This window comes from Chryseobacterium piscicola (assembly GCF_900156685.1).
GTDB classification, from domain to species: domain Bacteria; phylum Bacteroidota; class Bacteroidia; order Flavobacteriales; family Weeksellaceae; genus Chryseobacterium; species Chryseobacterium piscicola.
In genome coordinates, this window is record NZ_FTOJ01000002.1 from 1 (window position 1) to 115343 (window position 115343).

A 115343-nucleotide genomic window follows, 5' to 3' on the forward strand; every position below is an offset into this window, starting at 1 on the left:
CACTGAAATACAAAACTATTGAAGAGTTTAATAATCAAAACAAAATTTATCAAAATGTAGCTTAACTTATACTGGAATTTTTATTTGCATATCCATTTTTAAAATACAGATATTAAATTCCAAAACTTGTGATAAATTACAATGAAATCTACAATTATTTCTGATTTGTTTACGAAAAGCTCAAATTCAGATGGCAGAAAATATTTTTTTTGAATATAAAGAATGTGAAAATGTCTTAACTTAAAATAGAAAAGTTAAAGTATTTAAACCTATCAGCGTTCGAAATGAAATACTTCCCTTGAGATCGTTTTTTGAGATCAAGATTTGATATTTTGTTACATTAAACATATACTCCGTAAGTTTATGAAACCTTGTTTAATGATACGAGTTTTTGATTATAAAAATCTGGAAACCAGGATTTAAAAAAAGTAATTTTCACTCAATTACAAATGGATTTACTGGGAATATCTCTAAAAGATGCAAAGTCAAACGTCGATAAAATTTTAGATGATAAAGAAGTTGTTTTAGTAATCAATGATAAAATTTTATTTCAAAAATTCATCAAAGAAATGGATGATATAGGCTTAATATTTCAAAACAATCTATAATTAGTCATTCCTTAAGAAATCCTATTTTCTAATTTATTTTTAAACATAGAATTAGAAAATAGGATAATTTGTATTTGATAAAAAAATAAACTCCGGTTGCGCCGCCGCCACTCCAATAACAATACTGGTGGTTGACAACAAGCCATCATTAGCCCCTAAAACTGAGGCGCGAAGCCAGCCAACTCTGTTGACGTTTTGTTTTTCTATTAAATGCATATCAAAAGTTTAAAACAAATCCTGCTCCGATACTTTTTGGTTCTAGTACGGGATAGATCATTGTTGTGGTTTTAGATTCTTTTTTGTTAAACAGCTTGTTTACTGAGGGAAAGAGCCAATAGGCCAGTTCTGTACTTAAAATACCAAATCCGGCTCCCGCAACCACATCTCCTACCCAATGTTTGTCATTCAGCGTTCTGTAGACTCCCGTAAAAATGGCGATAGGATAGCCGGAAATGGCCAACCAGATGTTTTCATCCTGATATTCCCTGAATAGAAAATGGGCCGAAGAAAAAGCAGTTGTGGTATGGCCTGAGGGAAAAGAAAGATGATTGCTACCATCTGGGCGTTCTTCTTTTACCAGATGCTTTAAAGGCAAAACAATAGCAGCAGAAATAAGTTGTGAAGTACCATAGATAATGGTTCGTTCCTTTAAATTGTGTTTTCCTTTTAGTCCCACAATATGATATCCGTATACCAAAGCTGCTGGTAAATATTGGGTGTAATTATCTAGTTTGATATGTTTTGGCTGATGTTCACCGATTTCATATTGAGTAGAACGATTCAGATTTTTGAGCGCATCAGAATTTAAGCTGATGACACCAAAACCTATCAATGCAGTCGGGATAATGAGTTTTTTGTAGGTGGGTTGATGCACGGTATGAGCGTAATTCTCCACATCTCGTTTCCTCATATCGAGTGAATCAGATTTAACCTGTCCAAAAAAAATATTTGAACAGGTTGCAAAAATGATTGTTACTATTTTCATTCTTGGTTATTTAAACCTTAAATTTAATGAAATAATATCCGATTTCATCCCAATTGATTTGGTATAATGTCCGTACCTTATCTCCAGCATATTGAGTCTTTCTATTCCGAACAGTCCATTTTTAGGGTTGATGCGGATGCCTGCGCCATAAAAGTTGCTGCTGAATTTTGAGAGGTCATAGTTGCTGGTGTAAAAATCGTCAAAGGCGGTGTGCTGCTGATAAGGTGAAAAATATTTAGCGCTCGTTTGAGAGTAGTATCTGTAGAAAGGACTTACCGATACAAAGGGTGAAATCTTCACAGGTGTTTCTATATTAATAGTATTTGATTTTAGTCCCCAATCATCGGTATAATAACGATAATAGGCTCTCACAATTAATTTATCCCCGAAAAAATAATTGGCCCTAAGTCCCAAAGGAAGTTTGAATCTCTTATCCGGCAAAGCCTCCTGATGCACAGAGCCATCCGTAAAATAAACCCTGTGAAAAGGTAAACTCAAATAACCTGTCTGCTGTATTCCGTCTGCTAAAAACTCCAGCTGAAAGTTTTTATTGATGATCTGAGAATAGGATAATGATAGCGCAAAGGTATTTCGTCCACTAGTTCCACCGTTTTCTCCTCCTGCACCTCTCAGTTCAACTGGAGCAATCATTTTCACCTGATCCATATACGTCTGGAATTTGGCAGTGAATTCTCCCATTTTGTTGGGCGTTTTCTGTGCAAATGCCATATTGGCACCAATCGACTGATAATCATATTCTCCCGAATAAGAAACACCTGCCATTAAGGTGCTTCCTTTTGTCTCATTTTCACGACTCCAGCCCAATGAAGGGTAGAATCTTGTATCTGCGCTAGAGGCAGAAGAATTGGCCTTGAGGTCAATCATATCAGAAGAAGCCGATGTATAATGATCTATCCCTACACTGAAATCAAATTTATTTTTTCTTAATTTTTTGTCATACTTTACCATTGTAACATCAATGGTGTTCGAAATATCTGTTAATTTCTCAGTCCCAACACCGCCAGTTACTGCAGCATTGTTTCCGTCTTGTTTGTAGTAGCTGGATACGAGATTGATCTCATCCAGACTTAATTTTTTGGAAGGTTCGGAACTGGTATTTTCCTGTGCCTGAGCATTGAAGAATCCAAAAAGAGCGATGATGCTTATGATTACTTTTTTCATTTTAATTCATTTTAAATTTTGATATTATTAATTGCATCCGCATCCACCACCAACTTTACCTGCATTCGCTCCGGAAGAACCTTCGCGGTATGACTGGAAGCTGAGTTCGGTTTTTTCAATCGTTCGGTTACCAAGAACCATTTCTGCATCATTGAGTTTGCTTTTTTCGTATTCTTTTACGGTTGTACAAGATTGTACTGAAGCTATTGTTATTAAAAAGGAAATTATTGTTGTTGTTTTTATGAATTTTTTCATTTGAGTTGAATTGTTTTTAAAACGTAAAATGCAATCTAGGATTCATTTTAAATTGATGTTTTGAGATGAATAAATTTTGTTAAAATCATCAATGATGATACATTCCAGATGATTGATCTGATTCACCATATTGAGTGCAGCATCAATGCCCATAATACCTACAGGAGTTGCCATTGCATCAGCAATCTCGGCGTTCGGACAAATGATGGTAACGCTTTTGATACCCGAAACTGGCATCCCTGTTTTGGGATTGATGGTGTGAGAATATTTTTTACCGTCGATCATTACAAACTTTTCGTAATTACCCGAAGTTGCCACAGAAGTATTGGTAATATTCATATAAGAAAAAGGAAGTGCCGCGTTATCGGGATCTGCAATCCCAATCGTCCAGGGTTTTCCGTCTGCTTGCGTTCCCCAGGTTGTTAAGTCGCCGGATGCATTTACTACTCCCGAAACTACGCCTATTTCCTGCAAAACTCTTTTTGCCATTTCGGCAGCGTAGCCTTTACCAATTCCGCCGAAGCCGATTCGCATTCCTTTTTCTTTTAAAAAAACAGTGTGATTCTCTTGATCAAGAATAATATTTTTATAATTGACTAATTTCAAATGTTTTTTTACCAATTCAGGATCGGGAAGTTGCTTCATATCGCGGTTAAAATTCCAGAAACTTTTATCAATTCCGCCATAAGAAATATCGAAATAACCATCGGTAATATGACTTATTCTCAGGCTTCTTTCAATGAGTTCAAAAACTTCCGAATCCACTTTTATAGGTCTTATTCCTGCATTTTGGTTGATAATATGGGTTTGGCTGTTATCTTTATAAGTCGTTAACAGATTTTCAATTCTCTGAATTTCCAAAACTGCAGTTTCGATATGTTCAAAGGCCACAGAATCACGGTCATCCACAACTATAATTTCAAACATATTTCCCATTAACTTTTGGGATTTTCGAAATTCTTTCATCATCTTTTTACTTTTTTTGATGAAAATTTCTGATCTCGTTACTGAACGCCACCGCATCTTCAGATGGCAAACCCTCCCAAGTTTTCACAACTTTACCTTCAGGATTTAATAGAATTGTATAAGGAAAAATACCTTTTGGGTTATAGTAATCTGCTAAAAACTCATTTTCTTTTTTAATAGCTGCAGAAGGTTGGTTTTTTTTGTTTCTCGGAAAATCTGCGTTGATGTAGATAATCACATTTTCTTTTTCCAGTTTTTTAAAATCTTCTGCTTCTATAATGTTTTTATGAAGCTTAATGCAGGGAATGCACCAGTCTGAGCCGGAAAAATTAAGTAAAATAAGTTCTTTATTTTCTGTTGCGGTTTTTTTAGCATTTTCAAGACGTGTCTGCGCATTTGCTAACACGCAGAATAGAGCCAAAAAGATGGCTGTGAATATTGTTTTCATTTTTTGAATTTAAATTACAGAATCAATTAAGTCTGAATACTCAATAATATTCAGATCAGCTATTTTTTAAATGGAAAAATAATTATGCTCTTGGCGGCTGCCAAATAGAATGCAAGTATCCTTTGATGTATAAATTTTCATCTAAAGAAGGTATATTCTGAATGCGGTAGTATTTATGATCACTACCAGAAATCTCAAAACTAAAATTTGTATTGAGGGTAAAAACCAAAGAAAGAGTGGAGTGTATTATAAACGGAAGTTTCCTGTCTGTTTTGTAATCTGCATCTTTTACCGGATGATCATAATGCATTTTGAAGAATGACACTAATGTCATCTCCGGGTTCAGATTTTTATGCTCTACGTAATGCTCGATGAGAACAGGCAGTTTCAACAGCTGATTGAGTTCAGTCGTTGAAAGCAAATACAAAGAAAGCAACAATATAGAAACCCACTTTTTCACAATTCAAAATTATGTAATGTTTTGTTAAGAATGATTTTAAATTAAAATAATAAATGCACTAAAAAAACTATTCTTTTTTTTTAAATAGCTCAATAATTATTCGTTTTTTTTTTATCGCTGTCTTATTAATAAACTGTAATAAAATAACACGCATTTCAAATACGAATAGGATATCTAAAATTTTTTAACTTCAGAAAATATTTTAAATCTCATCCTCAGGATTGTAAATAAAATATCAAGGTGTTTTTAGAAATAGCAGTTTTACAATAAAAATAAAAAATTGTTCATGATTGTTTTTTGGTTTAAATACTATTTAATAATTAGATTATTTGTTTTAATATACTTCCTGATAATTAATTAAACTGTTCTGGTAAAAGGCTTCACAACCACTTCTTACAATCAATGCTAGTTTTTTTAGAATTATTTAAATTGGGGAAGTAGAAAGTGTAAATTTAGCTTATCAATGATGTGGAATACATTTTTGTTTAGGATAAAAACTGTTTACAAGTGGCGTAAGTTGTAAAATAATTTTCCCAAATGTTTTTATTATTGCTATTTTTAAAAAATATAACTCATTGATAGACATGTGTTTTTAATTTTACACGATTGAAACTGAAAAAATAAGTAAAAAAAATATCTTTTTTTTTATTGTAGAATAGGAAAAACTCTATATATTTGCACCAGAATTTTTAACCCAAACAAATATTTTAAATAATACAAAGAAGGTTAATTATAAGTATTATCAAATTACTTTAAAAAATTGATCCGGTAGTTCAGCTGGTTAGAATGCCGCCCTGTCACGGCGGAGGTCGCGGGTTCGAGTCCCGTCCGGATCGCAACTACAATATCAAAGTAGTACAAAAAGCTTTAAAACGTGTGTTTTAAAGCTTTTTTTGTTTTATATCTGTTCAATGAGAACTAAAAAAGCACAATCTGAAAGTGACCTATTCGGTGACCTGTTGAAATAGGTTTAAAAAGGTCACTGAAAATTCAGATAAAGTTTGTTTTGGAGCTAGTTCAGCAACTGAACATCTTGTGATAAGTTTTTACGAAGGTTAATTTTAAATCTTAAAAGCTAAACGATATGAACAAGACATTCAATTTACTTTTCTATATGAAAAAACTAAAATCATTTCTGTCGTAGAGTGTCTTACTTATTTACGAATTACAATTGATGGCAAAATATCCGAGATCAGCACAAAACGTACAGTAAAGCCTTCAAAAAGGAATGTAATCTTCCAAAAAAAAACAAGAGTATTTAAAAAAAATATTTTTGCAGCAATGATTACTTTAACTAATGATTTTTCCTGTGAAAGTGTTAGTAAAATGCTAAGTAACAAGAGTAGTGTGACAACACAGCATTATGCTAAAAATGCTTGATAAAAAGTGAGTGAGGATATGATGGTATTGGAACAGAAATTTAGTGATAAAAATAATATTGCTATAAATTGTCAGGTAAAATGATGTTGCTGAAAAGGATTTTTGCTGGTAGAAATTATTTCCAAAAAACTAAGAATATAATCTTGTAATGTTAAATTTTCAACTGAATATTATATTTGTTACCAACATGAGTTTTACTTCATTTTATTTATATGGTGCTTCCAGTCAGTATAAAATCATACTCCGAAAGTTTAACTGCTTTAATAAAAATTTAGTTTACATGGTTTTTTATCAATTTATTTTTCAAATTTCATTCTCAGAACTATTGAAAAAGTGACAGAAGCGGCATATTTCTATCCCGCGTTCTGTCACTTTTTGTTTATTAAATTTTCTAGGTAAGTTTCTTTGAAAACTTATTTGCTTGTCCGTTATTAATCGTAATGCCAATTTCTAATGTAAATTTCACATTTTTTAACCTACTATCCATTTTTAAGGCTCGCAAATGAAAATTCAACGATTCCATTACAATTTTTAAAAATTATCGGTAAAGGCGCAAACTTAGCAAAGAATACAAAAGGTTTTCAATGATGACGGATTGCGGACAATCACAAAAATTTATTTTTTACTAAGGTTTCCAAAAGCTCCAAACGGTTCCATTGTAAACAGCAAGTTGTTTTTTTGTGGTGTCATAAGCCATCATTCCGGGCGTTGGGTTTTTGATGTTTAAGTGCGGACTTGCTACTTTAGGCAGTACCATTGCTTTATCAGAATCTGTAAGTACCAAGATTCCTGGAGTTGTATCGGTTGCTCCATTAGTTCCTATCGCTGCTTTTGCAGTTGCGCTTTCTTTTTTATTGTCTTGCAATGAGCTGTCTATTGCGTTGAAAGTGTTGTAAGTTGTTGCTCCAACTCTAAGAGGTAAAGCTCCTGTTAAAGACGACCAAGCATTATTTCTTCTGTATTTTACTTTTTTGTCGGAAAGGTCTAAAATGATAGTGCCATCAACTACCGCTCCCTGCATTCCTCGGTAACCTTCTTCTGTGGTTGCGTTGTATGCTACAGGGTTGTTGCTAACAGTTGATGCCCAAGGTAAAACCAAACCTTTTGTGTTGTCTGCGTTATCATAAAATTCTAAGGAGATACTCGGGTTGGGTACCGTATTGGCAGGCTGTATATTGCTAATCGTACTTTTACCGATGGCAATTTGTGCCATTGCTACTGTAGAGCTGAATAAGGCTATTGTTAAAATTAATTTATTCATTTTGTTGTTTTTTTAAATAGTTAATTTTTAAAATATTGAGGCGGTTTGATTGGTTTAAATCTTTCTCCGCCCCAATTTTTATTTTAAAATGATTAATCAGGACAAGCTGGTGTGGTGAAACAATGCCATCCCATTAAGGTATCGCCAGATTTTAGGGTGTAGATTTTTAAGCAATGTGCCTGGTTGTCATACACCATCATTCCCTCTACAGGGTTGGTAATGTTTACTAGATCTGCTGTATTATTTACTCTGTTTACAACGAATCCTTTTTCTTTGGATTCTAAAACTGTCCAGGCACTTTGTCTTACCATTGGCCAGTTTTCGTTATCTGCTCCTGCTCTTCCTAGTGCCGTGATCCCGTGTTTGGTAGGGTAGGTATTGCCTGCATCTACAACTGCCGGTTTGTAGCACACAGAAGAATCTGTGTCTGTATCCGTATTATTTGTAGGGACTGGATCTGTAGAATTTGCAGGTGATGTAACCGTAGCGACATTCACTAAGTCTCCTGAATATGAAATAGGAACTGCAATAGTAATGGTATACGTAATTGTTCCACCTTTTGGTATATTAACAACATCATTTAACGCTCCCGTTTGCGCAGAGGTAATACTTGTAGTGGCACCACCTGTTACCACAGGAACTGAGTAAGACACATTTCCTGCAGGAATGCCTGCTGGAACTGGATCTGAGACCTTTGCTCCTAATACTCCAAAAGGACCATCATTATTACTTACTACCACGGTATAGGTATTTGTAGTTCCTGCTGAATAATTTGCTTTACCATCATCTTTGGTTATTGCTAAATCGGCACTAAATACAATAGGCGCAGTAACGCAATGTGCACCGTCATTTCCTGAGCTTTCAGGTGCACCGGAGATCTTAACTTTTTGCCCAGTCGTAAGATTGAACTGATAGAAACCACCACCATTATTATTATCTACTCCATAAATTTCCCCAGTGCTTGAAGCAAACATTGCCCCAAAACTAAAACTTCCTGGCGCTGTTCCAATTGGAGTTACAGTACCAAATGGAAGAGTTGTTGGATTAATAGACACTAATTGACCGTTTGTGGCATTTACGCCATACAATAATCCATTTTTTATATTAAAAGCCATATCTGGAACAAATATTGAGGCATTTAATGTTATTAACGTTGCTGTTTGTGTACTGAGATTGATTTTGTAGAGTTGTTGATTATCGTTGTTTACTTTCACATAATAATTTCCTGCATTATCAATTTCTCCCGCATTATAAGTGACATTTGCAGGAAGCCCTGTTACAGGACCTAGATTGACCGAACTACCATCCGTATTGATTACAAGAAGATTATTTGAATTAAGAACCTGCATTCCGTACATACGCCCATCTAAAGGATTGATTGCTATAGCGTTGTAGTTCACAGAAGCTGTACCCATCGAAGGATAAGTAAATGGATTAGTGGAAGTATCTACATTGTAAAGCGTATTATACTGAGAAAGGTAGATCCAACTAGTACACCCAAATACACTAGAACACTGAACATCCTTAATACTAGAATTGGTAGAAGTACCTACTCCTTGTCCTTGGTCACTACCAATATCTGCAGCACCTCCAGAATTTACAAGAGCCGGAACTCCGTTTGCATTGACTGCCACTCCTAAGTTTTGATTACTTGCTGCAGATGTTCCTACAGTTACGGTTCCACTTGCTGTTTGTAATTGACTAGTAGTAACATTTTCGTCACCTTCCAATGCATCTAAACAACCATCGTTGTCGCTATCTAAATCTAAATGATTGGGAATGCCATCGCCATCAGTATCGGCATACTGCGTTGTAAGAACTTGAAAATCATCGTGATTAAAAGTTGCAGAAGCTCCACCTGAAACATCATAAAAATACAGTCTTAAAGTGTAAGTTTTATTGGGTGTTAAATTGTATGGTGACACTAATGGGAATACCGCACGCTGATCATATGTAACATTCGGATAGGCTACTTCACCAGAAATATCTGTACTTGTTGCAAAATTATCTGTAGAAAGATAAAGTCTCATTTTATAAGTAGGATACACACTTGCGTCTCTTACCCATAAACTAAATCTGTCATATAAATACTGCATGGTATTTGGGAAATTCGCAGTCGTAAATTTAAACTGAAAATAAGAATTGTTACTTATAGACTGTGAAATTGTAGTTGCGCTGACTCCAGTAACAGAATAAGAAGTCTCTCCACCAAAAATTTGTGCAGTAAGACCAGACCCTTTTGTTGCATTCTGCGCTGCTGAAATAACAGTAGAATTAAAAATGGATGGTGCATCACCTGTCCAATTATAGCCCCACTCTAAAATATTGTCGTTATCTACAACGCCCTCTGTTACATCTAAAATCCCATCGTTGTCATCATCAAGATCAACGGTATTTGCAATGCCATCTCCATCGGAGTCTTGGGCTTGTAAGTTGTTTGTGCCTATGCCAATGAGCAAAAAGGCAAATAGGAAAAATATCTTATTTTTCATTATATTTTTTTATGTTTTTAATTTGTGAACCGTTGTGAATTTTGAATTACTGTCTTAAGAAAAATAAGTGAAACGTTTTTGTTTAGCTTGATATAGGTGTTTGTTACAATTCTTTGTATAAGCTTGCGTTTTTTATCTCTAGGAAAGACTAAGTTTTTATAATCATTAATATCTTTTCTAGAAAATTAATGTAATAACTCTAATTATCAATAATTTGACGGTATCTGTAAAATGCAAAGTTGGTTAATTTGTAAGAAAAATTACATCGGAGGTGGCCGTGCGAAAAATGAGTTAAAAAAGTAAGATTTTTTCAGACTAATTACTGTCTCGCTAATTTTATCATCAGAATAAGTACAGATAAAAGAGTAGAAAATAGAATTTAAGACAATCGTTTTACCATATTGTTGATGACTTGTCGGAACAATGACATTTGTATTAAATTTCAAAGACCTTTCGTACGTGTCTTTAGAAGGGATGTTTTCAAAAACAATATTGCGGTTTTCTGGTAACGATTGCTTTTGTTTGATGCCTTTTTGTGGAGCTACAGAAGTTGGTTGTTGGGTTCTCTTTAAGGAAGATTGCTTTGAAGCAGCATCATTTGCTTCCCTTTTTTCATTCAGGTTGATGATATCATAGTTTTCAGATACCTGAAGATTAACGATTGTAGTGCCCTTAGTAACAAAAACAATGGGCTCAGATGCTATACTTTCTGTATTTTGATTACTAATAGTATAGTCCTCAGATGCCTGAATATTAACGATTGTTGTGCTCTTTGTAACAAAAATAACAGATTCATCTGCAGATTCCCAGATCAAAGAATGCCCGGAAACCTGTATGCTTAATAAGCAAAATAATACAGAAAATACCAGTTTCTGTATAACAGCATGAAAACTTGTTTCAATTTTTGTTACTTGTGTAAAAATCATCATTTGTGTTTTGCTTCCTTAAAAGCTCTGCAAATATGTGTAATTAGCAGATATATACAAAAAAAACAAGTATCACACGGGTATCACAATTTATAAATTACTGGAAATCATATTTTTACATAATATAAATCATCCTCTTTTTTAATCTAAGATGGATTAAAAAAAAGGTAAAATCACTCTTTTATGAGCAAAAATCTATTAATAATTATCTTTCCCTATTAATGTCAGATTCAAGAATTCCTAAAAATATTGACAAAAAAAATCCGGATATTAACCCGGAGTAGTAAATGTTATAAACTTCGCATCCAACCGGATAAATCTTTATCAGATGCGATGTGGTGTTTTTTGCGGAGCCTGTTTTTTCTTATCTGAACAGCACGGATGGTCACGTGACAATATTCTGAAATATCCTTCGTGCTAAAATTTAAATAAATCATTGCGCAGAATATCAATTCAGAAGTTTTTATTCCAGGATCGGCTGCTTTCAGTTTAGAAATAAAATCTGGATACAATTCCTTAAACACGATAATGAACTGAGGGTCATTTCGTTTTCCCAGCATAATCAGTTCATTGAATTTATTACTATTTCCTTCCTGGATCAGGTTTTCTACAAGATGTTCTTTTTCATTTAGAACATTTTTAATTTGTAGAAGTCTTTCCCTTTTTTTTCGGTTTTGCCAAAATAAGAAAGCAACTAATCCAGCAACCAAAATGAGCACCAAAACAATACCTTTTGCATAATCTGCCTTTTCCTTTTGAAACTGCGTATCTTTCTTTTTCAAAAAGCTATTCACGATAAGTTCCGTAGCCCTGCTGTTTTCTAAGTTTAAAGAGTCGTTCAATTTCTGATACCTTTGAAGATAATGGTTCACTTCCTTTTCTTCAAGCTTATTCTTGATAAAAAAATCTGCTAACTTTTTATTTGCAAACTTTTCAGCACTCTTGTTTTGAATCTTTACCGTATTTTGAAGCGCCTTACGGTAATAGTCAACCGCCGCTTTTTTATTGCCGGCAGCATCCTCCAAATCGCCATAAGCTTCCAAAGTTTGATGAAGGTAAGGGCTGTTGTTTTCAGTAAGTACAACCATTGCGCTGTCAATATATTTTCGAGCTTTAATAATGTCTCTCCGGTACAAATATTCTTTTCCTATGGAGGAGTAGGTGGTGCTCAAATCATAATATATTTCACCTGAATTATTTTTGGGAAAACTTTTCAAAATTTGTTTTTGAATTATAAGATGCTTCCAAACAGAATCCCTACGGTTATTGTGTGAAAATGTTTCGGCTATATTCTGATGTGCCCATAGCTTAGATCTTTTTTGGTTAACAGGATCCTCTATTAGAGCTGAAAATTTAAGTTGTTTATAAAATTCTTTCAATGCTAATTCTTTCATCTCAAGATTGGCATAAATACGTCCTCTTAAGCGATAGGATTCTACTTGGGCATTTATATATTCTGAAAAGAAAGGCTCTTTTTCTGCATTTTCTAGATATTCTAATGCATTTTTATAAATTCCGGTTTCTGAAAGTGCTTTGGCAATAAATATGTTTGCAAGTGTAATTCCTCTAGAGTAAGATTTTTTCTTTGATAACTGCAATGCCTTATCTGCAGTATTTAATGAAGATACATATTGATGTTCGTTAAACTGTTTTTTAGATAAATCTAACATTTTTTCAACACCAGTATCTACTTGCGCATTAACAAAAAAAAAGGAGAGAAGTAAAATAACACCTATTGTCTTGCTGGTGTATTTTACAAATACAGCATTTTTTTTTAGAATTTTTATCATGTGTTTTATGATTATAAAAGTGATGTTGTTTAAAATAAAAGAATGGAAAACCTGTAAAAAAGGTCTACCATTCTTTCAAAAAATTTTATTAAACAAAGATATTATAAAAAGAGATTTGTCTGTATTATAATTAGGATAAAAGAAAAATAAAACCAACATACTTTTGGGAAAATACGATATCAGTTGGGAAAAATTGCCTTTGAAACAGTTTTTTAAGGTGAAATATATCGTGAATAATGTCTACCAGCATTTAGCAATGTCGAATAAAATCCTATTCTTTTCAGTTGTTTTTAAACTTTGTTGATTAATTCAAATTTTAGAGATTAATCATAAAAATAATAGAAGATTTCACTAGTTAAGACTTAGTGCCTATCAAGCATTGTATATTTATTGAACGAAAAAAAAAGTATTGATAATCAATTTATTATCAATACTTTCAAATACCTAGACGAATTTTTTTTTAAAAGACAGTCTAGAATTTATAATGATTCTCTAGTAGAATTCAACAAGAGTGTAAAATGTGGCTGTAAATGTTTACTAAGGTTTCCAATAAGACCATTTTGTACCATTAAAAACGGCGAGTCTTTTTGCGCCGGTTTTATTGATGTAGACCATCATACCTGGTGCAGGTTTTAGGATATCTTGTACATTGGCAACTTGTGGTAAAACCATTGCTTTGGTTGCAGAATTTAAAACCAAAACTCCATCCGGAAAGGTAACTGGGATTGGATTGGGTACATCTCCTATAATCGCTCTTGCCGCAGTATTTTCTGTGGCTGAAGTTTGTATCGGTAATGCACTCGTAATATTGCCGTCTTGACCGCTAAGATCTACCCATTGGGTGTTATTATAAAACCGCACTCTTGCTTTGGTTGCATCTACAGCATCAAGAATAATGGTACCTTCTGTGGAAGTCGGTAAAGTGGTCACATAAGGTAAAACAATGCCTTTGTTTCCGGTTCCGCTTCCTTTTGCAAATTCCAGCAATACCGATGTTTTAACGGTTGCTGTTCCAATTGCATCACCAATAATGACCTGTGCATTGAGTAATGCTATACTTCCTAAAAGGATTGTTGATAGTATCTTTTTCATTTTTTAGATATTTTTGAAATTAAACTGATCTGGGAAGTTTTTCCTGTGAAAGACTTCCCATTTCAATTATAAAAATTATGGACAAGTTGGGGTTAAGAAACAACTCCAAGCAAGATCTGAATAGATTTTTAAACACTTGGCAGTGGTATCATAAACCATCATCCCTTCTTGTGGTGAGGCAATAAGTCCCAGATCTGCTGTTGCTACTCTGGTGATGATGAATCCTTTTGTTTTAGATTCTAGAACCGTCCATGCGCCTGTTCTTACCATTGGCCAGTTGCCATTGCTGGTTTCTGCACCTGCTCTTTGCAGAGTAGTAATACCATTATTGCTTGGTAATTCTCCAGTTCCCATATTGGGTAAATCGTAGCATACAGCAGCGGTATCAGTGTCTGTTGCCGTATTTACAGGTGTTGGATCTGTAGAATTTGCGGGTGATGTAACCTTGGCTACATTCACTAAGTCTCCTGAATATGAAATAGGGACTGCAATAGTAATCGTATACGTAATTGTAGCACCAAACGGTAGACTAACAACATCATTCAACGCTCCAGTTTGCGCAGAGGTAATACTTGTAGTGGCACCACCTGTTACCACAGGAACGGAGTAACTCACATTTCCCGCAGGAATGCCTGCTGGAACCGGATCTGAAACCGTAGCTCCCATTACGCCAAAAGGACCGAGCAAATTACGTACTACCACGGTATAGGTATTTGTAGTTCCTGGAGCATAAGTGGCTTTACCATCGTCTTTGGTAATTTCTAAATCTGCACTGAATGAAATAGGCGCAGTAACGCAATGTGCACCATCATTACCACCACTTGCAGGTGCATCGGAGAGCTTAACTTTTTGCCCAGTCGTAAGATTGAACTGATAAAAACCACCATTATTATCTACTCCATAAATTTCACCAGTACTTGATCCAAACATCGCCCCAAAACTTGCAGCTGCTGTCGGAACTGGTCCAATTGGAGTTACAGTAGCTGGAGAAATTGTTGGATCAATAGAAAAAAATCGACCGTTTACTTGATATACACCATACAATTTTCCATCTGCCATATTAAAAGCCATGTCCGGAAGTTGAACAGTTCTATTCAATGTTATCGTCGTTGCTGTTAAGGTATTGAGATTGATTTTGTAGAGTTCGCTATTATCTGTGTTTTCTTTTACATAATAATTCCCTAGGTTATCAATATCTCCCGAATTATAAGATTTACCTGTAGGAAGATTTGTTACAGGACCTAGATTAATTAAACTACCATCCGTATTGATTACAACAACATTATTTGTATTAGCAACCATTCCATACAAACGCCCATCTAAAGGATTAACTGCTATAGCGTTGTAGTTCACAGAAGCTGCTGGACCCACCGCAGGAAAAGTAAATGGGTTAAATGAAGTGTTTACATTGTAAAGAGTATTTACCTGAGAAAGGTACATTTTGGAGTCACACCCAAATGCATTCGCACACTGGGCATCCTGAATAGTAGAATTGATAGAAGTACCTACTCCTTGTCCAGTAGTATTGCTATAGCCAGTTGGCAATGGTGATAATTGTGGTAAACCTTGCGCATCTACGCATCCCCCAGATGCATTCCCAATTGGGTTTGCACATAGATTTTTTTTGGGAGCGGTGGAAGTTGTACCCACATCAACTGTACCACCAGAATCTACCAATTGACTTGATGAAACTCCTCCAGAACCTTCTAAAGCGTCAACACAACCATCGTTGTCGGAATCTAAATCTAAATAATTTTGTATTCCATCCCCATCGGTGTCACCGCAAGAAACCATTGTTACAGAACTCATTCCTATATCTCTACCTTCTGTAGCATTCGAACCACCATTAAATGTGAATAAAAGTGTACCATTGAGCGGAGCTCCAGATATAGGAAGTGTAATTGTTAAGTTAATTTTTGTAGATTGAATTGGAACATTTATTATAGGTGTAGCTGATATAGTTGGTAAACTACCAATATTTACAGAAGCGCCATTATTTGCAGTAATAGTTGGAGTGTCCCCTGTTGTAGAATCAATAGTAGCATAAACTGTACCTCCATAAGAAATAGTAAATGTAAATTGTGTACTAGAGTCATTAATAAAGGTTTTCTTCCAGTATAAATTATTCAGTGATAGCGTTGCACCATTCAAATTCCCAGTAAGCGCCTGACTTAATGTTGTTATTGTACTTGCTTCTCTTCTAAATTCGAGGCCGTTTGCATTTAAATTTACTCTTCCTATAGTACTTACCCATGTTCCTGCATACGTTCCACCGACAGTCCATCCAGTTACTGTATTGGTGTTGCCACCAGTAGTAGGAAATGTTCCATTGCTTACCCTGTTTGCTGCATTACACTCTACAGTATCCAAAATACCATCGTTGTCATCATCAATATCAACGGTATTTGCAATGCCATCTCCATCGGAGTCTTGGGCATGCAAGTTATTTGTGCCTATGCCAATGAGCAAAAAGGCAAATAGAAATAATATTTTATTTTTCATTTTGTTTTTTTTTGATTTTTTAACCCTTTGTGAATTATTGACTTAAGAAAATAAATGAAACAGCTTTGTTTAGCTTGATATCATTATTTTTTTCTTTATATAAGCTTGTGTTTTTTATCGCTAGGAAAGACAAAGTTTTTTAAAAAAAATGTTAGTTTTTTTAAGATAAACAATGGTATTTTATTTAGAAAAAAATATTAATACTTTAATTATCAGTCACTTGAAGGCAATTGTAAAATCCACAAAGGATTAATGCTAGTAAATAATTTATTTGAAATTATCTTTTAAATACGAGTCTAAATAGTTAATTGCGCTTTACAAATGTAGTAACTGAGATTGTACCTTTCCCCCAATTATAATTTGTGCCAGATGAATCCCACATATTGAAACGGGTTGCAGTTAAAGTACCTTCAACATATCCATTTAGAGTATAAGTAACTACTATAGGTGATGAAGTCGAATTTGTAATTTCTTCCACATAATTAGCTCCAACGGTATTCATATTGGTGCCTGCGCTCCCAAAGGGAACTATATTTTTTCGAGAACCAGATTGTACTTCTGTTCCATTTTTTAAAAAACGAATCCCAAAATAGCCACCCACATTAGCATTTGGATTTGTACCACTAGTAGTTGCTCCAATGGGGTAAGTACCCATAGGAACGCTGTAGTTCAATATCACCTTTACAGTAGAATTCGCAGGAACTGTCGCAGTGATTGAGAGTCCCAAATTAGTATTATCACTAGTTCCAGCTGGCGTATCTACAGGCGCAGTAGCTTCCTTAAAAAACGCCTCAAATAGCTGGTATGTACTCTCTTGTACAGCCAATTTCAGCCATGTCATTGTTATGGAATCAAAGAAGTAGTAACCAATGCTTTTCACATTAATGGTTTGTCCCGCGGGAGATGAATCTGCAGCTGTAACATATACAATTGCTCCATTTTGCGAAGTTGTGTAAGTTTTTAGACGCAACTGATTACCTGTAATTCTTGGAGCAATAATTCCATCTAGTTTAGAGATGTCTGTTGCGTAACCTACGACATCTAAAGTTGCTTTTGGAGTATCAATATTAATTCCTACTTGTGAAAATAAAGTTGCAGAAGTTAATAAAGAAACTAATAATATATTCTTTTTCATAGTTTTAAAATTTTAAAGAGTGATGACCTTACTGGTCATTTTTAGTAAATAAGATTAGTGTCAATTTGTTTAAACTTGACTAAAAATCATCAACACATAGATTTTGCTTAAGCAAGAAAAAACCTGCTAAATCAGCAATAAAACTAGAAAAATGGAGGCGGCCTTACTGTATAAATTTGATAGAATCCAATTGGATCTCTTTTTTGACTGTAAGAAAAGATGGAGTTCTGAGAGAGATATTTTTTATCTCTTACAAGTGAATTTATAGTATGGTTTTGAAATTTAGGAAAATCCTGTAAGTTGTTGCTGGATACACTTGGATTTAATTTTTTAAGAACCGATAGGGTATTAGGGGAGTTGGTAGAAAGCGGATCATATATTTTTTTATCTGACTTTGCTTTTTTAGAGACAATTGCTTTTTTTAAAAGGATTTTAACTAATTTTTTAGCTTTAGTATTTTGTGGTTTTTTTGATTCAATTCCAGCAATTCTATTTTCAGAGGAATTAGGGATGTGAATAATCTTTGCCTTATTTACTTCTTCTGTTCCATACATTGAAGCACCGGAGTATACATGTATAACAGCATCTTGATTAGATTGAATTACAGTACTATCTACCGAACCCGCAGATAAAGGATTCGAAAATAAAAGAAAAAGTAGGATGATCATTGCATTTGGTTTTTTTAACCATTCTACAATGTATCCATGAATTTTTTTTTTCATTTAGATAGGGTTTCATTTGTGTTTTTTTATTAACTAATTATATTAGGTTAATTAATTTCACAAATATAATAATTATTTTAAATATTTTATAAAAAATATAGAAAACAGTAAAATTGATAGATTATTTAATTTTTTAATAGCTATAGAACTGGCACCTAAAGATATTTTTGAATATTTGTATTGGAAAAAGATGATCAGATAGTTGATTAATATTCGAATGTACAAGAAGAGGGAATTGTTCCTGAAAAAAATCAGATGATGACAGTTTTATTTAACAATAGGTAAAAAAAATAGATTTAATTAATTTTTCTCATTACTTATAATGTTTTTTGTTTTTTTTTTGTCTTTGATAGTCTGTGTTTTAGGGGGTTTTGGTATAGATTTTCGATGTTTTTTTTGTTAAAATAAAAAAAAAATAATATCTTTGCAGAAGTAAAAAAAATCACAATATTGTTTTAAAGTGATTTAAAATACTAGAGTAGTAGAATTAATAGATAGCTTTTTGGACAAGAACATTTTTAGTTTGGATTTCAAAAATTTCTATCAGTTTACTTTAATAAATGATCCGGTAGTTCAGCTGGTTAGAATGCCGCCCTGTCACGGCGGAGGTCGCGGGTTCGAGTCCCGTCCGGATCGCAGCTACAATATCAAAGTAGTACCAAAAGCTTTAAAACGTATGTTTTAAAGCTTTTTTTGTTTTATATCTGTTCAAAGAGAGTCAAAAAATCACACTCTGAAAGTGACCTATTCGGTGACCTGTTGAAACAGGTTTAAAAAGGTCACTGAAAATTCAGACAAACCCTTTTCAGGAGCTAGTTCAGCAACTAAACAGTTAAACAAGTGTTTTTTTTTAATCGGGAATTTAAGACTTAAGCAAATTCAATATTTTCCTTGGGAGGTAAAAATGAGAATTTATACTACCGTTTAACACTTCAAAGTCTAGGATGTACATGGTTCATAGAACTACCAATTCTGCAATTGGTAAGATTTTGGATGTGGGAAATGGTATTATAACTATATCAGGTAAGAAATTTTATTATTGTGATTTGGATCACATTAAATTAGTGATTTCGGTCCTTATATCAGAACAGGTTATAGAATTAATTTTGTGTAATAATTTAAAAAAAAATTAAAAATGAGTAAAAAAGTTTTATTCGTACTTACAAGTCACGATGAATTAGGAAACACAGGTTTAAAAACCGGATTTTGGACAGAAGAATTGGCAGCTCCATACTATACGCTGGCAGATAAAGGCGTTGAGATTACATTAGCCTCTCCTAAAGGTGGACTTCCACCAATTGATCCCAAAAGTGAAGACCCTGCATCCCAGACAGATGCTACACGTAGAATGGATAGCGATGATGTTTTGAAGGATAAATTACAAAATACACATAAACTATCTGAAGTTAAAAGTGAAGACTTTGATGCGGTATTTTATCCTGGCGGACACGGTCCTTTGTGGGATCTTGCTGAAGATAAAGTTTCTCAACAGCTCATCGTTGATTTTTATACCACGGGCAAACCTGTTGGTTTTGTATGCCATGCACCGGGAGTTTTGAAGGATGTGAAAATAAATGATGAATATTTAGTGAGTGGTAAAAATGTAACAGGATTTACCAATACTGAAGAAGAAGCAGTTCAATTAACTGATGTAGTGCCTTTTCTAGTGGAAGATATGCTAAAAAAGAATGGAGGTGTGTATAGTAAAATTGAAGATTGGAATCCTTATGCCATAGTTGATGGTAATTTAATCACCGGACAAAATCCTGCCTCTTCAGAAAAGGTGGCAGAGGAACTATTACAGCTTCTCTAAATAAGTTTCTTTTGCAGAACAAAAAATATTAAAACAAGTATACATTCATAAAGTGTGTAATTTGAAAATTCAAGGCTTAGATTTTTTAATCTGAGCCTTTTTATGATTATCAATAAATTAATCAAAACAATTTCACTAGTTTTAGATTGGTGTCGTCTTTTTTATAGCCTAAGATAATCAAAACAGAAAAAATGCATCTTTTATTAAGCAAAATGATTGATGAATAAATTTTTACTCTCAAGATCTTCAATTAAAAATTGAACAAGAGTCATTTTAGAGGATTAAATTCATTTGTAGCTTAGAGAAATATTATAAAATCCTTAAGTTGTGAAAAATAAAAAATCATCATCGTATATTTTTCATTAAATAAAATAGTATGAAAAGAGCTATTAATTTAGCTTAAATTGAATTTTAAAATATTTTTGTGACAAATTTAAATTTAAGGTCTGAATTTTGTATTTTTAGTTCAGAAATCAGAATGTATGAAAAAAGTATTTAATCCTAAATTTTTATTTTTAATTGTCAGTGTAAGCACCATTTTATATTCATGTAAAAAAGAAAATGCCGATGTTTCTAATCCTAAAAACCAACAAGCGATCTCTGAAAAAGTATCTGAAGTAGCAAAAAATCCGGATTCTGTAGTTACGGAACCGGCAAAAGAATCTATTGCGCCAATGATTCAGGAAAATGGTTTTTATAGCGGTATTATTTTCCCAAAAGATAAAAAGCTTAGAGATTCACTTTATACAGATTTTGAAAAACGATATACAGCAGAACAGCGATATTCTATTTTAGCACTCAACAGAATAGATTCTAAATTCAGAAGAAGTGCAGACACACTGGTAATTCCTGCCAAAATAGATTCTACGTTGATGTCTTATTCGCCATTTCCTATCCAGTTGGATGTCTTGAATGACGTAAAGAAATTTGTAATTTTTTCATACCCAATTCAAGCTTACGGAGTATATTCTAATGGGAATTTGGTAAAATGGGGACCTACAAGTATGGGTAAAAAAACAGCGCAAACCACGAGAGGACTTACATTTGCCAACTGGAAGAAAAAATTGGCAATATCAACCGTAAAAAGTGAGTGGAAGCTGCCTTATAATTTTAATATTCATAATCTTGGTGGTATAGGTTGGCACGAGTATGAGCTTCCCGGATATCCTGCATCACACTCATGTCTCAGACTGTTGAGAAAAGATGCGATGTGGCTCTATTCATACGCAGATACATGGATTTTGAATCCAGGAGGTGCTACTACGAAAGCAAAAGGAACTCCTGTGATGGTTTTTGGAGATTACAAATGGGGCGGCCAAAAACCTTGGCGAAAACTATTATCTGATCCCAATGCCAATAATATTTCAGTAGAAGAAATGGAAGCTTTACTAAAACCTCACATGGAAAAAATGATAAAAGAACAGACTAATAGAGAGAAAGTTGCAGATTCAATTTCACAATCTAAAGCTTTGGAGGCTCAGAAAATTCAAGAATCAGGTGAGGTTGGCAATTGATCTTTGCTTTCGAAATTTAGCGTAGATTCTTCTGCGAATTTTCTAAGTTTCAACATTTCTTTTTTCCCTTTGAACTGTCCGAATCTTGCTGCAGCATAAGTAAGGCCAATAAAAAATAACATCACAAAAGACGCAGTGAGTGCCCAAGGGTACTCATTGCTTTTTATTTGTTTTTCTACATAAAACATCGTGAAGAAAGTCATCCAAAAAATGGTAAATAGAAAGTAGAGGAACATAAAAAACGTCCAGACTGCTGAGCTGGGACCAAAAATACCTCGTACAACAGTTTTGCCGTCTTCTGTCTCGGTGCGCAAGGCAAGTTGAGGATTCCAGTAGTTATCCTCGGGTGTTTTTACGCAGATGGTTGCAACTTCATTATTTACATTGCCTTCAAATTCATCAGAGTGAGAATTGAGATATTCTTTAAGATTGATAGCATAATCTTCTTTTGAAAGAAGACTAAACATTTTGAATCTAGGTCTGTTTCTTATTTTGTCTAAAGTAGTTTCTTCTGTATTCATATTTTATTCTTGGTAAGGTATGGGGTCTTCTAAAGTAAAGCTCAAAGTTATTTTTTTATCTTTTCTTTCAATTTCTATATCAAAGCTTTTGCCTTCTTCAGATTTCATCAAATCTACCATTTTTTGCATCGTCATATCTGAAGTATTTTTTCCGTTTATTTTAATTAAAAGATCATCTTTCTGAAATCCTGCCTTTTGCGCAGGAGAATCTTTTCTTACACCAGCAATAGAAAAAATAGGTTTTAGAACAAATTTGTACTGCAATGTATTGTTAATAACTTCCGTACTTTGCAAATCGATACCTTTTTTTCCTTCTAAACGCATTAGATCTTGTTCCCATTGTAGACCGTCTTGTTTAAAATCTAGGCCACTCATATTAAAATGAAAAGGGTCTTCAAAATCCCTGTTTTTTCTCAAATATAATTTTTCATTTTTGTAATCAAACGCAACAGTGAATCTTCGAAATATTTCACTTCCTATTGATCCCTTTCTGTCTTTTACCAAGCTTAGATTTTGTATAGAATATTCATCCGGCATAGCAGTCAGAGGTTTTTCAAATTTAAATTTCCCTAAATAAAAATTGTGTATACGGCTTCTTTTGCCAAAAATATCACCATTAAAGCCTCTTCCTAAATAATCATCAATATTCGGGCGATTATACACGAAATTTTTTATAAGAGTAGGGAAGAGCCAAATTGCATCAGCATTTCCTAGGTCTAAAAGTAGTTTTGAAGGTTTTGGCTCATTGGTCATTTCTATTTTTGCCTCAATGTATGGTTTAAATTTTTCTACGGTAATAGTAAATTCTTCAAATTTTTTAATCTTTGATTTAAAAATTTGATCATCAGAAAAAACCGTTATTTTTTTTGATGTATAATCAATAATAATCTGATGATTTTTAAAAAACTGATAACCAATAATACCATTTACGGGAATTCCAATATGAGATGAGATGTTAAAATCAGGATCTGCGATGATGAAAAAAGAAAAACTGTTGTTTATGAAGTTTTCCCCAATTTTAGCGGTATTTCCTTCAGATTTAAAACCTTCAATGCTTCCACTGGCACCAAGACCTGTAAAAGTCATTTTTTCTAATTTACTGAGTTTCATTTCTTTGTTTTCGAGACTGAAAATCGTAGTTTCATTGACGCCGGTATCCAAAAAAAACGTAAGTTCTACACCGTTCACTTCAATGGGAATAAAAATTAAATTATTAATTAGCTGAAAAGGAATCACTATTTTCTTAGCCTCTTTCATTTCAAAAGAATTTTGAGCATCGGAAAAAATACTAACCAGAAGTAAAAGAAAAATAACGAAAGATTTCATTGAATGAATTTAATAAATAAATCCTTTGATACCATAAAAAAAACATCTTCAGAATATGAAAATGTTTTCTATGTGAATTATTGTATTGTATATGAGTTATTTAGCAAAAAATTCCATCAAATCAATGTAATTTTTTTGGTTAACCCCATGACCGTTCATGTATTCTCTAAATGTGAAATAACAACTCAAATCATAAAGCATATCTGCAGCTTTTCTTCCCCATTCTAAAGGGATAATGGCATCGTCTGTTCCGTGGGAAATGAAAAATCTTAGATTTTCAAGTTTTCTTTTGTCTTTTATAATATTGGGAAGCAATTTTTCTTCCGGATAAGTGCTCATCAAAGCTATTTTATTAAATAATTCCGGATGTCTGAGCGCTAAAGCATAAGAAAGAATTCCGCCCTGGCTGAAACCACATAGATGGGTCTTGCTATCAGTCAATCCATAATTATTAATGATTTTCATAATGTTTTGAATGAGTACTTCAACCATTTCGTTTGCCTGATTGATATCTATAAAATTTTCAGGTGTGTTGAAATTGATGTCAAACCAAGAAAAGCCTTCATATTCTGTCGCTTTTGGTGCTCTGAAACTAATGAGAATCCAGTCTGAAGGAAGACCTTCTCTAAAACTGAAAAGATCCTGCTCATTACTTCCATAACCGTGTAACATAAACAGAATTGGGGTAGAAGATGTAATTTGCTCTGGTTCTCTTACGATGTAATCTAAATTCATAGAGCAAATATAATCAATAAATCATGTTCAATCAAAAACTGCCAAATTCTGCAGGGTAGAAGTTTTTGAATAAAACTTATTTTTGATGATTTGATATATATTACAATGCATTATTGGAAAATTTTCATAAAAGTTATTTTTATATTGATAAAAATCCTATATTTGAATCATTAAAAATTTATCTGGAGAAATGAAGCATTTTTACACATCAAAAAGTTTACTTAAATTTTCTTTTTTATTCTTATTTGTTTTATCTGTATTTTCTTTGACTACATCTTGTAAAAACGACGATGATGAAGTGAAGTTTACAGATCATTTGGTGAGATTTGAAGTGAAAGGGGTAAAAGGAGGAGCACCCTCTGGTACAGAGATAGTAGTTTTGAAAACTATTGTTACTCAGGTAGGAACAAGCCAAAGTACAAAGTTTGACCCAGTGCAACCTGGTGTTCTTACTTGGTCTAGCGAAGAGTTTTTTGTAAACTCAAGCCAAGCACAGCTTAATCTTGACGCTAATGCAATTTTACCAAATGGTGATTCTCAATTGATTGCTACAATCTATGTAGATGGTGACGTAGCAGTTACAAAAAAAATAACAGGATCGGGAAACAAAAGTGTTTCAGTAGATTTCAGCTTTTTAGAGTTATAAGTAAAAGTGTTAAACTTTTAAGATATAAAAAAACCGCCGATTGGCGGTTTTTTAGTTTTCATTATATTGCTTTTATAATAAAATAGTTTTTCTTTCCTTTTTGTAGTAAAAGAAATTTGCCATCTATTAAATCGCTTTCTACAGCAGAGTATTGATCGTCAACTTTCTCTTTGTTTACTGATATGGAATTTCCTTTCAATTCTCTCGTGGCTTCACTTTTAGATTTTAGAAATTCTGATTTTTCTGTTAGCAGTTCAATAATATTAATTCCTAAAACATCTGTTTTTGCAAGCTCTTTCTGAGGAACGCCATCAAAAATTTCAAGAAAAATTTCTTCATCCAAACTTACCAAGTCATCAGCAGTAGATCTTCCGAAGAGAATTTCGGATGCTTTTACCGCTTTTTCAAACTCTTCTCGTCCATGAACCCAAACTGTAACTTCCTCAGCCAGCTTTTTCTGAAGTTTTCTCTCGTGAGGAGCTGTTTTGTGTTCTTCAATTAAAGCTTCAATTTCTTCCTTAGGTAAAAAAGTATAGAATTTGATGAATCTTTCAGCATCAGTGTCGGTAGCATTCAACCAAAACTGGTAGAATTTATAAGGTGAAGTTTTCTTTTTATCTAACCAATAATTTTCGCCACTTTCAGATTTTCCAAACTTAGAACCGTCCGCCTTTGTAATTAAAGGAACCGTGAGCGCGAAAGCAGTTCCCTGTGCTTTTCTACGGATTAATTCAGTCCCAGTAGTGATATTTCCCCATTGATCTGAACCGCCCATTTGAAGTTTCACGCCATTGTTTTGGTATAAATGCAAAAAGTCATAACCTTGAATTAACTGATAAGTAAATTCCGTAAAACTCATTCCATCTGCACCAGCTTCACCAGAAAATCTTTTCTTCACAGAATCTTTCGCCATCATGTAGTTTACTGTGATGTTTTTCCCAACATTTTTTGCGAAATCAAGGAAAGAAATATTTTTCATCCAGTCGTAATTATTGACCAATTCAGCTTTGTTGGCTTCACTTCCTTCAAAATTCAAGAATCTGGATAATTGATTTTTCAGGCAGTCAACATAATGAAGAAGCGTTTCTTCATCAAGGAGATTTCTCTCTGCAGATTTCCCAGAAGGATCACCAATCATTCCTGTAGCGCCTCCTACCAATGCGATTGGTTTGTGACCATGCTCTTGGAAGTGGGCCAAAATTTTAATCTGAATCAAACTTCCGATATGCAAAGAATCTGCGGTAGGATCAAACCCGATATAAGCAGTTGTCATTTCCTTATCAAGTTGCTCATCTGTTCCGGGCATCATGTCTGCAAAAAGACCGCGCCATTTCAGTTCTTCAATAAAAGGGTTCATTATTTTCTGTTTAAAATTTAATTTACAAAGATAGAAAAATTACAATGTAAGGTTTAGAGTTTGATGTCTAAAGTTTTGAGTTTAAATTTAAAATCAGTTATATTTGTTCGTAATGAACGACGAACAATTATTTTTGCTCATTTCCAAAGCCAAGGATAAAGACCAAAAGGCACAAACACGACTTATCAACATTTTTTGGGTTGATGTTTTTTCGTTTGTGATGAAAAAAGTGAGAGACGAAAACGATGCCGACGAAATCACCGTCAATGTTTTCTCTAAAGTTTTGTCTAAATTGGATATGTATGATCCTCATTTTCAGTTTAAAACCTGGGTTTTAACCATTGCCCAAAATACAATTATTGATTTTTGGAGAAAGAAATCTCGTGAGAATCAAGATCCTACAGAAAATCTAGATGAGGTAAAAAATCATTTTGCAAAATCTCCAGAAGAACTCATGATTTCAGATGAAGAGCAAAAGAAAATCATAAAAACCATAGAATCTCTGGATAAAAATTATCAGGATATTTTAAGACTCCGATTTTTTGAAGAAAAAAGCATTAAAGAAATTGCTGATGAATTGGGAATTTCTGTTGCCAATACCAAAGTAAGAGTGATGCGGGCTAAAAAAGTTTTGGCTGAGTTGCTGAAAAATAATGATTTTAATGAATAAATGGTTTAATATGAATTTGATAAAGAAGTTTTTGGCGAAAAATATTTTGTAATTAATAATAATTACTTTGATAAACCTGAAAAATGTGCAACGTTGAAAAAGGCGGAACCATGATGATGAAACCTTTACTTTTTCACGCTTCAAACCGTTCTGCAAATGGAAAGAAAAGGAGAGTCATTCCTATTGAGTTTTCCAATCAAGAATTGCCGGAGGAATTGCAGTGTTCGGAGAGAATGAATTAATTTTAGTATAATCGATTGGCTAAAGCCGAATGTGATTATCATTTAATTGTTGAAGGTTCTGAAGCTGTTTTTTAGATACTAAACAAAAAAACCTCTTCCAATCGAAAGAGGTTTCATTATTTTAAATCAAAAATTTCTACTTCACAGAAATCTCATCCACAAAAATATAAGCATCACCACCTGATCCCTGATGCCACTCCGGAAGTTTTCCAAAATGATAGGCTTTTACTTTTAGGTAACGCGCTTCCGTTGGAAGAATTTCAGTAAAGAAATCTTTCACCTGAACATTGGTATCTTTTGGATCAACATTATTTTCTAAAGTTTTCACAAGAATGAATGTTTTTCCATCCATAGAAGCGTAATATTCCACTTTTTTAGGCATCAAAATCCATGCTCGGCTGTCTTGTAAATAGGTTGAGGAGATATACTTGATTTGCTGAGGAGATTTAAAATCAATAATTGCTTCCACAGTTTGTCCTTGGTAACCTTGCCATTCGCCTTTTCTCCAGTTTACATCACCATTGATGCCGTCAATTAAAGCCAATTTTCCACCTGCTGTATATTGCGGATTAACGTTTGAATTGATGGTAATATCCCAATGATTTGGTTTTCTGTTGAAATTGGCTGTGGTGATACCGCTTTTCTCACCATTTCTTTCTGCGTAAGTGGAAACTTGTGTTGTTTTGCTGATGGTAAAAGGCTCTTTATACACTTTAAAAGTTTTTCTTACGTTGGCATCATTTTCATCTAAAGTGATGTAATACACTTTATCTTTCTCTTTCAAAGGATTGATTTTTACCTGAGTGGTAAACTCAAAAAGACGATCTGCATTGATAACAGGTGAAGCAGTCTGCTCTGCATATTTCATGTCTTTAACAGGTTTTATATTTTCAAAACCTAGTTTTTTAAGCTCACTTTTTGGAGTGTTTTTCGTAATGATTCTTGTTGTTCCGTCTTCCAAATGCAATTTAATTTCATCAAAATAAGGCGTTACAGTTTCCCATTCAGGTTTCCCAGGAGTAACGGAATAAATTCCCATAGAGCTTAAAATAAACCATGAACTCATTTGTCCACAATCTTCATTTCCAATCAAACCATCAGGAGTGTTTTTGTAGAAATTATCAAGAATATATTTGATTTTTTCTTCTGTTTTCTGTGGTTTATCAACGAAATTATAAAGGTAAGCGATGTGATGGCTTGGCTCGTTTCCTTGAGCGTATTGCCCCATTAATCCAGTAATATCAACTTGTTCTCTTCCTGTGGTTTTATCGGGAGCAGAGAAAATAGCATCAATAAACTGTTCAAATTTTTCTTTTCCGCCATGAGCCTCAATTAAACCCGGAATATCCTGCGGAACGGAATAAGAGTAGTGCCACGAATTTCCCTCTGTATAATTGTTATTGACTTCACTCGGATCAAACGGTTCGTACCAGTTTCCGTTCTTTCTTGCCTGCATAAAACCGTTTTTCGGATTGTAAAGGTTTTTCCAGTTTTGAGAACGTTTCATGAAGTATTCGTAGTCTTCTTTTTTGTTTAAAATTTTTGCCATTTGAGCGATACACCAGTCGTCATAGGCATATTCTAAAGTTTTAGAAACGCTTTCATGCTCATCATCAATACTGATGTAATTTTTCTGTTTGTAAGCATTCAAACCAAAAATGTCCTGCATTGCAGAATTTTTTGAAGCTTCAAATGCTTTTTCGTAATCAAAACCTGTAATTCCTTTTGCCATCGCATCGGCAATGACGGAAACGCCATGATAACCGATCATACATTCTGTTTCATTGGAAGCCAGTTCCCAAACCGGAATTCTACCGCCTTGTTCACGTTGTTTAATGAAGGTATTAACGAAATCTGCCGTTCTTTTTCTGTCTATTAAAGACATCAAAGGATGTGCACCTCTGAAAGTATCCCAAAGCGAGAAAACGGAGTAGTACTCGAAATCTTTGGCAATGTAAAATTTATTGTCTCTTCCACGGTATTTTCCGTCAACATCCATATTGATATTAGGTTGAGTGAAAACGTGGTATAAAGCGGTGTAGAAAACGGTCAGTTTGTCTTTTTCAGAAGATTTAACTTCAATTTTGGATAGTTCTTTGTTCCAATCTGATTCGGCTTGTCTTTTAATGGTTTCAAAATCAGTTGAATTTCCTTCAGCAAGCATATTTTTTCCTGCACCTTCATAACCTGTGGGAGAAATCGCCACTTTTACACTGATTTTTTCACCTTTTTTGACTGCTGAAGTAAATGCTAAACCTAATTTAGTTCCTGAAAAAGTATTGTTTTCATTTTTACCATTAAAATCTTTTTTCGAAAGTTTCATCGGTTTTGAGAACACAATTCTTGCATAGATGTATTGATTGGTCGCCCAAGCTTCACTTCTTCGGAAAACTTCAATGGTTTTGCTGTCAATAATTTTCACTTCACCTTCCAATAATTTATCTCTGTGATTTAAATCTAAAATAATATTGGCATTTCCGGCCTTGTTGAATGTGTATTCATGATAACCCACTCTTTTTGTTGTCGTTAAACGTACATCGATATTGTGTTTGTCCAACTTAACCGAATAAAATCCTGCTGTTGCCTTCTCGTTTTTGTGCGAAAATTTTGACGAATATTCTTTCGGAGTCAGTCCTGGATTTCCCATTGTCGGCATCAGCATAATGTCTCCGTAATCCGAAACTCCTGTACCGTTCAAATGGGTATGAGAAAAACCGTAAATCACCGAATCCGAATAATGATAACCGCTGCAGCCATCCCAGCTTCCATCAATTCTGGTGTCTGGAGAAAGCTGAACCATCCCGAAAGGCACGATTGCTCCGGGAAAAGTATGACCGTGACCGCCCGTTCCGATGAAGGGATTCACGTATTGCGAATAATTTTGAGAAAATAAAGTATGACTAATCAATCCTAAAAGAATGAATAAAAATTTTTGCATGAGTTTAAAATTTAAATCGCCCTAAAATACACAAATTTTAAGTCAACAAAAGAATTTATCTATCAGTCTCTTTATTTATTCTAAATAGCTAAAATTTCCGTAAATTTGTATCCAATTTATATTTTTATGTTGACTAAAGAAAAGGTTCAGGATTTCCTTAAAGAAATAGAAGTAGATGATTTGGTGAGTAACTTTCAGGTAATGGGCAGCGATGTGTATATCGACATGACCGCTCATTCACCTGCAATGCACGAAAAAAAGAAGCTTGAAGCAGCAATGAAACAGGCTTTTGCAAGTGAATTCGGAGAAGAAATAAATTTAAAACTAAAAATAGTTTCTCCCGAGCCAAGTGAAGTACAGCTAAGTCAGATTAAAGGAAAACAAATCCCAGGAATTCAAAATATTATTGCCATCGCATCCGGAAAAGGAGGTGTTGGTAAATCTACAGTTGCTGCCAATCTTGCGGTAACTTTAGCAAAAATGGGTTTTAAAGTGGGAATTTTAGATGCCGATATTTACGGGCCGTCTGTTCCTACCATGTTTGATACAGAAGGTCAGAAGCCTATTTCTGTAGAAATTGACGGGAAAAATTTGATGAAACCTATTGAAAATTACGGTGTGAAAATGCTTTCTATCGGTTATTTTTCAGGAGCGAATCAAGCGGTAGTTTGGAGAGGTCCGATGGCTTCAAAAGCTTTGAACCAGATGATTAGAGATGCAGCTTGGGGAGAATTAGATTTCTTATTGATTGATCTTCCTCCGGGAACAGGTGATATTCATTTGTCTATTATTCAGGAAGTTCCGGTAACGGGAGCGGTAATTGTAAGTACACCTCAACACGTTGCTTTAGCAGATGTGAGAAAGGGTATTGCCATGTTTAATATGGAAAGTATCAACATTCCAGTTTTGGGATTGATAGAAAATATGGCGTATTTTACACCAGAAGAATTACCAGACAATAAATATTATATCTTTGGAAACCAAGGGGCGCAATATTTGGCAGACGATTTAAATATTCCAGTGTTGGGAGAAATTCCGTTGATACAGAGCATCAGAGAAGCAGGAGATGTGGGAAGACCTGCAGCGCTTCAGGAAGGCTCTAAAATTGCTGAAATTTATACAGATACTGCAAGAAAAATGGTAGAGAGTTTAGTAGAAAGAAATAAGTTTCTACCGCCTACAGAAGCCGTGAAAATCACGACAATGGCAGGTTGCTCACCAAAAAAATAAAAAAAAGATTTCAAATACATTTTTGAAAACAAAAACCAAATATGGAGACAAATATAGCACACGAACATACTGTAACCAAGGTATTGGAAGCTCTGGAAAGCATTCGTCCGTTTTTGAATAAAGACGGGGGCGATATCGAGCTTTTGGATGTAAAAGATAATACCGTTTTTGTAAAACTTCTGGGAAACTGTTCGGCATGTTCTCTTAATTTCTCAACATTGAAATTAGGCGTTGAAAATACCATCAAGCAACACGCTCCCGAAATTGAAAAGGTAGTGAATGTAGAATAAAAAATACAACGATATATTTTTTGAAGACAGACTTTTGAGGTCTGTCTTTTTTATTGAAAATTCAAGTGGGTTAAAAATTGATTTTGTTAAAGAATTTCATGAGGTTTATTTTCGAGATTAAATTCTACAATTAAAGGTTTATGATCGCTGTAGATTGACCAATCTTCATATTTTCCAATTTCGACAGATTTTAAATTTTCAATAAAATATAGTGAAGCAAAGCAATAATCAATATGATAAGGTTTGTCTCTATGTCTATACATAAATAACGTTGGATGTTCTTCTTCTCCTTGTACTAGATTAAAGAACTTGTGATAAGTACTAAAGATTTGCTTTTCTTCTAATTTTGCTACAACAGTGGAATGATTTCCTATTCTTCTAGGTTTATCCCAAATTGTATTGCTGTTAAAATCTCCAACTAGAATTGTATTATTTTCAGAAAGTAGCTTTTCGTAATAATTTATTGCTTTCCAAATTTGTGTAACGTAAGCTCCGTCTTTATCTTCTGGGTTATTTGCCCAAATTGCAAATAAAATGAAGTAGATATTGCCATTTGTTACAGATATTGGAAGTACATTTTTGAAATTTGGATTATGACAATCCAGCAACTTCAATTTATAATTATTGAATGCAAAAATTCCGATACCTTTATTAGGGTTTTTTCCGTACCAAATTATATCATTGGGAATTTTCAATTCATCTGTGAACTTTAACTTTTCCTCATTTTCACATTCGGGAACAATCAAAATATCAGGGTTATGAGCAAAGATATGTTTTGCTTTATTTCGGAAAACCATATTGCAATTCCAAGTTATAATTTTCACAAATCTTAGTTTATTTTAATATGATTTAAAAATACAAAAAAGCCCCGAAAAAATCGAGGCTTTAACAAAATCAAATATAAAAATTTTACTTTACAATTACTCTTTTCACTTCGCCTTCTGAAGTTTTAATTAAATAAACTCCGGTGTTGAGTTTTGAAGTGTCGATGATTAAGGCAGATTTTTCTTTTCCAAGAAGCTTTCCGCTCATGTCGTACAGCTCGTAACCCTGAGCTCTGTTGAAGTATAAAGTATTTCCTTTGTTCACAGGGTTCGGGAAGATGTTGAAGGTTGTTTTTTCAGTTTTTATTTCGCCTGTAGATAGCGTTGGCGAAAGAGCAACTTCGTACATCGACAATGTGCCACTGATCTCGTTGGCAACGATGACATAAGGTTTTCCATTGTTCATATTTGCGGCAGGAATGAAGGTGATTCCTTCCGGACCGTTGTCGCCACCAAATGCAGAAGTTGATCTTGAATGTTTGTAATCTGTAAATGTTACATTGTTCGGATCTGTTACATTATAAACCATCACACCTCCGGTTCTTTCCAGAGTGATGAATGCGAAAGTTTGAGTTCCTATCGTTCCTAAAGTTACGCCTTCTGGTTCAGGACCTTTTGCACGACTTCGGCTTTTTGCACCGTTGGCTTCGTTATCGGCATTGAAAATCAATGGATGATTGGCTGCAACGTGTCTTTCAAACTGATCTCCGCTATCGAAAATCAATTGTTTTGTATCGGCATTGAAAATTGAGAATGAACGAGCTCCCAAAGCATGAATTTCTTCAAAATCAGCGTCTCCATCAGTATTTCCGTTCACATTGGTCACTCGGAATCTTCCTAGATTGTGAGAAGATTTTAAAATAGAAGCATTCGGGAATAATGCAGAATCTAAAGTATATCCGTTGGCTCCAACCGTTGTTCTCTCGCTGAACCCACCCAAATCTTTTTCGTCACCTTCGTTGGCTGTTACTAAATAATTGGTGTTTCCAACTTTAAAAGATGCCATAGCATCAGGATTGTAATACGTTTTTACAGGCCAGTTGGCAATTAAAACTTCTCCGTTATTGTCTGAGGCATCAAATCCGTTTCCAGGAAGGCTCATGTCTTTTTTACCTAATCCCCAAATTCCGTTTAGTGCTTTTGTTGCTAAATTAACTTCGATAATCGCATTGTTTTCCTGACAAGAAACCCATGCTTTCTGGCTGTCTGGACTGATGGCAATATATTCAGGTTCTAAATCTTGCGCTAAAGTGCTGGTAGATTTTACTTTTCTTCCTCCAGTCGCAGCTAAAGCAGCTTCCGTTCCGTTAAACTGAGTAAAACCAAGTGTGGTAACATTCGTCTGCGTTAAAGCCTGAATTCCGGCAACCGTTAAAGTAGGCACATCAATAATACTGATTGAACCTTCCGGATCTACGGTGTAGGCATCGTTGGGTTCTCCTTCGTTGGCTGTCATTATTTTGGTTCCGTCTGGTGAAAACGTAATCATATCCGGTAAAACGCCCACGTTAAGTTGTTTCAGGAACACGCCATTAATGTCGAAAAATACAACCGAACCATTTCCCTGAGGATTTGTTCCGTTGGGTGAAGCCACTGCGATAATTCCGTTCTTAACTGCGATACTTGTAATACCACCGTAAGGTGCCATGTTAACAGTTTGAATGACAGTTGGAGTGGTTGGATTTGAGAAATTGATGATGTCAAAAACATCCGTTAAAGAACTGATGGTAAATAATCTTTGTGTTGCAGCATCATGAACTACAATTTCAGTCGAACTTGTGTTGTTTCCTGAAGGATCAAAACTTCCGATATAATTTAATTGAATTTGGTTCGATGGAACAGGAGCAGCTTTATCATTATCAATAATATAAACAGTAGAATTGGCATCACCCGTAATCGTTGCATCAACCGGATTTTCTAGTCCAACCACGAAATATTCTGCTTGTTGCTCTTCTAAAGTATCGTCGATAATTGGAATATTTACACTTACACTTGCAGTAGAAGGAGTAATGTTAATGGTTTGATTAGTCAAAGTAAAATCACTGCTGTTGGCAGAGTTGAAAGACGCAGGTTTTACCACCAAATTAACCGTTGCGTTGGAGGGATTGGTTACATTGATTTTGAATGTTAAAGTTCCTGTATTTTCAGTGACTTTAATTAAATTTTTATCTAAAGAAAGGCTCGTTCCTGCTGTAGTGAAAGTACTTGAAGTAGCTGTAATTACTGCATTGTCGCTGGTGTCTTCAACTAAATTGGGTTTTAAAGCTAAATAGTATGCTTGATTCGGAACCAAACCAGCCGTTGGAATGACTGTAATTGCATTGTTGGCGAAAGTCGTAGTGAAAGGAATAACAGTTCCCGTTGCGTTGTTTAATCTTAATTCAACCAAACTTTGAGCGTTAGCAGAAGTGATTGCAGAGTTGTCAATTAATCTCACATTTTCGTTAAACGTAATTGTAGGATTTACTGTTGTAGAAGCGTTGTTCACGTTATTTGAAGGCAAATACGCAACGGTTGGTGGGGTAGTATCTGTTCCGCCAATTGAAGTGGCATCCAGCGTAAAATTATCAAATCTATTGTTTCCAACGGCGCCTCCGCTACCTTGAGAGAATTCTACTTTTAATTTGAAATTGGGGTTGTTTGAAACTCCTGCAACTCCTGAAAAATCAAATGTAATCAGTTGAGGATTGGCGTCTTGTGAAGTTACCGTCTGATAAGGAATAAAAGTAGTTCCGTCTAAAGAGTAAAACCAATTCTGATTTCCTGCTCCCGAACCAGATCTTCTTGTTGTGAATTTTACAACAACATTATTATATCCGGTGGTAGGTAGAAGGAACTGTACATTTCCGTTGATAGGATAATTGTATCTTAAATGAGTTCCGGAAGCATCTCCGTTTCTTGCGTTTAAATTATCAATATTGAAATTCTGATTGGTGCCGTTTGCAAAATCAATGAAGGTATCTGTATTTCCTGTTCCCGTAGAAACTGCAGTGATAGAGCCGTTCAAAAGTGTTGAAGCAGGAGTGGTAATTGCAGTAACAGAAGCGTTGTTATTAAAATTCCAGTAATGAACCAGCGTGGATTGTGCGGCAAGTGCTCCGTGAAATAATGCTGCTATAGGTAATAGACTTCTCAAAAGGTATTTATTCTTCATTTTTATTCAATTTTTAGATTGTTGCAAAAATGAATCTTATACGTTGTGAGGCTTTTACGGGAAGATTATGAAATGGTTAAATGTTTTGGTTAGAAATGTTATAGTTTTAAATTATTATTAAATATTGTTAGCATCACAAAAATAATAAAATGACTTTTCATTTTAATTGTATTTGGTCAAATTATTCTTCATCAGGGAGAAGTCCTGTTGTATGACCGCTTACTTTTCCTGATTCTTCAATAGATTTCATTTTCTTTTTTTCTAAAAATTTTCCTGTCCATGGATTAAAAACATAAACATCAAATTTATATATAATACCTTTCCTATTTTCTGATTTTTTATAATGAATTTTGTCAACTAGATTTGTAATATAATATCTAAAATTACCATTATAAAACTCTTTAGTTTTCAAGCTTTCCCAAACTAAATAATCTTGAACTTTCCCACTATTGTTGCTGTTAAGTCCTTTTTTATTTGCAGTTGCGATTGCATCATCTTTTGAAATTCTAAATATTTTATTTTTTTCTTTAATTTTCTCAAAACCAGCGTAATTGTAATAATGTTCTTGGGGAACAAACTGTCCGTTTTTATCAATTTCAATTCGTAAGTAGGTTGGCTTATCATTTTTTTTTAATCTAATACTGTAATCGAAAATAAAGCGATTGGGTCTAGCTGTCAAGGGTTCATCCCACGAACCTACATATTTACTATTTTCATATGCAGAACAATAAAACTCGAAAATCACATGATTATTCATGAATTTTTCACCATAATTTTCAAGAATCAATTTATCTGCTTTTTTTTTCGTCTCAACTAATAAATCGTGATATGGGTAAAGATTTGAATTAATAATACAAGTATTTTTATCATAATCTCTAGAGTACATCAAATCACCGTCTTCATTGTATTCTTGCCAAAAGCCTAGCCGTTTATGTTGTTTTGTGGTCCAGCCTTTACTTTTTAATTTTAGTGTGTCATTGATAAATGTAACTTTACTCCAAATAGAATCTTTATACTTATATATTTCATTGAAAACTTTGTATTTTGAGTTTTTAATTATTTCAACATGGGTACTATCAGTCTCTATTATTTTCTTTTCAAATTGGGCATAAAAAAATATATTGAGAAAAGTAAGATTGATTATTATAATTTTCTTTAAATACATAATTCTTTACTTTAATCATTCAGAAACTTGAGTTATTATGATTACTTCCGTTAAGCAGAATTTGAATGATGAAATTTTTTACTTATAACCTGTATAACATCATTCCTCCCCCGAAACCCTCTCATAAATATTATGAATCAACCCATCCGCCACAGAAATTTTCGGAACAAAAATCTTGTTGATATCTGCCCAATGCATCACAAAATTGTAAATTTTCAACGCATGAACCAAAACATCAGCTCTGTCTTCTCGGAAGCCGTATTTGGTCATTCTTTCTTTTACAGTTAGACTATTAAATTCTTTGTAAGCATTTTTTAGATAAGCAATTGACATTGGTTTGCCATCTTTGGTTTTGCTCATTGAGAACACTTTGTTGATGTTTCCGCCAGAACCGATGGCGACAATTTGTTTTTTGCTGTTGATGTTGGCTTTTATTTCCTCTTTCATTTCTTTCCAGTTGTCTTCTGTAACGAGATTGTTGAGAAGACGGATGGTTCCGATGTTGAAAGATTTTTCGTAGACCATTTTGTCATTTTCGTAGAAAGTAAGTTCGGTAGAGCCACCACCAACATCTACATAAAGATAGGCGAAATCTTTGTCAAGACCTTCTGCAACATGGTTTTCATAAACTAAAGTCGCTTCTTCGTCTCCTGAAATAATTTCAATGACGAGATCGGCTTGTTTTTTTACTTTTTCAATAATCTGCTTTCCATTTTCGGCATCACGCATCGCACTTGTGGCGCAGGCTCTGTAGTGTTCAACTTTATAAACCTTCATCAAATCGCTAAAAATTTTCATTGAATCCAAGATCATTTTTTCACGCTCTTCGCCAATTTTTCCAATTGTGAAAACATCCATACCCAATCGTAAAGGTATTCGTAGGAGATTTAATTTTATAAATTCTGGTTTTCCGTTTTGAATTTTCACCTCGTTGATTAAAAGTCGGGCTGCATTACTTCCTATGTCTATCGCTGCAATGATCATTTTTAGATTGTATTTTATTGAATTTCAGTTGTTTAATTTAAAATCGAATATTTTTTAGTAATCGAATGTACAAAATTTATTGTTTACAATTATTTTGAGGTACTTTAAACCCTTATCTGGAACTATTTTCCTGTGGTTTTTGCTTTCAGGTATTTGTAGGTTTCAATCTGCGAACGGCATTCTTTCTGGTCATTATTAATGTACTCGTTGCTTAGTTTTTTATCTAAAATTCTTGCTTTTACATTATCTTTCAACTGAATGTCTAAAATGTCTTTCAATTCTTTTTTAAGATTTTTATCAGTGATTTTTGCGGCGGCTTCTATTCTATAATCAAGATTTCTGTTCATCCAATCAGCAGACGAAATGTAGATGTCTTCAGCACCCTTATTGTAGAAATACATTACTCTTGCATGCTCAAGATATTCGTCTACAATACTTATGGCTTTTATCTTTTCTTTAAAATCTTTTTGATTGATTGCACAATAAATTCCTCGCACAATTACTTTAATCACTACACCCGCTTCTGCAGCTTCGTACATTTTCAAAATAAGACCACGGTCACTAACAGAATTCGCTTTAATGATCATTTGTGCTTTTCTTCCTGCCTTTGCTTCTTCAATTTCTTTATCTATATGAAGAGTAATCTTTTCACGCATAAATTGCGGACAAACCATCAGGTTTTTACAGGTTTTCAAAACAGATAAGTAATCTTCCTTCGGTTTTTTAAGAACGGTAAATACTTTGTTGATATCTGCCATAATGCCTCTGTCGGAAGTCATAATCAAATGGTCGCCATAGATTTTAGCTGTTTTTTCATTGAAATTTCCTGTGCTTACAAAGCCGTATTGCAACGTTTTATTATGTACCCGCTTTTTAATGATACACAATTTGGCATGCACTTTTTTGTCTGGAATTCCTATTAAAACAGTGATTCCTTCTGGTTCAAACATTTCTTTCCATTTTAAGTTTGATTCTTCATCAAATCTCGCCTGTAGCTCCAGCATTACCGTCACTTCTTTGCCATTTCTGGCAGCATAAATCAAGGCATTGCTTATTTTAGAATTGCTTGCCAAACGGTAAGCTGTTATTTGAATAGATTTTACATCAGGATCCATTGCCGCTTCACGAAGTAGATCAATGACCGGAGTGTATGTATGATAAGGAAAACTGAGTAAGATATCTTGCTTTAGAATCACATCTGTCACTCTTTCACCATGCTCAAATGCCTGATGTGTAAATGAAGTACGCTCCAATGGTTTTTTATAATATTCAAAAACATCCGGGAAATCCATAAAATGTTTAAAATTATGAATCTTTCCCCCAGGAATGATGCTGTCTTTTTTGCTTAAATTTAATTTTCTGATAAGCAATTCGAGCATTGCTTTATCCATATCTTTATCGAATACAAAACGTGTTGGTTTGCCTTTTCGTCTATTTTTTAAGCCTTTTTCTATTTTTTCTGCAAAATTGGTTCGGATGTCGTTATCAATATCCATTTCTGCATCTTTAGTGACTTTAAATGAGTTGGCAGAAAACTCATCATATCCGAAATAAGAAAAAATATGAGGCAGATTAAATGCAATGACATCTTCCAAAAGCATGACATTTTTTTCTTCAGAATCTTCCGTTGGCAAAAGCACAAAACGTCCCACAAAACGAGACGGAATCTCAATAATTGCATAGTTGCTATGGTAATTCCAATCTTTTTTTCTCATGGCAACACCCAGATAAAGACTTTTGTCTCTCATGTATGGCATTGGCGTATTTTCGTGAAGAAGGATTGGGATGACATTGGCTTCCACCACTTCATCAAAATATTGTCTTACAAACTCTTTTTGTTTGGCAGTCAGATTTTTTGAAGTTTTAATGAAAACCTTTTGCTCTGCCATTTCCACCTGGATTTTTTTCCAAGTTTTGTCGAAATCTGCTTGTTGAGTAATAACAATTTCATTAATTCTTTGAAGAATTTTGGATGGTGGCTGATAAAAAGATTCGGCAATTACTTTCTCCTTAAAATCCATGGCACGTTTCAATCCGGCAACACGGACTCTGAAAAATTCGTCCAAATTATTTGAGAAAATCCCTAAAAAACGAATTCTGAGGTGGAGAGGCACGTTTTCGTCCATTGCTTCTTGTAAAACTCTTTCGTTAAATGCTAACCAGGTAACATCTCTGGGATTAAAATGTAAAGACATATTTGCGTATAAAATTTTTCAAAAATACTAATAAAACTAGTCTTTTATTTGATTCTTAAGTTAATTCTTAATTAAATTTTTAGTTGAAAGAAATATATGTGATAGTGGAAAATATTTTCTCTTAAAATAGATTTTTAAATAGATTAAAAAATAGAAAGGCTTCCATAAGTGCAGTCTCAGTGGAAAAGGTTTCACTAATTTTATTCATTATTTCGCAGCCAAATAACAAATAGTCTTCAAATTAATACACTTACTTTTTTACAATCTTCTTAAAAATCTTCTGCTTTTCTTCCTGTAAAAGAAAAACTGCACCATCACTGTCATTATAAATCAAAATACATTTCAAATTTGTCTCAAATTAAATTTAAAAAATCCAAAACTGTCAATTTGTCATAAAAAATCTAATGGTACAGATATTGAGAAAGTGAGAGTGTTATTGAATTTTAAAAATTAGAAAAAATATAAATATTATGAGTAAAATAATCGGAATTGACTTAGGTACAACCAACTCTTGCGTTGCCGTAATGGAAGGTAAAGATGCTGTAGTAATCCCTAATGCAGAAGGAAAAAGAACAACGCCTTCTATCGTAGCGTTTACAGAAGATGGTGAAAGAAAAGTAGGTGATCCTGCAAAAAGACAGGCGGTAACAAACCCTACAAAAACTGTATACTCTATCAAAAGATTCATCGGTACACATTTCAAAGATGATGCTTCTGAAGTGTCTAGAGTACCTTACAAAGTAGTAAGTGGACCAAATGATACTGTAAAAGTAAAAATTGACGACAGAGAATATACGCCACAAGAGGTTTCTGCAATGATTCTTCAGAAAATGAAGAAAACGGCTGAAGATTATCTTGGACAAGAAGTAACAAGAGCGGTAATCACTGTTCCGGCTTACTTTAATGATGCTCAAAGACAAGCTACCAAAGAAGCGGGTGAAATCGCTGGTCTTACAGTAGAAAGAATTATCAACGAGCCTACTGCAGCAGCTTTGGCTTATGGTATGGATAAAGCACACAAAGACCAAAAAATTGCAGTTTACGATTTAGGTGGTGGTACTTTTGACGTTTCTATCCTTGATTTAGGAGACGGTGTTTTCGAAGTATTGTCTACAAATGGAGATACACACCTAGGTGGTGATGACTTTGATGATGTGATTATCAACTGGATGGCAGACGAGTTTAAAGCTGAAGAAGGTGTAGATTTAAAATCTGATGCAATCGCATTACAAAGATTGAAAGAAGCAGCTGAAAAAGCAAAAATAGAATTGTCTTCTTCTCCTCAAACTGAAATCAACCTTCCGTATATCACAGCTACAGCTACAGGTCCTAAGCACTTGGTGAAGACTTTAACGAAAGCTAAATTCGAGCAATTATCTGCTGACTTGGTAAGAAGATCTATGGAGCCTTGTAAAAAAGCGCTTTCTGATGCAGGTCTTTCTATCAGCGATATCGACGAAGTAATCTTGGTAGGTGGTTCTACAAGAATCCCAATTATCCAGGAAGAAGTTGAGAAATTCTTCGGTAAAAAACCTTCGAAAGGTGTTAACCCAGATGAGGTTGTAGCAATTGGTGCAGCCATTCAAGGTGGAGTTTTAACTGGTGATGTTACAGACGTACTTTTATTAGACGTTACACCACTTTCTTTAGGTATCGAAACTATGGGTTCTGTTTTCACGAAATTAATTGATGCCAACACTACAATTCCAACTAAAAAATCTGAAGTATTCTCTACAGCGTCTGACAACCAGCCTGCAGTAAGCATCAGAGTAGGACAAGGTGAAAGACCAATGTTCAACGATAACAAAGAAATCGGTAGATTCGACCTTACAGATATTCCACCGGCTCAAAGAGGAGTTCCACAAATTGAAGTAACTTTCGATATTGATGCCAACGGAATCTTGAGCGTTTCTGCAAAAGATAAAGGAACCGGAAAAGAGCAATCTATCAAAATTCAGGCAAGTTCAGGACTTTCAGATGATGAAATCCAAAGAATGAAACGTGAAGCTGAAGAAAACGCTTCTTCTGATGCGAAAAGAAAAGAAGAAGTAGAAATTTTCAACAAAGCAGACGGATTGATTTTCCAAACTGAAAAGCAACTGAAAGAATTTGGTGATAAATTATCTGCAGACAAAAAAGCAGCAATCGAAACTGCTCATACAGAATTGAAAACCGCTTTCGAAGCAAAAGATATGGACAGCGTAAAAACCAAAACCGAAGCTCTAGATGCAGCTTGGATGGCGGCTTCAGAAGAAATGTACGCACAAGGACAAGGTGCTGAAGCAGGCGCTCAACAAACTCAAGGTCAAGCAAACGGAGCAGAAGATGTTCAGGATGCAGATTTCGAAGAAGTGAAATAATAAACAGTTTTAAAACTGATACAAAAAAATTCCCCAAGTGAAAACTTGGGGAATTTTTTTGTTTAAAACGCTCATCTACAACTCAAGTTGGCTCAGTCAAATTTCATCTTGGTACACTAAATTAAAACAAGACGGAAAAAAATTGAATTGTAATAGGATGGAATCAATCGAAACCATTGATCAATTTTCCAAAGACAGTAAATTTCGACAATCACTTTTTGATTTAGTAGAAAATGAAATTAAATTGCCAGCAAAAAAATGACAACTTAATGATTTCGAAACCGTTTTATTTGCAAACTCCTTCGTTCTATGGGTTGAAAACAGCGGTTTCTTATAAGCGTTCGAATACTTAGGTTGAAACAAGTTGTAGGTTTTAAAATACCGAGAATCCATAGTTATTAACCGTTAGAAATAGATTTTAAATTATTTTTACAATTTAAGGTTTCCCTTTTTTTTACTTAGAATTGTTTCCTTAAATTTAACAGTTTTAAAATAATATTCAAAAAATATCATTTTTTTAAGCACTTAAAAAATATACATGAGCCTTAATACCCAATCTCTTCAACCTATCATCAATTTCATCTGGACTGTTGCCGATGATGTTTTAATCAATAAATTTCTAGAAAATCAATATCAGGATGTTATTTTACCCATGACGGTTTTGCGTCGCCTCGACTTGGCTTTGGAACCCACCAAAAATCGGGTTCAAAATACATTTGAGGAATACAAAAGTAAAATTGATAATCTGTACGGACTTTTAACCAGTGACCAACATGGATCGGGTTTGGCGTTTTACAACACGTCACCTTACACCATGAAAATGTTGTTGAATGATCCTAAAAACATCGATGCCAATTTCTTAGATTACCTCAATGGCTTTTCTGAAAATGTACAGGATATCATTACCAAGTTCAAGTTTAGAAACCAGCTTGAAACTTTTCAAAGTACCGGAATCACTTTTGCGTTAATTGAAAAATTCTGTAATCCAAAAGTGGAATTAAGTCCAGACAAAATTTCGCCAATGGCGATGGGTTATATGTTTGAAGATTTAATTAGAAGATTCAACGAAAAAACCAATGCTGCTGCAGGACGACATTTTACGCCCAGAGAAATTATTGAGTTGATGACGCATTTGGTTTATCTGCCGGTAAAAGATAAAATACAGCAGGGAACTTTTTTGGTGTACGATCCTTGTGCGGGTTCTGGTGCAATGCTTACACAATCTAAATTATTCGCCACCAATCCGGAAGGGGAAATAAAATCTACTGCCTCTTTCCATTTGTACGGACAGGAAAATACGGGCGAAATGTATGCCGTTTGTAAATCGGATATGTTGTTGAAAGGTGAAGATCCCGATAAAATAAAATTTGGTTCTACGCTAAGTGAATATGGTTTTGATCCCGATTTGAAATTCAATTTCATGCTCACCAATCCGCCGTATGGAACCACCTGGAAACAGGATCAGGAAAATCTGAATGTAGGAACAGAAAAGAAAATCAGCATCGTTGACCAACGTTTTAATCTTCCTATTAAAAATTTTAAAGGCGAACCGGAAGTGACGTGTTTAACGAGCAGAAGCAATGATGGACAATTGATGTTTATGCTTCATATGCTTTCTAAAATGAAAGACCCGAAAGATGGCGGAAGCAGAATTGCTTCTGTACACAATGGTTCTGCGCTTTTTACAGGTGATGCCGGAAGTGGCGAAAGTGGCATTCGTCAATACATTATCGAAAATGATTTGTTGGAATGTATTGTACAATTGCCCAACGATATTTTTTACAACACAGGAATTGCGACCTACGTTTGGTTCATCAGCAATGTGAAAGAAGAAAAGCGAAAAGGAAAAGTGCAACTCATTAATGCTTCTTCGGCAGCGTTTTTCCAGAAAATGCGGAAAAGTTTGGGTAGTAAAAGAAATGAGTTGACTACCCAACATATTGAAGCGATACAGGAAATGTATTTTGATTTTGAAGAAAACGAATATAGCAAAATATTTGATAATGACGATTTTGGCTTTAACCAAATTACGGTACATCAACCGGAAAAAGATGAGAACGGTAAAATTATAACCGACAGCAAAGGCAAGCCAAAAAGCGACAGCAGTTTGAAAGACATAGAAAATGTGCCAATGAAAGAAAGCATTGCCGATTATTTTAAAAAAGAAGTTTTGCCTTTTGCACCGGATGCGTGGTATGATAAAACCAAAATGAAAGTGGGCTACGAAATTGCGTTTAATAAATATTTTTACCAATACGAAGGTTTGCGACCGTTGAAAGATATTGCAGCAGATATTCTCTTGCTGGAGCAGGAAACAGATGGTTTATTAAAAGAAATTATAGCATAATGGAAGTAATAAAACCGTACTCAACATACAAAGATTCTGGTATTGCTTGGTTGGGAGAAATTCCTGAGCATTGGCAAAAGTGGAAAATTTCAAGAGGTGTAAAAAAAATTGGTAGCGGAACAACACCAAGTTCAAGTAATAAAGATTTTTATGAAAATGGTACTATTAATTGGCTAAATACAGGTGATTTTAATAATGGTATTTTATATAGTTGCAAAAAGAAAGTAACGGCAAAAGCATTAGAAGAAAACTCTGCATTGAAATTATTTCGAAGTGGAACTTTATCTATTGCAATGTATGGTGCAACGATTGGTAAAGTTTGTATCATTCAATTTGATGCAACAACAAACCAAGCATGTTGTAATATTGAAGAAGGAGATATTTTTAGTAATAAATTTTTGATGTATTGGTTCGTTGGTCATAAGCCTCAAATTGTAAATCTCAGTTACGGAGGTGGACAACCCAATATTAGTCAAGACGTTATCAAATCATTGTATGTTCCGTGTCCGAAAAAATCCGAACAAACCGCCATCGCCAATTTCCTCGATTACAAAACCGCCAAAATAGACCGTTTTATTTTTAAGAAAAAGCAATTGATCAAACTGCTAAATGAACAGAAAGCAGCAATCATCAATGATGCCGTAACCAAAGGTTTAAACCCAAACGCCAAAATGAAACCCAGCGGAATAGAATGGTTGGGCGAGATTCCGGAGCATTGGGAAGTGAGGAAGTTGAAGTATGTGGCGGAAGCTGTGTTAGGTAAAATGCTTTGCAATGAGGACAAGGGAGGATATTCTAAAAAACCTTATTTAAAATCCAAAAATATTCAATGGCTAAAAGTTGATGTTTCTAATGTTGAAGAAATGTGGTTCTCTGATAAAGAACTATCTCAATACAGATTGAAGAAAGGAGATTTGGTTTTAAGTGAAGGCGGCGAAGTTGGTAAAACATGTTTGTGGAATAATGAGATTGAAGAATGTTATATTCAAAATTCGGCTCACAAGGTAACTGTCGATAGTGAAAATTTAGCTGAATACTATTTAAATTTATTTTTCTTATACGGAAATAAAGGAGCATTTGATGCAATTACAAATAAAGTCAGTATTGGGCATCTTACAAAAGATAAACTAATCAATTTAAAATGTTTATGTCCGCCACTTTCCGAACAATCCGCCATCGTTTCCCACATCGAAAAAGAAACTGCCATCATCACAAAAACCATTGCCACCATAGAAAAAGAAATCGCTTTGGTGCAGGAATACAGAACAGCTCTCATTGCAGAAGCAGTTACCGGGAAAATAGATGTGCGGGAATATAATGTGCCGTCTTTTGAAGAAGACAAAGAATACGCAGAAATGGAAGAGGAAATGGGTTTGGTGGCGGAAGATGGGGAGGAAATGGGAATTGAAAATTAGTAGAAATGAAAGAGTTAGTATTCAATATAAAAAATATTTTCAGCAGAGATTCTAATGAAGGTTGTTTGGGACAATATGATGCTGCTAAATACCATATTCCTGCGTATCAACGTGGTTACAAATGGGCATCTGAAAAACCTACGGATGCAGTGCCGGTTTTAATGAATGATTTGTGGGAAGCATTTCAAAGTTCCGAAAATAGCAACCGCAAAGAGTATTATATGCAATACATTACGGTAAAGAAGATTGTAAAAGAAAATCATCTTGAAGTTATCGATGGGCAACAAAGACTTACTACGTTTTCTATTTTGCTGTCTGTTTTATATATGCTACTGGATAATAAAGACAATGTAGTTAAAGACAAATTAGATTATGCGATAAGATTAGATTTTTTCAAAGAATATATTTACGAAAGAGACAAATTGATAGCATTTGTACAAGCTAAATATGAAGAAAGAGGATTGCATATTCAAGGTGAATTTAAAAATAATCAAGATATCTTTTATTTACATAGTGCAGCGCAGTACATCTATAAATTTTGTGATGAAAAAATAGATAAAGATGATGAAGGTTTAACTGCAAATGATGGTTTGCAAAAATTAAAAGAATTCGCCGACTTTATTTTAAACTACGTAAAAATAATAGTGAACGAAGTAGAACCGCATATTGATAGTGAACGTGTTTTTAGAAATCTGAATAGTAACAAAGTGCCGCTTACTGAAGCAGAATTAATTAAAGGTTTATTGCTCACAAAAGCAGCAAGACATAGTTCTGAAAATACAAAACAAAAGCATTTTCGAGAAATACTTGAAATTAGAACAGCTTTAGGAAGGCAATGGGATGAAATAGCAACTTGGGTAAATGATAAAAAAGTAAAACATTTTTTCTTTTCAAATAACAATAAAACATTTACCGAAAAAAGTTTTAATGAAAGAATTGGGAGAGAAATTAATGATAGCAAAGAGAAAATTTCCCAAGAAAAAGCTTTGCTATTTTTGTTATTATCTATGACTTTTAATAAAGATATTGAAATAAAGGATAGTAAATTTTTATTATTTAATTATTTTCACGCAGAAACCAAAAACAATAATTCTAGTTTAGAACTCTTAATAAAACTAAAAGAAATCTTTCTAATCCTAAAAGACCGTTTTCAGAATGATCAGATTTATAATCTTATGGGTTATCTATTTTTTGTGGAAGGAAGCGGTGAAAATAAAATAAACTATTTAACCAAAACTATTCACTGGTCTAAAGAAAAGCTTTTTTCTGAACTAATAACAGATAGGAATAAACATTTACCAACTAATATTGATGAATTGAAATATGGAGGTGAATATAACACGCAAATCCATAAAGTTTTATTGGCATTAAATGTTTTCGAAACAGCTAAAGAAAAAACTGAAGTACGTTTTGATTTTTATAATTTCCGAGTAAAAAATAATTGGTCGTTAGAACATATATTTCCACAAAGTCCAGAAGGAAAATGGAGAGGCAGCAATCATATTTTAAATAATGAAGAAAAGCAGGAAATTTTGAATATGATTGGCGAAGATTATGAGCATATTCAAGAGGTAAAAAGAGTATTAAGTTTACCTGAAAGAACAGACGATGAAAAAGAAATATATTACAAAGCATTACAGAAAACTTGGGTTAATAAATTGGGGAATATGAGTTTATTAGCATTACCTGATAACAGTTCAAACGGTTGTGCAATGTTTAAATTAAAGAGAGATAATGTAAACGAATTGATCCAAAACGGTAGTTTTGTTCCAAAACACACTTTCGAAATTTTTAATAAAATTATTATAAAGTCAGATAGCGTTTTAAAATGGACCAAAGAAGATGCAGATAATCACTTCACATACATTGAAAAGACGATTAAAAACCTGAAAGCTAAAAAACAAATATGAAACCAGGGAAGTATACCATAAGAGAATTGTTCGTTAATCGAGAAGTGGAACAAATCATTATCCCTGAAATCCAAAGAGATTACGTCTGGAAAAAAGAACAGGTTGAAGGTTTGCTTACCTCAGTGCATAATGATTATGAGAAATTTACGAAGGAAGAAATAAATGTTACAGCCGACAATGATGAAATTAAAAAACTCTTCGTTAACTATTACAAAAAACAACAATTTGCTTCAAATATTGGTTTTATTTATGCCTACAACGATGCGGAGTATAAAGGGAAATATTTTTTAATAGATGGGCAACAACGTGTGACAACAGTTTATCTTCTATTGCTTAATTTGTTTATTTCTACAGATGAAAAAGAAGATTTTAAAAATAAATATTTTAAGGACAAGCAGCTTAAAATTGATTTTAAGGTAAGAGAAAGTTCACATGATTTCTTTAAAAATTTTATTGGATTTTGTTTAGATCACGATTTCACAGCAGTGGATGATTTTGAAACAGTTTTTAGTAAAGCATTATTTTCTCAATATTGGTATTTTGACGATTACAAGAACGATAAAACTATACAGTCGATCATTTGCAACTATGTAACACTAAATAGTTTTGTTGAAAAAAATAAGTTACAATCAAAAGATTTTTTAAACTACATTCTTGATTATGTGGATTGTTGGTATTTTGACACCAATATTAGTGAGCAAGGTGAAGAATTATACATATATATGAATGCTCGCGGTGAGCAAATTCAAAATAATGAAAATATAAAAGCAGATTTATTAGGAGCGCTGAAAGATATAGATGTAGCACAAATTTCAAATCGTGAAGATTTTACAGAAGAAAAATCGCTCGCAGGAATTAAAAAATATTGGGGTAAAAAATGGGAAGACTGGCAAGATTTCTTTTGGGTAAATAAAGGAAGCAATGTGAATGCTGATGAGGGATTTAATGAGTTTTTGCGATGGGTTCAAATTATTTCAATGTCAAAAAAATCAATAATTGATATTGATAATGAAAATGAAAACAGTCTTGATAAAAAAGATATTATTGAAGTTATTAAATGGGAGAAAAAAGGTATCAAACTAAAAGTTGAATTCCTAGATTTAATAGAAATTGAAAAGTATATAGAAGCAACTAAATTTATTTTTTCAAGTTCAAATTATACTTCGCTTAAAGATATTTATGTAGATTTTGATTTAAACCTTGGTAATTTATTTGAGCAAAATTGGTTACAAAGTTATAGCAAAACAGAAAGCAAAGTAAATCATTTGTCTCAGATTGATTGTTTTAGAATAATTCCAATTTTAGAATTTGTAAAAGAGCAAAAAGAAATCGACGATTTTAAAAGTATTGAAATTTACAGATTTGCGAGATATCTTTTTAACTTAAGTAGGATTGATAATATTTCTAAAGCAGCCAATGTAAATTGTATAAATGCTATTAAATTAGCTACCTTACTTCAAGGGTCTACAATAAAAATTTTAGAATTAGAAAAAATTTCTAAAAGTTTATTTACGGCGGAAGAAAAGGCAAAGTTTCAATTATACAAAAATCCGCCAAATAGTTTGAATCGAGAGTTTCTGGAGATAAGTTTTTGGGATTTGGAAAATGTTCCTGTTTTTAAAGGTGAAATTGCAATAGCATTTGATTATATAAATTTTGATTTAGAGAATTTAGATACTGTTAATATTGATGATTTTATTAAAGTTTCTAGCGTTTTTATTTCAATTTTTAAAAATGAAGTTTCAGATTTATTTAGAAAGGCAATTTTATCTGTTGAGGATTATAAAGTTTACGAAAGTTATACTTATAGTTTAGGGATGAATAGATATCACCTTTGTAAATCTACGGATGAATGGAACCAATTTATTCATTCATCGTCTTGTTTAAGATCAATTATATTAAGGTTACAGGCTTATGAAGATTTTGATAATCAATTAAAGGCGATTATTGATGAAAATATAAATACAATAGAAGATTGGCGATTAAAATATCTAAAATCTGAATTGAGTACATTACGCTTTTGTCAAGACAAAAGGGTTTGCGTGGATGGTAGTGATATTTATCTACTGAAAACAACAAAAGTATATAACGAAGGATATTATAAACAATTAAACTAATGGCTATAACCAATACCACCGAAAAAGGCCTTGAAGCACACATCTCTCAATATTTGGTCGATGCAAATAATTATCTGCTCCGCGAAAACAAGAGTTATGATAATGTGGCATGCATCGATCGGGATTTGCTGTTTCAATTTCTAGAAACTACGCAACCAAAAGCGGTCGCCAAACTAAAGCAATATCATAAAGAACTTTATGAGCAAAAAATAATTAAACGCCTGAATGATCAGATTCAAGCAAAGGGAATTATAGAAGTTTTGCGCAAAGGGATTACCGATGGTTTTACAGATACCAAGTTGAATTTATTTTATGATAAGCCTGTTTCCGCTTACAATGCAGGTGATAAAGCTTTGTATGATGCCAATTTGTTTTCGGTAATGCGACAGGTTTACTTCTCGCCAAATGATAAAAAATCATTGGATATGGTTATTTTCATTAACGGTATTCCTCTAATATCTTTCGAGTTGAAAAATGAACTGACCAAACAAAATGTTCAACACGCTATAAAACAATACAAAACCGACCGGGATCCAAACGAAGAATTATTTCGTTTAGGAAGATTGATGGTCAATTTTGCGGTAGATACTGAAGAAGTTTGGATGTGTACACACCTTAAAAAAGACAAATCATACTTTCTCCCTTTTAACAAAGGAAATAACAATGGTGCAGGGAATCCACCAAATGACGGCATCAAAACTGATTATTTGTGGAAGGAGATTTTAACCAAGAATAATCTTACAGATATTATTCAGAATTATTGCCAACTGATTACAGAAGAAAAAGAATATGCAGATGCAAATGGTAAAATAACGACTAAGAAAGAAAAGAAACTCATATTCCCAAGATATCATCAGTTGTTTGCTGTTCGCAGTATTTTAGCAGATGCACAAGAAAAAGGATCTGGACAAAAATATTTAATTCAACATTCGGCAGGTTCGGGAAAATCAAATTCTATTTCTTGGCTGGCTCATCAATTAGTAGGATTACACGATAAATCTGGGAAAAACCATATTTTCGATACCGTTATTGTTGTAACAGACCGCCGGGTTTTAGATGCGCAGATCAGAAATAATATCAAGCAATTTCAACAAGTGAAAGGAGTTGTTGAAGCCATTACAGATGGAGCAAAGCAGTTGAAAGAAGCATTGGAAGAAGGCAAAAAAATAATCATTACCACCATTCAGAAATTTCCTTTTATTGTAGAAGAAATCGGAGAATTGCCAGGAACTAATTTCGCCATCATCATTGATGAAGCTCACAGTAGTTTAAGCGGACAAATGGCAAGAAAACTAAATGAGGCCCTTTCTAAAGTACAGGACGAGGATGAATTAAAAAATGACATTTCCGCCTATGAAGAAGATGAAGATGGCGACGTAGATGCCGAGGATCTAATAAGAGTTTTGATAAAGTCTAGGAAATTACTGCCAAACGCCAGTTACTTTGCTTTTACCGCAACGCCTAAAAATAAAACCTTAGAATTATTCGGCGTTCCTTATGCCGAAGGTGATCAAACAAAATTTTGTGCTTTTCATTTATATTCTATGAAACAAGCTATTGAAGAAGGTTTTATAATGGATGTATTGCAGAATTATACGACGTATCAAAGTTATTATGCTCTGCTGAAAAAAATTGAAGATGACCCAGAATATGATAAACTGAATGCTCAAAAGAAATTAAGACATTATGTCGAAAGCCATGAACATGCCATAAAAAAGAAAGCTATTTTAATAATTAGCCATTTTGTAGAAAATGTAGTGCAGAAAAAAAGAATGGGCGGTTTGGCAAAAGCAATGTTGGTAACAAGTAGCAGAGCCAACGCAGTGAAATATAAAAAAGCATTTGATGATTATTTACAAAAAATCAATAGTCCATACAAAGCTATTGTTGCATTCTCTGGTGAAATAGACGGACAAACAGAAGTAAGCTTGAATGGCTTTCCAAGCAACTCAATTCCTGCAGAATTTGAGAAAAATGAATACAGTTTTCTATTAGTAGCAAATAAATTTCAAACCGGATTTGACCAGCCACTTTTGCATACCATGTATGTAGATAAAAAATTAGGTGGCGTAAATGCGGTACAAACTTTATCTCGTTTGAATAGAAGTCATCCATTAAAGAAAGAAACTTTTGTTTTGGATTTTGCAAACAGTGTGGAAGAAATAGAAAACGCATTTAAACCCTATTTTGAAAGTACCATTTTAGGAGAAGCCACCGATCCTAATAAATTGTTTGATTTGCAGGATGCTTTAGATAACTTTCAAGTTTATACAAAAGAACAAGTTGTTGCGTTTTCTGATATGATTTTGTCTAGCGTTCCGGTTGATCAGCTCCATGCAATGTTAGATCATTCATCTGCTACGTTTAGAAACGATCTAGTTGAAGAGCAACAAGTAGATTTCAGAGCAAAAGTTAAGACATATGTTCGTTTATACATTTTTCTATCACAAATTGTATCTTTTGAAAATGCTTATTTAGAAAGGCTTTACATTTTCTTAAACCATCTGCAAAACAAGTTGGGCGGCGATACTCCAATTGATTTTGCACAAGGCATTTTGGATAATATTGATATGGACAGTTACCGTCTGCAGCTAGAAGCAACTACAAATATGGTAATGGAACAAGGTGAGGATTTGAAACCAATGCCAACTGATATGAGAGGTGGAAAAAGCGATACAGATAAAGATTTGCTTTCAAATATTTTACAAACATTTAATGATAGATATGGAACGCAATTTGAAAGTGCAGACAAAGTAAGACAAATGGTAGAAAGCATCGCGAATGATGTTGCCAAAAACGAAGAATTGCTAAATTCGATGAAATATTCTGATGAGCAAAATGCAAGAATAACCAATGACAAAATTGCCCAACAAGAACTGCTAAAACATATAACTACTAATTTTGATTTTTATAAACTAATCAATGACAATAAAGAAGCAAAAGAAGATTTTAATTCGATGTTGTTTGGAATGGTGAAGGAAATATTTAATAGAGGGATAGGTAAAAGTATTTAAGTAAAAATATTAGGTGATTTGAAGCATTTGTAGTTTATGGAAATTAAGGATAAAAAAAAATCTATAAAGCCAATGATGACTCTACTCAAATCAATATCCAATTTGAGCAAGATACGGTTTAGCTTACTCAATCACAAATAGCAGACCTATTCGAGACCAAACCTCAGAACGCAATATAAACTAGAAAAACATATCCGAAGAAGAATTTACCGAGAATGAAATTTGTAAGTTTTTCTTACAAGTTCAAAAAAGAAAGTGCAAGAACTTTAAAAAGGAACTAATTGCATTAAAATTTAGATGCAATTAGTTCTGGTAGTTACGAATAAATACTATTAATTAAATCAAAAATATTTCTGAAATTTGCAGAACAATTATATTTAATGGAAACCCAAAACTATATAGAAATATTTCAAGATGAAGAATCAGGTATTACATTAGATGTAAAACTTGATGGAGAAACAGTATGGTTAGATCAATATCAACTTGAAACACTTTTTGATACTGATCGTACATCTGTTGGTCGTCACTTAAGAAATATTTATGCTTCTAATGAATTAGATAAAGAAGCAACTAGTGCAAAAATTGCACAAGTTCAAATAGAAGGAGGTAGAGAAATAAAAAGGAACATAAATGTTTATAATTTAGATGCTATTTTATCTGTAGGTTATAGAGTTAATTCTAAAAAAGGAACTGCTTTTAGAATCTGGGCAAACAAAATTTTAAAAGAATATTTAGTAAAAGGTTATTCCATTAACGAAAAAAGATTAGCACAAAAAGAACAAGAAGTTCAACTTCTGAAAAATGGAATTCAGATTCTAAGTCGCGCTATTGAAGAGAAAGCCAATGAAAATGAGTGTTTATCTGTTTTTTGAAAAGGTTTACAATTATTAGATGATTACGATCACGAGCAATTAGATTCCAAAGGTTTAACTAAAAAACAAGCAATTTATCCAACCAGAGAAGATTACCAGGAACTCATCAATCAAATGGTTGTAGATTTTGATTCGCAAGTGTTTGGAAAAGAAAAAGATCAAAATTTTCAAAGTTCCATAGCGCAAATAGAAAAAGGTTTTGGAGAAAAAATTTTTATCCAACTTTGGAAGAGAAAGCCACGATGCTTTTGTAATTAGTTGTGAAAAATCATTCTTTCGTTGATGGCAATAAAAGAATCGCAGCAGCGTGTTTTCTGAAATTTTTGCAAAGCAATCAAATGCTTTACAACGCACAAAATGAACTTATTATTGGCAATGACACTTTAGCAAGTTTGACTTTGCTTATCGCATCGAGTAAACCTGAAGAAATGCAAACTGTGAAAAAATTAGTTATCAGTGTTTTAAATAGAAATAGATAGGTTGATGAATGATAAAATGTAAATGTTCAGTATATATTTTAACAAATTACACTTATAAATCAGTATCTTATTTGTACCACAATGAAATAAATAAATGATCTTCCATATTGGTTATTTTTGAATAAAAATGAAATATTCATCGAAAAGTCTTAATCCGTATAAACATCTAAAAACCGCTATTGTAAACGTATGTAGCGGTTTTTTTGCACAATAATCATTGTTTTTCTGTTATAAAGACTGTTTTTAATTCATTCGCTGAACCTTATTTCTACCGGAACTTAAGGGTTAAAATTTGTAAAAGAAATGTTCGGATTCATTGATGCATATTAAGGAACTGATTGCCTTGTTCAGCTTTTATGATGCAAATCTTGATTAAAATATACATTGTTCCTATAATTTGGCAAAGTTTTGATTAAAATTTTATCATTGCGATCTAATGTAATGAATAAACAAAAAAAATTTGACTTTTATAAGGATAAACGTTTAACCAAAATTTAATATAAGATCTGAATTTTGTAATAGTAAATTAATATTTAAATCATTTCAGATTGTTAAGTGATTGATTTGGTGTATTTTAATTAATATTCCTGTATGCAATAAAAATTTGCCAAATTACACTTTTTTTTGAATTAGAGAAAAAAATAAGACTATTGTTTATTTAATTTATTATTGAATACTTTGCATTGTAAATCAGACCAATGAAAAGAGCATCCATAAAAGATATTGCCAAAATTGCCGGAGTTTCCGTGGCAACTGTCTCGTATGTTCTTAATAAAAAAGAAGGACAGCGAATTAGCGAAGATACCAAGAAAAAAATTTTTGAAATTGCTGAAACGATTAACTATGTTCCAAACAAGATTGCCAGAAGTCTTCAAAACAACAAAAGTAAATTGCTGGGTTTGATTGTTGCTGATATATCCAATGATTTTTATTCCAGCATCGCTAGACATCTGGAAGATAAAGCTTTAAAATTGGGTTACACCTTGATTATTGGAAGTTCTGACGAAAATTCTGAAAAATTTGAAAAGCTGATTGAACTTTTCTCTCAGCAGCAGGTGGATGGGATGATCGTTGCGCCAGTGGCAGGTTCTGAAGAAATTCTCCAAAAACTAATGGCGAAAAATTATCCGCTTGTGACAATAGACAGGTATCTGAAAGGAGTTAATATTCCCGGCGTGATTTTGAATAACCGTGAAGTTGCAGAAAGCACAACCAATTTCCTTTTGCAAAAAGATTTTGATCAAATCATCTACATTGGCTATGAAACGAAATTGCCACATCTTTTGGATAGACAGTATGGTTTCGAAACCACCATTTCTGAGTTTGGAAATGGTATTGTAAACAAAAATATTCTGGTCGGTTTAGAAAATATTACCCAGGAAATACAAACTAAGCTTAAAGAAGTTTTAGGAAAAAAACCACAGAATACTGCACTGTATTTTTCTAGTAATAAGCTTGCTGTAGCGGGTTTGGCTTATCTTGTGAAAAATAACATCCAGGTTCCTAATGATGTTTCTGTTGTTGCTTTTGATGAGACAGAGGCGTATCAATTATTTCCGGCCGAGATCACTTATGTAAAGCAACCTTTGGAAGAAATGGCAGATGAAGCTGTGAAATTATTGGATATGCAGATCAATCAATACAGTTCTACAGCCAAGAAAATTACCCTTCCCGGAATGCTTATTATTCAAAATTCTACAAAATAATTTTTTTATCAATTAACTTAAACGTTTAACCAAATTATGAATACCAATACTAATTCTTATGCCGTATGTTTCGGAGAAGTTCTCTGGGATATTTTTCCTGCCGGTTCCAGAGCTGGAGGCGCACCTTTCAACGTAGCTTATAATCTTGATAAAATGGGTCTCAACGTCCAGATGATCAGCAAAATTGGTGATGATGAGCTTGGCAACGATCTTCTAAAACAAATCAAAAGCTGGAACATCTCTACAGATTTTATACAAATAGATGAAGAAAGACCCACAGGAACTGTTCTTGCTAATTTTGATGAACAAGGCGAAGCGCATTATGATATCGTACAAGATGTAGCTTGGGATCACATCAAAATTTTACCGGAACATAAAGTGCTTGTTACCAATGCTGAAGCTTTCGTTTTTGGAAGTCTGATCGCGAGAAATGAAGTGTCGAAAAATACTTTGCTTGAATTAATTGAACATTCAAAATTCAGGGTTTTTGATGTGAATTTTCGTCCGCCTTTTATAGATTTTGATTTTGTAAAAACACTACTCGGTAAAGCTGATCTTGTGAAAATGAACAAAGCCGAATTAAGACAAATTATCGAGTTTCTTGGTGAAGAATATGCAGATGAAGACAAGAGTATGAAGTTTATTCAGGAACACTTTGACCTGAACGAAATTGTGCTTACCAAAGGCAGCAAAGGTGCCAGGTATTTTGTAAAAGATCAGAATTATACTTTTCCTGCAGTTTCCATAGAGGTTAATGATACTGTGGGCAGCGGAGATTCTTTCCTTGCGGGCTTTTTATCGAAAAGAATTCAGTGCAAAACGGCTGATGAGATTATGAAACAAGCCGTTTCATTAGGCGCATTTATCACATCAAAATCAGGTGCTTGTCCGGATTACACCTACGAAGAATTCAAGTCATTCCGGGAAGAGCATTACAGTCAAACTATTTAAATACATACTATGAAAACTACAAAATTTACAGAAAAGAAATACTATGTCATACTGGCATTTGTGATTTCACTATTTTTCTTTTGGGCGATTGCCTTAACAATGGGCGATGTTCTCAATAAGCATTTCCAGAATGTACTGAACATCTCCAAGTCTGAATCAGGATTGGTACAGCTTTCAATCTTCGGTGCTTATGCATTAATGGGCATTCCTGCGGGGTTGTTTATGAAGAAATTTGGGTATAAAATGGGCGTTATATTAGGATTATCGCTCTTTGCTCTCGGATCTTTTCTTTTCATTCCGGCAGCTAATCAGATGTCATTTAATTTTTTCAGAATAGCACTATTCGTTCTGGCAATGGGAATGGCAACTCTGGAAACCGTGGCTCACCCTTTTGTAGCAGCTTTAGGAAATGAGAAAACCAGTGATCAACGCGTTAATTTCGCACAATCTTTTAATGGATTGGGAGCCATTATCGGTCCGCTTTTGGGAGGTTTTTTCATCTTTGGGAAATCTGGTTTGGGTGATAACTCATTAGATTCTGTAAAAGATCTTTACACCTGGATTGGCGTTGTGATCTTAACGATTGCGATTATTTTTTCTTTTATCAAAGTTCCAAATCTCAAAGATCCTCACGCAGAAGATAGTATGATTTCTGAAAAAGAAAATGGAGTAGAAACATTGGTTTCAGATCCTCACGCTCCACTTTACAAGCAGAGGCATTTTATTTTTGCAGTAATCGCACAGTTTTTCAACATCGCTGCACAAGGCGGAACCTGGGCATATTTTATTAATTACGGAGTAGAAAAAATGAATCTTCCAGAAATTGAGGCGTCTTATTACTTTTCTTTAAGTATGGCAATGATGATGATTGGACGTTTTGTAGGAACATTTTTAATGAAATTCATAGCGCCCAATAAGCTTTTGGCAATTTTCACAGCGTGCAATATTGTCTTATGTCTTATTATTTCTCAGAGTTTCGGCTGGGCATCTTTCATCAGCTTAATTTTACTGAATCTCTTTTTGAGCGTGATGTATCCTACCATTTTTAGTCTTGGACTCAAAAGATTGGGCAACAAAGTGCCACAGGCTTCTTCATTCCTTGTAATGGCGATGTTTGGAGGGGCAGTTTTTCCACCTTTGATGGGGAAAATTGCTGAGAAAGATATTGCACACGCTTATCTTCTTCCAATCATTTGTTATGCTGTTATTTTATTATTTGCTTTAAAATTCTACAAGCCAAAAACGCTTAAATAAAATGAAGAACTTCAATGTTTTTAAATACAGCTTTTGGTTTTTATTAATCATCAGCCAGATGACGAACGCACAAATTGTGATCACCAATAAAGATTTTTCTTTCGGCACAACAGGTAGAATTGGCGTAGGATATTCTCCGAATGCAGATGGAAAAACCGGAAGACAACTGAATCTTAATAACCAAGGATCATTGGGAGGAAGAATGGATCAAGGCGATTACGTCGATTTTTTACCGGCTTTTCACTTCACACCTGTTGTGAATGGCGACAGTGCAAAATCAACCAAGATTGATATGCAGGCAAGATTGAGTTTCTATTCTGGTGGTACTTTTCTTGGGAATGTAGATTCAAAATCCAATCAGGGAATGATCATCGCCCTGCCGGAAGCTTTTGTGGAGGCTCGAAATATTATGGGAAGCGATTGGGATGTCTGGGCAGGATCACGATGGCTGAGATATGATGACGTGCATATTGCAGATTATTTTTACTTCGATGACCATTCGGCGACGGGTTGGGGATTGAGGCATAAAAATACCAGATTCTCTATGTTTTTCCCGGCAGCGATTGATACCGCAGCAAGTAACACCACGCCGTATTCTTACACCAATGTCATTAGTGGAACAAAAAATTTAATCTACAGACAAAGAGAAGTTTTTATTTTGGAACAGATCATTCCATTCAAAAATACTAATCATAAACTGAAACTTCTTGCAGAGTTCCATAACGTAGATCAATCTGGAAAAAACTCAATGGAGCAGTATCCATCTGATCAAGGCTGGGTTTTGGGAGCTAAATTTAATTCTAATTTAAAAACAAAAATCGCTGGTTCTTTCAACCAAATTTCTGTAAGATACGGAAGTGGAATTGCCAACGGAGGAGACAGTGGAAACACCCAGACCTGGCGAACTTACGGTGCTCCCGATGAAGAGACCAAAACCTACAAAGATGCTTATTCATTTTCGGCGGTAGAGCATATTTTGTTGAATCTTTCCCATAAATGGTCTGCCAATGCTTATGCCGTTTTTACTATGAGCAAAGGCGGATCAAATAGTAATAACAAAGCGATTGATTACTTTCAAAGAGAGATTTTCAACAAAAAATCAGAGTTTAATACAGGTTTAAGAGCGACTTATTATTTCAATAATTGGTTTCATATCCTTTCAGAATTACACTTCGCAACAAGGAAAGACGGTAATCAGAATTCAGCTTCTATGACAAAACTAGTTTTAGCGCCAACCATTGTTCCCACTGCTGAAAGAAGTGTTTGGGCAAGACCGCACATTCGTTTCATTGCAGAAGTTTCACGGTATAATGATCAGGCAATAAACAGTTTGTACTCTCCATTTCTACAGCAATCCGGAGCAAAGAGATTCGGAACTTACTTTGGTGTGAGAACAGAATGGTGGATTTTCTAATTAAAAATTTAAAACTAAAAAAATGAAAGTAAAATTTGGTGCTTCACTATTATCCTGGATCACACCCCAATGGACACCCGAAGCAGGAAAATATGCGATTGAAAAAACAGCAAAAGCAGGATTTGATTTGATTGAAATTCTTTTACCAACATCAATGGAATTCAATTCAAAAGAGGTAAAACAACAATTGAAAGATCATCATCTGGATGTCGTCTGTTCACTAAATCTTCCTAAAGAAGCGCATATTGCATTCTATCCCGAAGTTGCTGAGAAATTGATAAAACAAGCTATAGACAAAACTTCAGATCTGGAAACAGATTTTCTCGGCGGTGTGCTTCACGGTGGAATTGGCGTTTTCTCTGGAAATCCTTTAACTGAAAAAGAAGCTGAAATTATTACAGAAGTTTGGAGTAATGTCGCAGATTACGCCAAAGAAAAAGGCGTCAACATCGGAATTGAACCCATTAACCGTTACGAATCTTATGTCTGTAATACGGCAGGAAATGTTCTGGATTTAATTAAAAAAACGGGAAAAGATAATTTGTTTCTTCATCTCGATACATTCCATATGAACATTGAGGAAAATAATTTTTATGATCCAATCATTCTCGCAGCACAGCAATTGAAGCACATCCACATCACAGAATCTCATCGCGGAATGCTGGGCGAAGGAACGGTGAATTGGGAACAACTTTTTAAAGCCTTAAAAGAAATTGATTTTGAAGGAAATCTGGTTTTAGAAAACTTCTCATCATCCATTCCCGGAATGCAACAGATGGTTTCTTTGTGGCAAAAATCACCTTATAAAGCCGAAGAATTAGCATTAGCAAGCTTGAGTTTTATGAAAAGTCATTTTAACAAATAGTTTCAAATTAGGATTACTAATTTAGGAGCAAACAGAGAACTTGTTTAAATGGTATCAAAATGATTTCCGCCAACTTAAAGAGAGTCATATTATCGAAATGGTTAAGGCATTTTTCCGTATTTTAGGGTTGGGGAAAAGAAAAATGTCTTGGTTATTTTATTTTTTAATTATTTCTAAACAGACTCTAAGAATAGAAAACTTTTGAATTTATAGTACCGAAGAATCCTCAAGTTGTAAACTTGGGGATTTTTTTTGTTTACAGATGAAGCAATATGATCATGTTTATTAGAATTGTAAATAAATTTTACCGTTGCAATAGGTTGGAAATAAGAAACTTGCTTTTATTTTGATCCTGATCCTACTCTTGCAGGTAACTGCAGGATAGCAGAAATTAATGATAACAATACTTTTAAGAAAACTAAAATATGAGAAATATCATGTCTTTTTGATGAAGCCATTTCTCAGTTTTAATATAAACTAATAGTTAATAATTAATAATCCACCAGACAGAGAATGAAGAAATCTATAGTAGCTTTAGGTATTTTATTTAGTACCACAGGTTTTATCTTCGCACAGGAAAAACAGACGACCAATTCGGTTAAAGACAGTTTATCCAATCCCAATAACAAAACAAAAGACATTGAGGAAGTAGTAGTGATTGCTTATGGTACGCAGAAAAAAGGAGAAGTTACCGGTTCTGTTGGCAGGGTAAACGCTGAGACATTTAAAGATCGTCCAATTGCAAGAGTAGATCAGGCGTTAACAGGTCAGATTGCAGGTGTAAAAACACGTTCTACAACTGGAAAACCAGGAGAAGCGTTGGAGGTTAGGGTGCGTGGTAGTGCTTCTATTTCTGCAAGTAATTCTCCTGTTTATGTGGTAGACGGAATGGTGGTAGATGATTTGGGAAATGTGTCTCCAGACGATGTGCAATCGATTGAAGTACTAAAGGATGCTGCATCCACTGCGATGTATGGATCTCGAGGGTCTAACGGTGTAGTAATTGTGACAACAAAAAAAGGAAATTCAGGCAAACCAACATTCAGTTTCTCACAATATTATGGTGTGCAGACCATTGAAAAAAAGCTGGATATCATGACCAGTGCAGAATGGATAGACTATGCATCAGAATCCATCAACAAAAGATGGGTTGCTTTGGCACCGGGAAATTTAGCATCAGATAGCTACGCAAAAAGAGCGAGTTATTTTAATTTAGCCAACAATACAGATTATAATTTAGCGAACGTTAATTTTATGGTTGATCCTCGATGGGGAACAAATCAGGTGGCAAATATAGATTGGCAGGATGCATTTTACCGTCCCGCAGCAATTCAGAATTACCAATTGTCTGTTAGAGGAGGAAACAAGAATGTGAAATATGCCATTTCTGGAGCGTATTTTGACCAGGAAGGTTTAGCTTTAAATACAGGTTTTAACAGATTTAATTTGAGTGCAGTTATCGATGTTAATATTTCAGACAAATGGAAAGCGGGAATTTCATTAAGACCTAGTTACTCAAAAAGTTATGGTGCTGCCGTAGACGGAAAAGACAATGAAGCGCACAAAATGCTTTCTATGGTTCCTGTAGCTGAATTATCTGCCGGACTTTATACGAATTTCTGGAAAAACAACAGGTACAGATGGGCGGGTTCTACAGTAAGCCCAATAGGAACTTTAGAAAATACCACAAACGATACCAATGAGTTTAGATTATTGTCTAGTTTATACATGTCTTATGACATTATGCCGGGGTTAAATTTTAAAATCTCGGGAGGAGCTACTAATAATTATAATATTAACACGGGGTATATCCCGACTTTCAATTTGCTTACCAACATTCCGGGGCAGGTAAGTACAGCCAGCCGCAGAACTGTAAACTACAACAGATATTTGGGAGAGGCATTATTAAATTATAAAAAAACCTTGGGAGATCATAGTATTGCAGCCATTGCAGGTTACAGTACAGAATATTACAGAACTACAAACCAATACAACAGAAACAGAGGTTTTCCTAATGATGATTTGAAAACATTTAATTTTAACCAATCTACCTCAGTTCTTAATTCAGAATATACGGCTTCAGCGTGGATGTTGATTTCTTATTTTGGTCGTGTAAACTATGATTATAAAAAGAAATATATGTTATCTGCCAGTATTCGTAGAGACGGTTCTTCAAGATTTGGATGGAACAATCTTTGGGGAACATTTGCAGCATTCGGAGGTGCCTGGAAGATTGATGAGGAAGAATTTTTGAAAGACAAAACTTGGCTGAGCAACCTGAAGTTGAGATACAGTTGGGGCGAAAACGGAAATAATTCAATTGGCGATTACAGAGCATTCGGAACGTTGACGGGTGGGAATTATTCATTCGGTGGAACGCTTTCTAATGGTTTGGTACCCAATACTAATCGAAATAATGATTTAACTTGGGAAAAAACAAGATCTTCAGATTTTGGTTTTGAATTGGGATTGTTTAAAAGAATAGACTTCACTGCAGATTACTACATCAAAAAAACAAATGACCTTCTTTTACAGCAGCCAATCCCTTTCCTTTCTGGTTACGCAACCATGTGGAAAAACGTTGGGTCTATTGAAAACAGAGGTCTAGAACTAGACTTAGCTACAAAAAACCTAACAGGAGCTTTCAAATGGAATACATCGGCAAATATTGCATTTAATAATAATGAAGTATTGCAGTTGGGTAGTGAAAATGCACCCATTTATACAGGTTTCAGCAATAGTACAAACATCATACAAGTAGGCCAGGCATTGAATTCGTTCTATCTTTACGAAGCAATTGGTGTTTTGTCTTCGTCAGATATTGCCAATACAGGAATTGCCAAAACAAGTGGTGCAATTGCAGGAGATGTAAGATACAAAGATGTCAATGGAGATGGAATCATCAATGAAAACGACCGTTACATCATCGGAAGCCCTACACCAGATTACTATTGGGGCTTTACCAATACATTTTCTTATAAAAACTTTGATCTTTCAGTATTTTTCCAAGGACAAAAAGGGGGTTACAGCTACGCATTGCTAGGCCGTGCAATAGACCGGCCAGGTATGGGAACTACAACCAATGTGATGGGGAACTGGGCAAACCGTTGGCGCTCTGATGCAGAACCAGGAGATGGGAAAACACCAAGATTAGATGGTACTACAGGAAGTCTTTTAGATACAAGATGGTTGTATGATGCTACTTATATTCAATTGAAAAACGTGACTTTAGGATACAATTTTGATCAGGAATTGGTAAGTAAACTGAAAATTTCGAATCTTAGATTGTATGTCAGTTTAGAAAATGTTTGGAGAAAAGATAATTATTATGGTGGTTACAACCCAGAATCTGTGCAGTCAGACGGTACAGATTACGGAGCATATCCTAATGCGAAAGTATATATGATGGGATTAAACTTTAACTTTTAAAATTTAAAAAAAATGAAAATTACTTCTATTAAAAATAAATCGTTCCTGAATATGAAATCTCTTACCAAAGCATTAGTTTGCGGAACAATATTACTGGGAATGCTGAGTTGTGAAGAAGATTTGATGCTTGAGCCGGAAAATAACATTACTCAAAATTCTTTTTACTCTACAGAATTGCAAATCAACCAAGCACTATCAGGTGTTTATTCTGCAATGGTAAATGCTTCTTCAAGAGGTGGATATGATGTTAATTTTTATCTCTTGGCGTCAGAAGTTCGTTCCAACAATTTTACTGCCCTTTCACAAAACGGAAACAGAGATTATTATGCAATCAATCGTTTTCAAGATACCTCCTCAACAGATGAGATAGAAATTCTTTGGGAAGATGCATACCAGCAAATTTCTTATGCCAATATGCTTTTGTCTAGAATAGATGGGGTGTCATTTGCAGATCCTGCAACCAAAGAGCAATACCGCTCAGAAGCTCGTTTTTTGAGAGCTTACGCTTATTTTGAATTAATGCGAAGCTTCGGAAAAGTTCCTTTGGTAGATAAACCGGTAACGCCAGAAGAAGCTGCAAAAATACCTAGAACAGATTTGGCAACGCTCTACAACTTCATTACATCAGAAATTGAAGCTTCTGTTGCAGGTTTAAAAAATATTCACGATGCAGCAAACAAAGGAAGAATTACAAAATCTGCCGCTCATGCGATGTTGGGAAGGATCTATCTTACAGGATCTGGTTTTCCGCTCAATAACAGTTCTTATGCCGCAAAAGCAAAAGAACATTTGTTTGCAGTAATTCAGGCAGAAGGCCAATTTGTTACTTTTGCTCCCGCTTACGCAGAATTATTTAAAAGTGCCAACGACAATAAATACCATTTATTTGAAATTCAACACATCAGCGGTGGTTTATCTCAAGGTTCTTATTTACCAAGTTACGTTTCGCCAAATTTTGGTACTGCAGATCCGTTGTACAATGCTCAAAGTAGCTTGTTCAGTTCTGCAGAGCTTGGTGTATCACAATCTTTGATAAACAGCTACGAAACGGGAGATTTAAGACGTGCTATAACGATTAAAACCAACTTCATCGCTACAAACGGACAGCTTGATAACGCCAATTATTTCATTAAATTCCGTGAACCGGGAAAAGTAATATCCAGCCGTTATGATTGGCCAATCAACTTCCCAATTATCCGCTATGCAGACGTTTTTTTGATGTACGCTGAAGTTTTAAATAATGAAGGAAATACCACTGCTGCTGTTCCCTACCTAAATAGAATACGCCAAAGAGCAGGATTAGTTGCTGTTCCCACAACTATTTCAGCTGCAGATTTCACCACGGCACTTCGCAAAGAAAGAAGGGTAGAGTTTGCCGGGGAAGGGGTTTATTGGCATGATCTGGTCCGTTGGAATACGGGCGTTGCGGTAATCAATCAAGCTGCTGCACAACTGAATTATAATTATACGATTACAACAAACGATTATTTGTATCAAGTGCCTTTATCTCAAATTCAGGTGGCGGGATATGATCAGAATCCTTAGAATAACTTTTTGAAATTTAAATATGAAATCCTTGAGCTCATGCTCGAGGATTTTTTTGATTAATCAGTTCCCTATAATTTTAGACAATTTTTATCTAAAAAAAAACGCATTTTCCGCAATCTGTAATCATTGAAACCCTTTGTATTTTTCCTAATTTTACGCCTTTACCAATAATTCTTATAATCTTAACAGAATCGGTAAATTTTTATTTGAGAAACTTAAAAACGGTTAGTTGTAAAAAAAGTTGTGAAAATATTTACGCAAAAAATAGGGATTATGATTAATAATGGACCATCAAAAAAATAAAAATAATGAAAAATAAGACCATTTATATAAGTTTAATATTTGCGAGTTTAATTATGCTGTCTTGCACATCGCAGAAAATGAACTACGGAACAAAAACTGAGATTAATGATAAAGCAGATTCTGCAAGATCTTTAGCTAAAATAAAATACATTAAAAGGCTTGATTATTCGGATTTCAAAGAAGGTAAATTTGAAAATGAAAAAAGTGCCGTAAATTATCGTCTTCTAAAACCTAAAAAAATTGAAGAAAGTAAAAAATATCCTTTAATTTTAGTATTCCACGGTTCTGGAGCGATTGGCTCAAATAATGCTTCTCAAATGGGAGTTTTGGCGAAAATGTGGCTTCTTCCGGAAAATAGAGAAAAATATCCGGTGTATGTTTTGTCACCTCAGTTTCCACAACGTTCATCAAATTATCATTTGGATAAGGATCGTAATGTCTTGGTTTCGCAATCCAGCGAATATCTTGATTTGGTACTCAATTCTTTGGATTCTTTTATTGAAAAAGAAAATATTGACAAAAGCAGAATCTATGTGATGGGATTTTCAATGGGTGGATCCACAACTTCCAACGCAATATCCAACAGACCAAATTTGTTTGCTGCAGCAATTAATATTTCCGGAGTTTCTCAGTTTGATAAAATAAATACACTGCAAAATATTCCAATTTGGATGGTTCACGGAAGTCTTGATACTGAAAATTCACCTAAAAGTAATATGAAATTTTTTGAAGAATTGAAAGTGAATGGAAATGTTTTTTTCTGGGAATTTAAAGATAAATACCACAACAATATTTTATCTGCAGAACTGATTGATGAAATCCCAAAATGGCTGATGAAACAACATCAATAGCATAGAATATAATTTTCATAGTAATATTCTCAAAATATAAAAAAATAAAAACTCATTTAGGATAAAATCAAAAAATATATAGCTCCTAAGGTGATGTACATCTTAAAAGTAATGACTAGGATGAAAATTTTTAAAAACTGTATTTACTTTACCCTCTTTTTTTTGAATTTTAAAGACAGCTGGTATTGAAAAAAGTTTTTACCGCTACTTTCGCACTAAAATGAAGAAATGAAATATCCTCTTAATAGTGACTTACAAAAGCCAAAATTGATATAAACCAAATGTTCAAAATCAATTTAAAAAATAATAAACAAGATCTCAAAAAAATTGAAACTACTACAATTATTACTGGTTATTTTTCTCTGTTCTAATTTATATGGGCAAAATACTTTCGTGTTTTTGGGTTCATTTAATTGGGACAAAGAAAAGGAGGGGATTTTTGTCTACGAATTAGACACTATCAAAGGAAATTTGTCAAAAGTATCATCCATAAAAAACATCAGAAATCCTTCTTTTTTAACGCTTTCTCGCAATGGCAAATTTATTTTTGCTTGTACAGAAAGTAAAACTGAAAATGCAGGCAGCGTCAGTAGTTTTGAGTTTAATCCTGAAAATAAATCTTTCACCTTCATTAACAGCCAAAAAAGTGGTGGCGAAAATCCGGTTTATTTGTCTGTTCACAAAGATGGGAAATGGCTGGTTAATGGTAATTATACAGAAGGAAGCGTTTCTGTATATCCCATTTCAGAAGACGGGAAAATTCAGCCTTTTGTACAGAATTTTCAGTTTTCTGAGGGGAGTGTAATTAAGGGAAGACAAGATCGTGCTCACATTCATTCTACAGTATTTTCTCTAGATTACAATTATCTTTTTATGGCAGATTTAGGCGCAGATAAAATAAGATGTTATCATTTTAATAAAGATAAAAACAAACCTGTAGAAGCTTGCCACAAACCATTCATCAAAACAAATTCTGGTAGCGGACCAAGGCATTTTACATTTCATCCTAATGGGAGATTTGCCTACCTTATCGAAGAAATGGGCGGCGCTGTAAGTGCTTATCAATACAACGATGGAGAATTAAAAACTATTCAACGAATTGGTACGCATTCTGATCATTTTAAAGATGGTTTCGAAAGTTCAGACATCCATATTTCTCCCGACGGAAAGTTTTTGTATGCCTCAAATAGAGGGGCAGAAAATAATTTAGCTATTTTTTCTATTGAAAATAACGGAACTCTAAAATTAATTGGATATCAATCTACAAAAGGTAAACATCCACGGTTTTTTTCCATTGATGAAACTGGCAAATTTGTGATTGTTGCCAATACAGGTACAGGAACTGTTGTTGTATTTAAAAGAAATTTTGAAACAGGATTACTCAAAAAAGTAGGCAGAAAAACTAAGATAAAAAATGTTTCTGCTGTACAAATAAAAAGATATTAGAGTAAATTCAGACAATTTGGCATTCAAGAGGGTGTGTTTTTAAAATAAAAAATCCCGAAGCGCAATTTGCCTCGGGATTTTTTCTTGATATGAATAGTTGATTTAGTGTTTTTTGAATAATATTTCATCCATTTTTGTCTGATTTGTGTAAATTTTTTGAAAATTTACTGGCATATATTGGTATAAAATATTCCATTGGTGGGTATCTGTTTGTTTTTTAAAGCTTCTGAAAGATCTTACGAAAAGGTTTTCAATAATCTGTTGTACGTTGTTTGTTCCGTTTCTGTAAAGCCAATCCATCATTTTCATGTTATGATTTACGATATTAATTTTTGACTGTTGAAGTAGATTTTTCAAATGATTTACCGTTGCCTGAATTACTCCGGCAAAATTATCTTGTGCAGAAAGTTGCACAATTTCGTTTTGTATAGTAGGGTAGAATACTTTTAAATGTTCAATTGCGGCATTTTCATTAATGGTTTTCATCTCCATGTTCTTCATTTTTACAATTTTTTTACATTTTTAATAGAACCAAAACTGTACCAATTTTAATGGTTGGCATAAAGTTTTTTTACACACACTAAGAATAGATTGAAATTTTAGAATTTCTTCAATCTATTTATTGATGGTAATTACAATGTGTTTATTTTTCACTTTTGTATGTTTTAATATTCTGTTGAATAGATTTTGAATGTAAATTTGTATTCAATTTTCACTTTTCATGTAACCAATATTTTGGATGATGAAATGAAATTTAGTTGCAGACATTTTTTTTTAAAAAAAATTAAATAATTGGTTAAAGTAAAATGATATTTAGTCTTTTTTAATTTTCAGATTAAATATATTTGCAATCCATAAAAAATCATTGATGTTTACAAAAATTGTTGTTCATAGAGTAGGAAATAAAATCAACGGAGAGTCTCTTTTACTTTCACAAGAAGAGCTAGAATTGGATGAAGGAACGGTAGAAATGCTTGAGAATTATTTTTTAGGTTCATTCAAAAGTGAAGAAACATATCAGTTCTACAGCGATACTTATTTGGTAAATAACCCGGTTTACAGTGCGGTTTCAGAGATTTTTGAAGATAAAAACAAGTTTCTTTGGGAAGCAGAAAATATAGCCAAACACCTCTTTGAAGCGGCAGAAAATCCTAGAGTTCAAGGCGGAGAATTATTTATTGTATTCTTTGAGGATGAAAGAGAAGGAGATGACAAAGTAGACAAAATCGGAATTTTCAAAACCGAAAAAAGAGATTCTTTTCTAAAAATATTCCCTAAAAATGAAACTTTTGAACTTGAAAAAGATCAAGGAATCAGTTTGTCTAAAATAGATAAAGCCGCACTTATTTACAATAACGGTAAAGAAAACGGTTATGTACTTTCTGTTGTAGATAATAACAAAAACGGAGATATGTATTATTGGTTTGAAGATTTTCTAAAGGTAAAACAACGCGACGACGAATATTTCCATACTCAAGAAGCCTTAATGGTTTATAAAGATTATATCACCAAGCAACTTCCCCAAGAATTTGAGGTTTCCAAGGCAGATCAGGCAGATTTTTTGAATCAGTCTATTAATTTTTTTAAGGAAAAAGAAGAATTTAAATTAGATGAATTTGCTGCAGAGGTTTTGAAAGATGAGCATGTAATTGAGAGTTTTAATAATTTTAAAACAGATTATGAGCAGGAAATGCAAATTAATATCTCGGAAGAATTCCCAATCAGTGAGGCGGCAGTAAAAAAAACACAAAGACATTTTAAAAGCATCATCAAATTAGATAAAAATTTCCATATCTATATTCATGGAGATCGAAAAATGCTGGAACAAGGTCAAGATGAAAAAGGGAAATTTTATATGTTGTATTTTGATAAAGAAGTTTAAAAAAATAGGGAGACACTAAAAAAAAGCGTTATAATAAAAACACTATGGAAAAAAGTGACAAATTTATTGGTGTATTTTCGTTGGTACTATCAATCATAGGAATGGTTTGTGGGCTTTATACATTTTATGGTGTTTGGATTGAAACTTCGGATTTTAATTTCTTTACAGGATCCAAAATTTTTCATTTGCTTTTTGCATTCAGTACATTGAATCTTGATTTTTCTAATAAATTTGACCATTTAGAAATCTGGAGCTTTATTTTTTACACATTACTTTTTGTAGGGTCGCTACAATTTTTAAAAACCAAAGGAAGAGAAACGCGTCTTTTAGGCTTTGTATTTTCTGTAATATTTTTAAATGCTATTATCATATTTTTACAAAGTACAATTTTTAAATTGTTTTTTGTGAAATGGGGAAATTACACAGCATTTCAGATTTTTAATTCGATTTATTCATCCATTATTTTGGTCGGAATGGTAATTGTTAGCTTTAGAATTTCGAAAATTATAAAAAGTAAAAAAGAAATAGACATAATAGAAACTCAGTACAGAAAGAGTATTACCGATACTTCCAGATGGCAAAGATTTTTTCATTGGATAATAGATTCCACAATAATGGCTCTTATTTTTATCCCGATTATTATTTTTCTGTCCCATGGTTTTATAGACTCTGATATGTACAGAGAAAGTGAAAGTCTTCAAATGTTTTTCAGAGGCAAAGCTGCTTTGTATGTTATTACTTTTGTTGTTCTTTTTATCTACTATCCAATTTCAGAAATCCTTTTTGGGGCGTCTCCGGCAAAGTTTCTCACAGAATCAAGAGTAGTAAATTCCAAAGCAGAATCTCCCAATTTCTCAAGTATTTTTCTTAGAACTTTATGCAGAAATATACCTTTTGATGCCTTGTCTTTTTTTTCGCAAAGAGGTTGGCACGATTCACTGTCTGAAACTTATGTAGTGAAAGAAAAAACAACAGGTTTCAAAACCAATAAACTTTTATGGATTTTGCCATTTTTAATAATTTACCTTTTGATAATGTATTTTGGAAAAGAATATTTTACAAGATAGGCAGGCAATCAGAAAAATACGGTAAACACCCCTTTTCGTTTCAATTCTTTTAGAAAATAATTTTTTACTAATACGACTTAGTCATAAAATTTAGTCACAAAATTTAGTATAAGTAACTAGAATATTAATTTTATTTTCAATTCAACGTTAGGCAAACTCTAAAATTCAGTTGAGGACTGCAAAAACGAGATTTCAGATTTAGGGTTTAATTATCAATAATCTAAAAATAGTATCTAAAATACAAATTTAATTGATGATTATTTAAATTGTGACAAGTATATTAATTTTATGTTAAATTATTTCAATTTTTTATTAAAAACACCTATAATTTTATAAATCGAATCTCAATCATAATCATTTGATTATATTTAGCGTTATATTTGATGCCTTAATTACAGATATGAATTTTGTAGAATGTCATGACGAGCCCATACATATTCCAGGGCATATACAGAGTTTTGGTTACCTTATTGGCGTTTGCACAGTTACCGAAACAGTAAACTTTTGCAGTGCAAATATCGTCGATATCTTTTCCTTAGACTCAACTGAGCAGCTGGTTGGAAGAAAATTATCAGATTTTCCTCAAATTCATGAGGTTTTATCAAAATCCCAGATTTTCAATTCTCTCGGCGATTATACCAAACGTGAGAACGAAACTTACTTTGATAAAATTGTTATCAATCAAAAAAAATACCATTTTTCACTTTTTAGAAACGGACAAAATGTTTTTCTTGAATTTGAACAAGCAATAGAAAATCCTTATAAAAAAATCAGTAATAAATATGACAATTTTTATGTCATAGATAACGACCAAGGCATTTGGGATCAGTTACTGAATACAGTTTCAAATATCATCAATTATGATAGAATGATGGTGTATAAATTTATGGATGACGGTTCGGGAAAAGTGATTTCAGAAATCAACAACGGGGTTTTAGAGAGTTACATGGGGCTACATTACCCGGAACACGACATTCCTAAGCAGGCGAGAGAGCTGTATCTTAAAAAACGAAAAAGAATCTTCAGCGATGTATATTCTGAACCTGTACCTATTGTAAGTAAAATTGATGCTATTGATCTTGTGTATGTAAGTGCAAGAGCAATGTCGCCTATTCATGGTCAATATGTGAAAAATTCGGGAGCAGCATCTAGTTTCAGTATTTCTATTATTATTGATGATAAACTTTGGGGACTGGTGACTTGCCAAAATAAAAATCAAAGACATATCGACTTAGAAGATAGAGTGCAAGCAGGTATTTTTACCGTCTTGGCATCTAATGCTTACTCATCTTTCAGATCAAAAAAAGATCTTGAATACCGTCTTGATTTAGCAGGTAAATTATCTGTTTTGAAGTCTGAGTTTTTAAAATACAATACACTTTTTGAAAGCTTAGCTTCTAATAAAATAGAACTTAAAAATCTGCCAAAAGCAGACGGTTTTGCTATTGTTTCTGATGCAGATAAAGTAACGGAAGGAATTGTTCCACCTTATGAGACAATACAGAAAATAATAGATTGGGCTTATGATAATACGGACGAAAACATCTTCATCAGCAATAGTTTTCTTAAAGATTATAAGGTAGAGCTTGGTTTAGATTTTAGATCTGCGGGAGTAATTATTTATTTTGTAGAAAGAAGTAAAAACGAAATTCTTATTTGGTTCAGAAAAGAGTTTGATGAGCATATTAATTGGGCAGGGAATCCCGAAAAAACAATTGATGTATTTTCTCAAAACGGAATAGATTGTAAAATAGTGTCTCCACGCTCTTCTTTTCAGATATTTACCGAAAACATTGTAGGAGAATCCAAGAGATGGAGTTCTAGAAGTGAAATAGCTGTAAAATCGATACGAGATTTGATTTTAGAGACATCTCATAAACAATATGTTACAATAAAAAAACTGAACGATCAGCTTAAGAAAGTGAACGAAGAGCTAGATAGTTTTTCTTATACTATTTCGCATGATCTAGGCACGCCACTTACGGTAATGAAACTCAATGCGCAAATGCTCCTGAAAAGTTTTGTGAATGGAGAAGAAAAAGATAGAAAAAAAATACAATCCATCATCACTGAAATAGACAGTATGGCAGAGATGATGCACAATGTTTTACAACTCAGTCGTGCAAAACATTCAGACATTCTTCTGGAAAAAATAGATACAGAAGGTACAATAGAAAAAATCACCGAGAATGCTAAAATTACTTATGGCTCACCAAGAAGTAAAATAATCATTAAACAATGCCCAGAAGTGATGGCAGATCGTACTATGCTTCATCAAGTGTTTTTGAATATTATCAACAATGCAGTTAAATATTCTTCAGACAAAGAAGAGCCTGTAATTGAAATAGAAGGCTCGGAAGATGGAGATACTATTATTTATAGAATAAAAGATAACGGTATTGGGATTCCGGAAAAAGAAAAGCATAAAATGTTTAAGATTTTCAATAGGATGGATAATGCTCGGAAGTTTAAAGGAAATGGTGTAGGCCTGTCTATCGTTCACAGAATTATGAATAGATTGGGCGGAAATGTAGATTATGAAAGTAATAATGAAGGTACATGTTTTATATTAACGTTTCAAAAGCCTAAATTTGCCGAAATATAAATCTTTCAGCAAATTTTAAAAATGGTTTCAGAATACCTTAAACAACATACGGCAAATCTTCATGATGCTGCTGAGAAATTATTTAATTCAGATAAAATTTTCAATAAAACGTTCAATTTTGATGATTACAAAAAAATCATTAGAAATAATTATTTAATGTTGCTTAATTCTGAAAAACAAATATTTGAAAGTCTTTCGGTTAATTTTTCTAAGCAACTTCAGCTTGAGCAACGCAAGAAAATTTCTTTTATTGAGAAAGATTTATTAAGTCTTGGTCTAGAAGCTGAGCAGGCTTTACATAAAGTAGAAATATCAAATCAATACGAAGCTCTAGGGATGCTTTACGTAATTGAAGGCTCTACCTTAGGTGGTAATGTAATTGCAAAACAACTTTCCAAAACTGAAGGTTTTGAAGATGTAACGTTCAATTTTTTTGGATGTTACCTAGAAAATACCGGTATGATGTGGAAGAATTTTAAAGAATTTTTAGATTCTGAAGTAAAGCAAGAAAACTACAATGAAGTACTTACTGGAGCCAAAAAGTTGTACACACTACTATTAAAGATGAATTAATTTTTTTAAATTTTAATTAAAATTCCCGAAAGATTGCTCAATTTTTCGGGAATTTGTACATTTGGGAAGCAAAAATTAAACTTATTAAAAACAATAAATAAATATATTATGAAACTATAAAGTTCCATGATACCATTAAAAACAATAAATAAATATATTATGAAACTATAAAGTTCCATAATACCATTAAAAACAATAAATAAATATATTATGAAAGTAACCGTAGTAGGTGCAGGTGCTGTAGGAGCAAGTTGTGCAGAATACATCGCAATGAAAGATTTCTGTTCAGAAGTAGTTTTAGTAGATATCAAAGAAGGTTTTGCTGAAGGAAAAGCAATGGACTTGATGCAGACTGCATCTTTGAACGGATTTGATACAAAAATCACAGGTACCACAGGAGATTACAGCAAAACAGCAGGATCTCATGTAGCAGTAATCACTTCCGGGATTCCAAGAAAGCCAGGAATGACAAGAGAAGAGTTAATCGGTATCAATGCAGGAATTGTAAAAGAAGTTACTGAAAACTTAGTGAAAAATTCTCCAGAAGTAATCATCATCGTGGTTTCTAACCCAATGGATACCATGGCTTATTTGGTACATAAAACTTCTGGTCTTCCTAAGCATAAAATCATCGGTATGGGTGGTGCTTTAGATTCTGCAAGATTCAAATACAGATTGGCTGAAGCTTTAGAAGCTCCAATCTCTGATGTAGACGGAATGGTAATTGCCGCTCACAGTGATACAGGCATGCTTCCTTTATTGAGCAAAGCCACTAGAAACGGAGTTCCGGTAACTGAGTTTCTTGATGATGCTAAACAAAAATATGTAATTGAAGAAACTAAAGTAGGAGGTGCTACTTTAACCAAATTATTGGGGACTTCAGCTTGGTATGCTCCGGGTGCTGCAGTTTCTGTAATGGTTCAGGCAATTGCTTGTGATCAAAAGAAAATGATCCCTTGTTCATTGATGCTAGATGGAGAGTATGGAGAAAGCGATATCTGCTTAGGTGTGCCGGCAATTATCGGGAAAAATGGTGTAGAAAGCATCGTTAATATTTCTTTAACTGAAGAGGAAAAAGCTAAATTTGCTGAAGCTGCAAAAGCAGTAAGAGAAGTAAATGGTGATTTGAAATTCTAATAATAATTATAAATTACACATATTCTGCACATCCAAAGGGTGTGCAGATTTTTTTTGCTTTATTCGAGAAATAATTGGTATATTTATGAAGAATAAGTAATTGTATTTTTTTCTATGTACGACGTCACAGATCAGCTTAAGAAAACAGGTTTTAGCATTAATAGTATAAAACGAATTATTGAGCGAAATAATGGCAGTTTAGAGATTAATACCCAAGAATATTTCTGTATTCTGGTTGCAATGGATGATTTTGAAATCAGTATTCAAGGAAGAGTATTAGCTGTAAAAGACGGCAGTATATTGTTTGCAGGGCCACATAAGGAGGTTTGTCTGAAGAATGTGGAAGGCAAAGAAATTTATAATATAGCATTTTCAGCAGCTTTTTACGAACAAAGTTCTATAGATTCTCTATTTCTAAATTCTACACTTTTTTTCAACTACGAATCTGATGTTTTTGTAGTTCCCATGACTTCCGAGAAAGACATTATTAGAGAATTTATTATTCATAGACTAGCAAGATTTTTAGATAAAAGTGAGACACTTTATATTTCGGCAGCCCATCACACCGTAAAAGCTTTGATTTTGGATGCATTGTTGTTTGCGGATGATCAGCAAATAGAGATTACAGGCAATCTTGATTATGTTTCTTGTATAAATAGATTCCGTGTGCTTTTGCAAAAAGATTTTAAAGAACATAAAATTGTTTCCCACTACGCAAAATCTCTTAATATAACAGCCCGAAAACTTACGGAAATATCCGAATTTGTAACTGGGAAAACTGCAAAACAAATTATTATAGAGAAAGTAATCGCAGAGTGTTATAAAATGTTGAAATATAGTGGTTGTACTATATCCGAGATTTCATATCAGCTTGGTTTTTCCAATGAAGGAAATTTCACCCATTTTATAAAAAAGAATACTGGCAAAAACCCAAGTGAAATAAAGGTTTTGAACAATTCTACTATTGTTATAGATGCCTATTGAATTTAATAATTGAAATTCTTAACATATCCTTAATTGGTTTTTTTTGCAATTGTAATTTGCGGTTCATAATAGTATAGTTTTTGAAAATATTTGAATGTTTTACTACTTATGACTATTTTTCAATTTATATAAATGTTTATTGATCAATAAAATTGTGAGAAATTTAATGATAAATTAATATGTCGAGAATAATTATTTTAAAATTGATGTAAATAGTTATCTTTTAAATAAATATTATTATTGTTGGTAATTTATCTATTTTTTTATATTTATATTGAATAAATAATGGACATAATTGTTTATTTTTTAGTTATTAATAAATTCTTTTTTTGAAAGTTTCTAATTGAAACAAAAAAAAATTACAATTTATTTATCTTTTTTTACAAACCTATCTTTTTGTATTGGTCTTAAATTTGCAATTGTAACAAACACACGATTTTAAGTAATAAAATTATTGTTATTCAGATATGAAACAGATAAATTAGTTGATTATAGAGATCTTTGATTACTAAATTAAAATAATTAAATAATTATTTTAAAAATGTATATAGTATTCATGATTTTTTCTTCAAATTTAAAGTTGTAATATTTGATTAATAATATTTCAAAAGATGATACAAAAAAAAATGATACACTCTAATTCAAAAATTCCTTCCAGAAGTGATTCTATAATTATATAATCACTATCTGCACTTTCTAAACACTTACACCCTAAAAACATCCTCTTACATTTGTGCACATACTTCGTATGCTGTGCTATAGTTTTATAAAAAATACTATAATTTTTCCCTTATCGGAAATTTTGTAACGTTATTTTTTGTGAAATAATTTAATCTTTTATTAATGATTTTCTATACTGAAAAGTATGGTTACAGAATTTTTATGCTTATGTTTAAAATTAAATTTTTACTTTATCTAGTTGTTGCTTTGGTGTTTAGCGCAAATTTTAAATCACAAACTGTGTTTTTTGAGGATTTCGGAACTGCCACTACAAGGCAAACTTCACAGTACATGCCATCTGGAAGTTTTTCTTTTGGGGCTCCATACAATCCCTCTACCAATACAAACTATGATGTTTACATGATTAATAATAATCGATATGCGGTGGTTGCTCCGGGATATATAAAATCTCAAATAAAACCCAACGGAAACGAATATTATTTTTGGACTGCTGCCTATAATGCTACAGGGCTTGATGCTTTAGGATTAACACCTCAAACTACCATTGTGAGAGATATGTCTGGTACATCTACAGGTGCCGTTATGGTGGTGAATGCTGGTACTACACTTAATAATTTTTATGAAAGAAATGCGTCGGTAGAATTGGGGCAAACCTATAAAGTTTCATTTTATGCTTATTTGGTAAATAGCCCAATGAGTATCAGCCTAGAGGTAAAAGATCTTGTAACAGGTAATGTTTTGGGAACTGTGAACTCCAACTATGTAAACACTCCAAACACAGGAGGCAATTGGGGAAATGCTTACGAACTCTACTTCAAAATGCCAGTTTCGTCTTCTGCATGTGTAGGAAACCAAATCAAAATTTCTCTAAGGAATAATCTATCACAAAACGCAAATAATGATTATTATATAGATAATATAGCATTAGAAAAGGTATCTAATACACCTGCAAACACAATTACGGTAGCCTGCCCGTCTAGTTACACTCTAGATTCAGACGGTGATGGAATTGCAGATATTTGTGATCTTGATGATGATAATGATGGTATTCTTGATATTAATGAAAACAGTTGTGCGCTTATCGGGCAAACAATAAGAATAGGCTATATCCCCAATTCTAGAGATGCAGACATCGATAACGGATATACTTTTGATGGCCAGTGGATGAGTGATTCTGGAACTCAAAAACTAATAAATACGGCTAATTTTGGCACAAACGGAACGGTAAAAGCAAATATTACATTGGTTCCTATGACGGGTACAATTACAAAAGCTTCTATTACAAATATGAATTTGAATGCAATCTTTCTTGGGGGTATAGATAATTCTGTGAATTCTTATCTCTCCAATGCGGAGCTTGATGCAATCAAAGATTGGTCTGATGATGCACTTCAGAATTTTGTTGTCGTTACACAAATTCAGGCTAAAGCTTGGGGCGCAACCATTACACAAGGAAACGTAAATCCAGATACGCCAACTTCTTATGGAAGTGCGTCGCCAATATTCAGAGGACCATTTGGTACTATTACATCATTTAATCAATCAGGAACTTATCAGGCGTACTTTAATTCTATTAACTCGGTTTGTTCGCCGCAACCTCTTGCTACAGATTCAAGTAACAGGGCGGTTATGTATATCGATGGGCTTTACAATGATTTAATTATAGCAGATGTTGATATTCTTACAAAACTGGGTGGAAGTAATGTGACGACAGGAGGCAATATCAACTCTAATGGAGATCGGCTTTTTGCAAATATTTGGGCATTTGTAGTACAACAATCATTTTGTGGAGATCTTGATACTGATCTTGATGGAATTCCAAACAGACTTGATATGAATTCTGATAACGATGCATGTTTTGATGCTATTGAAGGCGATGAAAACGTAATTTATTCGCAAGTAAATTCTCTTGGAAGCATTATAGGAACTGTTGATGCAAACGGAATTCCGGTAATTGTAAATTCAGGAGGTTCTGCAGATATTGGTAGCGATTCCGGACAAGGAATTGGCGTGTCGCAAAATAAAAATATTGACGGATGTGCTTGCTACAAAAACTCAGTAACATCAGGTTTAGGATTAAGCACAAATTCAGGAATTACTTCTTTGCAAAGAGCAGGGGCTACAAACGGAAACTGGCCAATGGTAAGAAAAGGAGCATGGACTGTAATGGAATCTAAAAGCAAAGGTTTTGTTCCTAACAGACTTACAAACCAGCAAATTGCAAATATCCCGACAGCAGATCTTATTGAAGGAATGATGGTTTATAACCTCAATTCAGATTGTCTTCAAATCAACATAGATGGAACGCCGACCGGCTGGAAATGCTTCAAAGATCAAACCTGTCCGGATCTTTACTAAAATATACTTTTAATAAAAAATAAATAGTACACAGAACTACACGTACAAAGAATCTAAGCACACAAATTTACACTTCAAAAAAAAAAAAAATGAGAATTTTATTAACGTTCAGTATTTTACTGAGCACAATCTATGCACGCGCACAAGTAGCAATTGGTAAAACAACTATTTCAAACAATTCAGTATCTCTGGAGTTTGGTAATAATGAAAGCAGAGGCGTTATTTTGCCTTGGGTAACCAATGTAACAACAATGACAAATGCGGTGAACGGAACAATGGCTTATGATGTAGCCACATTAAAACTAAAAGTAAAACTTGCCACCGGCTGGAAAGACCTCTCTGTAGACACATCCGGGAAAACCACAGATCCTGTAAGTGGTGTAAACGGAATCACTATACAAAACGCAGCAAAAGAAGCTGCTGATGCAAAAGTGAGCATCGGCACACCTACATCTACACCTGGTATTTTGGTATTGGAAGACAGCAACAAAGCGATGGTTTTACCAAAAGTTTCCAATCCACAAACAGCCATTATCAATCCATCGCCAGGAATGATGGTGTATGATACTAATACAAAATCATTAGCTGTTTTTAATGGAACAGTTTGGTCTTTTTGGAAGGCTTAAATTTTTAAAGAACAAAAAAGGCTGTCAGAATTAATTTTGGCAGCTTTTTTTGTTTAAATTCTGATACGTTCTACAAACAAATTTGCACAATATCTTTTTCGAGTAATCAAAGAGTTTTGTTCTTTTTGATAAGTTTGATGTATTTACCAATAAATTTTAAAATTTTAATGAAATCGCTGAATTTTCAAATGTCTGTATCAAGGCAAATTCCATCTTCGCGAATCGCTGTTTTTTTCTAAAACATGCAATTCGTTTTCTGCATTTTACTTCCACCGCTTCCTTCGAAATAAGGTTTAAATATTATTTCTCACCAAAGCAAAAGAATAGTAATACAAAAAAGCATTACTAGAAGAAATCATGCATAATAGAAATTTTTAAGTTCCATTGCTGCAGAGTTAATTTTAAAAAGTACAAACGTTTAAATTTAAATAAAATTTCACACACCAAAACTTTCAAAACCCTTAAATTTGTCATCACAAAAAAAGTTATTCAATGCTAAGGAAAATTACGATTGCTGCGCTTACATTCATTTCTATAACGACAGTAAATGCTCAGAAAAGCAAAAAATCACAGTTAGAAAGACCGAAATTGGTAGTTGGTTTGGTAATAGATCAAATGAGGTGGGATTATCTTTATAGATTTTATGATAAATATGGAGATGATGGTTTCAAAAGGTTACTGAATAAAGGTTTTTCTTTTAATAATGTGATGATTCCTTATGTACCAACGGTAACAGCAATTGGGCATACCACAATTTATACAGGTTCTGTACCTTCCATTCATGGGATTGCGGGAAACGACTGGACAGATAAAACCACAGGTAAAAATGTTTACTGTACCACAGATACTGAAGTAAAGGGTGTAGGTACAAATGATAAAATTGGAGGTCATTCACCAAAAAATCTATGGAGTACAACCATTACAGATCAATTGAGAATTGCCAGCAATTTCCAATCTAAAGTAGTGGGTGTTTCTTTAAAAGATAGAGCTTCTATTTTGCCTGCTGGTCACAATCCTACGGGTGCTTTCTGGTTTGACGAAAATACAGGAAACTTTGTAACAAGTACCTATTATATGAGCAGTTTGCCAGATTGGGTAAATAAATTTAATGATCAGAAATTAGCTGAAAAACTAGTCGCTGATGGATGGGATACTTTGCTTCCAATCAATGAATATACAGAAAGTACAAGAGACGATGTGCCTTGGGAAAAACCCTTGGGAACTGCGAAAAGCCCAACCTTCCCATACCGTAATCTTGCTGCTGATTTTGCAGTGAATAAAGGAGTTTTAAGAACCACACCTTTCGGAAATACCTATACTTTAAAATTTGCTGAAGCTGCCATCAACGGATACCAGCTTGGTGAAGATCAAATTACAGATTTTCTTGCCATCAACGTTGCTTCCACAGATTATGTAAGTCATGCTTACGGCCCCAATGCAATTGAAGTGGAAGATACTTATTTGAGATTAGATATTGAATTGGCAAATTTCTTCAAAATGCTAGATCAAAAAGTAGGGAAGGGAGAATATCTTGTCTTTCTTTCTGCGGATCACGGCGGCGCTCATGCTGAAGGATATATGAAAGAAAATAAAATGCTGACCGGGTTTTTTGATGATGGTTTAGAAAAAAACTTAGGTGCAGAGTTAGAAACAAAATACGCTTCAAGCAAATTAATTTTAGGAATTGATAATTATCAAATCTATCTTAATCATCAGTTGATTAACGAGAAAAAATTAGATGAAATAGCCATTAAAAAAAGCATCATCGAAAATTTAAATAAAGATCCTCGTGTTTTGTATGCTGTTGATTTAAAGGATATTGCCAATTCGCCTATTCCTGAGCCAATTAAAACAAGAATAATCAACGGATATAACTGGCAGCGAAGCGGAGATATTCAAATCGTTTCTCACGACGGTATGCTTCCTACTTATGCTAAAAAAGGAACCACACACAGTGTTTGGAATTCTTACGATGCACACATTCCATTATTGTTTATGGGTTGGAAGGTTCCGCATGGAGAAAGCAATGCGCCTCATTTCATGACTGATATTGCCCCTACAATCGCTCAGTTCCTGAGAATTGAAAATCCAAGTGGTAATGTGGGGCAACCATTGATGGAAGTTTTAGGAAAATAGTTTTTTATTAAAATGAAAATCCCCGTAAAATCTAGTTTTGCGGGGATTTTTTTATGAACTATTTGTTTTAATAAACCTTAAAGAATTTTAGAATCTATCGTAAATTTTTTGATGGTTATTCAGTAATTTCATCTTCAGAATATGTTTCATCATCGTCATCATCATATTGCTCCAAATAATAGGCAAAAGAAAAATCTTCCATCTCATCCTCGGCGTCTTCAAGTGTGGTTAAAAGGTCTTCAAAAATTTCAAGCTGATCAACACTCATATTCACAAATTCTAAGTGCAAAGGCATTTCCAATTCTCCTGTAATTACATCAGAGAGGGCATCCAGATTATCCCCGAAATGCTCGGGAAGTTTTACTTTTTCTTTTAATTGATTATAGAAATCTTCATAATCTCCAAGGTCTGCGAAGTCGATGTATATTGTGTTCATACTTTTATTTTTAAGATTTGCAAATGTAGCGGTTTTATGTCATTGCAAAAAATAAAGCCATCTTCTAACTTTTTTTTCTGGCATGGATATTTACTTCTCCTCAAAACTTTTATAATGATCTTTAGTTAAATAAACCGCTCCATTTTTGGTGAAAACAATTCGGTCAGCATTTCGGCTTCCACAATTGTAATTCACGTCGGCTTCAAAATATTTTTCACCCTTAGGAAGCTTGTTTTCACGGTTACTGAAATGGTCTCCACCAATGGCTTTTCCGGGCAAAACTTCACAAAGATTTCCCTTTGAAGGATTCCATCCTTGTTTCTTCGCTTCATTTTTTGTAATATAATAATCAGGAAGATGATGGTTTTGCTTGATATAATTAATTACTGTTTTTGCCTCAGTGATAGAAAAAATTTCACTGCTGTTTTCAATTGTATTTCCACGCTTATTATCTGAGCTATTTGACGTCTTGGAAACATTCTCAGTTTTAATGGACGTTTTATTTTCAGCAATGAAATTATTATAAATATACATTAAAGCCATCCCGAAAAGAAGTCCAGTGCATATAAAAAATAAAGAACGGATTTTAGAATTCATAAAAAATAGTTTAAATGTAACAGTATAACAATGTAGTAATGTAACGATACATTGATAAACTTTTACACGGATAAATTGTTACATTAATTAATTTCTCCACTCTTCCGGAATATCACACACCGGAATAGGATTAATTTTATGCTGTGCAGCCTTATTCATTCTGCTGAAAATCTTAAATACTTCCAAATCTCTTCCGTTGTAGTCTGCTTCTGTCTTAGTTCCCCATTCTTTTTGGATTTTTTCCAATTCAGGATAAGTAGCGCCAATCTGCATTTCGTCTGTTCTTTCTGCATCCCAAAGTCCGTCTGTAGGAATCGCCTCTTGTATATTTTTAACTAAATTTAAGGCTTTTGCTAATTCGTAAACTTCGGTTTTATAAAGATCTGCAATAGGAGAGACGTCTACGCCACCATCACCATATTTTGTGTAGAAACCAATTCCGAAATCTTCTACTTTGTTTCCGGTTCCACAAACTAAAAGCCCATTGATTTGTCCGTAATAGTATAAAGTAAGCATTCTCAAACGGGATCTTGTATTGGCAAAAGCCAGTTTTTCGTTTGGAAATTCGTCATCGTTAACGTCAAAAGTTTTATACAACTCTTCAAAAGCAGGCGTAAGATTCACAGACACCGCTTCAACATTCGGGAATTTAGATTTTAAATCATTCATGTGTTCCCAAGCACGATGCACTTGGTCTTCTTTTTGGCGAATGGGCATTTCTATGAGCAAAGTTTTCAAGCCCGTCATGGCTGCCAAGGTAGAAACCACACCAGAATCTACACCACCAGAAACTCCCACAATATAACCTTTAACGCCAGATTTTTCGGCATAATCTTTTAGCCATTGTACTATATAATCTGTTACTTTTTGTGTCTGCATTGTCTGTTTTTATAGTTTATAATTCTCCTTTTTAAGTTCATACCAAAAGCAATCGTCGCCTTCATCAATGAATCTGTTTTTTTCTTGGAAACCCAGTTTTTTCAAAATATGATTAGATACATCGTTGCCCACGTCGGCGTACGCAAAAACTTCATCAAGTTTCATTTCATTAAAAGCATAATTCAAAACTGCAATTGAGGTTTCTGTAGCATAGCCTTTACCCCAATATTTGGGTATGAAACGGTAGCCAAGATCGTAAATATTTTGATGATTGTTGATTTTTTCAATCCGTTTTAATCCGCTCCAGCCGATTAGTTTTCCGTCTTCTTTTGTAATGACAGCCCATCTTCCGATTCCGTTTTCTGCGTACTGCGTCAGAATTTTTTCAATCATCTCTACACTTTGGTTGATGTTTGTAAGCGGTTTTGTCCCCACGTATTTTACAACTTCAGGATTACTGTCCATTGCAAAAAAAGCCTCCGCGTCTTCAGGCATAATTTCTCTTAAGATAAGTCTTTCGGTTTCAATGAATATTTTTGCCATTAATTTTCCTTATTTTTGTAAACTTAAATTTCATGTAAAAATAATGAAGATTTTTAGAATTGCGGCAGTTTCATGCCTTTTAGTTTTAGCTTTAAATTCATGTAAAAAAGAAAATGAAGCGCAGTGGAAGGTGGAAATCACGCAGCCTGCCGAAAAAGTTTCTTTAACTGATATTTCAAAAGAATTTTTTGACGCCAGCATCCCTTTAGAGCAATTTCAGACGAAATTTCCTTGGTTTCAAGGGAGTGTTTCGGATGAAGATTTTGCCAAAAGACGTACTGATCCTCAGGAGATTAAATTGTATAAAGAAGCAGCTTCAAAGATTAATCAGGCAAAATTGGAGAAAGATTTGAATGATCTTTTTTCTCACATAAAATTTTATTTTCCTAAGTTTAAAACTCCCAAAGTTTTTCTTTTTTCATCTTCATTACAGATGATTCAAGATCCTATTTTGTATGATGAAAAAACAAATTTTATTTTTGTAGACATCACAGGGTTTATGGGCTTTAAAAATTCTAACTATAAAGGGTTGGAGCTTTATTTTCAAAACTCAATGAATCCCGACAATATTGTTCCGAAAATATCAAGAATTTTCGCTGAAAACATCGTTCCATTTTCAACAGATCATCAGAAATTTATTGATTTGATGATGTACAACGGAAAAGTAATGACACTTCAAGATGCTTTTTTACCTGAAACTCCAGACTATTTGAAAATCAATTACACAAAAGAACAATATGATTGGGCAGTTGCAAACGAGGCAAATGTTTACAATTATTTTGTTGAAAGTAATTTGATTTTCGGTGATGACCATCGTTTGGCAGAAAGATTTATCAATCCTGGGCCATTTTCAAAATTTTATACCGAAATAGATAATGAATCTTCGCCAATGATTGGTGTATTTACAGGATGGCAAATCAGCAAGGCTTATTTTAAGAAAAACGCTGATGCGAAATTGACAGATTTTATTAAAAAAGATGCGACTGAGATTTTTAATGAAGCAGCTTATAAACCGAAGTTTGAAGAATAATAAATAAAGTTGATGCAAATTAGTTGATACTGATGGTAAAAATACTTTCTGAAACTAAAAACCAAAAACTAACAAAAAAATATAATACTAGAACAATAGAAAAATGAGAAAGACTCAGATTACAATAGATGTAGAGTTGGATGAAAATCATATTCCCGAAAACATCACTTGGAACGCAGAAGATGGAGGGGTCAATAAACAAGACACCAAAGCTTTTATGATTTCTGTTTGGGACGAAAAAGCGAAAGAAGCCTTGAGGATAGACCTTTGGACGAAGGAAATGCCCGTTGACCAGATGAAAATGTTTATGCATCAGATTTTCGTTTCTATGGGAAGTACATACCAGAGAGCAACAGGAGAAGAGGATGTTGCAGCTTGGATAGAACAAATGGCAGAGGAATTTGCTATAAAATCAGCAATAAAAATGTAAATAAACCATTGGCTGTAAGCAGTAAGCGGTAAGCTTTTTGCATGCAGCTTATCTTTTTAATAATATTTAAGTTTTATAGCAATAAAATAAAAGCCTATTGCCTAAACCTTAAAGCCTAAAGCAAAAATAGTATGAATTTTAATACAAAAGTAATACACGGCGGACAACATCACGAATCTGCTACAGGTTCTGTAAATGTTCCAGTTTTTTTAACATCAACTTTCGCACAAAAAAGTCCGGGAGTACATTCCGGATACGAATATTCTAGAGCGGCAAACCCTACAAGACAAGCTTTGGAAGACTCTTTGGCAAGCATTGAAAACGGAGCGAGAGGTTTAGCTTTCGGTTCTGGTTTGGCGGCGATCGATTGTGTTTTAAAATTATTAAATCCGGGCGACGAAGTGGTTGCAGTAGACGATTTATATGGCGGAACTTACAGAATGTTTACCAGACTTTTTGAAAAATATCAGTTGAAATTTACCTTCGTGAATTTTGATGATGCTTCTAAAATTAATGACGTAATCACAGATAAAACTAAACTGATCTGGATTGAAACACCAACCAATCCTTTGATGAAATTGGTTGATATTAAAGCTGTTGTAGAAATTACAAAAGGAAAAGATATCCTAGTAGCGGTAGATAATACTTTCGCTACACCTTACCTTCAAAGACCAATCGATTTGGGAGCAGATATCGTAATGCACTCTGCAACGAAATACCTAGGTGGTCATTCAGACGTAATCGCCGGAGCTTTGATTGCTAAAGATGCTGAATTGGGAGAAAAATTGCATTTCATACAGTTTGCAAGCGGTGGAATTTTAGGACCTCACGATTCTTATTTGGTGTTGAGAGGAATTAAAACCTTAGCATTAAGAGTTCAGAGGCATTCTGAAAACGGAATGGCTGTGGCAAAATATCTGGAATCTCATCCGGCAGTTGCACAGGTAATCTATCCGGGATTAGAATCTCACCCTCAATATGAATTGGCGAAAGCTCAGATGAAAGATTTCGGAGGAATGGTTTCTTTCACTTTTAAATCCGGTAAAAAAGAAGATGCGATTAAGTTTTTAGAGAAAGTAAGAGTGTTCACATTGGCTGAATCTTTGGGCGGAGTAGAATCTTTGGCCAATCATCCTGCATTGATGACTCACGCTTCAATTCCTGCAGAAAAACGTGCAGAATTGGGAATTACAGACGATTTGGTTCGTCTTAGCGTTGGAATCGAAGATGCAGAAGATCTGATTGCAGATTTGGAGAAAGCATTTTCTTAACATAGATTTTTTACCACAAAAGTCACAAAAGAAATTATTAAGTTTAAATATTTATAATTAAAAGCTTACGTGTACTTTTAGGACGTTTTATAATGAGCTTAAAAATACATAAATGTGAGATTTTTGTGACTTTTGTGGTTAATTTTACATGAAAAATAATGAAAAAGATTCAGATTTTAGTGTTATTAATTTTTAGTCAGATTGCTTATTCACAGGTGAAAAATGCCGATGAATTATACAAAACGGCGAAAAAATTAGACAGCTTGATATTCGATATCGGATTTAATAAATGTGATCTTTCTCATTATAAATCAATTGTAAGCAAAGATCTCGAATTTTACCATGATAAAGGTGGAATCACTTCCGGAGAAGAAGCTTTCACAGCGTCAATCAAAAACAATATTTGTGGCGGACCTAACAAAGTAAAGCGTGAATTGGTTCCCAACAGCATGAAAGTATACCCTTTGTACAGCAATAATGTTTTATATGCTTTCATTCAGGAAGGGGAGCATGAATTTTCAGAATTGTACCAAGGAAAATGGAACAAAGGCAGCCGTGCAAAATTTACCATTCTCTGGATTTTAGACGGAAAAGATTGGAAGATGAAACGTGTTCTGAGTTACGATCATCATTTATAATTCAGTATGAAAAATACAAGAAAAGCGACGATTCAGGATTTACCTCAATTAGCCTTGCTATTTGACCAATACAGAGTTTTTTATCATAAAGAATCTGATATTCCTGCAGCGGAAAGTTTTTTAAAAGAGCGAATAGAAAAAGCTGATTCTGAAATTTTTGTTGCTGAACGTGAAGGTGATTTAGTTGGATTTGTTCAGTTATATCCATTGTTTTCTTCCACAAGAATGAAGCGGTATTTGTTATTGAACGATTTGTTTGTCAATGAAAATTACAGAGGTAAAGGTTTTTCAAAAGAATTAATCGAAGAAACCAAAGAATTGGCAAAATCTACAGACGCCTGCGGAGTTCTCCTCGAAACCGGAAAATCAAACGACGTCGGAAATAAATTATATCCGTCTTGCGGATTCGAGATTTACGATGAGGTGAATTTCTATGAATGGACGAATAGATAATGTAACAGTTTACCAATTTTTTAATTGTTAGATTGCTAAACCGATACATTGTTACATTAAAATATTACTAATTACCAATTACTTATTATTCATATTAACATGACAGATTTCGAAAAATACATTCAAAGATATTTAGATTTAATTCCAACTGAAAACTGGCTGGAAGAATTAAAAAAAGTGGGAGAGAAAACCATTTCCTTATATTCTTATCTGACCGAAGAGCAATCAAAATTCGCTTACGCAGAAGGAAAATGGACTTTAAAAGAAGTTTTGCTTCATTTATCAGATACTGAAAGAGTTTTTCAATACCGAATTTTAGCTTTTGCAAGAGGTGAAAAATCTGAATTGCCAGGTTTTGATGAAGAAAGTTATGCTGCCAATTCTTTTGCCAACGAGAGAAGTTTAGAATCTTTGTTGGAAGAATATCAATTGGTGAGAAAATCTTCTCAGATTTTATTGGAAACATTGAATCCTTCAGTTTTAAGTAATATCGGAATTGCTAACGGAAACAAGATTTCAGTTGAAACAATTTGTCAATTGATTGTGGGACATAATATTCATCATTTGAATGTGGTGGAAGAGAGATATTTACCGGAATTGTAATGAAAATATATTTACTTCAGATTAGTTTTAAATTCAACTAAATAATATTTTGATAATTTCATCAATAGGAACGGGCTTTAGCCCGTTTTTTATTTAAAAATTGCATCGGCTTTAGCCAAAATCTAAAAAAAATACTATTTTTAGCAAAACAACGCAAATGCCTTTCATTAAAATTTATATTCATGTCGTATTTTCTACGTCTAACCGAACTTCATTTTTAAATACTTCGGATTTAAGAGTAAAAGTTTGGAAACACATTAAAGAAAATGCATCTGCTAAAAGGATTTTTATGGACATGGTCAATGGTTATTCCGATCATTGTCACTGCCTGATTTCTTTAGGTTCAAATCAAAATATAGAAAAAATTGTCCAGTTAATAAAAGGTGAATCTTCTTTTTGGATCAACAAAAATCAATTAACTAAAGACAAATTTTCCTGGCAGGATGAATATTTTGCAGTTTCCGTTTCAGAATAAGATTGAATTGGTTAGAAATTATATTAAAAATCAAGAAAAACATCATCAACATAAAACTTTCGCAGAAGAATATCAGGAGTTTATTGAAAAATATGACTTTAAGATGTAAGTTTTGGCTAAAGCCAAATGATTGCTTAATTTTGAAGACGGGCTAAAGCTCGCCCCTATTGAAAATGGAAAACATTATACAAATATTAAAATCCGGCGGTACGATTCTTTACCCAACAGACACCATCTGGGGAATTGGTTGTGACGCAACAAATATAGAAGCCATCAATAAAATTTTCGAGATCAAGAAGCGCGAGAAAAACAAATCAATGATTATTTTGGTTGAAAATGAGAAGCGGTTACAAGATTTGGTGGACGTTCCGGAAATGGCTTGGGAAATCATGGATTTAAGCGAAAAACCTGTTACTTTGGTGTATCAAAATCCAAAAGGTTTACCGAAAGAATTGTTAGCTGAAGACGGAAGCATTGGAATTCGCCTGGTAAAAGATCTTTACTGCAAAAAATTGATTACAAAATTGAATAAGCCTTTGGTTTCAACTTCAGCCAACTTTAGTGGTGATAAAAGTCCGTTGAAATTTTCTGATATTTCAAAAGAAATCATTGATTTGGTAGATTTTGCGGTGGAAGAAGACAGAGAAAAAGTTTCGCAATATTCAGGTTCTTCAGTGATAAAAATATGGAGCGACAACAGAATAAAAGTTCTTCGTGAATAAAAGAAAAGTTTTTAATTATCTTTGCAAAATCATTTAACCATTAAGAAGTCGGAAGCGTCAGGTGAAGCTGAAAATCTAATTTCTTAATGGTTTTAAGTTAGATATAGGTTAACAGTTAAAACAGGTAGTTGTAAGTCCAATATCTAACGTCTAATATCTAACATCTATTAAATAAAATGTTCATCAACCTCAATCAAAATCAAAATTTAAAACTTTTCAAACTCATTTCTGAAGTCGCAGCGGCAAATAAACAATCGGTGTATATCGTTGGCGGTTTTGTGCGTGACCTTTTAATGAAAAGAAAAGCGTCTACCGATATTGATTTTGTGACAGAACAAAGCGGAATTGAATTGGCCCAAAATGTGGGAAAGGAAATTGATCCTAAAATGAAGGTTTCGGTTTTTAAAACGTACGGAACGGCGATGATCAGATACAAAGATCTGGAACTGGAATTTGTAGGCGCAAGAAAGGAAAGCTACACCGAAGACAGCCGTAAACCCGAAGTGGAAGGCGGTACGATTGAGGACGACCAGAAAAGAAGAGATTTCACCATCAATGCGATGGCAATTTCTTTAAATAAAGATAATTTCGGGGAACTGATTGATCCTTTTGACGGAATTGGTGATTTACAAAAAGGAATTCTGAGAACACCTCTAGAGCCGGCACAAACCTACTCAGATGATCCGTTGAGAATGATGAGAGCAGTTCGTTTTGCGGCAACTTTAAATTTTACGATTGAAGAGAATTCTTTAAACGCCATCAGACAAGAAGCGGAAAGAATCAAAATTGTCTCGATGGAAAGAATCATGGTAGAGTTTAATAAAATCATGCTTTCAAAAAAACCATCTGTTGGACTACAACTGATGGAAGAAACAGGTTTAATGAAATTAATTATTCCTGAATTGATAGATCTGAAAGGAGTAGAAGAAGTAGAAGGACAAACTCATAAAGATAATTTTTACCACACTTTGGAAGTGGTTGATAATATTTCTGAAAACACGGATAACCTGTGGCTTCGTTGGGCTGCATTGCTGCATGATATTGGAAAAGCACCCACGAAAAAATTCGTTGAAGGAACGGGATGGACTTTCCATGGGCATGAGTTTTTAGGTTCAAAAATGGTAAAATCATTATTTCATAAACTAAAATTACCGTTGAATGCTGATATGAAATACGTTCAGAAAATGGTAAAATTGTCTTCACGACCTATTGCATTGGTTACAGATGATGCTTCAGACTCTGCATTGAGGAGGCTTTTGTTTGATGCAGGAGAAGATATGGAAGATTTGTTTACGCTTTGTAAAGCAGATATCACGACCAAAAATTCAAGAAAACAAGAGCGGTTTAAGAAAAACTTCCAATACGTTGCCATAAAAATAAAAGAAGTAGAAGAAAAAGATCAGGTGAGAAACTTCCAGCCACCGATTTCCGGGGAAGAAATTATGGCGATGTTTAACCTGAAACCTGGAAGAGAGATTGGGATTTTAAAGGAAAAAGTAAAAGAAGCAATTCTTGAAGGCGAAATTGCCAATGACAGTGCTGAAGCCAGAAATTTTGTAATTGTAGAAGCAGAAAAACTTGGTCTGAAAATCCTTTCTTAGAACATTAAAAAAAGGGAGTGGAAAAATTCAAATCTAAAAATAAAAAACCTCTTTCAAGATTATTTGAAAGAGGTTTTTACTATTTTAAACTCATCTTATTTTGAGATAATCAACTTCAAATTTTGTTTATTGAAATTATTATCAATCTGAATAATGTAATTTCCATTAGATAAATCTGAAATATTCAATGTTTTATTAACCGTTTTGCCTTGTTTTACAAGAGCTCCGTTTACATTGTATATTTTCACTTCAACATCTTTATCAGCAGTAATTTTAATAAAATCTGTAGCAGGATTGGGATATAGATTAATTTTTGCATCTGTCTTTTTATTTTCGGCAGTTGCCAAAACAGCAGTGTATTCATTTATAACCCCTACAGCATCCAAATCAAAACCTGAACCAGCACCTGGAGTTGGGAACGGGTCTACTGCTACGTTTCCTAGACTGTCATACGTTCTGTACGCCTCTATATTTGTTCCTATAACATCGATTATTTTTACATGGGTAATTTGTTCCTTATTCAAAAGCGGATTATCCGGAATATCACTCAGGTCAAAAGGCGTTCCGAAGCCATTTGTGTATTTTCCCGCAAAGTTGTTCAGATATCTAGCATCCATTGTTGCAAAGCCAGAACCTCCCACATCGGTTGAGTTTTGGATATAATTTGAAGGATATTCGTTATGAGACGGGAAACGAAAGAAATTTACACCATCTGAACTCACTTCTACAAATGCCAATTCTAAAAAAGCTTTGCCAGACTGACCTGATGTAAAACCGTTTTCGAAAACGGCAAAATCAAATCCGCTATCATTGGTAATCGGCTTTGCGAAAGTAAGAATAGCTGTTCCGCCGTCACCCAAAGAAACGATAGACCCATTTGATGCGCCTACAGCATTTTCAGGAGTTCCTGCAGATGCATAAGCGGTTTGGGAGCCATTGATTTGTTGTAAAGCTCGTAAAACTGTAGATCCTGAAGCCCAAGATTTAAAAAGCGGACTACTTGATGGTATTGCCGTAGAACCCGAAACTCCAGCTTGTGGCGGATAGCTTTGAGCCATCAGAAAGTGCGTGGTAAGAAGCGCAGCAGCTATGAATATGTTTTTCATTTATTTTAATTTAAATTATTGGAATTTAATTATTTGATGATAAATTTCTCAGTCTTCTGAAAGTTCTTATCTAAAATCTGAATGGTGTAATTTCCTTTATTTAAATCAGAAACGATAATTCCGTTTTGGTAAATGCCTGATTTTGAAATTCTTCCTGAAAGGTCTACGATTTTAAACTTCGCACCGTCTGCATTTTTAATGTAAAGAATATCTGATGCAGGATTTGGATAGATTAGGATGCTGTTATTTACTTTCGTCTCGCTTGTTGCAAGATTGGCTGGTGTAAATACGTTTTTGTAGATATTGTTGCTGCTTACTAATGTGGTAAATGTATTCAAAAGAGTTCCTGTTTGGCTGTAAACATTTAAAGTAGAATTAGGACCGAAATTGTTAGCATTTCCCTGGAAAATTTTACCGTCAATTGCTGCAAAACCATAGAAGTCACCGCCGTTGCCACTTGCTGTTGTCGTAAAAAGAGGAGTACTACTGAATGTTGCTAAATTTGTATTTAATGAATAAACACTAGTTGCTCCTGCAATGTACAGGGTGTTTCCTTCTGAAGAAAATTTCAAAGCATCATATTGTGATGGTGGTACAATTGTAGAATTTGCAATACTTCCAGATACGGTATCTGTTGTTGTGTTGATTTTGTATATTGTAGATCCCGCAGAACCGGTGCATAATGCGAAAACCTCGTTTCCAACTACCGTTATAGACTGCAATCCGCTGCTTAATGTAATAGTAGTAATGATTGTATTAGTAGCGGGGTTGATTACATCAATACTATTTCCTGCTCTGTAAGAAGATTTATTCACATATATTTTTCCGTTAACGGTAATGATTTCTTCGGGATTTTCGCTTAACGGAATGCTTGTAATATAGGCATAAGTATTGGCATCATGTACAGAAACAAATTGTGTTGTATTGCCATAATCACCCCAATTGCTGGTGAAAATTTTCCCGTTAGCAATTGTTGTATATCTTGGCTGCACAATGTTACTTGTAATTACAGCCGATTTTACAAAACTTGCTCTGTTGGCTACCACTACTTTGTTGGAATTGTTTAATACCAAATAAGATTTTTCTCCTTCAAAAAAAATAGATTGCAAAATATCTCCCAAATCCTCATTGTTATTGGCAAGATGATATATATTGTTGGTAATATTATTGTTGACGTCGATGTAAGAAATTTCTCCAGTGGGAGTACCATAGTTTCCTTCATTTGAAACGATGTAACCATTAGAGTATTGTGCAGATGTTAATGCAAAACCAGCTAATGCAAAGCTTAGTTTAAAAAAATTAGAGTAAAATTGTTTCATTTTTTTTGAATTATTATTTATTTAAAAAAGTTAAATGCCCCGGAATATCACCTGTTTTGACTTTCCATTTTAGTTTCCCGAATTTGTTGTAGCAAAATAGCTCGCCTGAAGAAGTATAATCTTTAGCGTCTGTAATAAAAACATCACCATTGATGGGGTTTGCGGCAATGCCGTATGGAATGACAATTTTGGTATCTGTTCCGTCTGTTATGAAATTGTTGCTTGTTTTTTCTAGCGTGTCAGTATTAATGATACCGTAGCTGCTTGTGGTGCCAGCGGAAGTCCATTCATAACTGAAGTAATAAAGCCTGTTTTCTACTATCGAAAAATCGCTGACAGGAATGTTGAATTCTTTAATAACCAGATCATTTTGTGGATTTAAAACATACGTTTTAGCAGGAATATTGCCAAAGTTTCCCCGTGAGGTCACCCAAAGTTTCCCTGTGTCGTCTTTTTTTATTTTCCTTAAATTAATGCCAACCGGAATTTTTTTAATCTGAGTAAAAGTAGTAAGATCAATTACAGAAACCGTGTTATCATAATCCGGATAGCTATATCCTCCAGAATTGGCAACATACAATTTGTCTCCCACTACTTCTAGCTCTTCGGGCTGTTTTCCAACATAAACAGTACCTACAATCTGAAGTGTGTTGGTATCCACTTTTACCACATATCCTGGTTGTGAGGCTCCTACAGCACCACCGTAAGATGTGATGTACGCATAATCTTTGTGAAAATTGATGTAGCGGCAGTTTTGAACTTTGATCTCGCCAATATGTTTTGCTGTTTTAGCATCCATCACTTCAATATAATTGGAAAGATTGATGACAGCATACAATTTATCTTTATAGGTTTTAATATCATTTCCTACATCTCCCAAACTGCCTACAACCGCAGGATTTTGGGCGTTGTAATAATTTTCTGTAAAAACTCCGGTAGAATAATCAAAAAAGTCAATCGAGGCTTTGTTGCTTCCCATATTTCCTTCATTAAGAACATAAAGTCCTTTAATGCTTATGTTTTCAGGCTCCTGAACTCCCGTATTGATTGCTCCGTAATTGATGTAATCGTATTCTTCTCTACAAGATTGTGCTATAAGAATTAAAAAGGAAACTAAAACTAAATGTATTTTTTTCATAATTAAATCTTCATTAAAATATTACTCTCAGGCTGATTTTATAATTTCTTCCCGGCATCGGATAATTCTGTATCACGCTGTAATTCTGATCCAGAAGATTATTCACTTCCAAACCTAGTCTGAATTTCCAATCTTTCATTTTAAATTCTTTAGTACCCGATATATCACTTGTGTACCAAGGCTGTTCGTAGTTTACAGGAATGTTTTCAGACATATTGTACCTTTCACCAACGTATACAAAGCTATAGTTCAGTTGCCAATCTTTGTAGGTAACTCCTAGTAGCGCACTCGCATTATTTTTTGCCGTGTACGGAATCTGATTTTTGTAGTAAGAAGTAATATTGGTTTTGGTAATATTTAAAGCTTCAGTAAAAGTATATGTAACGCGACTGCTTAATAAAAGATTTTCAGAAAGCAACCATATTGCCTGTGCCGAAAAATCAATTCCTTTAATTTCTACTTCTCCCAAATTCTCCATTGTCCAACGGAATTGTTGTCCTTTTGGATAAGCAATGATTTTATCCTGAACTCTATTGTAATACGCATCAGCTATCAGATTAATGTTTTTTAAAACTCCGGAATTAAAATCTTTGTTGAATGTAAATCCAAGATCATATTGGTTGGTAAATTCTGGTTTAAGCTGCGAACTACCAACTTCCGTATAATACAAATCATTGAAAGTAGGCATCCTGAAGATTCTTTTATAAAAACCATGCACCTTAAATTCTGAATCAAAGGGTTGGTAAGAAACAAAGACCGTAGGTGTAAATTCAGAACGGTTTTGAGGTATTGAAAAAACAGAATTTTCTATCTTTTCTTGCACAAAAGTTCCTAAAACGCTTCCTTGTATTTTAACCTTTTTAAAATCAAACTGTGAAGCCAGTGCAACCAATTCAGTTTGTCTTTCAGGATAGGCAAACTGTCTCAGATTGGCATCCAGAGCATTGTACTGGTAATCTGCCGAAAGATTAATTTTCCAGAATTTATATGGAGAATATTGATGTGCAGTTGATATATAAATCTCCTGCTGTTTATAAGTATTGTCTATCAAAAGTGGGGTTCCACCAGGATTATCATTGTAATAATGCGTGTAATCATCAGCAAATTTAGAGCTCAAAAGAAATTTATATTTAGGTGAAATTTCTTTTTCAAAACTTCCTTGTACAAAGAAGTTTTTATCCCATTGTCTACTAGAGAAAATATCATTATTTTTTGTAACAGCCCCCGGAACTCCTCTCTCAGAATCGTAATAGTAAGTTTTAAGTTTCCAAGAACCATTATTTATTTTACCAAAAATACCGGCTTCAGCGCGTAAAGCTTCAACATCGCCGTTGGTTCGTGTTCCATGGCTTTCCCAGCCAAGGCTTCCGTCGGGTAATGCAACTCTCTGATGAAATTTATACTCCCCATTGCCAGTAAGATATTCTGTGCTTAAAGCGAGGCTAATCTTATTATTTATTTTTTGCTCAATTAAAACCGAAGGATTAACTACACCAAAAGATCCTGAGCGGAAATGTAGGTTCACATTCGTTTTTTTTGAGTCTTTAAAAACAGGAGTTCTGCTTTTTAAATAAATAGATCCCGACGAACCAAAATCTTTCGCTGACTGAAAAATTTCGCTTTTCTGACCATTGTAAAGAGAAATAGATTCTACATTATCTAAAGAAAATCTGCCTAAATCTACCGTTCCGTTTTGGGCGTTTCCTAAAGCAATCCCATCATAAAATACTCCGACGTGTTGTGTACCCATCGCTCGGATATTAACGGTTTTCATTCCACCAATTCCCCCGTAATCTTTAAGCTGTACACCAGAAAAATACCGCACGGCATCTGCTACAGAACTGCTATTCAGTTTTTCCAATTCGGCACCAGTAAGTTTTTGTGAAGAAATAACACCCACTTCCTGACGTTTCATATTGATGATGATATCTTGTATAGTTTTGGTATGAATGGTGTCGTTTTCTGTCTTTTGCGAAAAAACAAAAACAGGCGTACCCAATAAAAAAAGCAGCGAAATAGAGTAAAAATATTTATTCATTCAATTTTAATAAAGCCAAAAATTGCTTTGTGAATGATATGTATAGAAGGAATTGAACCGCAATTTGCCTTAGCAAATAGGTTTTTAGACCGACTACGCCTCACTCCACGAAAGCTTCATCTATGATAAGATTTTAAAAGGTATCTGACTTGTGTATGTATTGCATAAACTAAAACATCACTTACAGTAGCGGGTCTGTTTCGGATTTGCACCGAATTCCCATTCTAAAATCGATGCAAATTTAGTGCTTTAATTTAGATAAGGCAATGAGAAATCGTTAATTTTTAGATTGGTTTTTTAGATATACTGTAAAACTCAAAAGTATCAAAATTTGAAAGCTATTATTTAAATAAAATAGCTAACTCTAGAACCAGTTTTTTTTGTAACTCAGCCTACAAAAACGTTGCGTCAAAATAAAAAGGCAACAAATTTTTAATTGAATTAACTTTAAAAACTTCTTCATTTAGATTTGAAAAATAAACCTCAATATCTTCATTTTGCTTCGTTTCGTATTCCATCAAACTTTGTCTGCACGCTCCACAAGGCGGGATAGGTGGTGTTTTTTCTGAAAATTCTCTTGGTCCGCCGATGATGAATATTTTTTTTATGACCTCATTGGGGAAATTAGCACCAATCCAGAATAAAGCCGTTCGCTCGGCACAAAGTCCTGAAGGATAAGCGGCGTTTTCCTGATTACTTCCAGTATATATTTCCTCATTTTCTAGTAGCACAGCACATCCTACCAAAAAGTTGGAGTAAGGTGCATAGCCGGTTTCACGTGCTTTTTTTGCTCTTTCAAACAGTTTTTTTTCTGTTTCGCTTAGTTCGCTGATGCTTTTGAAATGCTCGTAGCCAATTTTTATATCTTTTTTCATTTTCTCACTGTAAAAAGGGGGGTAAAAGTAATTCTTTTTATGTAAGCTGGCAATATATTTGTTCTGATACAAAATTTGTAATTTTAAAACTTTCAAAACAAAAGTAAATGCTATACACACCAATAAAATTCAGAAATGTAGAATTGGCAAACCGTTGGGTAATGTCGCCAATGTGCATGTATTCATCAAAAGATGGTTTAGCCAATGATTTTCATTTAGTGCATTATGGTAGCCGTGCTCAAGGAGGAACCGCTCTAATTATTGTAGAAGCTTCGGGCGTAGAGCCTAGAGGAAGAATTACCAATCATTGTATGGGAATCTGGAATGACGAGCAAGCTGCACAGCTTCAGAGAATTGTAGAATTTGTACATGAAAATTCAGATTCTAAAATAGGAATTCAATTGGCACATGCCGGTAGAAAAGGTTCAACATGGGAAAATAAGCAAATATCTTTGGAAGAGGGCTGGGAGACAGTTGCGCCAAGCCCAATACCGTATCATCCCACAGAAAGAATTCCGCATGTTTTAACTATTGAAGAAATTAAGCAGCAGGTTCAAAACTTTAAAGCTGCTGCCAAAAGAGCTGTCAACGCGGGGTTTGATGTAATTGAAATTCATGCTGCCCATGGTTATCTGGTTCATCAGTTTCTCTCACCACTATCAAATGTACGAACAGATGAATATGGAGGAAGTTTTGAGAACAGAAGTCGGTTTTTATTAGAAATTGTAGATGCTGTAAATGAAGAATTAAATGAAAATGTAGCTTTGTTTGTACGAATTTCGGGAACTGAATATGCTGAAAACGGATGGGGTATTCACGATAGTGTAGAACTGTCTAAAGTTCTTAAAAATCATCAGGTAGATTTAATTGATGTTTCTAGCGGTGGAAATATACACGGGGCAAAAATTGAAGTAAAGCCCATGTATCAAACTCCTTTTGCGGGTCAGGTAAAAAGAGAAGCCAACGTGAAAACAGGAGCTGTTGGCATGATTACGAGTGCCGAGCAGGCCGAATACATTATGCAACAGAATGAGGCAGATCTCATTTTTGTTGCGCGTGAAATACTGAGAAATCCATTTTTGGCAGTGCAAAGTTCATTTTATGCAAAAAAAGACTGCTTTTTCCCACACCAATATTTAAGAGCAAAACCATCAATTTAAGTTTAAACATCAATCCAACCCCAACCCATGAACATCCAAGAATACATGCTCAGTTGCCCCAGTAAGAAATTTCTAGGAATTGAATGTTTTGGATGTGGTGCGCAAAGAGCAATTGTAATGGTTTTTGAAGGTAGGTTTCTGGAGGCATTTGAACTATTTCCAGCGGTGTACACGTTGTTGCTGTTTTTTGCTACAGTGGTGCTTACATTTGTAGATAGAAAAAGAAATTACGGTAATTTATTGGTTGTTTTGGCAATTATTACAGGTTTAATAATGGTATTTTCTTATTTTTATAAACATTTTTAGAACTACAAAAAAAATAAATTATGAATCAACAAAATTTGCCTAATGCAACAGCTGTTCTTGTTTTAGGAATTTTATCTCTGGTAACTTGCGTCTGCTACGGAATTCCGGGCATGATATGCGGAGCAATTGCATTATTTTTATACAGCAAAGATAAAAAGCTATACCTTCAAGAACCTCAATTGTATTTCAACTACAGCAACCTCAAAACAGGTAAAATATTAGCCATTGTAGGTATTGTATTGAGTGTACTTTGGTTGACATTTTTAATTTTCTATATATACAATGTTATTGGTGTAGATGCACTATCAGATCCAGATTTATTGGAAGAAAGAATGAGAGAGCTACAAGAAAATTAATAAAATATAAGTTATAATAAAAGACCGCTGATTATAGCGGTCTTTTTGGTTTTTTTTTAAAAATCTTAAGATTTCAATATATTCCTATACTACTTTAAAAAAGTACAATCCTTATCTTGTCTTTTGTCTTGATACTTTGCTTCCCATTCTTCTAGTTGGAGGAAAATTGGCAGCAGGGCAAGACCTTTTTCTGTAAGAGAATATTCTACACGAGGAGGAATTTCTCTAAACTCTTCTCGGATGATCAATCCATCAGCATCCATCTCACGCAATTGGTCTGTTAAAACTTTTCTAGAGATCACGTTTATTCTCACTGCAAGTTCTCCGAAACGCAATTTCCGATCCTTGATTACCAAAACAATGATAGGTTTCCATTTACTTCCCAATGCAGCCATCGCTTTTCCGAGCGGACAGCTGTATGCCATCAATTCGTTTTTTTTCATAGAGTTTATATTTAGTTTTTAGTTCCTAAATAAGTGTGCTTACATCTTTACATGTTACAATCTGTTGATAAATAAATATTCCGACTTAAAATGAGCTAAATAAAGATTAATTTAATTATCAGTTTCAATCACAATGCGTCTTTGAGGCTATTATTTTGCCGATTTTTAATTTGAGGAAATCTGTATTAAATTTTCTAATAATTATTTTAGATTATAAGAAAGTTTTAGGTTAATAATTGGCAACAATCTTCAGTAAAAATCAAGAGATTCAGAGCCTATATTTTGTCTTCAAATAAAAGAAAAATTATCGTTACAAATAGGTTACTATAAAAAGTTACTACGAAGTTACCACTATTTTTTCTTCTAAAGATACAAATATGAACTATTATTGGTTACTTTGTGTAACAATTATAAAATAGACATTAAAATGAGTATACAATCCTTGTTTAAACCATTCAAATACAAAAATTTAGAACTCAGAAATAGAATTGTAATGGCTCCTATGACCAGAGCACAATCGGATAACGGAGTTCCAACCCAGCAAATTTCCGATTACTACGGAAGAAGAGCTGCTGCCGAGGTGGGTTTAATTTTATCTGAAGGAACAGTAATCAACAGGCCAGCTTCAAAAAACATACAAAATATCCCAGATTTTTACGGAACTGAAGCGTTGAATGGCTGGAAAAACGTTATCGACAATGTTCATTCAAATCATGGTAAAATGGGTCCACAAATTTGGCACGTTGGTGATACCAGGAGTTCAGAAGATTATCCTTTAACAGCTATGGAAAAGGCTTCTACAATGACTTTGGAAGATATAAAAGACACAATAGCACAATTTGCAGCATCTGCAAAGTCTGCTAAAGATCTCGGTTTTGATGTCTTGGAAATTCACGGTGCACACGGTTATCTTATTGACCAGTTTTTCTGGGAAAGAACCAATACCAGAACAGATGAATACGGCGGAAAGACCATTAAGGAAAGAAATAAATTTGCTGTAGATATTGTAAAAGCCATGCGAGAAGCAGTGGGAGATGATTTTACTATCATCCTGAGACTTTCACAATGGAAACAGCAGGATTACATGGCAAGAATTGCAAACACTCCTGAAGAAATGGAAGAATGGTTGCTGCCACTAAAGGAAGCTGGAGTAGATATTTTCCATTGTTCGCAAAGACGTTTTTGGGAAGAAGAATTTGAAGGTTCAGATTTAAATTTTGCAGGATGGGCAAAAAAAATTACAGGTCAACCAACCATCACTGTGGGATCTGTAGGTTTAGATGGCGACTTTATGAAAGCATTCGCAGGGGAAGGTACCGAAAAGAAAACAGACTTTTCTGAATTAACTCGCAGACTTGAAAGAGGAGATTTCGATTTAGTAGCAGTAGGCCGTGCCTTGCTTCAGGATCCTGAATGGGTTTTGAAAATAAAAGAAAACAAAACTGAAGAATTGGAAAACTTCAAGGCAGAAAGCTTGGCGGTTTTATATTAATTATCCAATTTCGGAATATAAAAGTAGGGCGGTTTTCTGCACAATAATAGCATGAAGTAGGACGATATAAGTAATGAAGAAGAAAATTTAAAAATTACCTATTTATTTTTTTTAACAATCAAGGCTTTCAAAATATGAAAGCCTTGATTTATTGTAAAAATAATCAAATTTGTATTAACGGTTTCTTACTCCGCGCTGATGATAATCAACATGTGGCGTTGGAGCTTCGTGATTTTTAGCTCCTTCAAATGCTGAATTTGTATTGTGCTTAGTACGATTTTCTAAATTTGTATTAACTGGTGTTTTAATCTTGATTTTTTTGCCGTTTCTGTAATATTGGTTATCGAATGTACGGTAGATGTGATCTTGTGGATAAGTGTTTCCATCGGGTGCAGTAAAGGTTTTAAGAACCTGACTGCGTTTCTTTCGCAATCCGAATGCTGTAATGCCTCCCACCACAACCGCTGCCGCGATGCCTAATGCGAATTTTACGGGTGTTTTCATATTGTATAATTTCATGTACAAAGCACAAAATGCTTGCCAACATCATAAAACGAGTTGAGATGAGGTATTTCTATGTTTTTAAGTAAAATATAAAAAAATATTTTGAAAGCTGATTTACAATAAGATGTAATAAGATTTTCTACATTTGTAAACTTAAAAACAAAACAATGACGGTAAATGATTTGGTTGGTATCTATTCAGTTCAAGGAAGCAATCAGGATGAGATAAGTGATAGTTCTTACCAAGGAACTCTCACACTTTCACTCGACGAAAACAACAGAATCATTGCGCAATGGCTCATCGGCGACCACGAACAAAACGGGACTGGTTTTTTTAAAGATCAAATTCTGGTTATCAATTTCAATTATCTAGGCGAAGATAAAGAAATCTACAAAGGAACTGCTGTCTACCGCTGTCTCTCCAAAGATATTCTGGATGGCTTCTGGTCCGAGAAACACGGCAATCCGCTGTATCTGGGAAGTGAATATGGTGTGCGGATTGGTTTGCCTGCTTATTTAAACTGACCGATTCATTGGTTTTTCAGGTGCGATTCGCTCTTTATTGTCATTATCTTTTCTCATTAAGAGTTTGTTTCAAAAATGCTGAGAACATCTCGTTTTAGGCGTTTTTTATTATATTTTTATCTAGTCCTGAAATAACAAAAATTGGGTTTCCGTCCATCGTTTACCATCTACTAGATTATTTTTCTGCCTATATAACCGTCATTTTAAAATCTTATAGATATGGCAAAAATTTATTCAGATTCTCATTAAGATATGCCTACTTTGAGTGCAGTGCACAATGGTTGTCTGGTGCTTTTTCAGTTTTATTTTTTTCTATTATTTCCTTTATGTATTTGTATTCTACGCATAGAAATTTTCTGTTTCTGTGTAGATTTTGCCATTGCAGATTTTTGAACAGGCTCGTGTTCGCGTTCATTTTTTTTTAGAAATTCATTTTCTCTAGACATATCTAGATTTTCGTATTCTATTTTATCCAGCAAGAGATTTAAAGAATAGCGGTCAATGTCGTGACCAGATGTATTAAGGTCTACAGGATAATTTTTTCCCTGATTATTCCAACCCTTTAGTTTGATTAACATTCGAGGGCTGTCTGGATTATAGCCGGCCTGAAATAAGACGTGAGAGAGCTTTTTAGGTTCTGAAAATTTATTTTTTCTGAAATTTTTATAAAGACGTGATAGAATAAAGTCGCCAGGCTCACGATATTCTACATTCTTTTCCCCCGATTTCATATGGTACAGGTAAACCGTTTTAATGGTTAGGAAAAGATAATCATCTTTGGTAAGACCCAAGTTACTGATGGTTTTCTCTAATTCTAAATTTTTAATCATAACATTTCTTTTTTTTTGATTACCGCAAAATGTTCTATACTACTTCCTATAAAATTGATTTCTATAAAATCTGCAAATTTCAAAAGAAAAAATATTTTTTTCAACCTCTTTCTTTTTTCGAAATCGTTTTATTTTAGTTTGAATTTTTTCAAATATATAATTATTTGTGCTTTTTGTATTAAAATTTAAATTTCAGTATTTCTATGATATTAAACTAAATAAATCTTAAACTGTACGTTTTCTGGCATTAAAATTTACTTTTAAAGCAAAGATTTCTTGTTTCATCATCACGTAAAAAGGAAATAAACTTACTATATTTAAAAAAAGTTTACCATGTTTCCAACCTTTTTGAATTTTCCTGCATCTATAAAAGTATAAAGCCAGACAATGGAAAAAGAATTACTCATAGAATGCCAGCGGAACGACCGCAACGCCCAGCGGAAAGTTTACGAGAAAATGGCGGGCAAACTGCACTCAGTCTGCAAACGCTATCTGAAAAACGACGAAGACATCGAAGAAGTTTTGGCAGATACGTTCTACAAAATTTTCACAAAGCTGTATCAACTGCAGAATCACGAAATTTTCGAAGCTTGGGCAAGAAAAATCGCGGTGAATGAGTGTCTGCAGAAACTGAGAAGCATGAAAGCGCTCGAAATTTCTTTGGATGATGATTTTGCACAGTCTAAAGATGCCCCAACCGACAGTATCTCTTTTGAAAAAGATATTTTGAAGTTACTCAATTTTCTACCAGAAAGTTGCCGAGCAATTTTTAATCTGTTTGCAATTGAAGGTTATCCGCATAAAGAAATTGCGACAATGCTTTCCATAAGCGAAGGAACTTCAAAATCTCAGCTCAATTTCGCACGGAAAAAACTGCAGGAACTTTTGGTTAATCACAACATTTAAACTTTACAACAATGGAAAATAATCACGATATAGATAAAAAATTCAATGAGGCTTCTCAATCTTTAGAAGAACCTACTACTTTTCCAGGTTTTGATAAAGTTTGGGCAAAAGTTGAAGAAAAATTAGATCAGAAAGAAGAGAAAAAAAGAATCGTTCCTATCTGGTTTCCGTATGGAATTGCTGCAAGTTTAATTATTGGTTTGGGAGCTTTATATTTTATTAATAAAAAAGAAGTTGCAGATATTTCAAAACCTCAGATCGTAGAAAATAAAGCTTCGGAAAAGCTCAAAACAAATGTTCAAGCAATCGACAGTACTATAAAATCTAATATTAAGAAGGAAATCGATATTCCAAAAATTAAAAATGATGTGGAAGTTTTGGCGTATGAAAATGTGAAAATTCCAATTGTTGATGGCATAAATAATGTTGATTTTGAGCCAGTTTTAGAAACTCAACCAGTTTATCAACCAACTCACAATCTACAATGGAAAGATACTCTTAAGCAAACAAATATTAAAGAAGTAGTGGTTACAGGTGCTTTAGGAATTAAGAGAAGGGCTTATTCTTATACCTCAAATGCTATTTCGGTGGTAAGTTCAGAAAATTTGGAAGGCAAACGATCAAAAAGAAAACAAGAAAATGGGAATGCGTTGCCACTTGTTGCGTCTGCAAATTATGGAAATATTGACTACATGAACACTTCTGGAACAACGAATATCAGAAATGAATTTCAACAAGCTAAAAGCCAAAATCTTTCCCAAGCATTGATGGGTAAAGTTTCAGGTCTTAGTATAATGCCTAATCATACAACTTCAGGCTCTGCTAATATTCTAATAAGAGGGAATAATTCTTTAAACAAAGGGAATAGCCCATTGGTTGTAATCAATGGGGTGGTTGCAGACCAAAATGCATTATCAAAATTGGATCCTCAGCAGATAAAAGGCGTCACAATACTAAAAGATGCTTCTGCAACAGCTTTATATGGAAGTCGTGCAGCGAACGGAGTAGTGGTTGTTACCACCAAAAAACTCTCAAGAAAAGAAAAAAAAGCTTTTGAAAAACTACAAAAAGTTCAAGACAGCATTAACCGAACAAGGCAAATTCAGCAACAAAATTCTGAAGAATACGAAGCTTTCGTTGAAAATCCGTTTGAATTAACAAAAAACCAGTCGGTTTCTACTTTTTCAATTGATGTGGATAAGGCAGCATATTCCAATATCCGAAGAATGATTAACAACGGAGAATATATCAATAAAAATGCAGTGAGAATTGAAGAAATGATTAATTATTTTAAATACAATTATCCGCAGCCAAAAAATAATCAGCCATTTTCAATCAACACAGAATACAATGACTCTCCGTGGAATTCTAAACATAAATTATTAAAAATAGGTTTGCAGGGAAAAGATGTTCCGATGGATAAATTAGCCAATTCAAATTTTGTTTTTCTAATTGATGTTTCTGGCTCTATGAATGCAGCGAATAAATTACCGCTGTTGAAATCTTCTTTCAAAGTTTTATTGGAACAATTGAGACCGCAGGCTAAAGTAGGAATTGTAGTCTACGCCGGAAGCGCCGGAATGATTTTGCCTCCCACATCGGCCAAAGAAAAAAATAAAATCTTGAACGCTTTGGATAATCTTCACGCAGGTGGAAGTACAGCTGGTGGGGCAGGTATTGAGTTGGCTTACAAACTCGCTCAGGAAAATTTCATCAAAGGCGGAAACAATCGCGTAATTATAGCCACCGACGGAGATTTTAATGTAGGAACGTCTTCAACAGGCGATCTTCAGACTTTAATTGAAGAGAAAAAAAAATCTGGAGTTTTCCTAACATGCTTAGGTTTCGGGATGGGAAATTTTAAAGACAACCGAATGGAAACTTTAGCCAATAAGGGTAACGGAAACTATGCTTACATCGATAATTTGCAGGAAGCCAATAAGTTCCTCGGAAAAGAATTTGCAGGAAGTATGTATGCGATTGCAAAAGATGTGAAAATTCAGATTGAGTTTAATCCGAAATATGTAAAATCTTACCGTCTGATTGGTTATGAAAACCGTAAACTCAAGAATGAAGATTTTACCAACGATAAAATTGACGCTGGAGAATTGGGAAGCGGTCACACGGTTACAGCTTTATATGAAGTCATTCCAGCTGATGTGAAATCTGAATTTTTACCAAAAGAATCTGATTTAAAATACACAAAAAATACCAACGATGAAAATTTCAGTGACGAACTGGCAACCGTGAAATTCAGATATAAAAAACCTGATGGCGATACAAGTTCGGAAATCGTTCAGGTCGTGAAAAACTCAAATGAAAACCTATCGTCTGCGAGTGATGATTTTAAATTTGCCTCTTCTGTGGCTTGGTTTGGTTTGGTCTTGAGAAATTCAGATTTAATTAAAAATAAAGATTTAATAGATGTTGAAAAACTCGGAAAAAAGGGCAGAGGAAACGATGATGAAGGGTATAGAGCGGAGTTTGTGAGACTAGTTGAGGCTTACAGAAATTTGAATAAATAAATGAACCCTAAAAAAGAAATTTCTACGGAGATTTCTTTTTTTTTCTCTATTTTTAGACATATTATTAACGATGAAAAAAATCTATCTGTTTCTGCCTTTATTTGTTGCTCAGCTTGTGTTTGCACAGAATTCACAGCAATACTCTTCTGGGATTTTTTTAGACAAAGACAAAAAACCAAAGGCTTTTCTAAAGGTTTTCAATACAAGTACTGGTGTTTACGAGGAGACTGATGCTGAGGGTTTTGCGATTATTCCTGCACAGGTTTACGATACCTTGGTGTGGAATAATGGTAAGAATACTAAGGTTGTATATGGAGTTCAGGAGTTGAAATCTATTTTGGAAAATAGAGTTCCGAAAAAATCTGTGGAAGCCATAACATCAAAAGATTACGACAGCCTTATTGCAAAAGTAAAGTTAGATGAATACAGTATTTCAAATCCCGATTATCATCTTTCAAAAAACTCAGATCCTTATTTTTATAAAATTAGAAAACTAAAGCAGAAGAACGGAGATACTTTAAAAATAAAAAAGCAGGAGCAGAACAAATTCATTATCAACGGAAGTTTCAACACTTCTTTTGAAATTAGAAACCGAAATTCGATTCCACAAACTCAAAACAGATATGTGCAGGGAAGATCTCAAAGCGGCAATCTCATTTGGCGCGGTCCCGAGACCAACGAGATTTTCAGTTATGGTCCCGATATTTCTACATTAGCCTACAATTTTCAGCCTTATGATTACGATATTAATGGTCAGTTGATTCCGATTTCGTCAGGAATGGTTTCTGCAAAGCCGTATGACAATTCGCTTTTTTCAACAACTGTTGGGTTTCACAATCAATTACAGATTAATACATTTATTAAAGGTGAAGATCAAGAAAAGATACGACTTTCGTTAGATTTGGGACAGCACAAAAATCAAACCTACTTTATCAGTCAGTACGATACCGACAATACTTTTAATGCAAAAGTGAATGCGAATGTTTTGAAATTTAAAATTCAGGCACTGTTTCATTTAGACGAAACAAAAGCTACGAATACAAACAGAGCTGCACTTTTTAACCGTGCTTATCAGGAATCTCTGCTTACGCCAATTTCGTTTTCCAATCATCAGGGAAGCTTTCTTGCCAATACCCAGCAAAGAAGTTACAGTCTGTTGGGCGATAATCCGGAATTTCTTTTTGCACAGAATAACCGATACAATTTTCTTTCAAATCAGAAAAAATACAGTCTCAATCTCTCAAGAAGATGGAATCGTTTTAACTTTGAAATCAATCAGTCTTACGAAAATGACTATTTCAGAAATATAGATTTTTACAAACCTTCTACCAATGGTTTTCCAAAGGGTTTAATGAACCAAAGACTTCAAAACAACAGTTTGTACAATGCAAGTATTGTAGGAGAATATACCCTAGATCAGAATAATTTTTCGCATGTTTTCAGATTTAATTCTATTGTTAATGACAGGCATTCTGATGTTTCTCACAGTTCACAAAATTCGGTATACAATTACCAGCGGACTTCCCAGGATCATATTTTTAATTATGATCTCAGATTTAATGGAAACGATTTAGTATTTGGTGCCAATCTTGGTAATTCTTTTTATGTCTCTAATACATCATATAAAAACAAATATTGGCTTCCAAAATCAACGTTGTATGTATCTTTCGAAGATGTTTTTGGCTGGAATAATACGCATGTCAAATTTCTCGGCGCATACACCCAAATGAGTTCAGAACCAGACATTACTCGCTCATTTTCTTCCTATTCTACCACATTGCTTACCGCACAAAATGCCTATCAATATTTTCCTTTGCGTGAGGCCGAAACGTTTAAAAATCTTTCCACAATAGATATTGCAGAGTCAAAGGCAGGATTTAGCTTTACTTATCGGTATAAATTGATTTTTGAAGTCGATTATTTTACAAAGAAAATCACCAATGATATTTTTCCTGTGTTTGAAGGCAACAGACTTCTACTGAAGAATCTTGCAGATCATACCTACAAAGGTTTGGAACTGAATGCTTCTTATAACAATTTAAGAATTGGGCAGTATTTTACAATATCCAACAGAGCTTCATTCTACCAATACCGCGATATTGTAGACCGTGTTTATATAGGATACAATGATTTACCACTGTCCGGTTTTCAGGATGTCTACAAAACATTGTCTGAAGGAGAGGTTTTAGGTGCTGTTGTAGGGAATTATTATGAAACAAATGCTGCCGGCCAAACAATCATCGATGATTTCGGATTTCCGTTAAAGTCGATTAAAAAAAAGATTATTGCAGATCCCACACCAGATTTTGTGATGAAATTTAACCATAATTTTAATTATAAAATATTCGCGCTCGACATCAACTGGGAATGGAAAAAAGGCGGGCAACTCTGGAACGGAACTCAGGCTGTACTCGATTATTACGGCCGCTCAAAAACCTCGGGGGATGACAGGAATCTTAAAAATTATGTATTTTCCGGAGTTCATGCGAACGGCTCACCCAATCAGACTGATGTAGATTTTTATGACCCAGACCAGTCCGTTTTTGAAAATCGATGGACGCGTTATGGCATCACAGGAGTTGCAGAAAGTTATGTTCAAGATGCCGATTATATAAGAATAAATTCTATTTCTCTGGGTGCCAAATTTAATGCAGGAAGAGCTTATAGAAATCTTGGGATTTCACTTTTTGTGAATAATTTGATGCTTTGGCAGGCCAATTCCGGTGCAGATCCTAGCCAGAATTTCTACGATCTAGACAGCGGTCGCGGCCTAGATTTTTTCAATCTTCCGTCTTATAAAAGTTTCGGATGCATGGTTTCATTTCAATTTTAAATTATGAAGAGCAGATTTACACGCTATATTTCGATTTTAATCTTAGTTTTGATGAGCTTTAACCTAAAAGCACAACAGAAATTCAGCGATTTCAAAAAAGAAAAAACATACATTCAGACCAATCATGTTTTTTACAAACCTGGTGAAGAAATGTATTTTAAAATTTACATCGTTCAGGCAGAAAATCAACTTCCTGCTGATTTGTCTAGTGTGGTAAATTTTGAATTGGTAGATCCCAGCGGAACCGTCGTTAAGAAAGACAAATACGAAATTAAAAACGGGCATGCAGAGGGTTCTTATTATTTCGGAAATGATGTGAAAGGTGGAATTTACAAAATAAGAGCCTATACTGATTGGATGCAGAATGAAATAGGAAAAAATGGGTTTGAAAAAGAAATTACAGTACAAAAAATAGTTTCTCCAAGAATTTTAATGAAACTCGATTTTCCTAAAAAAGGCTACGGAGCAGGTGATGAGGTCTTGGCTGATTTCTCGATGCGAAGTCTGAGCAATTTTCACATTCCTTTTTATGAAGCCAATTTTACGGTGATGCATCAGGGTGAAAAAATAAATGAAGGTACTTTTATTACAGATAAAGAAGGGAAATATGTATTGAAATTTAAACTTCCAGATGTATTGAAATCTGCAGATGCTTTATTAACTATTAAGGTAAATTTTGATGGCTTTACAGAATCTATTTCTAGGAGTATCCCTATCGTTTTGAATAATCTGGATTTAAAATTCATGCCTGAAGGCGGAACTTTCATCAACGGAATTGAGCAGAATATCGCATTTAAAATTTTGGATGAATTTGAAAAACCTGTAGATGCAATTGTAGGAATTTACAATCAAAATCATCAGAAAATAGCAGAAGTTTCAGCCTATAATTTTGGCATGGGAAGTTTTGTTTTTACACCAAAAAATGGAGAAGCTTATTATGCGAAAGTTCTTAAACCTGAAAATATTGCTCAGATTTATCAACTTCCAATTGCACAAAATGAAGGAATTGTTTTAAATCTAAAAAAAGAAAATCTAATTATTATTTTAAACATCAATTCAACTTCAGAAAGGAATGCTGTCATCTCCGGAAACTTTCGTGAGAAGGAGGTTTATTATAAAAATTTGACTTTAAAAAAAGGGTTAAATCAAATTGAAATTTCAGAAAAAGAACTTCCGATTGGGATGTGCAGATTTACGGTTTCAGAAAATAATTTACCGCTTGCCGAAAGAATTGTTTTCGCCAATGAAAACAAGCAGATGAAGGTAAAAGTAACTCCGGTAAAAAAGAATTATTTGCCGAGAGAGAAAACAATTGTAAATATTGAAACCACGGATGAAAATAACAATCCAATTACAGCAAACCTTGCAGTAAGTGTGGTAGATGACAAATTGTGGACGTATGCCGACGATAAGCAAAATCATATACAATCATGGCTTTTATTGGATTCTGAATTGAAAGGTAAAATTGAAAGACCTCAGTTTTATTTTGATAAAAAAGAAGAAAAGGCTACAAAAAGTTTAGATCTTGTGATGCTGACGAATGGCTACCGCTATTTTGAAATGATTCCTGAAGTGGAAAAATCGGCGAAATACAAATATCTTCCAGAAAAGAAAAACCCAATCTATGGAATTGTAGAAGATGAAAACAAAAAACCTGTAGCCGCAGAAGTGTATCTGCTTGAAGGGAAATCTTTAAAAAAGCAAATTACCTCGCAAAACGGTCTGTTTTATTTCACAGATGTAAGTAAGCAAAATAGACCTCAGATTATTGCAAAGTCTATTCTACACAAAAAAGATATTAAAATAAGAATTTTATCATATAAGCTTCAAGTAAATCCGCTTGAAAAACAACAACTTAAAAACATTGATGTTGAAGAGATTATTAAGGAAAACCTAATAAAAGAAAAGCCTAAACCCACATCTCTTAGTAATTCAAAATCTGATACATTATCAAAACAAAGCAATATAGGCGAAGTGGTTGTTACCGGCGCAATGGGAATTTATAAAAAAGATTTTGCTGCAGCTAGTATACAACTTGTAAATAATAATGAATTAGAAAACAATAATGCCATCATGAGTTTGCAGGGTAAAGTGTCTGGACTAGAAATTTCACCTGCTGGAAGTGCTGGATTTATGGGACCTACTATTACAATTAGAGGTTCAAAAAGTATATCTGGGAGTAATGATGCTCTTGTAGTTATTGACGGTGTAGTTTCTAGTGCATCTGCCTTGAATAGCCTTTCTCCCAAACTTATTAACGGTATATCTATCCTTAAAGGTGCGAATGCTTCAGCCTTATACGGAAGTGATGGGGCAAACGGTGTTCTTATCGTCACTACAATTAAAAACAGAAGCGAAATTTTAAATATCGATATTACTCCAAAACCACAATATGCACTGTTTCAGATTCCTTACAATAGCCTTAATAGCTACGCCTACAGCCGAAATTTTGCCTATCCCGAATACAAAACTACCAATACCACTTACCGCCACGATTATCGTGAAACCTTGTATTGGAACCCCATTGTAGAAACCGACAAAAACGGTAAAGCTCAGATTGAATTTTATCAGTCTGATGCCAATTCAGCTTTCAGAATAATGACCGAAGGAATTTCCGCAAAAGGTTTAATTGGAAGAGATGAAACTACCTACGCAGCACAGAGCTTGATTTCCATTGACGCAAAAATCCCACAATACCTAACGAGAACAGATAAAATGACCATTCCTGTGGTCATCAAAAATAATTCATCAGAAACGAAAACTTTAACGCTCAATGTGATTGTTCCAAATCATATTAAATTGATGAAAGCGGATAGTATAATCACATTAAAACCTTTGGAATCCGGACGGTTATTTGTGACAATGCAGACCGATCAACTCATCAATTCTAATATTCAGTTTGCTGTAAAATCTGGTGACTTCAGAGAAACGCTGATTTTGCCTTTGAAGGTTGAGGAGAAAGGTTTTCCACATTACTTTACTATTATCAACAATAAAAACGAAACTTTTAAAATTAATGTTCCGGAATACATCAACGGAAGTTTCCTGTCTTCGTATTATGTGTATCAAAATTCTGCACTTCAGATGTTTGAAGATCTAGAAAGGCTGAAAAGAGAACCGTATGGCTGTTTTGAGCAGCTTTCTTCAACGGTTTATCCTAATGTTTTTATCCTAGATTATTTAAAATCTATAAAGAAAATCGATGCGAATACAGAATCTACGGTGATCAGAAATCTAAAAAAAGGTTATCAGAAAATGATTTCTTATAAGAATATAGATGGAGGTTTTTCCTATTTCGGAGGAAACGAATCTGATGTTGCATTGTCTGCCTTTGCACTATTGGAATTTAGAGATTTGAAAAAATATGTGAATGTAGATGCAAAATTAATTCAGAATCTTACCTCATTTATTTTGTCTAAAAAAAATGCAAACGGACTTTTTGAGGTCAGAAAAAATAATGAATTTAAAACCCAATATTCCGAGTATTCATGGTCTAGAAACATCTATGTTTTGTATGCTTTGTCGAAACTTGGTTTTAAAAATGAACTTCTTCAAAACTACGATTACAGCTTAAAAAGAGTTTTGGCAACCAAAGATTCTTATCAGTTGGCGTTAATGGCAAATACGGCAAAAAATTTAGATAAAAAAGAAGATTACGATGTTTTGATTACCATTTTGAATCAACAATACGAATCGAAAAATGTAAAAACCCAAACCACATTCACAGGTTCAGGAGGAATTTCTGCCAATGCGGAAACGCTTTCGTTGTATATCATGGCATTGCAAAAAAACGAACTGGCAAATCAATTGAAAATTGCCGAAGTAGCAGACGAATTGATTAATTACAACGGTTATTATGGCTTTGGTTCTACTCAGGCAACTGCTTTGGCTTTAGAATCACTTTCTGGTTTCTTTGCCAAAAATGAAAAATTGTTCGGAACAGATAAACCAACAATTAGGGTAAATGATGTGGCTGTTTTGGATAAGAATATCAGCTTTTCAACGGCTTTCAAGAAAGGAGAAAATGATGTGAAGGTGGAGTATCTCAGTAAAAAAGGTTTGCCATTCAAGTTAGATTATCAATATTATACTTTAGAACCTCCAAAAAGTGAAAATATTCTGGTGAGTTTAGTTATAAAGTTGAAATCTGAAGTTTCAAAAGTAGGAGAAACCAATAGAATGACAGTAACCGTAAAAAATAAAATCAACGGAGATTTGCCAATGGTCACCGCAAAAATCGGGATTCCTGCAGGGCTCACTTTACAAAATTCTTTGCTTAAAGATATGGTCGATAAAAAGCAGGTTTCTTATTACGAAATATTTGATAATTATTTGGTTTTGTATTGGGAACATTTTGACGCCAATGAAACGAAAACAATTAATTTAGATTTAAAAGTAGAATTTGCAGGAGAGTACACTGGGAAAGCAAGTAATGTTTATCTTTATTACATTCCAGAATCTAAATTCTGGAATGAGGGAATAAAGGCAATTGTTGAACCTTAAATTATAGATATTACACTGTAACATCAATAGGAGTGGGCTTCAGCGCTTTCTATGTAACAATCAGCAAAAACTTAAGTAGATAATAATTTACCATTGTCCGCACTCTGTCTTCATTATTGAACTTTGTATTTCTTTGTTAATTTTACGCCTAGGTATAACTTACAGAACGGTAAAGATTTTATATTCTTTGTCATTGTTGTCCGATAAAAATCGTAAACTAATTGATGAATCCTTTATTTTTAGGATAAATTGACAGGCGCTCCTCTGGAGCTTTGTTTTTGTCAGCTTTACTTTTTTCTATTAACAGTAAATCCCGATGGGATTAAATACGGCTCCATTAGAAGCAAACTGTTAATAGAAAGTGATCTTTATTAGAAATTAAGCTCCTTAGGAGCGACATGTTAATTTTATTTTTTATAGGACAACAATGATTCTTTGTCTCACTTTACTTGAAATTGAGTATTATTAAAATTGATTTTATGGAGAACAGAATTATTTTAAAATAAATTTTCAATAATTATTGAAAATTCAAAAACTATAAGTATATTTGTAATAGAAATTTAAACAAAACGAAAATGCAACTTTCAGAAGCCAAAGAAAAATACATTCAGACTTGGGGAACATTTGCTACGAGTTGGGGAATCAACCGTACAATGGCACAAGTTCATG

Annotated in this window: 89 protein-coding genes, 2 tRNA genes, 2 pseudogenes and 1 riboswitch (1 of these 94 running past the window's edge); of the genes and pseudogenes, 55 read left to right on the forward strand and 38 right to left on the reverse strand. The window is 33.8% G+C overall.

The genetic code is table 11. The features are described from left to right. The first annotated feature begins 449 nt into the window (after positions 1-449). Complete coding sequence (locus BW939_RS15820) at positions 450-608, forward strand: hypothetical protein (protein WP_159439254.1); 159 nt, start codon at positions 450-452, stop codon at positions 606-608. A gap of 93 nt (positions 609-701) precedes the next feature. On the opposite strand, the pseudogene BW939_RS15730 reads toward BW939_RS15820, so the two are convergent. The 7 genes and pseudogenes from BW939_RS15730 to BW939_RS04110 all read right to left on the reverse strand — a co-directional run. Beyond that, positions 702-824, reverse strand: a pseudogene (locus BW939_RS15730) (VIT1/CCC1 transporter family protein); the annotation flags it as partial. A gap of 1 nt (position 825) precedes the next feature. Beyond that, positions 826-1593 (reverse strand): phosphatase PAP2 family protein, encoded by a 768-nt coding sequence (locus BW939_RS04085; RefSeq protein WP_076450173.1) that lies wholly within the window; start codon positions 1591-1593, stop codon positions 826-828. 6 nt (positions 1594-1599) lie between these two features. Continuing rightward, a complete protein-coding gene (locus BW939_RS04090; protein WP_076450175.1) occupies positions 1600-2775 on the reverse strand; it encodes a DUF3570 domain-containing protein in 1176 nt (391 codons plus the stop codon). Positions 2776-2802: 27 nt separating this feature from the next. Then, a complete protein-coding gene (locus BW939_RS04095) occupies positions 2803-3030 on the reverse strand; it encodes a DUF4266 domain-containing protein (protein WP_028121380.1) in 228 nt (75 codons plus the stop codon). Positions 3031-3072: 42 nt separating this feature from the next. Next, positions 3073-3999, reverse strand: a complete 927-nt coding sequence (locus BW939_RS04100) for an FAD:protein FMN transferase (RefSeq protein WP_076450178.1) — start codon at positions 3997-3999, stop codon at positions 3073-3075. A 4-nt stretch (positions 4000-4003) separates the two neighbouring features. Continuing rightward, on the reverse strand, positions 4004-4444 hold the full coding sequence (locus tag BW939_RS04105; protein WP_028121378.1) for a thioredoxin family protein: 441 nt from the start codon (positions 4442-4444) through the stop codon (positions 4004-4006). 82 nt (positions 4445-4526) lie between these two features. After that, complete coding sequence (locus BW939_RS04110) at positions 4527-4904, reverse strand: hypothetical protein (RefSeq protein WP_076450180.1); 378 nt, start codon at positions 4902-4904, stop codon at positions 4527-4529. Between the two features lie 762 nt (positions 4905-5666). On the opposite strand from BW939_RS04110, the gene BW939_RS04115 reads away from it, so the two are divergent. Then, positions 5667-5740, forward strand: a tRNA-Asp gene (locus BW939_RS04115). A gap of 1169 nt (positions 5741-6909) precedes the next feature. On the opposite strand, the gene BW939_RS04120 is transcribed toward BW939_RS04115, so the two are convergent. From BW939_RS04120 to BW939_RS04155, 8 genes are all read right to left on the reverse strand, one after another. Continuing rightward, positions 6910-7545 (reverse strand): hypothetical protein, encoded by a 636-nt coding sequence (locus BW939_RS04120; protein WP_076450182.1) that lies wholly within the window; start codon positions 7543-7545, stop codon positions 6910-6912. Positions 7546-7637: 92 nt separating this feature from the next. Then, on the reverse strand, positions 7638-10037 hold the full coding sequence (locus BW939_RS04125; RefSeq protein ID WP_123891530.1) for a DUF6923 family protein: 2400 nt from the start codon (positions 10035-10037) through the stop codon (positions 7638-7640). A 260-nt stretch (positions 10038-10297) separates the two neighbouring features. Continuing rightward, a complete protein-coding gene (locus BW939_RS04130; protein WP_076450186.1) occupies positions 10298-10966 on the reverse strand; it encodes a hypothetical protein in 669 nt (222 codons plus the stop codon). A 287-nt stretch (positions 10967-11253) separates the two neighbouring features. Continuing rightward, the gene (locus BW939_RS04135; protein WP_084566590.1) at positions 11254-12753 is read right to left on the reverse strand and encodes a transcriptional regulator; all 1500 of its coding nucleotides are present in this window, start codon (positions 12751-12753) and stop codon (positions 11254-11256) included. A gap of 537 nt (positions 12754-13290) precedes the next feature. After that, positions 13291-13845 carry a hypothetical protein gene (locus tag BW939_RS04140; protein ID WP_076450188.1) on the reverse strand — a complete coding sequence of 185 codons (555 nt, stop codon included), beginning with the start codon at positions 13843-13845 and terminating at the stop codon, positions 13291-13293. Between the two features lie 75 nt (positions 13846-13920). Beyond that, the gene (locus tag BW939_RS04145) at positions 13921-16347 is read right to left on the reverse strand and encodes a DUF6923 family protein (RefSeq protein WP_123891531.1); all 2427 of its coding nucleotides are present in this window, start codon (positions 16345-16347) and stop codon (positions 13921-13923) included. Between the two features lie 304 nt (positions 16348-16651). Continuing rightward, positions 16652-17482 carry a hypothetical protein gene (locus BW939_RS04150; protein ID WP_076450192.1) on the reverse strand — a complete coding sequence of 277 codons (831 nt, stop codon included), beginning with the start codon at positions 17480-17482 and terminating at the stop codon, positions 16652-16654. Between the two features lie 143 nt (positions 17483-17625). After that, entirely contained in the window at positions 17626-18204 is a 579-nt protein-coding gene (locus BW939_RS04155) for a hypothetical protein (RefSeq protein ID WP_076450194.1), read from the reverse strand. Positions 18205-18766: 562 nt separating this feature from the next. Here BW939_RS04155 and BW939_RS04160 point away from each other — a divergent pair. The 3 genes from BW939_RS04160 to BW939_RS04175 all read left to right on the forward strand — a co-directional run bounded on the left by BW939_RS04160 (position 18767) and on the right by BW939_RS04175 (position 21531). Beyond that, a tRNA-Asp gene (locus BW939_RS04160) sits at positions 18767-18840 on the forward strand. A 499-nt stretch (positions 18841-19339) separates the two neighbouring features. Beyond that, a complete protein-coding gene (locus tag BW939_RS04170) occupies positions 19340-20017 on the forward strand; it encodes a type 1 glutamine amidotransferase domain-containing protein (RefSeq protein ID WP_076450197.1) in 678 nt (225 codons plus the stop codon). Positions 20018-20499: 482 nt separating this feature from the next. Further along, the gene (locus BW939_RS04175; RefSeq protein ID WP_076450199.1) at positions 20500-21531 is read left to right on the forward strand and encodes a L,D-transpeptidase; all 1032 of its coding nucleotides are present in this window, start codon (positions 20500-20502) and stop codon (positions 21529-21531) included. Here BW939_RS04175 and BW939_RS04180 read toward each other — a convergent pair. The 3 genes from BW939_RS04180 to BW939_RS04190 all read right to left on the reverse strand — a co-directional run bounded on the left by BW939_RS04180 (position 21504) and on the right by BW939_RS04190 (position 24113). Next, positions 21504-22052, reverse strand: coding sequence for a hypothetical protein (locus BW939_RS04180; protein WP_076450200.1), 549 nt, complete (start codon positions 22050-22052; stop codon positions 21504-21506). The genes BW939_RS04175 and BW939_RS04180 overlap by 28 nt on opposite strands. 3 nt (positions 22053-22055) lie before the next feature. Further along, a complete protein-coding gene (locus tag BW939_RS04185) occupies positions 22056-23378 on the reverse strand; it encodes a PDZ domain-containing protein (protein WP_076450202.1) in 1323 nt (440 codons plus the stop codon). A 96-nt stretch (positions 23379-23474) separates the two neighbouring features. Further along, the gene (locus BW939_RS04190; protein ID WP_076450203.1) at positions 23475-24113 is read right to left on the reverse strand and encodes an alpha/beta hydrolase; all 639 of its coding nucleotides are present in this window, start codon (positions 24111-24113) and stop codon (positions 23475-23477) included. Positions 24114-24303: 190 nt separating this feature from the next. Here BW939_RS04190 and BW939_RS04195 point away from each other — a divergent pair, with 190 nt between their 5' ends. Further along, the gene (locus BW939_RS04195; RefSeq protein ID WP_076450205.1) at positions 24304-24759 is read left to right on the forward strand and encodes a hypothetical protein; all 456 of its coding nucleotides are present in this window, start codon (positions 24304-24306) and stop codon (positions 24757-24759) included. Positions 24760-24820: 61 nt separating this feature from the next. On the opposite strand, the gene tyrS is transcribed toward BW939_RS04195, so the two are convergent. Beyond that, positions 24821-26116, reverse strand: a complete 1296-nt coding sequence (gene tyrS, locus BW939_RS04200) for a tyrosine--tRNA ligase (protein ID WP_076450206.1) — start codon at positions 26114-26116, stop codon at positions 24821-24823. Between the two features lie 112 nt (positions 26117-26228). On the opposite strand from tyrS, the gene BW939_RS04205 reads away from it, so the two are divergent. Then, complete coding sequence (locus BW939_RS04205) at positions 26229-26786, forward strand: RNA polymerase sigma factor (protein ID WP_076450208.1); 558 nt, start codon at positions 26229-26231, stop codon at positions 26784-26786. A gap of 83 nt (positions 26787-26869) precedes the next feature. Beyond that, the gene (locus BW939_RS04210; RefSeq protein ID WP_185115852.1) at positions 26870-27028 is read left to right on the forward strand and encodes a hypothetical protein; all 159 of its coding nucleotides are present in this window, start codon (positions 26870-26872) and stop codon (positions 27026-27028) included. A 136-nt stretch (positions 27029-27164) separates the two neighbouring features. On the opposite strand, the gene BW939_RS04215 is transcribed toward BW939_RS04210, so the two are convergent. Then, positions 27165-29966 (reverse strand): GH92 family glycosyl hydrolase, encoded by a 2802-nt coding sequence (locus tag BW939_RS04215; RefSeq protein ID WP_076450209.1) that lies wholly within the window; start codon positions 29964-29966, stop codon positions 27165-27167. Positions 29967-30092: 126 nt separating this feature from the next. On the opposite strand from BW939_RS04215, the gene BW939_RS04220 reads away from it, so the two are divergent. Both BW939_RS04220 and BW939_RS04225 read left to right on the forward strand, forming a co-directional pair. Beyond that, positions 30093-31196 (forward strand): Mrp/NBP35 family ATP-binding protein, encoded by a 1104-nt coding sequence (locus BW939_RS04220; RefSeq protein ID WP_076450211.1) that lies wholly within the window; start codon positions 30093-30095, stop codon positions 31194-31196. A gap of 41 nt (positions 31197-31237) precedes the next feature. Next, the gene (locus BW939_RS04225; protein WP_076450212.1) at positions 31238-31486 is read left to right on the forward strand and encodes a NifU family protein; all 249 of its coding nucleotides are present in this window, start codon (positions 31238-31240) and stop codon (positions 31484-31486) included. Positions 31487-31572: 86 nt separating this feature from the next. Here BW939_RS04225 and BW939_RS04230 read toward each other — a convergent pair whose 3' ends face one another. The 5 genes from BW939_RS04230 to ppk1 form a co-directional block, all read right to left on the reverse strand. After that, entirely contained in the window at positions 31573-32310 is a 738-nt protein-coding gene (locus BW939_RS04230) for an exonuclease/endonuclease/phosphatase family protein (protein ID WP_076450214.1), read from the reverse strand. An 85-nt stretch (positions 32311-32395) separates the two neighbouring features. Next, entirely contained in the window at positions 32396-35464 is a 3069-nt protein-coding gene (locus tag BW939_RS04235; protein WP_076450216.1) for a choice-of-anchor I family protein, read from the reverse strand. A 181-nt stretch (positions 35465-35645) separates the two neighbouring features. Beyond that, positions 35646-36629, reverse strand: coding sequence for a hypothetical protein (locus tag BW939_RS04240; RefSeq protein ID WP_076450217.1), 984 nt, complete (start codon positions 36627-36629; stop codon positions 35646-35648). Positions 36630-36728: 99 nt separating this feature from the next. Next, positions 36729-37613, reverse strand: coding sequence for a Ppx/GppA phosphatase family protein (locus BW939_RS04245; RefSeq protein ID WP_076450219.1), 885 nt, complete (start codon positions 37611-37613; stop codon positions 36729-36731). Positions 37614-37735: 122 nt separating this feature from the next. Continuing rightward, a complete protein-coding gene (gene ppk1 / locus BW939_RS04250) occupies positions 37736-39808 on the reverse strand; it encodes a polyphosphate kinase 1 (protein ID WP_076450221.1) in 2073 nt (690 codons plus the stop codon). Positions 39809-40278: 470 nt separating this feature from the next. Here ppk1 and dnaK point away from each other — a divergent pair, with 470 nt between their 5' ends. The 17 genes from dnaK (at position 40279) to BW939_RS04335 (ending at position 68089) form a co-directional block, all read left to right on the forward strand. Beyond that, the gene (gene dnaK / locus BW939_RS04255) at positions 40279-42168 is read left to right on the forward strand and encodes a molecular chaperone DnaK (protein WP_076450223.1); all 1890 of its coding nucleotides are present in this window, start codon (positions 40279-40281) and stop codon (positions 42166-42168) included. Between the two features lie 538 nt (positions 42169-42706). Beyond that, complete coding sequence (locus BW939_RS04265) at positions 42707-44515, forward strand: type I restriction-modification system subunit M (RefSeq protein ID WP_076450228.1); 1809 nt, start codon at positions 42707-42709, stop codon at positions 44513-44515. Beyond that, on the forward strand, positions 44515-45930 hold the full coding sequence (locus tag BW939_RS04270; protein WP_076450230.1) for a restriction endonuclease subunit S: 1416 nt from the start codon (positions 44515-44517) through the stop codon (positions 45928-45930). The genes BW939_RS04265 and BW939_RS04270 overlap by 1 nt, the downstream gene beginning before the upstream one ends. A 5-nt stretch (positions 45931-45935) precedes the next feature. Then, positions 45936-47840 (forward strand): DUF262 domain-containing protein, encoded by a 1905-nt coding sequence (locus tag BW939_RS04275; RefSeq protein ID WP_076450232.1) that lies wholly within the window; start codon positions 45936-45938, stop codon positions 47838-47840. Beyond that, complete coding sequence (locus BW939_RS04280; RefSeq protein ID WP_076450234.1) at positions 47837-49957, forward strand: DUF262 domain-containing protein; 2121 nt, start codon at positions 47837-47839, stop codon at positions 49955-49957. Before BW939_RS04275 ends, BW939_RS04280 begins: the two co-directional genes overlap by 4 nt. Then, positions 49957-52971 carry a type I restriction endonuclease subunit R gene (locus BW939_RS04285; RefSeq protein ID WP_076450235.1) on the forward strand — a complete coding sequence of 1005 codons (3015 nt, stop codon included), beginning with the start codon at positions 49957-49959 and terminating at the stop codon, positions 52969-52971. The genes BW939_RS04280 and BW939_RS04285 overlap by 1 nt, the downstream gene beginning before the upstream one ends. Before the next feature lie 380 nt (positions 52972-53351). Then, on the forward strand, positions 53352-53843 hold the full coding sequence (locus BW939_RS16005; RefSeq protein ID WP_228417120.1) for a virulence RhuM family protein: 492 nt from the start codon (positions 53352-53354) through the stop codon (positions 53841-53843). A gap of 260 nt (positions 53844-54103) precedes the next feature. Continuing rightward, positions 54104-54322: a Fic family protein gene (locus BW939_RS16155; protein WP_228417122.1), complete on the forward strand. Its 219-nt coding sequence runs from the start codon at positions 54104-54106 to the stop codon at positions 54320-54322. Between the two features lie 698 nt (positions 54323-55020). Next, positions 55021-56028, forward strand: coding sequence for a LacI family DNA-binding transcriptional regulator (locus BW939_RS04295; RefSeq protein ID WP_076450236.1), 1008 nt, complete (start codon positions 55021-55023; stop codon positions 56026-56028). Between the two features lie 36 nt (positions 56029-56064). After that, positions 56065-56979: a carbohydrate kinase family protein gene (locus BW939_RS04300; protein ID WP_076450237.1), complete on the forward strand. Its 915-nt coding sequence runs from the start codon at positions 56065-56067 to the stop codon at positions 56977-56979. Between the two features lie 9 nt (positions 56980-56988). Continuing rightward, positions 56989-58233, forward strand: coding sequence for an L-fucose:H+ symporter permease (gene fucP / locus BW939_RS04305; protein WP_076450238.1), 1245 nt, complete (start codon positions 56989-56991; stop codon positions 58231-58233). A 1-nt stretch (position 58234) separates the two neighbouring features. Next, positions 58235-59647 (forward strand): carbohydrate porin, encoded by a 1413-nt coding sequence (locus BW939_RS04310; protein ID WP_076450239.1) that lies wholly within the window; start codon positions 58235-58237, stop codon positions 59645-59647. A gap of 22 nt (positions 59648-59669) precedes the next feature. Continuing rightward, entirely contained in the window at positions 59670-60512 is an 843-nt protein-coding gene (locus BW939_RS04315; RefSeq protein ID WP_076450241.1) for a sugar phosphate isomerase/epimerase family protein, read from the forward strand. Between the two features lie 513 nt (positions 60513-61025). Further along, positions 61026-63941 carry a SusC/RagA family TonB-linked outer membrane protein gene (locus tag BW939_RS04320; RefSeq protein WP_076450243.1) on the forward strand — a complete coding sequence of 972 codons (2916 nt, stop codon included), beginning with the start codon at positions 61026-61028 and terminating at the stop codon, positions 63939-63941. Positions 63942-63953: 12 nt separating this feature from the next. Continuing rightward, positions 63954-65486, forward strand: a complete 1533-nt coding sequence (locus tag BW939_RS04325; protein ID WP_076450244.1) for a RagB/SusD family nutrient uptake outer membrane protein — start codon at positions 63954-63956, stop codon at positions 65484-65486. 311 nt (positions 65487-65797) lie between these two features. After that, positions 65798-66643: a carboxylesterase family protein gene (locus BW939_RS04330; RefSeq protein ID WP_084566592.1), complete on the forward strand. Its 846-nt coding sequence runs from the start codon at positions 65798-65800 to the stop codon at positions 66641-66643. Positions 66644-66970: 327 nt separating this feature from the next. Beyond that, positions 66971-68089, forward strand: coding sequence for a lactonase family protein (locus BW939_RS04335; protein WP_228417124.1), 1119 nt, complete (start codon positions 66971-66973; stop codon positions 68087-68089). 102 nt (positions 68090-68191) lie between these two features. Here the strand turns inward: BW939_RS04335 and BW939_RS04340 are convergent, their stop codons facing one another. After that, complete coding sequence (locus tag BW939_RS04340) at positions 68192-68590, reverse strand: DUF7674 family protein (protein ID WP_076450249.1); 399 nt, start codon at positions 68588-68590, stop codon at positions 68192-68194. A gap of 367 nt (positions 68591-68957) precedes the next feature. On the opposite strand from BW939_RS04340, the gene BW939_RS04345 reads away from it, so the two are divergent. From BW939_RS04345 to pafA, 9 genes are all read left to right on the forward strand, one after another. Continuing rightward, a complete protein-coding gene (locus tag BW939_RS04345; protein WP_076450251.1) occupies positions 68958-69971 on the forward strand; it encodes a nucleoid-associated protein in 1014 nt (337 codons plus the stop codon). A 44-nt stretch (positions 69972-70015) separates the two neighbouring features. Next, complete coding sequence (locus BW939_RS04350) at positions 70016-71038, forward strand: RDD family protein (protein ID WP_084566594.1); 1023 nt, start codon at positions 70016-70018, stop codon at positions 71036-71038. Between the two features lie 400 nt (positions 71039-71438). Beyond that, on the forward strand, positions 71439-73643 hold the full coding sequence (locus tag BW939_RS04355; protein ID WP_076450254.1) for an ATP-binding protein: 2205 nt from the start codon (positions 71439-71441) through the stop codon (positions 73641-73643). Positions 73644-73664: 21 nt separating this feature from the next. Continuing rightward, positions 73665-74216, forward strand: a complete 552-nt coding sequence (locus tag BW939_RS04360) for a biliverdin-producing heme oxygenase (RefSeq protein WP_076450256.1) — start codon at positions 73665-73667, stop codon at positions 74214-74216. A 210-nt stretch (positions 74217-74426) separates the two neighbouring features. Continuing rightward, positions 74427-75353, forward strand: a complete 927-nt coding sequence (locus BW939_RS04365; RefSeq protein WP_076450258.1) for a malate dehydrogenase — start codon at positions 74427-74429, stop codon at positions 75351-75353. Positions 75354-75467: 114 nt separating this feature from the next. Further along, positions 75468-76337, forward strand: coding sequence for a helix-turn-helix domain-containing protein (locus BW939_RS04370; RefSeq protein WP_076450259.1), 870 nt, complete (start codon positions 75468-75470; stop codon positions 76335-76337). Positions 76338-77180: 843 nt separating this feature from the next. Further along, the gene (locus tag BW939_RS04375) at positions 77181-79376 is read left to right on the forward strand and encodes a hypothetical protein (protein WP_076450261.1); all 2196 of its coding nucleotides are present in this window, start codon (positions 77181-77183) and stop codon (positions 79374-79376) included. A gap of 89 nt (positions 79377-79465) precedes the next feature. Further along, a complete protein-coding gene (locus BW939_RS04380) occupies positions 79466-80002 on the forward strand; it encodes a hypothetical protein (protein ID WP_076450262.1) in 537 nt (178 codons plus the stop codon). Between the two features lie 492 nt (positions 80003-80494). Then, on the forward strand, positions 80495-82138 hold the full coding sequence (gene pafA / locus BW939_RS04385) for an alkaline phosphatase PafA (RefSeq protein ID WP_076450264.1): 1644 nt from the start codon (positions 80495-80497) through the stop codon (positions 82136-82138). Between the two features lie 115 nt (positions 82139-82253). Here the strand turns inward: pafA and BW939_RS04390 are convergent, their stop codons facing one another. The 4 genes from BW939_RS04390 to BW939_RS04405 all read right to left on the reverse strand — a co-directional run bounded on the left by BW939_RS04390 (position 82254) and on the right by BW939_RS04405 (position 84593). Beyond that, on the reverse strand, positions 82254-82574 hold the full coding sequence (locus BW939_RS04390; protein WP_076450265.1) for a barstar family protein: 321 nt from the start codon (positions 82572-82574) through the stop codon (positions 82254-82256). Between the two features lie 90 nt (positions 82575-82664). After that, on the reverse strand, positions 82665-83171 hold the full coding sequence (locus BW939_RS04395; protein ID WP_076450267.1) for a ribonuclease domain-containing protein: 507 nt from the start codon (positions 83169-83171) through the stop codon (positions 82665-82667). 87 nt (positions 83172-83258) lie between these two features. Next, entirely contained in the window at positions 83259-84050 is a 792-nt protein-coding gene (gene nadE, locus BW939_RS04400) for an NAD(+) synthase (RefSeq protein WP_076450269.1), read from the reverse strand. 9 nt (positions 84051-84059) lie between these two features. After that, positions 84060-84593: a GNAT family N-acetyltransferase gene (locus tag BW939_RS04405; protein WP_076450270.1), complete on the reverse strand. Its 534-nt coding sequence runs from the start codon at positions 84591-84593 to the stop codon at positions 84060-84062. 43 nt (positions 84594-84636) lie between these two features. On the opposite strand from BW939_RS04405, the gene gldB reads away from it, so the two are divergent. From gldB to BW939_RS04450, 9 genes and pseudogenes are all read left to right on the forward strand, one after another. Continuing rightward, a complete protein-coding gene (gene gldB / locus BW939_RS04410; RefSeq protein WP_076450813.1) occupies positions 84637-85623 on the forward strand; it encodes a gliding motility lipoprotein GldB in 987 nt (328 codons plus the stop codon). A gap of 103 nt (positions 85624-85726) precedes the next feature. Beyond that, positions 85727-86053: a gliding motility protein GldC gene (gene gldC / locus BW939_RS04415; protein ID WP_076450272.1), complete on the forward strand. Its 327-nt coding sequence runs from the start codon at positions 85727-85729 to the stop codon at positions 86051-86053. A gap of 131 nt (positions 86054-86184) precedes the next feature. Beyond that, positions 86185-87324 (forward strand): cystathionine gamma-synthase, encoded by a 1140-nt coding sequence (locus BW939_RS04420; RefSeq protein ID WP_076450274.1) that lies wholly within the window; start codon positions 86185-86187, stop codon positions 87322-87324. Between the two features lie 158 nt (positions 87325-87482). Then, complete coding sequence (locus BW939_RS04425; protein ID WP_076450276.1) at positions 87483-87962, forward strand: nuclear transport factor 2 family protein; 480 nt, start codon at positions 87483-87485, stop codon at positions 87960-87962. A gap of 6 nt (positions 87963-87968) precedes the next feature. Continuing rightward, positions 87969-88415 (forward strand): GNAT family N-acetyltransferase, encoded by a 447-nt coding sequence (locus tag BW939_RS04430; RefSeq protein WP_076450277.1) that lies wholly within the window; start codon positions 87969-87971, stop codon positions 88413-88415. A 99-nt stretch (positions 88416-88514) separates the two neighbouring features. Continuing rightward, complete coding sequence (locus BW939_RS04435; RefSeq protein ID WP_076450279.1) at positions 88515-89018, forward strand: DinB family protein; 504 nt, start codon at positions 88515-88517, stop codon at positions 89016-89018. A 157-nt stretch (positions 89019-89175) separates the two neighbouring features. Continuing rightward, positions 89176-89602, forward strand: a pseudogene (gene tnpA / locus BW939_RS04440) (IS200/IS605 family transposase). Positions 89603-89666: 64 nt separating this feature from the next. Next, complete coding sequence (locus BW939_RS04445) at positions 89667-90215, forward strand: L-threonylcarbamoyladenylate synthase (RefSeq protein WP_076450286.1); 549 nt, start codon at positions 89667-89669, stop codon at positions 90213-90215. A gap of 176 nt (positions 90216-90391) precedes the next feature. Further along, positions 90392-91816: a CCA tRNA nucleotidyltransferase gene (locus BW939_RS04450; RefSeq protein ID WP_076450288.1), complete on the forward strand. Its 1425-nt coding sequence runs from the start codon at positions 90392-90394 to the stop codon at positions 91814-91816. 95 nt (positions 91817-91911) lie between these two features. Here BW939_RS04450 and BW939_RS04455 read toward each other — a convergent pair whose 3' ends face one another. From BW939_RS04455 to BW939_RS04475, 5 genes are all read right to left on the reverse strand, one after another. After that, on the reverse strand, positions 91912-92922 hold the full coding sequence (locus BW939_RS04455; protein ID WP_076450289.1) for a T9SS type A sorting domain-containing protein: 1011 nt from the start codon (positions 92920-92922) through the stop codon (positions 91912-91914). 29 nt (positions 92923-92951) lie between these two features. Beyond that, positions 92952-94241, reverse strand: a complete 1290-nt coding sequence (locus BW939_RS04460; protein ID WP_076450291.1) for a DUF5074 domain-containing protein — start codon at positions 94239-94241, stop codon at positions 92952-92954. Between the two features lie 13 nt (positions 94242-94254). Continuing rightward, positions 94255-95379: a YncE family protein gene (locus BW939_RS04465; RefSeq protein WP_076450293.1), complete on the reverse strand. Its 1125-nt coding sequence runs from the start codon at positions 95377-95379 to the stop codon at positions 94255-94257. A 13-nt stretch (positions 95380-95392) separates the two neighbouring features. Next, positions 95393-97417 (reverse strand): TonB-dependent receptor plug domain-containing protein, encoded by a 2025-nt coding sequence (locus BW939_RS04470; RefSeq protein WP_076450294.1) that lies wholly within the window; start codon positions 97415-97417, stop codon positions 95393-95395. 118 nt (positions 97418-97535) lie between these two features. Continuing rightward, a riboswitch (cobalamin riboswitch) is annotated at positions 97536-97676 on the reverse strand. Between the two features lie 133 nt (positions 97677-97809). After that, on the reverse strand, positions 97810-98292 hold the full coding sequence (locus tag BW939_RS04475) for a cytidine deaminase (RefSeq protein ID WP_076450815.1): 483 nt from the start codon (positions 98290-98292) through the stop codon (positions 97810-97812). Between the two features lie 107 nt (positions 98293-98399). On the opposite strand from BW939_RS04475, the gene BW939_RS04480 reads away from it, so the two are divergent. The 3 genes from BW939_RS04480 to BW939_RS04490 are packed head-to-tail and all read left to right on the forward strand — an operon-like array spanning position 98400 to position 100114. Then, positions 98400-99452: an NADH:flavin oxidoreductase/NADH oxidase gene (locus BW939_RS04480; RefSeq protein ID WP_076450296.1), complete on the forward strand. Its 1053-nt coding sequence runs from the start codon at positions 98400-98402 to the stop codon at positions 99450-99452. A gap of 27 nt (positions 99453-99479) precedes the next feature. Continuing rightward, entirely contained in the window at positions 99480-99758 is a 279-nt protein-coding gene (locus BW939_RS04485; RefSeq protein WP_076450297.1) for a DUF2752 domain-containing protein, read from the forward strand. A 20-nt stretch (positions 99759-99778) separates the two neighbouring features. Further along, positions 99779-100114, forward strand: a complete 336-nt coding sequence (locus BW939_RS04490; RefSeq protein WP_076450299.1) for a CCC motif membrane protein — start codon at positions 99779-99781, stop codon at positions 100112-100114. An 89-nt stretch (positions 100115-100203) separates the two neighbouring features. Here the strand turns inward: BW939_RS04490 and BW939_RS04495 are convergent, their stop codons facing one another. Further along, positions 100204-100557 carry a winged helix-turn-helix transcriptional regulator gene (locus BW939_RS04495; protein WP_076450300.1) on the reverse strand — a complete coding sequence of 118 codons (354 nt, stop codon included), beginning with the start codon at positions 100555-100557 and terminating at the stop codon, positions 100204-100206. A 427-nt stretch (positions 100558-100984) separates the two neighbouring features. Between BW939_RS04495 and BW939_RS04500 the strand changes: the two genes are divergently transcribed. Continuing rightward, positions 100985-102049 carry an NADH:flavin oxidoreductase gene (locus BW939_RS04500; protein ID WP_076450302.1) on the forward strand — a complete coding sequence of 355 codons (1065 nt, stop codon included), beginning with the start codon at positions 100985-100987 and terminating at the stop codon, positions 102047-102049. 174 nt (positions 102050-102223) lie between these two features. Here BW939_RS04500 and BW939_RS04505 read toward each other — a convergent pair whose 3' ends face one another. Continuing rightward, positions 102224-102553 (reverse strand): hypothetical protein, encoded by a 330-nt coding sequence (locus BW939_RS04505; RefSeq protein ID WP_076450303.1) that lies wholly within the window; start codon positions 102551-102553, stop codon positions 102224-102226. Between the two features lie 167 nt (positions 102554-102720). On the opposite strand from BW939_RS04505, the gene BW939_RS04510 reads away from it, so the two are divergent. Next, the gene (locus BW939_RS04510; RefSeq protein ID WP_028121555.1) at positions 102721-103077 is read left to right on the forward strand and encodes a hypothetical protein; all 357 of its coding nucleotides are present in this window, start codon (positions 102721-102723) and stop codon (positions 103075-103077) included. 302 nt (positions 103078-103379) lie between these two features. On the opposite strand, the gene BW939_RS04515 is transcribed toward BW939_RS04510, so the two are convergent. Then, positions 103380-103907 carry a hypothetical protein gene (locus tag BW939_RS04515; RefSeq protein ID WP_028121556.1) on the reverse strand — a complete coding sequence of 176 codons (528 nt, stop codon included), beginning with the start codon at positions 103905-103907 and terminating at the stop codon, positions 103380-103382. Between the two features lie 387 nt (positions 103908-104294). Between BW939_RS04515 and BW939_RS04520 the strand changes: the two genes are divergently transcribed. The 5 genes from BW939_RS04520 to BW939_RS04540 form a co-directional block, all read left to right on the forward strand. Further along, positions 104295-104813, forward strand: a complete 519-nt coding sequence (locus tag BW939_RS04520; protein WP_076450305.1) for an RNA polymerase sigma factor — start codon at positions 104295-104297, stop codon at positions 104811-104813. A gap of 11 nt (positions 104814-104824) precedes the next feature. Beyond that, positions 104825-107338, forward strand: a complete 2514-nt coding sequence (locus BW939_RS04525; RefSeq protein ID WP_076450307.1) for a vWA domain-containing protein — start codon at positions 104825-104827, stop codon at positions 107336-107338. A gap of 70 nt (positions 107339-107408) precedes the next feature. Continuing rightward, positions 107409-110171, forward strand: a complete 2763-nt coding sequence (locus BW939_RS04530; protein ID WP_076450309.1) for a hypothetical protein — start codon at positions 107409-107411, stop codon at positions 110169-110171. Between the two features lie 51 nt (positions 110172-110222). Beyond that, a complete protein-coding gene (locus tag BW939_RS04535; protein WP_076450310.1) occupies positions 110223-114674 on the forward strand; it encodes a TonB-dependent receptor plug domain-containing protein in 4452 nt (1483 codons plus the stop codon). 575 nt (positions 114675-115249) lie between these two features. Continuing rightward, positions 115250-115343: the 5' portion of a GbsR/MarR family transcriptional regulator gene (locus BW939_RS04540; protein ID WP_076450312.1), read on the forward strand. 410 nt of this gene lie beyond the right edge of the window; only the first 94 of its 504 coding nucleotides appear in the window; it begins with the start codon at positions 115250-115252; the stop codon falls past the right edge of the window.

Bases quoted from the DNA above. Each gene is read 5' to 3' on its own strand.
- gldB (WP_076450813.1), top strand. From the start codon at position 84,637: ATGAAGATTTTTAGAATTGCGGCAGTTTCATGCCTTTTAGTTTTAGCT.
- gldC (WP_076450272.1), top strand. From the start codon at position 85,727: ATGAGAAAGACTCAGATTACAATAGATGTAGAGTTGGATGAAAATCAT.
- BW939_RS04195 (WP_076450205.1), top strand. From the start codon at position 24,304: ATGAAGCATTTTTACACATCAAAAAGTTTACTTAAATTTTCTTTTTTA.
- BW939_RS04275 (WP_076450232.1), top strand. From the start codon at position 45,936: ATGAAAGAGTTAGTATTCAATATAAAAAATATTTTCAGCAGAGATTCT.
- nadE (WP_076450269.1), bottom strand. From the start codon at position 84,050: ATGCAGACACAAAAAGTAACAGATTATATAGTACAATGGCTAAAAGAT.
- BW939_RS04500 (WP_076450302.1), top strand. From the start codon at position 100,985: ATGAGTATACAATCCTTGTTTAAACCATTCAAATACAAAAATTTAGAA.
- BW939_RS04330 (WP_084566592.1), top strand. From the start codon at position 65,798: ATGAAAAATAAGACCATTTATATAAGTTTAATATTTGCGAGTTTAATT.
- BW939_RS04100 (WP_076450178.1), bottom strand. From the start codon at position 3,999: ATGATGAAAGAATTTCGAAAATCCCAAAAGTTAATGGGAAATATGTTT.
- BW939_RS04405 (WP_076450270.1), bottom strand. From the start codon at position 84,593: ATGGCAAAAATATTCATTGAAACCGAAAGACTTATCTTAAGAGAAATT.
- BW939_RS04425 (WP_076450276.1), top strand. From the start codon at position 87,483: ATGAAAAAGATTCAGATTTTAGTGTTATTAATTTTTAGTCAGATTGCT.
- BW939_RS04085 (WP_076450173.1), bottom strand. From the start codon at position 1,593: ATGAAAATAGTAACAATCATTTTTGCAACCTGTTCAAATATTTTTTTT.
- BW939_RS04130 (WP_076450186.1), bottom strand. From the start codon at position 10,966: ATGATGATTTTTACACAAGTAACAAAAATTGAAACAAGTTTTCATGCT.
- BW939_RS04450 (WP_076450288.1), top strand. From the start codon at position 90,392: ATGTTCATCAACCTCAATCAAAATCAAAATTTAAAACTTTTCAAACTC.
- BW939_RS16005 (WP_228417120.1), top strand. From the start codon at position 53,352: ATGGAAACCCAAAACTATATAGAAATATTTCAAGATGAAGAATCAGGT.
- BW939_RS04155 (WP_076450194.1), bottom strand. From the start codon at position 18,204: ATGAAAAAAAAAATTCATGGATACATTGTAGAATGGTTAAAAAAACCA.
- BW939_RS04190 (WP_076450203.1), bottom strand. From the start codon at position 24,113: ATGAATTTAGATTACATCGTAAGAGAACCAGAGCAAATTACATCTTCT.
- BW939_RS04280 (WP_076450234.1), top strand. From the start codon at position 47,837: ATGAAACCAGGGAAGTATACCATAAGAGAATTGTTCGTTAATCGAGAA.
- BW939_RS04535 (WP_076450310.1), top strand. From the start codon at position 110,223: ATGAGCTTTAACCTAAAAGCACAACAGAAATTCAGCGATTTCAAAAAA.
- BW939_RS04505 (WP_076450303.1), bottom strand. From the start codon at position 102,553: ATGAAAACACCCGTAAAATTCGCATTAGGCATCGCGGCAGCGGTTGTG.
- BW939_RS04205 (WP_076450208.1), top strand. From the start codon at position 26,229: ATGAACGACGAACAATTATTTTTGCTCATTTCCAAAGCCAAGGATAAA.
- BW939_RS04375 (WP_076450261.1), top strand. From the start codon at position 77,181: ATGATTTTCTATACTGAAAAGTATGGTTACAGAATTTTTATGCTTATG.
- BW939_RS04445 (WP_076450286.1), top strand. From the start codon at position 89,667: ATGGAAAACATTATACAAATATTAAAATCCGGCGGTACGATTCTTTAC.
- BW939_RS04430 (WP_076450277.1), top strand. From the start codon at position 87,969: ATGAAAAATACAAGAAAAGCGACGATTCAGGATTTACCTCAATTAGCC.
- BW939_RS04360 (WP_076450256.1), top strand. From the start codon at position 73,665: ATGGTTTCAGAATACCTTAAACAACATACGGCAAATCTTCATGATGCT.
- BW939_RS04395 (WP_076450267.1), bottom strand. From the start codon at position 83,171: ATGAATTCTAAAATCCGTTCTTTATTTTTTATATGCACTGGACTTCTT.
- BW939_RS04135 (WP_084566590.1), bottom strand. From the start codon at position 12,753: ATGATAAAAATTCTAAAAAAAAATGCTGTATTTGTAAAATACACCAGC.
- BW939_RS04390 (WP_076450265.1), bottom strand. From the start codon at position 82,574: ATGAACACAATATACATCGACTTCGCAGACCTTGGAGATTATGAAGAT.
- BW939_RS04140 (WP_076450188.1), bottom strand. From the start codon at position 13,845: ATGAAAAAGATACTATCAACAATCCTTTTAGGAAGTATAGCATTACTC.
- BW939_RS04095 (WP_028121380.1), bottom strand. From the start codon at position 3,030: ATGAAAAAATTCATAAAAACAACAACAATAATTTCCTTTTTAATAACA.
- BW939_RS04325 (WP_076450244.1), top strand. From the start codon at position 63,954: ATGAAAATTACTTCTATTAAAAATAAATCGTTCCTGAATATGAAATCT.
- BW939_RS04490 (WP_076450299.1), top strand. From the start codon at position 99,779: ATGAATCAACAAAATTTGCCTAATGCAACAGCTGTTCTTGTTTTAGGA.
- BW939_RS04370 (WP_076450259.1), top strand. From the start codon at position 75,468: ATGTACGACGTCACAGATCAGCTTAAGAAAACAGGTTTTAGCATTAAT.
- BW939_RS04310 (WP_076450239.1), top strand. From the start codon at position 58,235: ATGAAGAACTTCAATGTTTTTAAATACAGCTTTTGGTTTTTATTAATC.
- BW939_RS04315 (WP_076450241.1), top strand. From the start codon at position 59,670: ATGAAAGTAAAATTTGGTGCTTCACTATTATCCTGGATCACACCCCAA.
- BW939_RS04270 (WP_076450230.1), top strand. From the start codon at position 44,515: ATGGAAGTAATAAAACCGTACTCAACATACAAAGATTCTGGTATTGCT.
- BW939_RS04520 (WP_076450305.1), top strand. From the start codon at position 104,295: ATGGAAAAAGAATTACTCATAGAATGCCAGCGGAACGACCGCAACGCC.
- BW939_RS04170 (WP_076450197.1), top strand. From the start codon at position 19,340: ATGAGTAAAAAAGTTTTATTCGTACTTACAAGTCACGATGAATTAGGA.
- BW939_RS04245 (WP_076450219.1), bottom strand. From the start codon at position 37,613: ATGATCATTGCAGCGATAGACATAGGAAGTAATGCAGCCCGACTTTTA.
- BW939_RS04470 (WP_076450294.1), bottom strand. From the start codon at position 97,417: ATGAATAAATATTTTTACTCTATTTCGCTGCTTTTTTTATTGGGTACG.
- tyrS (WP_076450206.1), bottom strand. From the start codon at position 26,116: ATGAACCCTTTTATTGAAGAACTGAAATGGCGCGGTCTTTTTGCAGAC.
- BW939_RS04350 (WP_084566594.1), top strand. From the start codon at position 70,016: ATGGAAAAAAGTGACAAATTTATTGGTGTATTTTCGTTGGTACTATCA.
- BW939_RS04105 (WP_028121378.1), bottom strand. From the start codon at position 4,444: ATGAAAACAATATTCACAGCCATCTTTTTGGCTCTATTCTGCGTGTTA.
- BW939_RS04420 (WP_076450274.1), top strand. From the start codon at position 86,185: ATGAATTTTAATACAAAAGTAATACACGGCGGACAACATCACGAATCT.
- BW939_RS04210 (WP_185115852.1), top strand. From the start codon at position 26,870: ATGTGCAACGTTGAAAAAGGCGGAACCATGATGATGAAACCTTTACTT.
- BW939_RS04175 (WP_076450199.1), top strand. From the start codon at position 20,500: ATGAAAAAAGTATTTAATCCTAAATTTTTATTTTTAATTGTCAGTGTA.
- BW939_RS04460 (WP_076450291.1), bottom strand. From the start codon at position 94,241: ATGAAACAATTTTACTCTAATTTTTTTAAACTAAGCTTTGCATTAGCT.
- BW939_RS04220 (WP_076450211.1), top strand. From the start codon at position 30,093: ATGTTGACTAAAGAAAAGGTTCAGGATTTCCTTAAAGAAATAGAAGTA.
- BW939_RS04465 (WP_076450293.1), bottom strand. From the start codon at position 95,379: ATGAAAAAAATACATTTAGTTTTAGTTTCCTTTTTAATTCTTATAGCA.
- BW939_RS04485 (WP_076450297.1), top strand. From the start codon at position 99,480: ATGAACATCCAAGAATACATGCTCAGTTGCCCCAGTAAGAAATTTCTA.
- BW939_RS04120 (WP_076450182.1), bottom strand. From the start codon at position 7,545: ATGAATAAATTAATTTTAACAATAGCCTTATTCAGCTCTACAGTAGCA.
- dnaK (WP_076450223.1), top strand. From the start codon at position 40,279: ATGAGTAAAATAATCGGAATTGACTTAGGTACAACCAACTCTTGCGTT.
- BW939_RS04530 (WP_076450309.1), top strand. From the start codon at position 107,409: ATGAAAAAAATCTATCTGTTTCTGCCTTTATTTGTTGCTCAGCTTGTG.
- BW939_RS15820 (WP_159439254.1), top strand. From the start codon at position 450: ATGGATTTACTGGGAATATCTCTAAAAGATGCAAAGTCAAACGTCGAT.
- BW939_RS04475 (WP_076450815.1), bottom strand. From the start codon at position 98,292: ATGAAAAAAGATATAAAAATTGGCTACGAGCATTTCAAAAGCATCAGC.
- BW939_RS04345 (WP_076450251.1), top strand. From the start codon at position 68,958: ATGTTTACAAAAATTGTTGTTCATAGAGTAGGAAATAAAATCAACGGA.
- BW939_RS04480 (WP_076450296.1), top strand. From the start codon at position 98,400: ATGCTATACACACCAATAAAATTCAGAAATGTAGAATTGGCAAACCGT.
- BW939_RS04355 (WP_076450254.1), top strand. From the start codon at position 71,439: ATGAATTTTGTAGAATGTCATGACGAGCCCATACATATTCCAGGGCAT.
- BW939_RS04515 (WP_028121556.1), bottom strand. From the start codon at position 103,907: ATGATTAAAAATTTAGAATTAGAGAAAACCATCAGTAACTTGGGTCTT.
- BW939_RS04510 (WP_028121555.1), top strand. From the start codon at position 102,721: ATGACGGTAAATGATTTGGTTGGTATCTATTCAGTTCAAGGAAGCAAT.
- ppk1 (WP_076450221.1), bottom strand. From the start codon at position 39,808: ATGTCTTTACATTTTAATCCCAGAGATGTTACCTGGTTAGCATTTAAC.
- BW939_RS04265 (WP_076450228.1), top strand. From the start codon at position 42,707: ATGAGCCTTAATACCCAATCTCTTCAACCTATCATCAATTTCATCTGG.
- BW939_RS04215 (WP_076450209.1), bottom strand. From the start codon at position 29,966: ATGCAAAAATTTTTATTCATTCTTTTAGGATTGATTAGTCATACTTTA.
- BW939_RS04090 (WP_076450175.1), bottom strand. From the start codon at position 2,775: ATGAAAAAAGTAATCATAAGCATCATCGCTCTTTTTGGATTCTTCAAT.
- BW939_RS04225 (WP_076450212.1), top strand. From the start codon at position 31,238: ATGGAGACAAATATAGCACACGAACATACTGTAACCAAGGTATTGGAA.
- BW939_RS04525 (WP_076450307.1), top strand. From the start codon at position 104,825: ATGGAAAATAATCACGATATAGATAAAAAATTCAATGAGGCTTCTCAA.
- BW939_RS04380 (WP_076450262.1), top strand. From the start codon at position 79,466: ATGAGAATTTTATTAACGTTCAGTATTTTACTGAGCACAATCTATGCA.
- BW939_RS04365 (WP_076450258.1), top strand. From the start codon at position 74,427: ATGAAAGTAACCGTAGTAGGTGCAGGTGCTGTAGGAGCAAGTTGTGCA.
- BW939_RS04300 (WP_076450237.1), top strand. From the start codon at position 56,065: ATGAATACCAATACTAATTCTTATGCCGTATGTTTCGGAGAAGTTCTC.
- BW939_RS04285 (WP_076450235.1), top strand. From the start codon at position 49,957: ATGGCTATAACCAATACCACCGAAAAAGGCCTTGAAGCACACATCTCT.
- BW939_RS04320 (WP_076450243.1), top strand. From the start codon at position 61,026: ATGAAGAAATCTATAGTAGCTTTAGGTATTTTATTTAGTACCACAGGT.
- BW939_RS04185 (WP_076450202.1), bottom strand. From the start codon at position 23,378: ATGAAATCTTTCGTTATTTTTCTTTTACTTCTGGTTAGTATTTTTTCC.
- fucP (WP_076450238.1), top strand. From the start codon at position 56,989: ATGAAAACTACAAAATTTACAGAAAAGAAATACTATGTCATACTGGCA.
- BW939_RS04180 (WP_076450200.1), bottom strand. From the start codon at position 22,052: ATGAATACAGAAGAAACTACTTTAGACAAAATAAGAAACAGACCTAGA.
- BW939_RS04150 (WP_076450192.1), bottom strand. From the start codon at position 17,482: ATGAAAAAGAATATATTATTAGTTTCTTTATTAACTTCTGCAACTTTA.
- BW939_RS04340 (WP_076450249.1), bottom strand. From the start codon at position 68,590: ATGAAGAACATGGAGATGAAAACCATTAATGAAAATGCCGCAATTGAA.
- BW939_RS04235 (WP_076450216.1), bottom strand. From the start codon at position 35,464: ATGAAGAATAAATACCTTTTGAGAAGTCTATTACCTATAGCAGCATTA.
- BW939_RS04495 (WP_076450300.1), bottom strand. From the start codon at position 100,557: ATGAAAAAAAACGAATTGATGGCATACAGCTGTCCGCTCGGAAAAGCG.
- pafA (WP_076450264.1), top strand. From the start codon at position 80,495: ATGCTAAGGAAAATTACGATTGCTGCGCTTACATTCATTTCTATAACG.
- BW939_RS04455 (WP_076450289.1), bottom strand. From the start codon at position 92,922: ATGAAAAACATATTCATAGCTGCTGCGCTTCTTACCACGCACTTTCTG.
- BW939_RS04295 (WP_076450236.1), top strand. From the start codon at position 55,021: ATGAAAAGAGCATCCATAAAAGATATTGCCAAAATTGCCGGAGTTTCC.
- BW939_RS04435 (WP_076450279.1), top strand. From the start codon at position 88,515: ATGACAGATTTCGAAAAATACATTCAAAGATATTTAGATTTAATTCCA.
- BW939_RS04240 (WP_076450217.1), bottom strand. From the start codon at position 36,629: ATGTATTTAAAGAAAATTATAATAATCAATCTTACTTTTCTCAATATA.
- BW939_RS04145 (WP_123891531.1), bottom strand. From the start codon at position 16,347: ATGAAAAATAAAATATTATTTCTATTTGCCTTTTTGCTCATTGGCATA.
- BW939_RS04125 (WP_123891530.1), bottom strand. From the start codon at position 10,037: ATGAAAAATAAGATATTTTTCCTATTTGCCTTTTTGCTCATTGGCATA.